The sequence below is a fragment of the Marisediminitalea aggregata genome (genome assembly GCF_900129565.1).
In the GTDB taxonomy this organism is placed as follows: Bacteria; Pseudomonadota; Gammaproteobacteria; order Enterobacterales; family Alteromonadaceae; genus Alteromonas; species Alteromonas aggregata.
In genome coordinates this window covers 703,700-787,353 of record NZ_FQWD01000003.1, presented here as the reverse complement: position 1 = coordinate 787,353, position 83,654 = coordinate 703,700, and the positions used below count along the sequence as shown (strand labels likewise).

72 protein-coding genes, 1 rRNA gene and 1 other annotated feature (1 of these 74 cut by a window edge) are annotated in these 83,654 nt (G+C 48.6%); of the genes, 40 read left to right on the top strand and 33 right to left on the bottom strand.

The features are described 5' to 3' along the window. Positions 1–170 precede the first annotated feature (170 nt). Positions 171–286: ribosomal RNA gene (rrf, locus tag BUB81_RS11480) — 5S ribosomal RNA — on the top strand. Between the two features lie 639 nt (positions 287–925). Here the strand turns inward: rrf and BUB81_RS11475 are convergent. Next, positions 926–2,113 (bottom strand): trypsin-like serine protease, encoded by a 1,188-nt coding sequence (locus BUB81_RS11475; RefSeq protein ID WP_073322744.1) that lies wholly within the window; start codon positions 2,111–2,113, stop codon positions 926–928. 312 nt (positions 2,114–2,425) lie between these two features. On the opposite strand from BUB81_RS11475, the gene prsT reads away from it, so the two are divergent. The 12 genes from prsT to htpG all read left to right on the top strand — a co-directional run bounded on the left by prsT (position 2,426) and on the right by htpG (position 17,423). Next, on the top strand, positions 2,426–5,197 hold the full coding sequence (gene prsT, locus BUB81_RS11470; protein WP_073322742.1) for an XrtA/PEP-CTERM system TPR-repeat protein PrsT: 2,772 nt from the start codon (positions 2,426–2,428) through the stop codon (positions 5,195–5,197). A gap of 188 nt (positions 5,198–5,385) precedes the next feature. After that, positions 5,386–6,930, top strand: coding sequence for a methyl-accepting chemotaxis protein (locus BUB81_RS11465; RefSeq protein ID WP_139241563.1), 1,545 nt, complete (start codon positions 5,386–5,388; stop codon positions 6,928–6,930). Positions 6,931–7,120: 190 nt separating this feature from the next. Further along, positions 7,121–7,591 carry an HvfA family oxazolone/thioamide-modified RiPP metallophore gene (locus BUB81_RS11460; protein WP_073322738.1) on the top strand — a complete coding sequence of 157 codons (471 nt, stop codon included), beginning with the start codon at positions 7,121–7,123 and terminating at the stop codon, positions 7,589–7,591. 31 nt (positions 7,592–7,622) lie between these two features. Further along, a complete protein-coding gene (locus tag BUB81_RS11455; protein WP_073322736.1) occupies positions 7,623–8,459 on the top strand; it encodes an HvfB family MNIO-type RiPP peptide maturase in 837 nt (278 codons plus the stop codon). Further along, positions 8,460–9,194, top strand: coding sequence for an HvfC family RiPP maturation protein (locus BUB81_RS11450; protein WP_073322734.1), 735 nt, complete (start codon positions 8,460–8,462; stop codon positions 9,192–9,194). A 164-nt stretch (positions 9,195–9,358) separates the two neighbouring features. Next, positions 9,359–9,484, top strand: a complete 126-nt coding sequence (locus BUB81_RS22490) for a hypothetical protein (protein WP_255052359.1) — start codon at positions 9,359–9,361, stop codon at positions 9,482–9,484. Between the two features lie 30 nt (positions 9,485–9,514). Next, on the top strand, positions 9,515–10,051 hold the full coding sequence (gene apt / locus BUB81_RS11445) for an adenine phosphoribosyltransferase (protein ID WP_073322732.1): 537 nt from the start codon (positions 9,515–9,517) through the stop codon (positions 10,049–10,051). Between the two features lie 11 nt (positions 10,052–10,062). Then, positions 10,063–12,564 (top strand): DNA polymerase III subunit gamma/tau, encoded by a 2,502-nt coding sequence (gene dnaX, locus BUB81_RS11440; protein ID WP_073322730.1) that lies wholly within the window; start codon positions 10,063–10,065, stop codon positions 12,562–12,564. Between the two features lie 48 nt (positions 12,565–12,612). Beyond that, on the top strand, positions 12,613–12,939 hold the full coding sequence (locus BUB81_RS11435) for a YbaB/EbfC family nucleoid-associated protein (RefSeq protein WP_073322728.1): 327 nt from the start codon (positions 12,613–12,615) through the stop codon (positions 12,937–12,939). Between the two features lie 178 nt (positions 12,940–13,117). Then, positions 13,118–14,575: an FAD-binding oxidoreductase gene (locus BUB81_RS11430; protein ID WP_084526460.1), complete on the top strand. Its 1,458-nt coding sequence runs from the start codon at positions 13,118–13,120 to the stop codon at positions 14,573–14,575. Positions 14,576–14,732: 157 nt separating this feature from the next. Continuing rightward, the gene (recR, locus tag BUB81_RS11425) at positions 14,733–15,332 is read left to right on the top strand and encodes a recombination mediator RecR (protein ID WP_073322726.1); all 600 of its coding nucleotides are present in this window, start codon (positions 14,733–14,735) and stop codon (positions 15,330–15,332) included. Between the two features lie 168 nt (positions 15,333–15,500). Then, positions 15,501–17,423, top strand: a complete 1,923-nt coding sequence (htpG, locus tag BUB81_RS11420; protein ID WP_073322724.1) for a molecular chaperone HtpG — start codon at positions 15,501–15,503, stop codon at positions 17,421–17,423. A gap of 113 nt (positions 17,424–17,536) precedes the next feature. Here the strand turns inward: htpG and BUB81_RS11415 are convergent, their stop codons facing one another. Beyond that, entirely contained in the window at positions 17,537–18,565 is a 1,029-nt protein-coding gene (locus BUB81_RS11415; protein WP_073322722.1) for a LacI family DNA-binding transcriptional regulator, read from the bottom strand. A gap of 357 nt (positions 18,566–18,922) precedes the next feature. Here BUB81_RS11415 and BUB81_RS11410 point away from each other — a divergent pair, with 357 nt between their 5' ends. Together BUB81_RS11410 and BUB81_RS11405 are read left to right on the top strand one after the other, a co-directional pair. Beyond that, positions 18,923–21,325 carry a beta-glucosidase family protein gene (locus tag BUB81_RS11410; RefSeq protein ID WP_073322720.1) on the top strand — a complete coding sequence of 801 codons (2,403 nt, stop codon included), beginning with the start codon at positions 18,923–18,925 and terminating at the stop codon, positions 21,323–21,325. A gap of 102 nt (positions 21,326–21,427) precedes the next feature. Further along, the gene (locus BUB81_RS11405) at positions 21,428–22,669 is read left to right on the top strand and encodes a sugar MFS transporter (RefSeq protein WP_073322718.1); all 1,242 of its coding nucleotides are present in this window, start codon (positions 21,428–21,430) and stop codon (positions 22,667–22,669) included. A 125-nt stretch (positions 22,670–22,794) separates the two neighbouring features. Here BUB81_RS11405 and BUB81_RS11400 read toward each other — a convergent pair whose 3' ends face one another. Continuing rightward, positions 22,795–26,442, bottom strand: coding sequence for a family 78 glycoside hydrolase catalytic domain (locus tag BUB81_RS11400; protein ID WP_084526458.1), 3,648 nt, complete (start codon positions 26,440–26,442; stop codon positions 22,795–22,797). A gap of 492 nt (positions 26,443–26,934) precedes the next feature. Here BUB81_RS11400 and BUB81_RS11395 point away from each other — a divergent pair, with 492 nt between their 5' ends. The 8 genes from BUB81_RS11395 (at position 26,935) to BUB81_RS11360 (ending at position 34,978) form a co-directional block, all read left to right on the top strand. Further along, positions 26,935–29,580: a TonB-dependent receptor plug domain-containing protein gene (locus BUB81_RS11395; protein ID WP_073322716.1), complete on the top strand. Its 2,646-nt coding sequence runs from the start codon at positions 26,935–26,937 to the stop codon at positions 29,578–29,580. Between the two features lie 365 nt (positions 29,581–29,945). After that, positions 29,946–30,590: an adenylate kinase gene (adk, locus tag BUB81_RS11390; RefSeq protein ID WP_073322858.1), complete on the top strand. Its 645-nt coding sequence runs from the start codon at positions 29,946–29,948 to the stop codon at positions 30,588–30,590. Positions 30,591–30,720: 130 nt separating this feature from the next. Continuing rightward, a complete protein-coding gene (locus tag BUB81_RS11385; protein WP_073322714.1) occupies positions 30,721–31,125 on the top strand; it encodes an MAPEG family protein in 405 nt (134 codons plus the stop codon). Then, entirely contained in the window at positions 31,122–32,255 is a 1,134-nt protein-coding gene (locus BUB81_RS11380; RefSeq protein ID WP_217653463.1) for an alanine racemase, read from the top strand. The genes BUB81_RS11385 and BUB81_RS11380 overlap by 4 nt, the downstream gene beginning before the upstream one ends. Before the next feature lie 166 nt (positions 32,256–32,421). Then, on the top strand, positions 32,422–33,093 hold the full coding sequence (locus BUB81_RS11375; RefSeq protein ID WP_073322856.1) for a substrate-binding periplasmic protein: 672 nt from the start codon (positions 32,422–32,424) through the stop codon (positions 33,091–33,093). 27 nt (positions 33,094–33,120) lie between these two features. Beyond that, the gene (locus BUB81_RS11370) at positions 33,121–33,597 is read left to right on the top strand and encodes a hypothetical protein (protein WP_139241562.1); all 477 of its coding nucleotides are present in this window, start codon (positions 33,121–33,123) and stop codon (positions 33,595–33,597) included. 99 nt (positions 33,598–33,696) lie between these two features. Next, positions 33,697–34,500, top strand: coding sequence for a tetratricopeptide repeat protein (locus BUB81_RS11365; RefSeq protein WP_175555802.1), 804 nt, complete (start codon positions 33,697–33,699; stop codon positions 34,498–34,500). A 124-nt stretch (positions 34,501–34,624) separates the two neighbouring features. After that, on the top strand, positions 34,625–34,978 hold the full coding sequence (locus BUB81_RS11360) for an outer membrane protein assembly factor BamB family protein (RefSeq protein ID WP_073322709.1): 354 nt from the start codon (positions 34,625–34,627) through the stop codon (positions 34,976–34,978). A gap of 162 nt (positions 34,979–35,140) precedes the next feature. Here the strand turns inward: BUB81_RS11360 and hisIE are convergent, their stop codons facing one another. The 8 genes from hisIE to hisG are packed head-to-tail and all read right to left on the bottom strand — an operon-like array spanning position 35,141 to position 42,276. Then, a complete protein-coding gene (hisIE, locus tag BUB81_RS11355) occupies positions 35,141–35,761 on the bottom strand; it encodes a bifunctional phosphoribosyl-AMP cyclohydrolase/phosphoribosyl-ATP diphosphatase HisIE (RefSeq protein ID WP_073322707.1) in 621 nt (206 codons plus the stop codon). Positions 35,762–35,778: 17 nt separating this feature from the next. Next, positions 35,779–36,567, bottom strand: coding sequence for an imidazole glycerol phosphate synthase subunit HisF (gene hisF, locus BUB81_RS11350; protein ID WP_073322705.1), 789 nt, complete (start codon positions 36,565–36,567; stop codon positions 35,779–35,781). Continuing rightward, positions 36,549–37,286 carry a 1-(5-phosphoribosyl)-5-[(5-phosphoribosylamino)methylideneamino]imidazole-4-carboxamide isomerase gene (hisA, locus tag BUB81_RS11345; RefSeq protein WP_073322703.1) on the bottom strand — a complete coding sequence of 246 codons (738 nt, stop codon included), beginning with the start codon at positions 37,284–37,286 and terminating at the stop codon, positions 36,549–36,551. Before hisA ends, hisF begins: the two co-directional genes overlap by 19 nt. Beyond that, positions 37,286–37,891 (bottom strand): imidazole glycerol phosphate synthase subunit HisH, encoded by a 606-nt coding sequence (gene hisH, locus BUB81_RS11340; protein WP_073322701.1) that lies wholly within the window; start codon positions 37,889–37,891, stop codon positions 37,286–37,288. The genes hisA and hisH overlap by 1 nt, the downstream gene beginning before the upstream one ends. Next, positions 37,891–39,051, bottom strand: coding sequence for a bifunctional histidinol-phosphatase/imidazoleglycerol-phosphate dehydratase HisB (gene hisB / locus BUB81_RS11335; RefSeq protein ID WP_342742616.1), 1,161 nt, complete (start codon positions 39,049–39,051; stop codon positions 37,891–37,893). The genes hisH and hisB overlap by 1 nt, the downstream gene beginning before the upstream one ends. Further along, positions 38,958–40,040, bottom strand: a complete 1,083-nt coding sequence (gene hisC / locus BUB81_RS11330) for a histidinol-phosphate transaminase (RefSeq protein WP_073322697.1) — start codon at positions 40,038–40,040, stop codon at positions 38,958–38,960. The genes hisB and hisC overlap by 94 nt, the downstream gene beginning before the upstream one ends. Positions 40,041–40,051: 11 nt before the next feature. Continuing rightward, positions 40,052–41,359, bottom strand: coding sequence for a histidinol dehydrogenase (hisD, locus tag BUB81_RS11325; protein ID WP_073322695.1), 1,308 nt, complete (start codon positions 41,357–41,359; stop codon positions 40,052–40,054). Between the two features lie 14 nt (positions 41,360–41,373). Further along, on the bottom strand, positions 41,374–42,276 hold the full coding sequence (gene hisG / locus BUB81_RS11320) for an ATP phosphoribosyltransferase (protein ID WP_073322693.1): 903 nt from the start codon (positions 42,274–42,276) through the stop codon (positions 41,374–41,376). Between the two features lie 45 nt (positions 42,277–42,321). Then, positions 42,322–42,436, bottom strand: a sequence feature (His leader region). Between the two features lie 225 nt (positions 42,437–42,661). On the opposite strand from hisG, the gene BUB81_RS11310 reads away from it, so the two are divergent. Further along, positions 42,662–43,018: a hypothetical protein gene (locus tag BUB81_RS11310; RefSeq protein WP_073322689.1), complete on the top strand. Its 357-nt coding sequence runs from the start codon at positions 42,662–42,664 to the stop codon at positions 43,016–43,018. Positions 43,019–43,232: 214 nt separating this feature from the next. On the opposite strand, the gene BUB81_RS11305 is transcribed toward BUB81_RS11310, so the two are convergent. From BUB81_RS11305 to BUB81_RS11295, 3 genes are all read right to left on the bottom strand, one after another. Beyond that, the gene (locus BUB81_RS11305; protein ID WP_073322687.1) at positions 43,233–43,634 is read right to left on the bottom strand and encodes a GFA family protein; all 402 of its coding nucleotides are present in this window, start codon (positions 43,632–43,634) and stop codon (positions 43,233–43,235) included. Between the two features lie 332 nt (positions 43,635–43,966). Beyond that, a complete protein-coding gene (locus BUB81_RS11300) occupies positions 43,967–45,151 on the bottom strand; it encodes a TonB family protein (protein ID WP_073322685.1) in 1,185 nt (394 codons plus the stop codon). After that, positions 45,138–45,515: a BlaI/MecI/CopY family transcriptional regulator gene (locus BUB81_RS11295; protein WP_073322683.1), complete on the bottom strand. Its 378-nt coding sequence runs from the start codon at positions 45,513–45,515 to the stop codon at positions 45,138–45,140. The genes BUB81_RS11300 and BUB81_RS11295 overlap by 14 nt, the downstream gene beginning before the upstream one ends. A 627-nt stretch (positions 45,516–46,142) precedes the next feature. Here BUB81_RS11295 and dps point away from each other — a divergent pair. Beyond that, positions 46,143–46,655 (top strand): DNA starvation/stationary phase protection protein Dps, encoded by a 513-nt coding sequence (dps, locus tag BUB81_RS11290; RefSeq protein WP_073322681.1) that lies wholly within the window; start codon positions 46,143–46,145, stop codon positions 46,653–46,655. Positions 46,656–46,813: 158 nt separating this feature from the next. After that, positions 46,814–47,320, top strand: coding sequence for a GAF domain-containing protein (locus tag BUB81_RS11285; protein WP_073322679.1), 507 nt, complete (start codon positions 46,814–46,816; stop codon positions 47,318–47,320). Between the two features lie 27 nt (positions 47,321–47,347). On the opposite strand, the gene BUB81_RS11280 is transcribed toward BUB81_RS11285, so the two are convergent. Continuing rightward, complete coding sequence (locus BUB81_RS11280; protein ID WP_073322677.1) at positions 47,348–49,654, bottom strand: efflux RND transporter permease subunit; 2,307 nt, start codon at positions 49,652–49,654, stop codon at positions 47,348–47,350. Between the two features lie 146 nt (positions 49,655–49,800). On the opposite strand from BUB81_RS11280, the gene BUB81_RS11275 reads away from it, so the two are divergent. Next, positions 49,801–50,226 carry a CBS domain-containing protein gene (locus BUB81_RS11275; RefSeq protein WP_073322675.1) on the top strand — a complete coding sequence of 142 codons (426 nt, stop codon included), beginning with the start codon at positions 49,801–49,803 and terminating at the stop codon, positions 50,224–50,226. A gap of 26 nt (positions 50,227–50,252) precedes the next feature. On the opposite strand, the gene BUB81_RS11270 is transcribed toward BUB81_RS11275, so the two are convergent. The 8 genes from BUB81_RS11270 to asnS form a co-directional block, all read right to left on the bottom strand. Further along, the gene (locus tag BUB81_RS11270) at positions 50,253–50,735 is read right to left on the bottom strand and encodes a GNAT family N-acetyltransferase (protein WP_073322673.1); all 483 of its coding nucleotides are present in this window, start codon (positions 50,733–50,735) and stop codon (positions 50,253–50,255) included. Positions 50,736–50,798: 63 nt separating this feature from the next. Next, positions 50,799–53,942 carry an efflux RND transporter permease subunit gene (locus BUB81_RS11265; RefSeq protein WP_073322671.1) on the bottom strand — a complete coding sequence of 1,048 codons (3,144 nt, stop codon included), beginning with the start codon at positions 53,940–53,942 and terminating at the stop codon, positions 50,799–50,801. Between the two features lie 18 nt (positions 53,943–53,960). Next, positions 53,961–55,115: an efflux RND transporter periplasmic adaptor subunit gene (locus BUB81_RS11260; RefSeq protein WP_073322669.1), complete on the bottom strand. Its 1,155-nt coding sequence runs from the start codon at positions 55,113–55,115 to the stop codon at positions 53,961–53,963. A 243-nt stretch (positions 55,116–55,358) separates the two neighbouring features. Beyond that, positions 55,359–56,489: a GGDEF domain-containing protein gene (locus BUB81_RS11255; protein WP_084526450.1), complete on the bottom strand. Its 1,131-nt coding sequence runs from the start codon at positions 56,487–56,489 to the stop codon at positions 55,359–55,361. Next, entirely contained in the window at positions 56,476–57,051 is a 576-nt protein-coding gene (locus tag BUB81_RS11250) for a PqiC family protein (RefSeq protein ID WP_073322667.1), read from the bottom strand. Before BUB81_RS11250 ends, BUB81_RS11255 begins: the two co-directional genes overlap by 14 nt. Then, entirely contained in the window at positions 57,048–58,691 is a 1,644-nt protein-coding gene (gene pqiB / locus BUB81_RS11245; protein WP_073322665.1) for an intermembrane transport protein PqiB, read from the bottom strand. Before pqiB ends, BUB81_RS11250 begins: the two co-directional genes overlap by 4 nt. Next, positions 58,688–59,836, bottom strand: coding sequence for a paraquat-inducible protein A (locus BUB81_RS11240; protein ID WP_139241561.1), 1,149 nt, complete (start codon positions 59,834–59,836; stop codon positions 58,688–58,690). Before BUB81_RS11240 ends, pqiB begins: the two co-directional genes overlap by 4 nt. Before the next feature lie 135 nt (positions 59,837–59,971). Continuing rightward, the gene (gene asnS, locus BUB81_RS11235) at positions 59,972–61,369 is read right to left on the bottom strand and encodes an asparagine--tRNA ligase (protein ID WP_073322663.1); all 1,398 of its coding nucleotides are present in this window, start codon (positions 61,367–61,369) and stop codon (positions 59,972–59,974) included. A 200-nt stretch (positions 61,370–61,569) separates the two neighbouring features. Between asnS and BUB81_RS11230 the strand changes: the two genes are divergently transcribed. After that, complete coding sequence (locus tag BUB81_RS11230; RefSeq protein WP_073322661.1) at positions 61,570–61,959, top strand: hypothetical protein; 390 nt, start codon at positions 61,570–61,572, stop codon at positions 61,957–61,959. Between the two features lie 58 nt (positions 61,960–62,017). Here BUB81_RS11230 and BUB81_RS11225 read toward each other — a convergent pair whose 3' ends face one another. Further along, the gene (locus BUB81_RS11225) at positions 62,018–62,989 is read right to left on the bottom strand and encodes a calcium/sodium antiporter (RefSeq protein ID WP_073322659.1); all 972 of its coding nucleotides are present in this window, start codon (positions 62,987–62,989) and stop codon (positions 62,018–62,020) included. Between the two features lie 311 nt (positions 62,990–63,300). On the opposite strand from BUB81_RS11225, the gene BUB81_RS11220 reads away from it, so the two are divergent. Both BUB81_RS11220 and BUB81_RS11215 read left to right on the top strand, forming a co-directional pair. Continuing rightward, the gene (locus BUB81_RS11220) at positions 63,301–64,746 is read left to right on the top strand and encodes a RimK family protein (RefSeq protein ID WP_073322657.1); all 1,446 of its coding nucleotides are present in this window, start codon (positions 63,301–63,303) and stop codon (positions 64,744–64,746) included. 2 nt (positions 64,747–64,748) lie between these two features. Then, positions 64,749–65,897, top strand: coding sequence for a GNAT family N-acetyltransferase/peptidase C39 family protein (locus BUB81_RS11215; protein WP_073322655.1), 1,149 nt, complete (start codon positions 64,749–64,751; stop codon positions 65,895–65,897). On the opposite strand, the gene BUB81_RS11210 is transcribed toward BUB81_RS11215, so the two are convergent. From BUB81_RS11210 to bioA, 3 genes are all read right to left on the bottom strand, one after another. After that, on the bottom strand, positions 65,865–66,152 hold the full coding sequence (locus tag BUB81_RS11210) for a hypothetical protein (RefSeq protein ID WP_073322653.1): 288 nt from the start codon (positions 66,150–66,152) through the stop codon (positions 65,865–65,867). The two genes, BUB81_RS11215 and BUB81_RS11210, sit on opposite strands and share 33 nt — an antisense overlap. 252 nt (positions 66,153–66,404) lie before the next feature. Next, positions 66,405–66,920: a DUF2937 family protein gene (locus BUB81_RS11205; protein ID WP_073322651.1), complete on the bottom strand. Its 516-nt coding sequence runs from the start codon at positions 66,918–66,920 to the stop codon at positions 66,405–66,407. A gap of 6 nt (positions 66,921–66,926) precedes the next feature. Then, complete coding sequence (gene bioA / locus BUB81_RS11200) at positions 66,927–68,264, bottom strand: adenosylmethionine--8-amino-7-oxononanoate transaminase (protein WP_084526448.1); 1,338 nt, start codon at positions 68,262–68,264, stop codon at positions 66,927–66,929. A gap of 38 nt (positions 68,265–68,302) precedes the next feature. Here bioA and bioB point away from each other — a divergent pair, with 38 nt between their 5' ends. From bioB to bioD, 4 genes are read left to right on the top strand one after another with little or no spacing between them, the layout of a single operon-like run. Then, positions 68,303–69,442, top strand: a complete 1,140-nt coding sequence (gene bioB / locus BUB81_RS11195; RefSeq protein WP_073322649.1) for a biotin synthase BioB — start codon at positions 68,303–68,305, stop codon at positions 69,440–69,442. Further along, entirely contained in the window at positions 69,442–70,653 is a 1,212-nt protein-coding gene (locus tag BUB81_RS11190; protein ID WP_073322647.1) for an aminotransferase class I/II-fold pyridoxal phosphate-dependent enzyme, read from the top strand. The genes bioB and BUB81_RS11190 overlap by 1 nt, the downstream gene beginning before the upstream one ends. Then, positions 70,640–71,440 (top strand): methyltransferase domain-containing protein, encoded by an 801-nt coding sequence (locus BUB81_RS11185; protein ID WP_175555801.1) that lies wholly within the window; start codon positions 70,640–70,642, stop codon positions 71,438–71,440. The genes BUB81_RS11190 and BUB81_RS11185 overlap by 14 nt, the downstream gene beginning before the upstream one ends. Beyond that, on the top strand, positions 71,437–72,102 hold the full coding sequence (bioD, locus tag BUB81_RS11180) for a dethiobiotin synthase (RefSeq protein WP_073322643.1): 666 nt from the start codon (positions 71,437–71,439) through the stop codon (positions 72,100–72,102). The genes BUB81_RS11185 and bioD overlap by 4 nt, the downstream gene beginning before the upstream one ends. On the opposite strand, the gene pepE is transcribed toward bioD, so the two are convergent. Then, on the bottom strand, positions 72,079–72,792 hold the full coding sequence (gene pepE / locus BUB81_RS11175; RefSeq protein ID WP_073322641.1) for a dipeptidase PepE: 714 nt from the start codon (positions 72,790–72,792) through the stop codon (positions 72,079–72,081). The two genes, bioD and pepE, sit on opposite strands and share 24 nt — an antisense overlap. A 261-nt stretch (positions 72,793–73,053) precedes the next feature. On the opposite strand from pepE, the gene BUB81_RS11170 reads away from it, so the two are divergent. The 4 genes from BUB81_RS11170 to BUB81_RS11155 are packed head-to-tail and all read left to right on the top strand — an operon-like array spanning position 73,054 to position 76,633. Continuing rightward, complete coding sequence (locus BUB81_RS11170; RefSeq protein ID WP_073322639.1) at positions 73,054–73,521, top strand: low molecular weight protein-tyrosine-phosphatase; 468 nt, start codon at positions 73,054–73,056, stop codon at positions 73,519–73,521. After that, positions 73,521–74,483, top strand: coding sequence for a FecCD family ABC transporter permease (locus BUB81_RS11165; protein ID WP_139241559.1), 963 nt, complete (start codon positions 73,521–73,523; stop codon positions 74,481–74,483). Before BUB81_RS11170 ends, BUB81_RS11165 begins: the two co-directional genes overlap by 1 nt. After that, positions 74,480–75,232, top strand: coding sequence for an ABC transporter ATP-binding protein (locus BUB81_RS11160; protein WP_073322637.1), 753 nt, complete (start codon positions 74,480–74,482; stop codon positions 75,230–75,232). The genes BUB81_RS11165 and BUB81_RS11160 overlap by 4 nt, the downstream gene beginning before the upstream one ends. A 57-nt stretch (positions 75,233–75,289) precedes the next feature. Continuing rightward, the gene (locus tag BUB81_RS11155; protein ID WP_073322635.1) at positions 75,290–76,633 is read left to right on the top strand and encodes a class II 3-deoxy-7-phosphoheptulonate synthase; all 1,344 of its coding nucleotides are present in this window, start codon (positions 75,290–75,292) and stop codon (positions 76,631–76,633) included. Between the two features lie 12 nt (positions 76,634–76,645). On the opposite strand, the gene BUB81_RS11150 is transcribed toward BUB81_RS11155, so the two are convergent. Genes BUB81_RS11150 through BUB81_RS11140 form a run of 3 tightly spaced genes read right to left on the bottom strand, consistent with a single transcriptional unit; the run spans position 76,646 to position 78,989 of the window. Continuing rightward, positions 76,646–76,957, bottom strand: coding sequence for a hypothetical protein (locus BUB81_RS11150; RefSeq protein ID WP_073322633.1), 312 nt, complete (start codon positions 76,955–76,957; stop codon positions 76,646–76,648). Positions 76,958–76,989: 32 nt separating this feature from the next. Next, entirely contained in the window at positions 76,990–77,205 is a 216-nt protein-coding gene (locus BUB81_RS11145; RefSeq protein WP_073322631.1) for a DUF3820 family protein, read from the bottom strand. Next, positions 77,205–78,989 carry an ABCB family ABC transporter ATP-binding protein/permease gene (locus BUB81_RS11140; RefSeq protein WP_073322629.1) on the bottom strand — a complete coding sequence of 595 codons (1,785 nt, stop codon included), beginning with the start codon at positions 78,987–78,989 and terminating at the stop codon, positions 77,205–77,207. Before BUB81_RS11140 ends, BUB81_RS11145 begins: the two co-directional genes overlap by 1 nt. Before the next feature lie 171 nt (positions 78,990–79,160). Between BUB81_RS11140 and moaA the strand changes: the two genes are divergently transcribed. Both moaA and BUB81_RS11130 read left to right on the top strand, forming a co-directional pair. Next, positions 79,161–80,126 carry a GTP 3',8-cyclase MoaA gene (gene moaA, locus BUB81_RS11135; RefSeq protein WP_073322627.1) on the top strand — a complete coding sequence of 322 codons (966 nt, stop codon included), beginning with the start codon at positions 79,161–79,163 and terminating at the stop codon, positions 80,124–80,126. Between the two features lie 2 nt (positions 80,127–80,128). Continuing rightward, positions 80,129–80,680: a GNAT family N-acetyltransferase gene (locus BUB81_RS11130; RefSeq protein WP_073322624.1), complete on the top strand. Its 552-nt coding sequence runs from the start codon at positions 80,129–80,131 to the stop codon at positions 80,678–80,680. A 34-nt stretch (positions 80,681–80,714) separates the two neighbouring features. Here BUB81_RS11130 and BUB81_RS11125 read toward each other — a convergent pair whose 3' ends face one another. After that, positions 80,715–83,054 carry a sensor domain-containing diguanylate cyclase gene (locus BUB81_RS11125; RefSeq protein WP_073322622.1) on the bottom strand — a complete coding sequence of 780 codons (2,340 nt, stop codon included), beginning with the start codon at positions 83,052–83,054 and terminating at the stop codon, positions 80,715–80,717. Positions 83,055–83,268: 214 nt separating this feature from the next. Next, positions 83,269–83,654: the end of a tetratricopeptide repeat-containing response regulator gene (locus tag BUB81_RS11120; protein ID WP_073322620.1), read on the bottom strand. Its footprint extends 1,249 nt past the window's final position; only the last 386 of its 1,635 coding nucleotides appear in the window; the start codon falls outside the window, past its right edge — the gene reads right to left on this strand; its stop codon occupies positions 83,269–83,271.

Below are 83,654 nucleotides of genomic sequence, written 5' to 3'. Positions count from 1 at the left end.
GTTAAGCTAACCTGTACTAATTGCCCGAGAGGCTTAACCATACAACGCCTAAGTAGCTTTTACTTAGAAGTTGTTGGTAAGACTGACTAATTAATTGAAGTTAGAGTAGTGAAGTTACTCTGATTGACACTGATATCAATGCTTTCCCAAGTTGTTATAAAAAGTTTTTGCCTGGCGGCAATAGCGACGTGGTCCCACCTGAATCCATTCCGAACTCAGAAGTGAAACACGTTAGCGTCGATGGTAGTGTGGGGCTTCCCCATGTGAGAGTAGAACACCGCCAGGCTCCCAATTAAGAGAAAGGCCCACTCATTTGAGTGGGCCTTTTTCGTATGTGCGGGTTATACACATCATCACCGGCATTCCCCCATATTGTCATCCCGAAAAGCGCGAAGCGCGACACTGTCATCCCGGAAAATGCGCAGCATTTATCCGGGACCTTAAAGCAAAGCTGATTAAGTTAAACAGACTGTTCATAAGATCCCGGCACAAGGCCGGGACGACGGATGGGGCACGAGGCCGGGACGACGGATGGGGCACGAGGCCAGGACGACGTATTTGGGGCATAGGCACGGGACGTTTTATTTGGGGACAAGTATGGCATGACGTACTCTTTGAATGTACGAACAACAAAACCGTCTTCCCGGAAAGCGCGAAGCGCGCTACTGTCATCCCGGAAGATGCGCAGCATTTATCCGGGACCTAAGAGCAAACCTGATTAAGTTAAACAGCCTGTTTATAAGATCCCGGCACAAGGCCGGGACGACGGATGGGGCACAAGGCCGGGACGACGGATGGGGCACAAGGCTTAGCTCCGAAAGCGTTTGTAGTATGGAGTGGGCTACATGGCCGCAACCAGAGGCATAAAAAAAGCGGAATATGAAATTACTCATATTCCGCTTTTAGGTTTTTAAGTTAGCTAATATTAGGCTTTAATCATCTTACGGCGTGCGAAGATAGCAACTACACCCAACAGCATCAGAGTTAAAGCTGGAGGTGTTGGAGCAGCAAGAGAAGCAGCAACGTAACCGTTGATCCAACCCATGTAAGACTCAAGAAGGATACCACCGAACAGGTCACCGAATGCACCAGGTGCCCAGCCAAGGTTAATACCAAATGTATTAATAGCTGCTAACCAGTACTTATCGTTCAGTGCGTCATAGATAAATGAAGGACCACCAGAGTCACCACCACCAATGTTTGCTTCAACGCTTTCGTCTAACGATGTGCTACAAATAGAGCCTACACCAAGGTCAACGTCACAAAAAGTATTGATAGTTTCATCGAAAAGAGCATCGTAACCGTCGAAATCCGCATACCAGACTTCTGCAGGCGCACCGAAACCAGACTCATCATCACCTTCAATGAAGTCTACGATGTTCTGACCAGTTAGTTTTTCATCAAACGTTGCGTAACCCAGCTCACCGATGTCGCCACTTACACTTGGATCGTCATACTGGTTGTAATAACCATAGAAACCATCACCACGCGTACCGTAACCAACCATGTTGAAGATATCACCGTCAGCGCCAGCACCTGTTGCTGCTACAGAACCAGTGTACATGTCGTAAATTTCAACATTTTCTGGGATGTCGTCATACAGGGTGATAATGGCAACGTCATCGTTTACACAGCCAGCTGAACCGTCTGGGCAAACATTGAAGCCGTCGTAGTCAGGGTGAATAACAACGCTACGTGCCTGCATTACGTTACCTGACTCATAATACGCGCCGTCGTTGTTAAACGCGATATTAATACGGTTCTCAGGACGGTATAACTGCATTGCATCGCCCTGGTCAGTAGCATCAACACAGTGTGCTGCTGTCAAGATGTGACGGCGCGAGATTGCTGTTCCTGTACAAACAAAACTCGCATTGTCGATAACTGGGTTAATAGCAACAACACCAGTATAACGTGAACTGGTAACGTTTGCGTCGATACGAGGTGCTAAAACTGCAGCCCAGTCTGTAGATCCTGCGCCATTGCCAGCAGTAATGTACGGAGTAGGTGTCGCGCCAGTAGCATTGATCAGCGATTGATCAGCCACAGCCGGGGCAGTAACAGCAATGGCTGCAACAGCCAATGTCGCTAGAGTATTATTGTATTTCTTCATTTATCAAATTCCCTTGGTGATTGTTAACTTATTCTTGTTAACTACTTTACAAAACCAAGAACTCTCAGAGGTGCCACACTGTGTGTGAATTTTCTAGTGTTCGGTGATGTTGTTAGCAAAAATCATGCCTTCTAATAAAATCAATAAGTTAGAGTGATTGGTGTAATGCTTTGTAAAATAATTTGACATAGACGTAAGGATAAGAAAAAGAAACGTGTGCCAATGTTTAAATTAACTCTTAGGTGCAAGCGCAGCAAAACTCCGTTACTCTAAAAAACAAAAACAACATTGCCTACGTCAGAGATATAAACCATGAAGTACTCCAAAATATTTACCTCGCTTACTTTTGCGGGACTTTTGTTGAGTGGTTGTAGCAAGCCTTCAACGGAAGAATTATTGTCAGAAGCGAAGCAACAATTGTCAGAAGGCAATGATAATCAAGCCGTTATTATTTTAAAAAACGCGATTGTGGAAGATGGTAGACAACTTGAACCGCGCTTGCTTTTAGCGAAGATTTATTTATCAAATGGCGATGGTCTGAGTGCGGTTAAAGAACTAAAACGCTCAGTTAAACTCGGCGCTAAAGAAGCTATTGTCGCCGGGCCTATGGTAGAAGCCTTATTTACTGCTCAGGCGTTTCAGTCATTAGTTGATTACGTCGACGAATTACTACCTGCAACACGTGAGTCACAGCTTGATAAATTTCGTTTTTATCAGGCTTTTTCGTATTTAGAATTAGGTAAGCTAGAAGCAGCGCGCCGACTGATAGAGCGTGCACCTTCAGCAGTGGACTCGGAATATACACTGGCAACTGACTATATACTTGCGCTTGTCACTGATGATCGGAATACGTTAAACAAAATAGGCGAGCGTATAATTAACGTTGAATCTGTTTTTGCAGATGCGTTGTGGCTCGTCGGTAAAGTGAGCTACTTACAAGAAAACTACCCATTAGCGGTAAAAGCCCTTTCTCTTTATGAACTGCGACGCGAGCAATTTTTACCAGCCAGTTTCCTGCATGCAAAAGCGTTAATGCAAGCCGGAGAAGTTGAAGAGGCACAACAGAAAGTAGATGCTTTGATTGCCGCCTATCCGGATGAGCCTGTGAGTAACTTGCTTGCAGCGACGTTAGCGTTCCAGCGCAAGGATTATGCTAAGTCCTTTCAATTTGCTACCAATACTATTCAAATCTCAGGTAATAATGCACAGAGTCAGCTACTAGCCGGGCTGTCAGCTTATTTTACAGGGGATATGGAAGCCGCGTTTTATTATTTAGACCCAATCGAATCGTTTCTAACGGAAGGGCATGTGGCAAAAAGGGTGTATTTAGCCACGCTGGTAAAGCTGAAAAAAAATGATAAGGCCTTTAAAGTACTGGGAAGCAAGGACACTCAGGATACACAAGCAGCAGCAATTATGGAGCGTGCCGGGTTCCAGCTATTAGTAAGTGGTGACGCCGAGAAAGGCCAATTGCTGCTGGATAAAAGTGCTTCATTAAACGAAGTTGGCTCAGATAGCTATTATCAGGGCGTCGCTCAGATCCTCTCTGGTAATGAAAATGGCCTCGACGTATTGAAAAGTCTGGTTGATGCAAACCCTCAGAATTTACTCGCCAGGTTATCCATTGCTTCTGTATTAATTACCGAGCAACAATTTGAGCAAGCTGAAGAGTACCTTGACGGTATTGAAGAGGCGGAAGCTTCTAACGAGCAAACCATTCAGGTTGCGTTGCAGCTAAGAGCGAAGATCGCCAAGACCCGTAATTTACCAGAACAAATGGCCGCGATATATAAGGCAATATTGGAACAGTATCCTGCAAACGAAGAAGCAAATTTGTTCTTTGCTTATGAAGCGCTAAAGCAAAATGATGGAAAAGCAGCAATGGTCTTTGTGGAAACCGTGCTAGCAGATAACCCCACAAATATACAAGCGTTGCTGTACGGTGTTGCATCACTTCAGCAAATGGGTGAAGAAGACAAAATTATCCCATTGCTTGAAAAGGCGAGTGCAGTAGGTGACGACGATGAAATGGTGAGAATGATGTATGCCGAAACCCTATATCGCCAAGGTTTTTCAGCGCGTGCATTGAATGAGCTCGATAGCTTGTATGCCAGCTTTGACTCCCTTTCTAAACGTTATTGGCAGCTGTATGCGGAAGTCACTAAAAGAGAGAAGATACTCGAGGATTATTTTAATGTGCTGCGACAATGGCGCGAAGCTTATCCTCAGGACCTTACGGTTCATTACCGTTTAATTGAGTTCTTTCTGGCTAACAGAGACTTTGGCAGAGCAAAGTTTGTCATCGATAAAGCGCTGGAGTTGGCACCTAACGATACGGCAATCAAATTACAACTTGCAGACTGGCAAATTGAAACACGCCAAATCGAAGAGGCGCGCCTGACCCTGGCCGGCATGAAAGTAGACGGTGTGTTTGCAACAGCAAAACAAGGCATAGAGGGGAAACTGGACTATTTTGCTGGCAGGTATGAAGTCGCTTTGCCCAAGGTCGCTCGTTTCTATGCCGACCAGCCTACCACCCAATATGCGACGTTACTTCGCGCATTGTATTTCAAACTCGATAGAAAAGATGACGCCCGTGCTATGTTGTCACAGCATGTGCAGAATCATCCGTATGACAATGTTATACGCATTTTATTGGCGAATGATTTGTACAAGGTCGATCCGCAGCGCGCCATAAAATTATACGAAGACTCGCTGTCGTATAGTGAAGACAACGAAGTTGTGTTGTTCTCCTTGTCCAGACTGGCAATGGAACAAGAGCAACACGACAAAGCCATTGAATACGCGGGAAAACTCATTGAGCTGGATAACAGTAACCCTAAATATCTGAATTTGAGTGGAATGACATTGTTGCACTCTGACCAAACCCGCCTGGCAATCAAGCGGTTGCAACAGGCTTACGAGGGCTCTAACAAAAACATTATCTATGCAATGGATTACGCAGAAGGGTTACTGGCAACCGGTGATAAGCAATCTGCTACCGATGTGTTAGAAGCCATTTCTAATCCTTTACCTGCTTTCAAGCGCCGTATACAAGTAATGCTTGAACAAGCGAAGGGTTAATCCATTGCTGTGGAGTGCCCCGACGGGGCACTCTTTTACCCGCCCAATTCTTTCCTTAAGTCTAATACCTATCAGACCAAAGAACTAAACAAAAAATTAACATTTGCGGCTAGAATGGCGATAACTAATAGAAGTTAGTCTATAGTTATCGAGACAATAATATAATCACTAAGAAGAAGTCCATTGCCGTGAAAAATTCAATTATTCAGTTATTTGTGGTTGGTGTTGTTCTGGCGGTTTTAGGGATCTTGGCTACGCCCTGGTGGATAGCCGCTATTGTGGCCGGCATTGCAAGCGCAGTCAGCAGTTACTTTCTACAAGACGCTCAAGAATCAGTACCGGCCGAAGTACAGCAAAACGATGGCCATATGGTCAAAACCGGCGAACTTATCAGTAATTCTGCCAGTCGCATTGCTATTGGCGGTGCCACAGTCTCACATTTCCTCGACAAGTTGTCAGCTATGTTTAAGCAACAAGTCGCCAGTGTGCAAGAAATTGCGTCCCGAATCGAGCGGATAGAAACCGGCAACCGGGAACTAATCGAGTATGCCGGCCAGGCTGAGGAAACGATTCAGACGTCGGATGAAAAAACACAGAAAAGTCGCGCATTACTTGCTCAACTTCTCGCCCAACAAGAGACATTAAGTCAACAAATCAACGACTCTAAAGCTATGTTGATGAGCTTAAGAACCAGTGCTGAGTCGATAGGAAGTATTACTACAACCATCAACCAACTGGCCGATCAAACGAATATGCTTGCGCTGAATGCGGCTATTGAGGCTGCTCGCGCTGGTGATCAGGGGCGCGGCTTTGCGGTAGTCGCTGACGAAGTACGCGATCTGGCTAAGAAAACTACCGATGCCACACAGGGCATTGACGACGTACTTAACGAAATCAATCAAAATAGCCAGAATTCGGTGCAGGCAATTGAAAGGGTTGCATCAGCCGGTGATGAAATGTCGCAAATTATTAGTGAATCGTCGGCACTCATTGAGGCTGCAAGTGAAGCGTCTACTCTGGCTGCCAGTACCATGTCCATGATGAAAGACACGGTAAATCAACATGGTGAAGCGAATCAGGGCATCAGCGTAAATGCGGTTCAATTAAGTGAAAATACCGTACACTTGGAATCTGAGTTGAGTGATGTGTCTGAGAAAGTTTTGGCCCTGAGCCATCAAACTGAAGACATCTTCCGCCAATTGCAAGTGTTCGATTTACATAACCGCAATGCCCAGGTACAACGTATTGCCAAAGAGGCGGCCCGGAAAATCGGTGAGTTGTTTGAACAGGCGATAGCATCCGGTAAGATTTCTGAGCGGGACTTATTTGATTTTAACTACAAGCCGGTACCAAACACTAACCCACAAAAGTACACCACGCAATTCGATACCTTTACCGATCAGCATTTACCTGCCATTCAGGAGCCCATTCTGGATAGCAATGATTTTATTATTTACGCTGGCGCTGTAGATATAAACGGGTATTTCCCGACACACAACAAAAAATTTGCGCACCCAATGACAGGAAACTACGACGTCGATTTGGCGAAAAGCAGAACAAAACGTATTTTCAACGACTATACCGGCTCCCGGTGTGGTAAGAATACCGAGAGCTTCCTGTTACAAACCTATAAGCGCGATACTGGCGAAGTGATGCACGATTTGTCTGCGCCCATCTATGTTAATAATAAACATTGGGGTGGCTTCCGCATTGGTTACCAGGCATCGTCTTAACATCGGCTAAGTGTAGCCACTGCTTTACTGTAAAATAATCCTTCAACAGCGGGCAATGTTAGCCCGCTGTGTTAATATTTTCTCTAATTCACAAACAAAATTTTCAAACTATTTGAAATATTCTGAAAAGCACGTCGGTCTTATCTTGTAAGTGTGACCACAACGTGAATATATTTTTTGGAGTGTACCTATGAAATCAGTAACTAAAACGTCTGTTGCAACCGCTATTGGTGCTGTTGTTTTAAGTTCTTTGTCTGCTGCTTCTTTTGCTGAAAGTGCTAATCCTTTCGGTGCGCAGCAACTTGAGTCTGGCTATATGCAATTTGCTGCTGAAGGCAAATGTGGCGAAGGGAAGTGCGGCGAGTCCAAGTCGAAAAAAGAAGGCAAGTGTGGCGAAGGCAAATGCGGTGAAACTAAAGCCAAGAAAGAAGGTAAGTGTGGCGAAGGTAAATGCGGCGGCGACAAAGCCAGCAAAGAAGGCAAGTGCGGCGAAGGTAAATGTGGTGGCGACAAAGCTAAGAAAGAAGGCAAGTGCGGTGAAGGTAAATGCGGCGGCGACAAAGCCAAGAAAGAAGGCAAGTGCGGCGAAGGTAAATGTGGCGGCGACAAAGCTAAGAAAGAAGGCAAGTGCGGTGAAGGTAAGTGTGGTGGCGCAGCCTAATCTGGCACGTTTAATTTAACAGCCCAACACTATGAAAACGATCAAAGGTGCCGGCCTGGGACTTCGCAGGGAGATGCTCGACGAGCTACTTCCTGTGTTACCCGACGAGGTCGATTTCTGGGAAGTCGCGCCCGAGAACTGGATACCCTTAGGTGGTAAGTTCAGTGAAGATTTCGAGCGGTGTGCCAGGCAGGCTCAGTTATCGACGCACGGATTATCGCTGTCAATCGGCGGTCCTGATCCCTTGGACCATCGCTTCCTGAAAGCCGTAAAACATTTCCTGGATAGGTATAACATTCCACTCTACAGTGAGCATTTGAGTTACTGTAGCGCACAAGGCCATATGTACGACCTGATGCCCATTCCGTTTACCGAGGAAGCCGTTCGTTACGTGGCAGACCGGGTAAATGTGGTGCAGGATATTATCGAACGGCCCCTGGTACTCGAAAATGTCTCCTATTATTTAACGGCTCATGCGCAGATGACAGAGTTAGAATTTATTAACGCCGTGTTGTCTGAGTCGGGTTGTTCACTTTTGCTCGACGTAAATAACGTTTACGTGAACAGCATAAATCATCGATACGACCCTAAAGCGTTCATCGACGGATTACCGGGCAATAAAATTGTATATGGTCATATTGCCGGACATTACGAAGAGGCAGAAGATCTGCGTGTTGATACACACGGTGCGGATGTTATTGAAGAAGTATGGGCGTTACTGGCCTATGCATATCGGCAACATCACGTGTTCCCAACGCTGCTAGAGCGAGATTTTAACATACCCCCATTGGAAACACTGCTGCAGGAAGTCAGGCGAATTAAATCGATACAGCAACAGGTGATTAACGAACAAGTGGGAGTAGCGTAATTGCGTTTAACTGAACAACTCACTGAACTCGCCACCGCGATCCGCTTTCCTGAGCAAACCAGTGAGCAAGACCAGGATACACAAAGGCGACTGGCTATTTACCAGTCGCTGTTCTTCAACAATGTTGAAGGCTTTATTCGCAACGGTTTCCCTGTATTACACTCGCTTTACGGTAGCGATAACTGGCAGCAACTGGTGCGTGCCTTTTTTCAACAGCACCCATGCCGTTCACCGTATTTCATTGATATCAGCAAAGAATTTGTTGAGTTTCTGAGTAACGCTTATGAACCAACATCATCAGATCCGGTGTTTCTGAAAGAGCTGGCGCATTATGAATGGTTGGAGTTGGCGTTATCGGTCAGAAAAACCGACAGCCCGGTTACGTATTGGCGAGGAGAAACAATACCCGACTACGTGCGCAGTTCGCCGTTGTCGGAACTAGCCGGTTACGCTTATCCGGTGCACATGATTGGCCCGGATTTCCAACCGGAAGCCCCTGGCGAGCAACATTTTTACTTACTTTACAGAGACAGTGAACACCACGTTGGCTTTCAGCACCTGAATCCATTGGCTGCACTCACGTTTGATCTTCTCAACCAGCAACCTACCTCAGTTGAGCGTTTGTGTGAGCGGGTTCATCAGCAAGCCGCCGGATTGCCGTTAAATACCGTACAACAAGGCGTTCAGCAGCTTGTTAGTCAATGGCTTACCTGTGGCGCCGTGACAGAAGCTTAACAAGGGCGCCTTCGGGTTGATGTAAGCTGCTCAGATTCCCTTACAACAATACACTCAGTGAATGGTCAGATTTTGACTGCTTAGCGCATTACCTCTGTCAATTAGGTTTCGTTTCGATTACCATTTAGGGCCATTTTTTAGGCTTAAATTAACTGGAATTTTTCATGGCTGGTAACGAAGATTTTAAAGAAGTATTTAATTGGTGGTATTTTCTGGGGGCGGTAGTTGCACTGCTAGCCTTCCCATTATTACCAACGATTGCTGGTTGGTTTACATTCTACTTTTCTTAAAGCCTTGCCGGAATAATTAAAGGATTCGGCATGAGTTCAGAATATATTAAATCAGTAGTAAAAACGGTGCCTGACTACCCGAAACCGGGTATTCAATTTCGCGATGTCACAAGCGTACTTGAAGACTATCAGGCATTCAGCCAGTGCATAGCTATGTTGCTGGACAAGTATCGGCCATATGGTTTTACCAAAGTAGCGGGTACTGAAGCACGTGGCTTTTTATTTGGAGCGCCACTGGCATTAGAATTAGGCATCGGTTTTGTACCCGTTCGTAAGCCTAACAAACTGCCTCGTGATGTGCTTAGCGAAAGCTATGAATTAGAATACGGCAAAGACACGCTGGAAATTCACAAAGACGCGATATCACCGGGCGACAAAGTGTTGTTGATTGACGACTTGTTAGCCACCGGCGGCACAATTTCTGCCACGGCCAAATTGATCCGCAATCTGGGCGGTAAAGTTGAGCACGCAGGGTTTGTTATTGGCTTGCCTGAACTGAACGGTTACGAACGTTTAACCGAGCTGGGTGTTGAGCCGTATTGCATCTGTGAATTCGAAGGCGAGTAAGGAAGCTTAGATTGGCTTATCAGGTACTGGCAAGAAAATGGCGTCCCGGACGCTTTAGTGAGTTAGTAGGGCAGGAGCACGTGGTTTCTGCCATCACCAATGCATTGCAAAACGACCGGTTGCACCATGCTTACTTGTTCACCGGTACCCGGGGCGTGGGGAAAACCACGATTGCCCGCATATTTTCTAAAAGCCTGAACTGTGAACAAGGGCAAAGTGCAAACCCTTGTGGGCAATGCGGTACGTGTCAGGAAATTGAGCAGGGTAACTACGTTGACTTGCTTGAGATCGACGCCGCGTCGCGCACCAAGGTCGAGGATACCCGGGAGCTGCTGGACAATGTGCAGTACAAGCCCACCCGCGGCAAGTTTAAGGTATACCTGATCGACGAAGTGCACATGCTGTCGAAGCACAGTTTTAATGCATTGCTGAAAACCCTCGAAGAGCCGCCTCCACACGTTAAGTTTTTGCTGGCCACAACCGATCCGCAAAAACTGCCGATCACCATTTTGTCCCGCTGTTTGCAGTTTAACTTAAAAGCGTTATCCCGCGAGCAGATCACCCAGCAGTTACAACACATTCTTGAACAGGAAAGTGTGAGCTTTGAAGCGCCTGCACTCAGTTTATTGGCCCGTGCAGCGCAAGGCAGTATGCGCGATGCATTGAGCCTAACCGATCAGGCCATAGCGCAGGGCAATAACCAGGTAACGGCTAGCGTTGTTACCGATATGCTCGGGTTGATGGACCGTCAGCAAGTGCTCAAGCTGTTGTTCGCAATGGTGAAGCGAGACGCCAGTGCAGTAATGGCACAAATAGAAGACATTGCCATGATGGCACCAGACTTCAGTCAGGTGCTGGCAGAAGTCGCCAGTATTTTACATCAGGTCGCGCTTACCCAGTGGGTGCCCGAGGCCTGTAAGCTGGAAACTACGTCTGCAAAAGCTATCTATCAGCTCGCTAAAGGTCTGCCTGCAGAGCAAGTGCAATTGTTGTATCAACTTGCTTTGCAAGGCCGCAAAGATTTGCCTTTTGCCGGCGACGGACGCAGCGCATTTGAAATGACCATCCTGCGTATGATGACCTTTGCGCCAGTAACGCCCATCGACGACGCAGAGACGGTTATCGCTAATCCTCCGGCATCTGGTGGCGCTACAACCCAAGCTTCTCCGGTCGCTCCTGAGCCGGAAACGCAACACAATTCTGGCAATGTAACCGCGCCCCAGGCCTCGGTTGAGCAAATTGCCGCCGCGCCAGAGCCGGAGGCCAATGAACAGCCTCAAGATACTGCTGCGCCGGTGCAAGATAACAGTGTGTCTGTGGCTAACGCCGCGGCGCCATCCGAGCCGGAAGTGCCACAAAACGAACCTGCGTTCCAGCCGCAAGACGAAGAAACGCAACACCTCGATGCCCAAGCCGCACAGTTAATGGACGAGGCTGAGGATTTCCGTCGACAGAGTCAGGTTGGGCCGCCAGACGACCATTACGACTATCCGCCTGAGAGCGGTGGTTACGACATGCCACAAGACATGCCGCCACAGCACTTTGAGTCAGTTGGACAGAATGTGGAGCCGGAATCACAACAACCCAGTGAGCCTCAACCCGCAGCCGCCTCAACAGAAGCGATGCTCGCTTTGCGCCAGCGCCTGAAACAGCAGGCCATGGAGGACAAAGCCTCGGCCGCAAAAAAGCCACCTAGTGAGGAACGCACACTGCAGCGGCCAGAGCGACCAAAGCCTGACGCCGGTGTCGAATCTGAAGCCGTTGGCATGGAACCGCGTTTGGAACAGTCTGTACCTGTTGCAACAAACGAACACGAGCAAGCCACATCTACAAATACAGAAACGCAAGCCGCCGATGAGCCACCACCGTGGGTAACGGCAGGTGCTGAAGAGTCCTTTCACACTGAAAGTGTTGATAGCATAGTCGATACTAAAGAGGCCCCCAGTGAGCTTACTACAGAGCTCTCTGCGGCTGTAGATGCGCAACCGGACGTGCAGTCACAACCTGATTTTTCCGAAAGCAATACGCCGCCTGTGGCAAATGAACCGCAAGAGGTATCAACAACCCAGCCTACAGCTATTGAATTTGACAGTGACTTGCCCCCATATCTGGAGAATGGCGATAAATTATTGCACGCCAGTCAAATCGATAAATGGAGCGCACTAATTGAAGCAATGCCAATTGCCGGTTTGTTAAAGCAAATAGCGTTAAACTCCCGGTTTGCCAAAGAAGGCGAGAACGTCACCATGACGTTGGATCCCAGCCAGGAGCATTTGGTAAATGAGGGGACTGTGCCGCAGCTAACTGAAGCGTTGAACAGTGTATTATCAAAGCCTGTAAATGTAACGCTGGTGTACGGCAACGTTGAAAAAACGCCGTATCAGATACAACAACAAATTAATCAAATGCGTAAACAGTACGCCAGACAAGTGATTCAGCAAGACGATACCATTCTGGCGATGATCGGCGCATTTAACGCAGAGGTTGTGCAAGACAGCATTGAACCTCGTTAATATTTAATCGAAATAGTGTTATTGACTACACAAGAGTGAGAAAAGATTATGTTTAAAGGTGGAATGGGCAACATCATGAAGCAAGCGCAGCAAATGCAGGAGCGCATGCAGAAAACCCAGGAAGACTTAGCTAACCTGGAAGTCGTTGGCGAATCAGGCGCAGGTATGGTTAAAGTAACGATGACCTGTAACCACAACGTACGCCGCGTAGACATCGACGAGTCTCTAATGGACGACGACAAAGACATGGTTGAAGATTTAGTCGCTGCCGCTTTCAACGATGCCGCGCGTCGTGTTGCGGAAACTTCTAAAGAGAAAATGTCAGAAGTAACGGGCGGTATGCCACTGCCACCTGGCTTCAAAATGCCGTTTTAAGTTCTGGTATTTAGACGATTGCTTAGGGAGATCTCCCAAGCAACACAATTTTAGAGAGCCCCGGTTTTCACCGGGGCTTTTTAGTTTTGTGACCAAAGGCGAATCCAGCCAATCTCTCTAAATTGCAAAACAAGACATTCTGTGAATTAATGGAGATAGCGAATATAAAAGGACTTTTATGAAATTTGCGCTCAAATTCATCAGTGTGCTGCTGACATTCACATTGCTCATTGCAGCACTCGCGACTTATATCTTAGTGGACTTCACACCTGCTGCTCCAGCAAATCAGGATGAGCGGGTAGTCAATGATGTCACGCAACTTAATCCCATCAGTGTATCGAAAGTTATTCGGCCTGTTACTTCCGCAGAAGTAATTGCGGCTATTGCGAAAACAACCGGCCCCGTTTCAATTGGTGGGGGAAGAAACAGTCAAGGTGGCCAAACGGCGTACCCTGATAGTCTGCACATCGATATGCGTGACTTTAACAAAGTCATAGACCTGAACGTTGAGGAAAAGTGGGTAACGGTTCAGGCAGGCATTCGTTGGCGAGATTTACAGGAGATTATTGATAAACATGATTTGTCTGTAAAAATTATGCAGACTTACGCTAATTTCACGGTTGGTGGTTCACTATCGGTAAACGTGCATGGTCGATACATTGGCGAAGGGCCAATGATACGCTCTATTCGCTCTTTTAAAATTGTGGTGGCAGACGGTTCAGAAATTCTGGTAGACAGAAATAGTCATCCTGACCTGTATTTCGGTGCGATTGGTGGTTACGGGTCTTTAGGCGTTATAACAGAAGTTACACTTTGGCTGGAATCAAATACCAAAGTGCGTCGTCAAACGCAGGATATGTTGGTTTCTGAATACCCCGTATTTTTCTCGTCTGAAATCAGAAATAACGATCACGTGGTGTTTCACAACGCCGATTTATTTCCCCCGGCTTATTCTTCTGTACGTAGTGTAAGCTGGTTACAAACAACCGATGATTTAACGGTAGATGATCGGCTGATCTCCTCGAATGCGGAGTATTGGTGGCAGCCAAAGGTTGCTGCGTTTGTCGCAGAGTCGACATTTGGAAAGTGGTTGCGGCAACATGTACTGGAACCAGTGTTATATAGTTTTGATGCGGTTCAGTGGCGTAACTACGAAGCCAGTTATGACATCAGAGAGCTCGAACCGACATCGCGTGAGCGATTTACTTATGCGCTAAGAGAGTATTTTGTGCCGGTAGATCGATTCGCAGACTTCGTTCCCAAAATGAGAGCTATTTTCCAAAAGAGTGACGCGAATATAATCAACGTATCCATTCGTCATGCTTTAGCTGACTCCGGGTCAATGTTGGCCTGGGCACCGGAGGAAGTCTTTGCTTTTGTTGTTTATTACAGGCAGGGAACTGACGTACAAAGCAGGGCGGATGTGGCGAAGTGGAGCGGTGAAATGATAGATGCCACATTGTCTGTTGGTGGCAGATATTATTTACCTTATCAGTTACATGCAAGCAGGGCGCAATTCGAGCAAGCCTATCCAGGTGTATCCAAGTTAAGAGAAGTAAAAAAGAGGTACGATCCCGAGTCACGTTTTACCAATCTTTTAGTGGAAAAGTACGTAGTTAGTAGTAGTAGCTTGTAGTGAGTGTTAAGGCACTACTGTCACGTTCTAAAATTGAGTAAAACCTAACAATCCGTCAGGATTTCTTTATAATTCGACTTACTATACGAACATAACGTTAAAGCATGACTTTATCCGCTTTAACAAATACACGTTAATTAGAAAAGGCACGCATTTTATGAAGTACAGTCCAATGCTGGCTGAGTTAATCAGCGCGTTTACCTGCTTACCCGGGGTAGGCAACAAAAGCGCGCAGCGCATGGCGTTTCACTTACTGGAACGCAATCGCGATGGTGCACTTACATTGAGTGCAGCCCTTCATAATGCCATGGAGCACATCGGTCATTGCCAGCAGTGCAGAAATTTTACCGAACAAAGTGTGTGCGACATCTGTCAGCATCCACAACGCCAGGAAAGCGGCCAGCTCTGCGTAGTGGAAAGTCCGCAGGATGTGATGGCCATTGAGCAAACCATGTCCTTTAAAGGGACTTACTTTGTACTGATGGGACATCTGTCGCCAATTGACGGTATCGGGCCTGGCGAAATAGGCCTGGATGAACTGGAAACCCGCATTGCCGACGGATCATTGAAAGAAGTGATTTTGGCCACCAACCCCACGGTCGAAGGCGAAGCTACCGCACATTACATTGCTCAGCTTTGTCAAAAACACGAGGTTGCTGCCAGTCGAATCGCCCATGGTGTGCCTATTGGTGGTGAACTGGAATATATTGACGGCAATACACTTACCCATGCCTTTTCCGGGCGCCGTACACTCTAATTTACCTAATTCAGCGTGCAACCAGCAATGAGTTGCACGCTTTCTAATCAGCCTTTGCTCTAACCCTTACTTTTTTGCTGGTTTTTTCGTTCTGCACGGTTGAAATTCCCTCTTCGCGTCCACACTTTCGTTTCTGAATTATTCTATCTGACTAGGAGAATCTGGTTTATGGCTGACGTGGCCCATCAAGAAACTCATGGATTTCAAACGGAAGTAAAACAACTTCTGCATTTGATGATCCATTCACTCTATTCGAACAAGGAAATCTTTTTACGTGAGCTTGTCTCTAACGCTGCTGACGCGGCAGACAAACTGCGCTTTAAAGCATTAGAAAATGACAGCTTGTACGAAAACGATGGCGATCTATGCGTAAAACTGAGTGTCGACAAAGACGCTGGCACGCTGACTATTGCCGATAACGGCATAGGTATGACCCGCGATGAAGTTATCGAAAACTTAGGTACTATCGCGAAGTCTGGTACCAAAGACTTCTTCAGCAAACTATCGGGCGATTCGGCGAAAGATTCTCAGTTGATTGGTCAGTTTGGTGTGGGTTTTTACTCAGCGTTTATCGTTGCAGACAAAGTTGTTGTTCGCACAAGGGCTGCCGGTCAGCCAACTGATCAGGGTGTTGAGTGGACCTCTGCCGGTGAAGGTGACTTTACCGTCGGTAACATCGACAAAGAGACGCGCGGCACTGAAATTACGTTGTTCCTGCGCGATGATGAAAAAGAGTTTGCCGATGACTGGCGTTTGCGTTCGATTATCAGCAAATACTCCGACCATATCAGTATTCCGGTAAGAATGTGGAAAGCGCCGGTAGAAGAGACCGAAGGGCCGGACGGTGAGAAAATCCCTGGTCAGCCAGGTGAATGGGAAACCGTAAACAAAGCGACGGCATTGTGGACACGCGACAAGTCTGAAATCACCGACGAAGAATACACCGAGTTCTACAAGCACATCTCCCACGATTTTGCTGACCCGATGACCTGGGCGCACAATAAAGTGGAAGGTAAAACGGAATACACCAGCCTGCTGTATATTCCAAGCAAAGCGCCGTTTGACTTGTGGAACAGAGAGCAGAGCCACGGCCTGAAGCTGTATGTACAGCGCGTATTCATTATGGATGACGCTGAGCAGTTCATGCCGACTTATCTGCGCTTTGTGAAAGGCTTGCTCGATTCCAACGATTTGCCGCTGAACGTATCGCGTGAAATTCTGCAAGACAACAAGATCACGCAAACCCTGCGTCAGGGTTGTACTAAGCGCGTTCTGCAAATGCTTGAGCGTATGGCCAAAAATGACGCAGAGAAATACCAGCTGTTCTGGAACGAGTTTGGTAATGTGTTGAAAGAAGGCCCGGCAGAAGACTTCTCGAACAGAGAAAAGATTGCAGGCTTATTACGCTTTGCATCAACACACAACGACAGTAGCACGCAAAACGTGTCTCTGGCTGACTATATCTCTCGCATGAAAGAAGGTCAGGAGAAAATTTATTATGTGACTGCTGACAGCTACCAGGCTGCGAAAAACAGTCCTCACCTTGAGATCTTCAAGAAGAAAGGTATTGAGGTATTGCTAATGGGTGAGCGCATTGACGAGTGGTTAATGCAGCACCTGAACGAGTTCGACGGTAAGCAACTGCATTCAATTGCTCGCGGCGACCTGGACTTAGGCGATCTTGATGACGAAGAAACCAAGAAAGCACAGGAAGAAGCTGAGAAGCAAATCGAAGGAGTGTTAGAGCGTGCTAAAACCGCGCTGGGCGAGAAAGTACTGGACGTGAAATTTACTCACCGCCTTACCGAATCGCCTGCTTGCATCGTAGCAGATGACAACGGTATGACTACTCAGATGATGAAACTGATGGAAGCAGCTGGACAGCCTGTGCCAGAAGTGAAGTATCACTTTGAACTGAACCCGGAGCACCAGTTAGTGAAGTTATTGGCTGATGTCCAGGATGAGACCTTGTTCAAGAACTGGACTGAGGTATTGTTCGACCAAGCTGCACTGTCAGAGCAGGGTAGCCTGAAAGATCCGGCGACCTTTGTTAAAAACTTAAACGGACTGCTGGCCAGCCTGGCGAAATAAGTCTGATTCAAGACAAGTAAAAAGGGCCGTTTCGGCCCTTTTTTGTGTCTGAATGCAATTTGTGGCGGACGAAAGCACCGTCGTAGTTTAGTCCTTAAACTCAAACTGGAGATTTAATCTGGCAAGTAAGGCCCGGTTGAACTTCGCAACACCAACTCACAGTCTAAAGTAGGTAACTCCAACGCCTGTTGCTTGTTACCAAGTGCTTTAATCAGCATTCTGGCCGCATAGTTGCCCATGGTAGAAATGGGCTGACGTATGGTCGTTAGGGGAGGCCACAGGTTTTCCACCATAGGGTCGTCGTCAAATCCTACAATTGAAATATCGTAAGGAATTTTCAGGCCCATCTGGCTGGCAATACGGTAAACCGATGCAGCAAGCGTATCGTTTACACAGAATATGGCGGTGGGTCGGACGCTGGTTTTTGTGAGCAATCTGCGGATCACCGTGTCCAGAATATTGGGCTCTTCGTCGTAGCCATACTCTTCGATGTATTCTGACACAATGGGAATATTATAGTTGTCCAGGGCGGCCTTATATCCAGCCAAACGCCAGGCGCCAGCGCCGTGACCTTTCAAATAACTGAGCATCGCAATGCGCTGGTGGCCCAGGTTAATTAAATGTTCCACCGCTTTTTGACTCGCGGCCTCTTCCTGACAGCGAACATAAGGAGAACCTTCTGAATGAAGTGGCGCGATTCGCACATAAGGCACATCCAATTCATCCATCAGAGAGATGACGTTCGGGTCATCACACAGTGGCGGGCAAATAAGGTAGCCGTCGGGCTTCGAGCGTTCATGCATCTGCTTAATGATAGGCTCAAACCCTTCGTCGTTAATCTTTAACGGACGGATCAGCAAATTGTAACCGGCCTGATCACAGGCCTCGATAGCGCCGGTAAGAATACTGTGTGAATAGAAGTTACCACTGTAGTCGACGAACAAAACGCCCAACAGGTAGGATTGGCGGGTTCGCAGGCTACGGGCATTCAGATTAGGCCGGTAATCCAGTTGCTTTACGATCTCCGCGACGCGTTGACGTGTTGCGTCTTTTACACCGCTTTCGTTATTGATGACCCGGGATACCGTTTTAACAGACACGCCGGCTGCTCTCGCAACATCGCCGATTGTCGCCTTACCCATGTGCTAACCTTTTTTAATTTATTGTGTAGGGTGCTTTTGTGGTCTGGCCAAATTTTTGCCAGACGCTTCGCTTTTATTCATTTTATCGACTTTATTCACTTTTGAGAACATCGAAACGCATTTAACGCAAATCGGTTCAAATAAAACATTATTGATGATTTTTGTTTGTCGTAAAACGACCAGCTAATTCAAGTTCTGGCTATTTGTTAAATAAATATGAATCCCAAATTGACATCGATGTCATAAAGTTGCAGGATGTATTTATCTTGTTAACAATGTAATTCGTCACTTGGCTCGTAATTTCTGTACTGTTGAAATGATATCGATGTCATTTTTGGCGATTCTGTGAGAACTACTATGACTTCATTTTTTAAGCGAACTTTATTGGCTTGTGCTGTTGCAGGCGTATCTGCGTGTGGTGGCAGTAATACCACATCTAACACTTCCTCTGTTGAGACAGCCTTTACTGACAGAAACCAAAATGGTGTGATGGACGATTACGAAAACCCGGCGCTGGATGTAACAAGTCGCGCAAAAAATCTGATTTCATTGTTATCGCTTGAGCAAAAAGCTCACTTGCTAACTGGCACCGGCTTCCAGCTCAATAACGTGGGCGGCTCTGAGAAAGTCCCGGGTGCTGCTGGATCAACATTTGCGATCCCAGAGCTAGGCATCCCAGCAATGGTATTGGCCGACGGACCTGCTGGGCTGCGCATTTCTCCTACCAGAGACAATGATACCGGAAGCTATTTCGCTACTGCATTCCCCATTGCGACTGCACTGGCGTCAACCTGGAATACCGCACTGGTTACACAGGTGGGCGATGCCATGGGAGAAGAGGTGAAAGAATACGGTGTTGACCTCTTTCTGGCTCCGGGTATGAACATTCATGCCAATCCGTTGGCAGGGCGGAACTTTGAATATTACTCGGAAGACCCCTTGGTTAGCGGGCTGATGGCCGCTTCTATTGTCAATGGTGTCGAAGCGCATGGCGTGGGCACTACTATTAAACACTTTGTTGCGAACAACGCCGAAACCAGTCGTATGTGGCTGGACGCCCATATTAACGAACAAGCCTATCGAGAAATCTATCTGCGCGGTTTTGAGATTGCCATTGAAGCGTCTCAGCCCTGGGCGATCATGACGTCATATAACAAGGTCAATGGTGTCTACACCTCCCAGGATGAAGTGTTGCTGGAAACAGTGTTGCGCGATGAATTCGGATACGAAGGGCTGGTGATGACTGACTGGTTTGCCGGTGATAGTGCCCCAGCGCAAATGCAGGCGGGCAATGACCTGATCATGCCTGGTATGCCCGATCAGCGCCAGGCTATCATCGATGCGGTTAACAATGGCACGTTGCTAGAAACCACGTTAGACCGCAACTTACAGCGCATCGTCGAGACGCTGCTTAAGTCGCCTTCCTATAATGACTATGCCTATAGCAACCAGCCGGATTTAGACGCGCATGCGCAGGTGGCCAGACAGGCAGCTGCAGAAGGGGTGGTGTTGCTGAAAAATACCAATCACGCGCTTCCCATCCAAAGTGATACTAAAATCGCTGCGTTTGGCAACACCAGTTATGACTTCATTGCCGGGGGCACCGGCAGTGGTGATGTAAATGAGGCTTATACCGTGTCGTTGGTCGATGGCCTGAATAACGCTAATGTACCGGTGTTCGAGCCATTGAAAGAAGCCTATACTGCGTTCATGGCGGCAGAAGCTGCTAAGCGACCACCCAAGAAACACTTTTTTGAACTGCAATCTCCGCTGCCTGAGTTCAGTGTGCCAGAGGCGTTGTTGAGTGATGCCGTTGAAGCCAGTGATGTCGGCCTGATCACAATTGGTCGAAATGCAGGCGAATTTCAGGATCGCAAACTTGACGCGGATTTCAACTTAACCGACGCCGAACTGTCTATGATTGCCCAAGTGAGCGCAGCCTATCACAAAGCGGGTAAGCCCGTTGTTGCAGTGCTGAATACCGGCGGTGTTGTTGAAGTCGCGAGTTGGCGAGAGCACGTTGACGCGATTGTCTTACCCTGGCAAGGCGGACAAGAGGCAGGCAATGCGCTGGTGGATGTACTGACAGGCAAAGTCAATCCGTCAGGTCGTCTGGCAACGACATTCCCGCTCGCTTACAGCGACAATCCGACAGCCACCGTATTCCCGGGGAAGCCAACGTCTGAAGAAACAGTAAAAGATCCGTATATCGGATTGTTTGTTGGTAAGCATATGCAGTTCGACTATGTAGACGGTATTTATGTCGGGTATCGGTACTACGACAGCTTTAATGTCCCGGTGGCCTACGAGTTTGGTTATGGTTTGTCGTATACCGATTTCAGCATCAGCAAGGTTACGGTGCTGCCATCTGAAAATCCGGCTGAATTTACTATCAAAGCCGCCGTGAGTAACAAAGGTAAACTGCCAGGTAAAGAAGTGGTTCAGGTATATGTGACTGCACCTGCTGGTAACCTGCCCAAAGCCAGCAAGTCGCTGGTTGCGTTTAACAAAACGGCGTCTTTACAACCTGACTCGACTGAAATGCTCACGTTTTCAGTAACAGCAAAACAGTTGGCTTCCTTCAGTGAACAACAACGAGCATGGGTGGTGGAAGCGGGAGACTACACCTTCCACGTAGGGCATTCTTCCCAGAATATCGCGCAACAGGTGACGGTAAATATTCCCGAATCCATCGTTGTTGAGAAAGTGTTGGCGACCCTGACACCACCTGCACCCGTGGCTGAGATTTCACCCCGGTAACACCTAATTAATCCGTAGCATTTTACGCTACCTGCTAATCAAAGCTCCCGGCAATCAGTTGCCCGGGAGCTTTATTGTATTCATTATCCAGGAGAACACCGCATGGCCGTTTCTATGCCCGGTACACCGCAATCCAGCTCCTCGCAGGGCAATTACCGCTTCGCATTGGGCGCACTTACCAGTTTGTTTTTTATGTGGGGATTCATCACTTGTCTGAATGACATTCTGATCCCGTATTTAAAAGCGCAGTTCGATTTAAATTACACGGAAGCAATGCTGATCCAGTTCTGCTTTTTTGCCGCTTATTTTGTCATGTCGGTGCCAGCCGGTGCGATCGTGCATCGGATTGGTCACCAAAAAGGCCTGGTGGGCGGATTAACCGTAGCGGGGATAGGGTGTGTGTTGTTCTATCCTGCTGCAGCACTTCACTGGTATCCGTTTTTCTTGCTGGCGCTGTTTGTGCTGGCCAGCGGTATTACGCTACTTCAAGTGGCGGCTAATCCTTATGTTGCCGCGTTGGGCGCTGCCAAAACCGCACCTGCCAGACTCACACTAACGCAAGGATTTAACGCATTAGGTACTACCGTTGCCCCATTAATAGGTGGTGCGTTAATTTTAGCTGCGGTGTCTCAGGCATCAACGGAAGCCGAGAAAACCGCCGGCGTTCAGATGCCATACCTGATCCTGGCAGCTACTTTATTTGCGCTCGCTTTGGTGTTTGCCTGGTTGAAGTTGCCGGCTATTCATGAACAAGGTACTCGCCAAACTGCAGTAAAAACGCCGCTTACGGCTTACCCTCATTTGCTGCTGGGGGCTGTTGGCATCTTTGTTTATGTAGGTGGAGAAGTTGCTATTGGTAGCTTTCTGGTTAACTTTATTGGTGAACCCACCGTTATGGGGTTGCCTGAGCATGAGGCTGCGAATTATGTCGCTTACTATTGGGGCGGCGCTATGGTTGGACGGTTCATTGGCGCGGCAGTCATGACGCGCTTCTCGCCAGCTAAGGTATTAGGTGTGCATGCAGTTGGATCTGTTGTGCTGGTCTCGCTGGCGATGCTGACCAGTGGCAAGTTCGCCATGCTGGCTATTTTGGCGGTGGGATTATGTAACTCCATTATGTTCCCTACAATTTTTAGCCTGGCTATTCAGGGCATGGACAACGACGCCAGCCGAGGTTCAGGCTTGTTGTGTCTGGCGATTGTGGGTGGCGCTATCGTACCATTGCTTCAAGGTGTGTTGGCCGATGCTATTGGCGTACAGTTTGCCTTTATCGTGCCGCTGGTATGCTATCTGTATATCGCGTTTTATGGGTTCTCTTACCGTAAGTGGTGCACCGCGCAGTAATAGCGGATTGCGTGTTTAACTGTGTTAAACCGGCGAAAAGCCAGCACTAATACAAATTCAAATAAAAAAGCCGGGCTACTTTAACGAGCCCGGCTTTGTTGTATTTACGTGCCAAAGAGGCTGTGTTACGGGGTAATCGTGAAGCTGTACTTACCCGATCCTAATGTCATTGAGACGCCTTGCTCTGTTGCATGAACATCAGAGATACCTGGGGCTTCGGTAAGCGCAATTCCGCCCTCTGTAATTTGCGACACAGAGGACGCTGGCAGGATAAGCCGGGCGTCTGTGTTGGCTGGCACAGTCGCCATGTAGATCAGCTTATCGCCCTCACGTTTCCATTGACTCACAATGGTGCCGTACAAGGAGTCGTAGCTGGCATCGACCCAGGTAATGCTGTTTGTCGGGTCTATTTCCGGTGCCAGTACAAACGATTTGAAGCCCGGCTCGCCGCGGCGAATACCGCCGCTGTATTGCATTAACCACTGGCCCACAGCGCCAAACGAGTAGTGATTGAATGAATTCATATTGTTGTTGCCACCAAATCCATTCTCTACCGTGTAGCCATTCAGGCGTTCCCAAATAGTGGTTGCACCTTGCTCTACCGGATACAACCACGACGGATACTGATCGTTTAACAGTAGTTTATAGGCTTCTTCACTGTAACCATACTCACTCAGCGACTGGCTGATCCAGGCAGTACCAATAAAGCCCGTCATCAGTGAGTAGGGCGGGCGTTCCACGCCGTTGTCGTCAACATTGGCTTGCGACACTGTTCTCGCTAAGTTGGCGGCCATGGTGTCTTTTGCAGAGTCTTCAAACGCGCCCATGGCCAGGCCAACAGCGTAAGCGGTTTGTGTGTCTGCGACCACTGTCTTCAGTTCTCCGGCCATGGCGTCGAACATCGAGGCATTACTCACCTTACCCAAGGCTTTTTGCTCATCATTCACAAATGTGTTGGCGAAATGTTCACGTCGCGTGTTCGCAGATTGTGCATAGAAGGCGGCGTCTTCGTCGTGACCCAGGACCGTTGCGACTTCAGACATAATGTCTAACGTAAAAATATAGTACGCGCTGGCCAGGTACGCTGAACCTAACTGGAAGTTTTGCGGACCAAGCCAATCGCCCAAGCCTGCATCCATAATGAGGCCCGTTACCGAGTTGATCGTCCCTTCCAGGTAGGTCATGTAGCGTTGCATTGAATTGTAGTGCTCTTCAAGCATGCTGGTATCTCCATACTGGAGATAATTTTCCCAGGGCAGAGTAATGCCCGCGGAGCCCCACAATATGCCGCCGAAACCGCCACCGACAGGCGCGATGTCAGCATAACGTCCATCTGTGGATTGCGTATCACGCATGGCCTGTAAGTGACGACGCAAGAACGGCGAAGCGTTACTGACATAGGTCGCCGTTCTGCCAAATACATTAATATCACCCGACCAGCCCATGCGTTCGTTGCGCTGCGGACAGTCTGTGGGTACCCACAAAAAGTTGTCTATATTCGACCAAACCAGGTTCGACCAAAGCTGATTGACCGTGTCATCTGAACACGCGTAAGAGGCGGTCAACGATTGGACTGAACTGGTGACCAAACCTTGCACTGACTCAAGTGGAAGGGGCTTGTCCAGACCACTGATTTCCAGATACTGATAACCGTGAGAAGTAAAGCGCGGCGAATAATGCTGCTCGCCGTCTTTCATAATATAGATATCCTGACTCAATGCGGCCCGATAATTTTCTGTCATCAGCATACCCACATTCGGGCCTGACTCCGGCAAATTCGGATAGAGCATTTCGCCCACTCTGAGCGTGACTATTTGACCGGCTTTTCCTTCGGGGAAGTGCAAAGAAGGCACGCCAACCATATTCTGCCCCATATCATAAATGTAAACGCCGGGTTTCACTTCTTTCACCGACTGCGCGGTTAGTGTGGTATATACGCCAGCAGTCTCACCGATTTGACCGATAAGCTGCATTTGCGAGTAATCCAGACTCTGGCTCTCACGAGCCATATTAGGGCGCACATTTTTCGATACGGAACCATCAAGAGGAACAACAACGGCAGCGTTCCAGTTGGAAGTGTCGTAATCGGCGGAATGCCAGCGGGCAAAATCATCTTCCAGGCGAGCGTCATACACTTCACCCATTTGCAGGCTGCCATAGCGAACCGGGCCCTGTTGCGAATATAGCCAATCACGCTCATTAGTTGTCACGACATGTTCAGACCCATCTTCATAGGTGATCACTAGCTGTGCCAGCAGTGATTGTCTGTCGCCGAACGCATTCCAGGTATTACCAAAGCTGAGCAAGCCGCTCCACCAACCCTCACCCAGTACTGCGCCGATGGCATTTTTGCCATTCTGTAAAAACGGCGTGACGTCGTAGGTTTGATAAAGGTGGGTTTTGTTGTACTGCGTGAGTCCCGGATTGTAGTAGTCATCACTGACGCGTTTACCGTTTATATAGAAATCGTAGATCCCTCTGGCTGTTGCATAAAGCCGGGCTTTCTTGACTGGTTTGGCAGGCATGTCAAAAGCCGTTCGCAGCACCGGCGCACCTTTGGCTGGTGGGTGAGCTGTGATCAGCGCGTCGTTTTCGCCGGCAGTTACTACATACTGTGCCTGGTCGACATTAACCTGCGGAATATCAGCGAACAGGTTTTGCGACTCGTCAGTTACCGACGCATCGAAAATTACGTTGTTTGGTGCGTGAATATTGCGAACGGTCAACGAATCAAAGTACGCAGTCTGTCCCTGAGGAACATAAAAGCCAATGTCATTAAGCATGCCGTAGGTCAGGTTGTCATGGTTATGGCCGAGCGGATTCAAGGTGACCTTTGCGCCTTTTATCAACGGAGGAAACAGCATGTCGAAAGGTGAGGCTGGGATATCATCAGCGCCAATAAAGAAATCACTGCGATTATTGACCTGCAGGGTAAGCGTACCGTATTCATTGTGGATGGTTAGCGCATGGCGCTGGTGAGCATTGTTTGCATCAATAACGTCGGCTTTTATTGGGAAGGTCGCAACCGGAACACTTGCATTGTCATCCGGTGTGTAGCCTGCACGATAAACGCGCAGTTCTGCCGGTGAAGCCGGTGCTTCTGCTAAACCACTTACATCCAGCACGACTTTAAAGTAGCTTTCATTGTGGTTATTCGCTAGCTGATAAACATTCAAATGTGGTGTCATCAGCCTTGGATCATTGGCGGCGAATACAACGCCGGCCATGTGATTACCCGCCGGAATGGTTATCCCGGCAGTTAAATCGAACAGTGGCAGGTAGTCCGGGTGAAAGGTAATACTGCCTTCCGGGGCGCCTATCCATTTAGCGCCTTGCCAGGCCGACTGCGTGGGATCAAGCAGACCAGTCTCAAACCATGAAGCGTTTGAGGTTTGGCGGTCTTGGTTGTCCCACACTGTCACCGTCCAGTTGTAACGCGTTCTTGCCTTTAGCGTTGTCCCGGCGTATTCAACCTGAATGGACGAAGCGCTATTTACCTTCTTACTGTCCCAAACGGTGTTACCCCATTCATCAGTTACTACTACCTGATATGCAGTTTGTTTTACATTACGCTCGGGCGTTGAGGTAGCCATTGCCCAACTGAATCGAGGAGCCCGGACATCTGTGCCTAGTGGCGTTTTGGTATAATCAGTACTTAACTTGTATAGCGAAAGTGCTGAGTCGGCGACGTCACCAGGCGACGATGCCATGCTACAGGCGATTAGGTTTATTGACAGAAATAACGCTGCCAATGTGTAGAACACGTTTTTCACAAGCAAAAAGCTCCGATGTTCAGGCAAGCTTTTCCGACACAATTTTATGCGAATAACAGTATTGTCTTTGTTATCGATGTCAATTCTGTCGGATAATTGACTTGCCGGTTAATGGTAATTGTAAATGGTTCGTTGCAATCGATTATAGTGTGAGTGAATGAATTTGCAATGAATTGATTGTTTCTTATTTGAAAGTGGGTGTGCGTAAAACGCACACCGTTCATTTTTTTACAAAATTTTTGCACATTGATCTTTTTAATGCCAACTATCAATTTTTGTTCTATTACAAGCTGAATAGCTGGTTAGTTGTTGTTATTTAATATTAAATTTTCGTTCGCGTTCTATTTTTATAACAGTTGATTTCAATTGTTTGTGTTTGATTAGTGTTGACTGAACATGATTGTTGGGTTAGTTTACGCTCCAGATGTTAACGAATTGTTTAACGTTGGGCACACACAATTAAGGGGCGTAACCCCCGCATCGGAGACTGAAATGAAGGCACAATCAGGACAACATTCAGGCATGTTTAAGCCAACTTTATTAGCACTTTTCGTAGGTTCTACTTTATCTGGTCAGGCTTTTTCGCAAGAAAATCAAGCAGAAAATGACAACGATGTCGAAAAGATCGAAGTAAGAGCACAAGCTACGGGTACCTTAATTCGGGGCGCAACACCCGTTGGGACGAATGTCGTGGGCTTCGACAGCGCCGAGGTTGAAGCGATCAGTGTCGCTGACAGCAACGAGTTGTTGGCGCAAATTCCGCAAATGAGCAGCACGTTCAACAGCCGTCCAACCATGGCAACTGACATTGGCCAGGGTATGCCAATGCCTAAGTTGCGCGATATTGGTGTGGGTGGCGGCAGCACCACGCTGTTATTGTTAAACGGCATGCGTATGCCTGGCTCAGGTATTATTCAAACGATTCCTAACGTGTCGGCCATTCCACCGGGTGTCATTAGTAACCTGGAAATCGTAATGGATGGCGGCTCGTCTATTTACGGCTCTGACGCCATTGCCGGGGTAGTTAACTTTATTACCCGTGACCGTTTTGACGGCGTTGAGTTCAGTGCTGAAGGTGGTTTTGGTGACAGTTACTCTGCCAGCACTTTCAACATTACCGCTGGTAAAGACTGGGCCTCAGGTTCAGGCATGATCTCCATTTACCACGCACAAAACGATGAGGTGTTTGGTAAAGATCGCGACTTCATTACTGGCGACAGCACTGCAAACGGTGGTGGTGACTACCGTTCAAACCTGTGTAACCCGGGTACGATTACCGTAGACGGTGTGAATTACAAAATGGACACCAGGGAAGCAGGTGCAAATACCTGTGACCCAACAGACGGTATTTCTTACGTTCCTAAAGAAAAGAAAACTACGATATATGCGTCACTGCAACAGGATCTGAACGACAATGCCTATGTTGACGTTGTGACTTACTACAGTGAGTGGAGCGCAGATATCACTGGTGACGCAACAAACTCGCTTTCTGATATTGGTGCGTCGGGAACCATTACCGCCGACAATCCTTACTTCTCGCCGATTGGTTCGGAAACCAGTCATTCCGTGGCGTTTGATTTTAGCGACGTAGTGGGACTGGGGGCGAAAAACGGCAGTGATTTTGATGCCTTTGCGTTTATTCCTGAAATTACTTACGAGCTGCCAAACTACTGGCGCCTGAAAGCGGCGTACAGCTATGGCCTGGCCCATACCAAAGGCGTTGAACGCGGTATCAACTCTGCAGCTCTGTCTGCTGCATTGGCTGGCACAGATACCAGTACGGCGCTGAATCCATATGATGTGGCGGCAACAGATCAAAGCGTACTGAACAGTATTCTGGGTTATTACGGCAGCTACGGTGATGCTACGCAAAGTCATCATCAAATCCGCGCTACGTTGGACGGTGCAATAGCGGAATTACCTGCAGGTGAAGTCCTTTTGGCTGTGGGTGCAGAATACTTTAAGCAGGACTATGAAGTGGCCTTTGGCGGCGGTGCAGAAGGAGCGCTGGATTTAGTAGAAACAGAAGCATCACGCAACGTAAAGTCTGTGTTTGGTGAAGTCATGATGCCGTTGATGGACTCCTCAGCCGGCGAAATCAATTTCACTGCTTCATTGCGTTATGACGACTACAACGACGTAGGCAGCACCACAAATCCTAAAATTGGTATCGACTATAAGCCAACAGAGAACACGCGAATCCGCGCACAATGGGGAACTTCATTCCAGGCACCTAGTTTAGCTGACACCGGTGCCGCAGTTGATACGCGAGCCATCGTGTTGCCGGTCAGTCCGTGGTTGGCGGGTGACGCTGCGGGTACAGACTTCTTCCGTGGCACTATCTTACTTGCCGGTGGTAGTGATGGTCTGAAGCCAGAAGAATCTGAGTCTTACAGCGTGGGCTTCGACTGGACGCCGGACTTTGCTGAAGATTTAAGCGTGAGTATGACTTACTACAACGTAGATTACTCAAGCGCAATCAACCTGGCACCGTTCTATACACCAAGCGTGTACTTTAATACGGCGGGTTATGCGGCGTACTACACGATTAATCCAACGCTGGAAGAAGCATTGGCAGCGACTGAAGGCTTCCGTATTGATGGCGCACCGGTTGAATCATTATACGCGGATGGCAACTCAGCTTACTTGTTAGCCGATGCCCGTCGTTACAACATGACTGCAACGCGTTTGTCAGGTCTGGATTTCGATGTTCAGAAAAGCTGGCTGGTGGATCTGGGTAAAATCAGGGCAGGCGTGTCGGGTACCTATACCTTAAAACGTGAGGCTCAGGCGGTTGAAGGTGATGTGTATGTAGATGAACTGGAAACCGGTACCTTTGGTAAATTCAATGTAGTCGCGTCAGTGGGCTTATCCACGGAAAAGACCAACAGCATGGTTCGTATTCTACACAGCGATGGTTGGGAAAATGCATTCGCATCACTGGACTCTCTGACCACAGTGAATGTTTTTACCAGTTACTCTCTGGGAGAAATGGGTAGTTTCGACAATGTAGATATTACTATGAATATCGACAACCTGTTTGACGAAGAAGCCCCTTACTTTGACGATGCAAACGGTTTTGACGGCGGCAATGTTATTGGCCGGGTGTTCTACATTGGCGTAAAAGCTAAAATGTAATTCGGTGTCTTTTCGTTCGAGTGAAAACGCGCAGACTTCTGCGCGTTTTTTTGTTTGGACGTAGAAAGAGTTCAAAGCAGAAAGCGTCGCAAGCCGTTACAGGCTCAAGCTCCAAATGCGTAGATAACAGCATAGGGTGTGGTATCAAATCAGTGCCATAAAGTACACAATTCTGTACGGCTATATTAAGCATAAAACGCGCTTATCGCGGTGAATTACGCCGCAGTGGTACTGGTCTTTCGTTCAATTTACATACGCTATTAGTCTTAAGAGTCGTCATGAGCCCTGCAGAGTACTTGTCACGTGGGTTTGGAGTGTGTAAAGTGCCCCACAGTTATAAGTTAAAACAAGCGGAGAGCGCAATTATGCGAATAATACTTCTCGGTGCACCAGGTGCCGGTAAGGGAACACAAGCGCAGTTTCTGATGGGCAAATATGGTATCCCGCAAATTTCTACGGGTGACATGCTGCGTAGCGCAATCAAGGCAGGCACAGAAATGGGTCTTGCTGCTAAAAAGGTCATGGACGAAGGGAAGTTGGTATCCGACGATATCATCATCGGTCTGGTAAAAGAGCGTATTGCTCAGGACGACTGCAAAGACGGATTCCTGCTGGACGGGTTCCCTCGCACAATTCCTCAGGCAGATGCTATGAAGGAAGCGGGTGTCACGGTTGACCATTGTATTGAGTTTGATGTGCCAGATGATGTGATCGTTGATCGTATGGGCGGACGTCGTGTTCACCCTGCATCAGGCCGCGTGTACCACGTCGTCTACAACCCGCCGAAAGTGGAAGGCAAAGATGATCAAACAGGCGATGACCTGATCATTCGCGATGACGACAAAGAAGAAACGGTTCGCAATCGTTTAGGTATTTACCACGAACAAACTCAGCCTCTGGTAGATTATTACAACGCTGAAGCGGCCGCAGGCAACTGTTCTTACCACAAGCTGGATGGAACACAGCCAGTAGACCAGGTAAGCCAGCAATTAGCTGAATTACTTGGCTAATAAGAGACTGATTTGAAAAAGCTGCCTATCGGCAGCTTTTTTGTTTGTACCGTAAATTCTCCAACAAACGCTTTACCTCTTAACAGACAAACTGTCACAATGGCACCGAATAATTTGAAGGAACAGTGCCATGTTGTTACTCCCAGTGACCGCGTTTTACGCAAGTATTCTTGCGCTTATCTATCTTTATTTAACCGCTCTTGTCATTCGTTGTCGGCGCCAGAACCTGATTGGGGTGGGCGATGGCGGTAATGATGTACTACAACGTCTTATTCGCGTTCACGGCAACTTCGTGGAATATGTACCGCTGAGTTTAATTCTGTTAGCAATTCTAGAAATTAACAGCCATTCCACAATACTTATTCATATTCTGGGCGCGAGTTTGGTGATTGGACGCGTACTGCATGCGTATGGTCTAAGGCATTCAGTAGGCGCAACCTGGCAGCGGTTGGTAGGAATGGTGCTAACGCTGCTTACGTTATTTGTCATTGCCTGCATTAATCTGACGCTGATTTATTGGATGCCATTCCTGTGAGTGAGCTGACTTCCTTAATGACCCCTGCCTGTATTATCGATATGGGCAAATTCCAGCGAAACATAAGTTGTATGCAGGCCGTTGCGAAGCGCGATGAACTGGTGTTACGTCCGCATGTTAAAACGCTGAAATCCCTGGCCGCGGCAGAACGCTACGCACCTTCTAACGGGCCAATTACAGTCTCTACACTTGCTGAAGCTGAGTATTTCGCTGCTGCGGGATACCACGACATTCTCTACGGCGTCGGGCTGGTGCCAAACAAATACGCCAGAGTACAGGCCCTTTCAGAGCGCGCCGAAAAATTTACTGTTGTGTTGGACAGTTTGGCTGCAGTGAACGCATTGGTATCGTTTGCCGATTCATTGGAACACCCGCTGCAAGTGATGCTGGAAATTGATGTCGACGATCACCGCGCTGGTCTGTTACCGATGTCAGATGAGCTGTTGGAATGTGCGAAAGCGCTGCAGGCAACGCCAAAACTGCATTTTCGCGGGATCATGACGCATGCTGGTGGTAGCTACGACTGCTTTTCACAGCAGGCACGTGATGCTATGGCAGAGCAAGAATGTGCGCTTATTGCCAAAGCCTCGGCAAGGCTAGCCGCTAATCAGATCCACTGTGAGTTGGTATCGGCAGGCTCAACACCTACCGCGCTGGCCAATACACATCACAAAGGTATTAATGAATTACGCGCTGGTGTCTATGCCACGTTTGACTGCGTTATGGCAGGGCTTGGCGTTTGCGATACCGATGATATTGCCATGTCGGTATTGACCAGTGTTATAGGGCATCAAACAGACAAAAACTGGGTGATCGTCGATGCTGGCTGGATGGCACTTTCCCGTGATCAGGGAACCGCCACGCATGCAAAAAACTGCGGCTACGGACTCGTTTGCGATCCGCAGGGAAGACTGCTCGAAGGCTGGTATGTAAGTAGCACAAATCAGGAACACGGCATCATTTCTCATATTGACGGCAAAAAACCGGATGATGCAATATTTGCTTATGGGAATATGTTGCGGATCCTGCCTATTCACGCCTGCGCCACGGCGGCTCAATTTAGCGCTTATCAGGTTATTGATGAAGATGGCAAGGTAACGGAAACCTGGTCCAGAATTACAGGTTGGTAGTGAATACCCCTTTTCTTGGGGCAACGCCTGGAACTACACTGACGCAAAACGAGACAAATTTGCACGAAGCGTGATTCCGGGTACTATGGTAGTCAGGGACTGAAAAAAAGTTAACAGCAGGATGAAACGTTTACTCAGAAGTGTGTATTTGAGTGTTACCTTTATAATGAGTAGTGGCGCAGTCGCCAATGACTCTTTAATGGTGTTTACAGAAAACTCGCCGCCGTATCATTACGCGGAAAATGGCAAAGTTCTCGGAGCTGTGACAGAACGAGTTCGAAACATTGTTTTGCGTGCAGGGTATGAGGCGGACTTCAAAGTCTTCCCTTGGGCACGCGCAGTGTTAAATACACAACGGCATAGCCGCGCTCTCATTTTTTCTATCGCTCGAACGCCGGAAAGGGAGCAGCAATATCAATGGATAACCCCGGTCACCCAATTTAAGTTGGGCATTTTAACCCTCTCAGATCGCGCAGACATTCAGCTCAAAGACTGGAGTGAGTTAACCTCACTGTCTGTTGCTGCACAACGTGGTGATATAGCTGAAAAATGGCTGAAAGAACGCGGTTTTGAAGAAGGTAAAAATCTGATTTCCTGTGCAGATATCATCTGCTCCTGGAAAGAGTTAAAGCGAGGCACCGTTGACTTTATTATCGAAGATCCGGAGCTCATCGAAGAAACGGCCCGATTGTTAGGTATGCAATCCGATAGTGTTCAAATTCATCGGCTTATTCCCGAATTGTCAATTGACGCCTATCTGGCAGCCAGTCCACAAACGCCGCCGGCCATTGTTGCCAGGCTCCGCAGAGCTGCCAGTGATATGGGTTACCGGCCCTAGTCGCCACGTGTTGGGGGCGCAGGCATCGTGTCGCAGAGTAATCCAGCAAGGCGAACCGCTCTTCTCATCAACATTTTCCCTTTTGCCGTGGGCCTGTTGAGTTTTGTCTTCGTCTTATTTTATGGGGATTACCCGAGTTGGCAGGCAGAAGAACGAAATAACGCATTCCAGCGATATTTACGCATTGCCGATCCGCATTTGGTATTCCACGGTTTTGTTAATCCGGGGAACGGCCGGGTATCGCTTATGTTGCATTATCGCGATGGATTCCAACCCGAAAATTCGAACTACAAACGCCCCAATCACGACAGCCTCGCAACACAATACAAGCCAATTGTTCTGCAGGTAGTGTGCAGCTATCCGGACTTCTTTTTGTCGTTGCAAAAGGGCACCTGGAAAAACATTGAAGTTAACGTACTCGATGGCGATTTGTCGCCTTCAATGCACTACCTGTTTAACTTGCAAATAAATTATCAGCGGTGCCAACAAGCGCCTAGGGTATAGCTCGCCCCAGAACAATACGACGAAAACCGACCTAAAGTAGGAGAACATACGGCGGTAATTTGTCTTAGTCTTAGCTAAGTAAACATGGAGATGAGGCAAATGATGAAAGTCGCGAAACGGGCTGTCGTATTACTTGGCGTAGCGCTCTTTAACACAGCCAATGCAGCTGAGACGTTACCCGAGGACTTTGTAACGGCAAAGCCACAAGTTCAGCTCTATATGGCTTATGCTGAGTTTAAGATGGCAAATTATTCGCTGGCACGGGCAATGTGGCAGCATGTGGAAGGCGTTGGAAAAGCAGAAGCATTATTTAATCTTGGTATCCTGCATGAGCAAGGAAAAGGCGTAGAAAGCAACCTCGAACAAGCACTGGATTATTATTTGCAGTCTGCTGAAGCCGGCAGTCGCGCTGGTGCCTATCAGGTGGGTGTTGTGGCGCTGGCGCATCCTGAGTTGGTTTCTGCGGATACCGCCAGGCATTGGCTGATGATTGCAGCGCTGGATGGCGATGAAGATGCAGGCGAGTTGTTACGAACGTTGGATAACAGCGATTCGGCCGACCCTTTGATTTCAGTCAAGCGACTATTGATGCGCGGGGACAGCGAGCTGGCTTTTCAGCAACTTGTTGCATTGAGCGAACAAAACCCGCCTGACTATGCCGCCACAACTGAACTTGCCTGGCTATACGAGACCGGGCTGGGTGTGGAACGCAATCTGCAAAAAGCAGCTGAGCTATTCACCATTGCGGCAGAAGCCGGGAACCCGAAGGCGCAGTACGCGCTGTCGGTGATGTACGCAACCGGCGCAGGTAAGCCAGTTGATATGAAGGAAAGCAAGACTTGGCTGACGATGTCTGCCGCTCAGGATTATCAACCTGCTGTTCGGCAGGTATCAGCGCAATAGCGTTAATGAATACACTCATACACTTTCGGCTTAAAAGGGGAATTGTTAGCAAGTATGTCCATGCCACAACAAGTGAATTGAACAGTGCTATTCTGAATGCCGAACCTCAGTATTGGAGAAGACAATGGAAAAGCTGTTTTTGGGCATAAAAGGCCATGTGGTTTGTTTGGACAAGGTGACAGGAAAGAAATTATGGGAAACCAAATTAAAGTCGACTTCCGGCGTCACCAATTTACTGTTTGAAGATAACCACGTTTTTGCTTATGCAGGTGGACACTTGTTTTGTGTTAATGCAGAAAACGGCAGAATAAAATGGGAAAACAAATTGGACGGGTATGGGTATGGGGCCTGTATTATTGCCAGTGAAAATCAAAATGCCAGCCTGATTGCAGACCAGTTACAAGCCCAGCAATCCTCAGCGGCTACAGCAAGTATCATTGCAGCTACGGCAAGTACATCGGCTGGTGCTGGCGAGTAACAGGGAACTGGTATTGAACATGGCTACCTCGCTCATTTCTGAAAAAGTAGCCATTCGTCCCTGAATTTCAGCGCGATATCAGGGAATTTTCATTAATACCGAATTGTATCGCTCAACATGTTACAAGGCGGCAAAAGCTGTATGCATGTTGAAAGAACTACATTACGCTTTGTGACGTTCGCGAAGAATGCTGATAGCATCCGACATCGACATATCACAGGCTTGCAACAGTACCGTTAAGTGATACAGCAAATCAGCCGCTTCGTTTTTTAGCTCTTCGGTGTCCATAACGGTCGCCGCCAGGGCGGTTTCTACGCCTTCTTCACCCACTTTTTGGGCGATGCGTTTTACGCCTTTGCTGTACAGTCTGGCGGTATAGCTGGAGTCCGGATCGGCGTTTTTACGCTTAGCCAGAATCCGCTCAAGATCGCCAATAAAGGTGTAATCAGCTACGTCACCATTGAACCAGCAGCTTTCAGCGCCGGTGTGGCAAGTTGGGCCATTCGGATTGGCCAGTACCAGCAGGGAATCGGCATCACAGTCAGCACTGATGCTCACCAGATCCAGCGTATTGCCCGATGTTTCGCCTTTCTGCCACAACCGCTGCTTGGAACGGCTAAAAAACGTGACTTTGCCACTTTCCAGTGTTGTTGTCAGCGCATCCTGATTCATGTAACCCTGCATGAGTACTTTGCCGGTTACGGCATCCTGAACAATAGCAGGCAGCAGGTTGTCCATTTTATCCCACGCCAGTTGCGCAAGTGTTTGTTGTGTCACTTTCATATTCACACCCTTGTCGGTTAACCCTGGCGAAAGCGTTCGCGCATGGCAATGCCTTCGCTAACCAGCGTGGCTTTGAGTTCGTCGATGTCGATAATGCCTTTGTGGAAAACAGACGCTGCCAGCGCGCCATCGACATCGGCTTGTTGAAATACATCGGTAAAGTGGGGAATCGCCCCCGCACCGCCAGAAGCAATCAGCGGGATATTACAAATATCACGTACGGCTTTTAGCTGAGCAATGTCGTAACCCTGACGTACGCCGTCCTGGTTCATACAGTTCAGTACGATTTCACCGGCACCGCGTTGCTGTACTTCTTTAATCCAGTCCAGTGTTTGCCATGCAGTTTGCTGAGTGCGACTCTCGTCACCAGTAAACTTGTACACTTCGTACTGGTTGTTGTCTTTGTTGTAAAAGCTGTCGATACCAATAACCACGCACTGTTGCCCGTATACATCGTGTAGCTCGTTGATCAGGTCCGGGTTAGTCAGCGCGGGTGAGTTGATTGATATTTTATCTGCACCCATTTCAAGGATGCGGCCCGCATCTTCAACTGACTTGATACCACCGGCTACGCAGAACGGAATATCAATAACCTGCGCGATGCGGCTTACCCAGCTTTTGTCTACCACACGCTGGTCAGAACTGGCGGTAATATCGTAAAACACCAGTTCGTCTGCACCGGCTTTCGCGTATTGTTCCGCCAGCGGTACGATGTCACCAATGATTTCGTGGTTGCGAAATTGTACGCCCTTAACCACTTTGCCATCGCGTACATCCAAACAAGGAATTATCCGTTTTGCCAGCATGCGATAGCCTCCTCAACGTTGAATTTACCTTCCAGTAACGCCCGGCCTAAAATCACGCCGCCGACGCCAGTAGGGCGTAAGGCACGAATGTCGTCCAGCGAACCAATGCCGCCGGAGGCCTGCCAGCTTACTGCCGGAAACTGTTTGCACACTTCGGTGTACAGCGCCACGTTAGAGCCCTGCAAGGTACCGTCACGGCTGATATCGGTGCACAGAACATGTTTTGCGCCGACTTCAGCAAACTCACCCAGGATTTGTTCCAGTGACACACCCGAGTTTTCCTGCCAGCCGTGGGTGGCAATGAACTTGTTGCCTTGTTCGTCGATGTTGATATCCAGGGCCAGCACGATGTGTTCAGGACCGTATTTCTCAACCCAACTCTTTACCAGTGCCGTTTCCTTTACCGCCAATGAACCAACGACCACGCGGCTTACGCCGGACTCTAACAGCTGAGCGACTTCCTGCTCACTGCGAATACCGCCACCAGCCTGAAACTTCATGCGCTTGGTGTCGACCATTTGTTTGATCAGGGTAAGCTGACGCTTGCTGGTGTCTTTAGCACCGGTCAGGTCCACAATGTGCAACCATTCTGCACCCTGGTCGGCATAGCTATGCACTACATCAACCGGCGCTAAGGTGTACTGAGTTTTCTGGTTGTAGTCGCCCTGATAAAGGCGAACGACTGCGCCGTCTATTAAATCAATTGCTGGAATAATCATTACATGTTCACAAAGTTAGTTAACAGTTGTGCACCGGCTTCACCAGAGCGCTCAGGGTGGAATTGCACACCGAAGAAATTATTGTGCTGAATCGCCGCCGAGAAGGGCTGGCCGTACTCACACGATGCCAGCGTATGCTCATACACGGGTACAGCAAAGCTGTGCACGAAGTAGAAATAGGTGCCTGCATCAATACCGGCAAATAGCGGTGAATCAGCCTTCGGCGTAATTGTGTTCCAGCCCATGTGAGGCAGGCGTAAGTCGCCAGCTTTCAGGCGGGTCACTTCGCCCGGCATCAGCTTCAGGCAATCAATGGTGCCGCTGGTGGCTTCATCAGACTGCTGAACCATTAATTGCATACCAAGACAAACCCCCAGTACTGGTTGCGTGAGTTGCTGCAGCGTTGGAATAAGGTCTTTTCCGGTAATGCTTTTCATGGCTGCGCCAGCGCTGCCTACGCCAGGCAGAAACACTTTGTCGGCCGCTTTAATGACAGCCGGGTCGTCAGACACGGTAACCGCCACACCCAAGCGTTCCAGCGCAAACTTTACCGATGAAATGTTCGCACAGCCGGTGTTTACGATCACAATGGTTTGTTGTGACATTACAGGGCTCCTTTACTGCTTGGCAGGGCGTCACCCTGGCGCGTAATTGCCTGGCGCAATGCGCGGCCAAACACTTTGAATAAGCTTTCTACCTGATGGTGAGCATTGCCCTCAGTGGTCGACAAATGCAAGGAAAGCCCCATGCTTTGCGACAGCGAATAGAAGAAGTGCTCTACCATTTCAGTGGCCATTTCACCAACCTGGTCGCGGCTGAAATCAGCCTCGAACTTAAGGTAAGGGCGGTTGGAAATGTCCATAATGCATTCTGCCCGGCACTCGTCCATGGGCAGCGCGAAACCAAAGCGCCCAATACCACGTTTATTGCCAAGGGCTTTTTTCAGTGCTTCGCCTAATGCCAGTGCGGTGTCTTCAACACTGTGGTGATCGTCGATGTGTAAATCGCCATCTACTTTTACCTGCAGTTCGAAGCCGCCATGAGTGGCAATCTGGTCGAGCATGTGGTCGAAGAAACCAATGCCGGTGTGAATACTGGATTTGGCTGCTGAGTCTAAATCTACCCGCACATGAATGTCGGTTTCAGACGTGGTTCGGGTGACTTCGGCAATGCGGGCAGAGGCCAGCAGTTGCTTTTCAATCATTGGCCAGTTCAGCGTTTCGCGGTCGTAGCGAATACCTACAATACCCATGTTCTCAGCTAGCTGGATGTCAGTCAGACGATCACCAATCACGGCTGAACGGGTGAAGTCGACTTTACCTTGTTGCAGATAGTCTTTCACCATGCCCAGTTTAGGCTTGCGGCAGGTGCAATTGTCGGCGTCGAAGTGAGGGCAAATCAGCACGTCGTCAAAGGTCACACCCTGACTTTCGAAGATGGCCATCATGGCATTGTGTGGCTTTTCAAAATCCGCGGTCGGGAAGCTGTCGGTACCCAAGCCATCCTGGTTGGTTACCATAACCAGCTTGTAGCCTGCCGCTTTCAGCTTAAGTAATACGGGAATCACCTGGGGTTCGAAGACCAGCTTTTCCAGTGTGTCTAACTGCTTATCGATAGGCGGTTCTTCTACCAATGTGCCGTCACGGTCGATAAATAAAATGGCTTGCTGACTCATGACTGGGCTCCTGTTTGTTGAAAAAAGGTGTTCAGCAGCGACAGCAGTCGCTGATTTTGTTCGGCGTTGCCAACGGTAACGCGCAAACAGTGTTGTAAATTCAGTTGCTTGGACTGATCGCGAATGAGCATGCCTTCGCTGACTAAATATTGCATGATGTCGCTGCTTTGCGGGTGACGGAACAATATATAGTTGGCTTTTACATCACCCATCAGCGTAACGCCAGGCAGGGCGCCAAGGGCTGTGCGAAGGGCGTCGCGTTCGTTGTTCAGATAGCTCACCTGTTCGCGCATACGGCCTACGTTTTCTTCACTGAGTGCCTGGGTCACAATTTGTGCGACTGGCTCAGGAATTGGGTAAGGCGCAATGACCTTCATCAGTGCCTGAATAATCTCTTCGTTTGCCAGCGTAAAACCGCAGCGTAAACCAGCCAGCGCAAAGGCTTTTGACAGCGTACGCAATACTACAAGGTTCGAATACTGACTGAACTTGGTGGCCCAGGTGTTGGCCATATCAAACTCAATGTAGGCCTCGTCCATTACGACCAGCGCGCGGTCTTCAAAGTGTTCCAGAATACGCTCTACATCTGCGGCTTTAACCTGTGTGCCGGTTGGGTTGTTAGGCGCACAAATAAAGATCAGGTTCACGTTGTCGACGGCGCAAATGCCATCGACGTCCAGATTAAAGTCGGGCTTGAGCGGCACGCGCTCGATGCCTACGTCACAGGTTTCTGCGCTGATGGCGTACATACCGTAGGTCGGCGGGCAAATAAGAATGCGATCTTCACCGGGCGTACAAAATGTGCGGATCAGTAATTCAATCCCTTCGTCAGCGCCCCGGGTCACAATAAGTTGTGACGTTTCTACGCCAGCATAACGGGCATAACCGTTGATGACGCCAGACGGCTGACAAGATGGGTAGCGATTGAAATGACTGTCATCAATCTCATAAGGATTGGCAAATGGCGATTCGTTGGCATTGAGCCAGTCCTGGCCACCAGAAAATAACCGGCGCGCTGATTCATAAGGCTTCAGCGGCACCAGATTGGCGTTGATAAGGGCATCAACTAACTTACTCATACACAGGCTCTCTACTTCGAATCGTTACGTTGCAAGGCTTCCAGGCGATAGCGCACCGCGTCACGGTGAGCGTCCAGCCCTTCGGCATCGGCCAGTTGCATAATTGCGGGGCCCAGATTGCGCATACCGTCTTCAGACAATTCCTGAATGGTATAGCGGCGCATAAAATCAAGCAGTCCCAAACTGGAATAGTTACGCGCATAGCCATAGGTAGGCAGCACGTGGTTTGTACCTGATGCATAATCGCCAGCACTCTCCGGCGACCATGGGCCAAGGAAAATAGAACCGGCATGTTTAATGGCCGGCAGGTAATCCCTGGCATTGTCAATTTGCACAATTAAGTGTTCAGGTGCATAGGCATTGCTGACATCAATGGCCTGCTCAACCGACTCTGCCAGAATGTAGCGGGCATTTTGCATGGCTTTGCTGGCTATGCTTTCACGCGACAAACGCGCAAGTTGCGCTGTGACTTCTGCTTTCGTTGCTTCTATTAGCGCCTGACTTTCTGACACCAGAATGGCCTGAGAGTCGGGACCGTGCTCTGCTTGAGACAGCAGATCAGAGGCGACGAATTCAGCACTGGCGTTTGCATCGGCCAGCACCAGCACTTCAGAAGGACCCGCAGGCATATCAATGGCTGCGCCATCTGCTCGCTGACTCACTTGCTGTTTGGCTTCGGTCACAAAGCTGTTACCCGGACCAAAGATCTTGTCGACCTTGGTGATAGTGTCGGTACCAAATGCCATTGCTGCAATGGCTTGTGCGCCACCACATAAATAGATTTCTTCAATGCCACACAGCTTGGCGGCGAAGGCAATTTCCGGCGCAATTTGTTGCTCTGCATTGGGCGGCGTACACATTACACGGCGCTTACAGCCTGCCACTAACGACGGCACACCCAGCATCATGACGGTTGACGGTAAAGGCGCACTGCCACCTGGAATATACAGGCCAACGGCTTCGAGGCCGGTAAAGCGCTGTTCACATACAACACCGGGTGTAGTGGTGAGGCGAATATCTTCTGGGTACTGCGCCTCGTGAAACTGTTTTACGTTGTTAAATGCGGTTTTAATCGCATCTTGCACCTCAGCGGTTACCTGCGCAGCAAGCGTATCGCGAGCGGCTGTCGACAGTTGTAGTGCTTCAAGTGACGGGCAATCAAACTTGCGGGTGTATTCAAGTACGGCGTCGTCGCCACGAGCGGTGACGTCGGCCAGAATACCCGCAACCGTGTTTCGCAGTGACTCGCTGTCTGCCATGGCCGGGCGCGATAGCACCTCGGTTTTTTCGGCATCAGAAAGCGTTGACCAGTTAATCATAGATAACCTCTCAGTTAACCCATCATTTTTTCAATTGGCATAACCAGTATGGAACTGCAGCCCAGCGCTTTCAGCTTTTCCATGGTTTCCCAGAACAGGTTTTCCGGGCTGACAACGTGAATAGCAACGGTGTCTTCTGCGCCAGCTAATGGCAGTACAGTTGGATTCTCGGCACCAGGCAACAGGCTTTTAACCTGCTCAAGATACGCTTTTGGCGCATGTAACATGATGTACTTGCTTTCCTTGGCCTGAATCACGCCGTCGATACGTGGCACAAGGCGGTTGATCAGGGCTTGTTTTTCGTCACTGATCTCGCCATCTGCGCGCTGAATTAATACGGCTTTGGAGCGGAAGATCACTTCTTCTTCCTGCAAGCCATTCGCTTCCAGTGTTGCGCCGGTTGATACCAGGTCACAAATTGCATCAGCAACACCTGCACGAGGCGCGACTTCAACTGAACCAGTTAGCATAACGGCCTTGGCGTTAACGCCGCTTTCTTTAAAGAAACGCTCAAGCAAATAGGGGTAGGTGGTCGCGACTTTTTTGCCTTCTAGTGACTTAACACTCTCGTAGTTAAATTCGTTAGGTACGGCAATAGACAAGCGACAGCCGCCGTAGTCCAGGCGACGCAGTACTTCAAAGTCAGCCGCTTTACCAGCAGCCTGACGTTCCAGCATTTTCTCTTCCAGCTCATTCTCGCCAATGAAACCCAGGTCAACTACGCCATCCATTACCAGGCCAGGGATGTCGTCATCGCGGACGCGCAACAGGTCAATATTTTCGTTGGTAGAATGAGCAATCAGCAGGCGATCACGGATATTAAGTTTAATGCCAATGGCTTTGAGTAGTGCAATGCTGTCGTCGCTCAGACGACCTGACTTTTGAATTGCAATACGTAATCTTCTGCTATCACTCATGGTGATGTTCCTCTGTAAAAACTAGAATTTGGTACGCCTTAAACGAAAAACCCCCGGAAGTTTCCTTCCGGGGGTCGATAACTTTATCTGCGCCACTGGAAGGAAATAATAACCTTCCAGCACAAACCTGAAAGGTTATGCTTTGTGATGGTGGTGATGCATTGCGGCGCGTTGAGTCATTTGAAATCTGTTCACTAAAATTCGACGCGCAAACAATAGCCAAGTCGCGCATTCATTGCAAGCCTTTTGCAACTTTTGTGAGCGGAAATGCTCTAACAAAGTGTTATAAGTACAATGATTTTGGTATGAATCATTGTGGTCTGGTGGTATTTTGACCAATGGCAACACTGTTTACGTGAACAGGGCTTCGATTAGCGACTAAACAATGAGTAACGATTTACTGTTTTCCATTATTCCCAGAGAGGGAAAAATACCGGTAGTAACTGACGAGCGGGTTAAGCGAGTCAGCAAAGAAGCGCGCGCGAAACAATTGTCTGAAGACGAAAAAGAGACCCACGACGAAGAGCGCCTGGTGAGTGAGCAACAGCAGTATCGTGTTCATGAAAAGCAGGGCAAAAAGGAAGAGGGTTCCGCAAACACTGAGCAAGAGCCTGAAAAAAAGCTGTCTGGTAAAGACTCAGATGACGATGTTGTTGAAGACGTTACCTACGACAGCCATGGCGAAACCGAACACCACCATGAAGAGGATGGCGGCCAGCCTCATATTGATACGTTCACCTGAGTCGGTCCAGACTTGACGCAACAAAGGCCAAATTCATAATTCAATTCATTTCGGTATTTCTGTTACTGGTCAAAAGCGGTCATTTCCATAAAGACCACCAAACTCACTCTGGGAAAATAAATTTGCAAAAGCGGGTATCAACGCTTGGCTTTGCGATGTGCCGGAGATTAGCGTAGGTGCGTCCGCCAGCAGCCACTGGTTATGTGGTGGTTGCTCAATCTGGCAGACCCTCGAATTTTGGCAGGTCCTCTAAACCCTCATCCCACACAGCTTTGCTGGATGAAAAGATGTGCGCTGTTGGCACGATTGAGATTTCTGTGTCTAAGCATCCTGCGGGAATGACGAGCAAGTCTGGGATCTGAGTGTTCGGCAATGCTGAGCCACACAACTTACAAAAGCTTTTGTTATGACGAGTGCCTGGAAGCGTAAAGGACGTCACAGCATCTGCACCTGACCGCCAGACCAATTTCGCTGACTGTGAGAATAGGTTTGCTGCATGAGCCGAGCCTGTATCTTTCTGGCAATGCTGACAATGGCATAGGTAAAAGCCATTGAAGTCACCTTTAACCTCAAATTTGACGGTACCACATAGACAAGATCCGACATGATCAGTCATCAGAATTTCTTTCATGGCACGAGGGTGAATGTAGCGAAATACACATAATATCTAATTATAGAGAATTCACCGTAGTTCCGGAATAAATATATCTGTTTAATGTCAGCCAATTTGATGGGATTCAATTATGAGTATAAAAGGTCCGCTCTGGGCAATTAACCTTTATCTAAACCGCAAGCTGTATTCTTCCGCTATTCACTCATTGGAGTCTTAAACAGCCGCTGCCGAAGTTGTAAATGGTTAAAAAGCCGTGATTTTGATAAAGCCCAGCTAGCTCACCACATTGCAAAAAGGCACCATCCGGCGCCTTTTTATGTTAAATATTAATAAGACTAAAGTTTAAAAGTTATCTTTTTTGTACCGACCACACCTTCTAGTTCGTGCGGAACAAACCGCCATTGTGCTAACGCTAGCTTCGCTGCGTCGTCAAACACGCCGGCAGGTATTGACTCTATGACTCGGATATTTTCAACTGTACCGTTAGGTGTAATTCCATATTCAAGGACTACAGCTCCTTCGACCCCTTGCGCTTTAGCATCAGCAGGATAAGCGGGCTTAATTCTGACAATAGGATTATGTAGTTTAAGGGCCTCTTTAGAAGCTGGCTGATTAGTATCTGATGCCCGCGCGGTAACCTGGGTTGCTGCAAGCGCAGTTAATCCCAATAACATTACGCAAGCTAACAGCTTGTTGTAGCGACCAGGGCTGGCCATATTACTGATTCGTTGTGTCATCATAGATGTCGTTCCTTTTCTTCCAAAACAGTTATGTATTACCGCCATTTGTGACGGATTGTGGGATGCCAGAACTGCTTTGGCATATTCTTTTCGGTGTTCAACAGAGGCGCCATCTAACACGTTCTGATCACAGGATAGCTCCTGGTCGTGGCGAAAATAGAGATAGCTGAGCCATATAAGAGGATTGAACCAAAATAAAACGGTCACAGAAGTCGCAATGATATTCCATACAATATCCCTGCGGCGATTATGATAAAGCTCGTGTTGAATAATCAAATGCTGTTGAGCAGGACTATATCGGGTTATAAATTGGAGTGGCACATAAATGGCAGGCTTAACAACTCCCATTAACATTGGCGCTGCAATATCAGCCAAGTAAACAGGAATTTTATCGGGGGCAACCGGAGCACTTAGTGTTGCCGAAACCGCACTTTTAGTGCGCTGATACACGCGATATGAACCTATGATAATTGCCGCAAAACCAAGCGTAGCACCAGCCAGATATATCGCCCCAAGAACCTCACCGCTGCGTTGCAATGCCTCGCTTTGCTGTTGTTGTCCCAAACCGGAAACCAGCAACTCTGGTACTTCAACGACTATCGTGGTTTTTACGTTATTAGGTAAGAACCAGTAAACGATGAAAAGTGGTACGGCAAACCATAATTGGTATGCTTGCTTCGCTCCAAAATAACGGTATAGCGGAATTCTTATGAACAGTATTATCGTTAAAAGCAGTGATAACGGCATTACTAACGCGAAAACAAAGTTAATCATTGTCATCTTCCCACTCCTCAATGAGTTTTTTTAATGCATCAATATCCTTTTGCTGCAACTTTTGCGATTTGGAAAAGTGGGCGACTAATGGCGATAAACTGCCGCCGAAGAGCTTTTGCACAAAATCCTGACTTTCCTGCTCGACATAGTGTTCTTTTGCAACCAAGGGATGGTAAATATATTCGCGGCCCGATTTTGTATAAGCCACTACCTGCTTTTTCACCAGCCTGTTTAGCAGCGTATTTAGCGTAGTGAGTTGCCATGCTTTATCGAGATTTTCCAGTATCAATTTCGACGTCAGTTCAGGCTTATTCCACAGGACAAGCATCACCTCATACTCCGCCTCAGAGATATCAATTTTTGATTGCATTAGCTCTCACCTTAACTATTACAGCTGTAGTAAATTCATTTATTACATCTGTAGTATTAATAGTCAAGATAAATCGATTATTTTTTCAACTGCACGATGGTGACATGAACTTAATGGATTTCCATTAATCACATCAGCATATATATTTAATTTGCATCTTTGTGCATTCTTTTTTTGCTAGGTCTTAGATTGGACTTAAATTTTCAATTGATTATGTGAGCTCAATTACCTGACACCTGATTAATAGCTAATTTCCAATAAATGATTTGAGTGTTAGTCTTTGAAAACCATATGATGTGTTTTAGTGGGAATGATTAGATGTCTGCTATTCGCTCTTTTCTGCCATTCATCATTTGCGGAGTCTCAGATTGAATACAAGTGCATCATTCTCTTCCTCTCTGACTGATTCAAACCCCAGCCGACTCTGAAGAATTTACAATCCTCTGTATTCTTTACTTCGTTCGGAGGATTTGTCATACCCTTGCTAATTTACTCGTTATTCCTTGTACCCCTTATTATTTAAGGGCTGATGCACCTTTCTGCATTTCGGCACGCGCTGTGCAATACCTTTTGTGTATTCATTTGAGGTTGAACGAACTCAGCCTTTGTTAACGTACAGGAGTATTTATGACTAACGCGAAAATTGCACAATTTACTGCCCCAGGCATCAAGGACAATGCCGCGCAAGACACTATCTCTGTACTGGACGACCGTATGGTCGCACTTATCGATTTGCAGCTAACCCTTAAGCACATTCATTGGAATGTGGTGGGTCCGAATTTTATTGGCGTGCACGAAATGCTTGATCCTCAGGTTGAGGCAGTGCGCGAAATGACAGACACCATTGCTGAACGCATTGCTACATTAGGCGGCGTACCGGTAGGCACTCCGCAATCTATTGTTGAGCGTCGTAGCTGGGATGACTATGCAATTGGCAAAGGGCTAGTGACTGACCACCTGGCGGCACTTGATAAAGTGTACACAGGTGTGAATAAAGATCACCGCAAAGCCATCGAGACATTGGGTGAACTGGACCCGGTTTCTGAAGATATGATCACCGGTCAGTTGGCTCAGTTAGAGCAGTTCCAATGGTTTGTTCGTGCGCACATTGAATCGGCCTCGGGTGAACTCAGTAATTAATATTTGTTTTTCAGTGTTTCTTTCCTCATGTGTAAACCACACTTTGCCCGCATCCCATGCGGGCTTTTTTTTTGTATGGTAGGTCCGGCTGGTTGATACAGTCTTACCTGCTATACTGAAAATACCCTTCTAGTTCTTCTATATGTAGTCGTTTTTTTATGGATATCGATTCACTTACGCAGCTTAGTATCAATTTATCGAACCCGGATTTGGACCAGTCCAAGCAGCTCAAAATGGTGTGCTACGCCATTGGCGATACCATTGAAGGCGCAAACCGGGTAAGTCTGTGGAAGTTCGACGAAAATAAAACGGCAATAAATTGTATTGCTATGATGGCTGACGGTGAGTTTTCTGAGCCTGAGGGCGTGGTGTTATCGGCAGAAGATTACCCTGAGTATTTCAACGCCATCCTGGAATCCGACGTCATCAGAGCACCTGATGCCCGCAATCACCCCCATACCATGTGCTTTAACAAAGCGTACTTTCCGGCGGTAAACGTGTATTCGTTGCTGGATTATATTTTCAGTAACGACTTTGCGCCATTTGGCATTATCTGTTGCGAGAGTGTCGGCCACATAGTCGAGTGGAGCGATCAGGATCTGGCAAACCTCAAACGCGCTGCGCGTATCGTATCGATATTCTCTAATATACGAAATTTGGCCTGAACACTCGTCGGCGTATTCGTAGAGAATTTATTCAGTCGCCGTTTCTGCTGTTTCAGCCGGTTTATCCAGCCATAACAGAAACGCCGGCAGAAACAACAAGTCAATCACCAGTGCACTTACCAGAATGATAGCGGTTAACAGGCCCATATCTGAATTTAACGCAAAGCTGGACAAGCTCAACACCCCGAAACCAATTGCCAGTACGCTGGTGGTCACAACAAGTGCCTGACCGATGGTTTTGAAGGCATACTGATTCGCTTCTTTGGCAGTTTTACCTTGTTCCCGCGCTGCCTTGTATTTACTTAGGTAATGCACTGTATCGTCTACAATGATCCCCAATGTCATACTGAGCACCACCGACAGCGCCATATTGATTTCGCCCGATATCATGGCCCATATACCAAAGCCCAGGCCAGCGGGAAGTAAGTTGGGTACCAGACTGATTAAGCCTAGCTTCAGTGATTTGAGCGCAAATATCAGCAAAAAGGAAATCAGCACAAGCGCTAACAGAGAACCTTTCAGCATGCTTTGCATATTGGTTTCGCCAATATGCGCAAACATGAGGGCAGGGCTTGCAGCAGTGACACGTAAGTCAGGAGACAGCTTATTAAAGAATCGGTATGCGCGCTGCTCAAAGGCGGTTAATTCTTTACTGCCCAGGTTATCAAGCGTGACACTAATGCGGGTGGCAGCTTTGTCCATATCGATTTGGTTGTTTAAGTCCAGACCATAGGGCAAGGACATTTCAAACAATAACAGATACTGCGCAGCCAGCTCGGGGTCCATGGGTAACCGATAATAATCCGGATTATCGAAGTTCATGTTCTTATTGAGCTTTTTATAAGTATCGGCAATTGAGGACACGTGGTCGACTTCAGGTTGCACGCGTAACCATTCAGTAAAGGCAGCTACTGAGGTCAGCACTTCCGGATCATTAATACCCGACATTTCATCGGTATAAATAGCGAAGTCGATGGTCGCCAGGCCACTTAAATGCGCTGACTGGTAATCTGCCGCCTGCCTGAACGTGTTGTCCTGACTAAAGTACTTAATGGCGATGTCATTTAACTGATTGGTGGATGCCAATGTCAACGCCGTCACAAAAACAATCGCACTGTACGGCAGGATTCGACGGTAATAGGTAATAACCCAATCGCCCAACGACGTTAATAAGGAAGACAGTCGCGAGGTGGTTTTTGCCGGCGGCGTAACGGGCATTAACGACAATATGGCCGGCAACAGTGTTAGCGCCAGTAAACAGGCTAACATGACGCCAATTGCTGTCAGGTTACCCAGGTCGGCCAGAATGGGAACATCTGAGAAATTCAGCGTTAAAAAACCAATAGACGTGGTAACAGAGGTAATAATGACCGGCATTCTGTTCAGGTTGACTGCTCGCGCCAGCGCATCTTGTTTTGAAAGACCTTCTCGCATCTGCTGAAACCAGGAAGCAATGATATGTACGCAGTCAGCCACGGCCAGGGTCATCACCATGGTGGGAACATTTACGGTTGAAACACTGAGGAAATAACCCGCCCAGCCAGCAAATCCCATGGTTGCAGCAATGGTTGCGCCTACAATGAGCAGCGTTGCGAGTGCGGCCCAAAACGAACGCAATAGTACGCCAATCATTACAATGATAATAATAAACATTGCCGGCACCAGTGTGCTGGCATCGTCGTTAGCGGCGAGTTGAAATGCATCGTTCAGCATCACAACGCCGGTGAGGTGAATTTTATGATCCGGGTGAGTTGTGGTGACGTCTTCTGCCAATGCTTTCACGAAGCCAGCTACCTCGGCGACTTCTTTAGTCTGGTCACCGTCGCTCATTCTTACCGTTATGCTAATGACAGCTACCTGGCTGTCGGGTGACACCAGCCGGTTAACAACATCGGGCTCGGTTAAGGCAACCGCTTCGATATTTTTAATGAGTTCTTCTGACAGGGACTGCCAGTCGGGATAGAGCTTATCGACAATCAGGTCATCGCCTTCGGAGTAGGTATGCTGAAAGTTGGTGACGGAGTTCACCCGAATCGAGTAGGGCGTTTGCCAGGCGCGTTCTGTCAGGGCCTGAATGAGGTTTAAGGTGTCGGCGTTAAACACGTTGCCTGACTCGGGGACAACCAGCAGATTGACGGATTCGGTTTTATTGAAAATGTCCTGCATTTCTTCAAACGCGGCGCGTTGTGGATTGTCTTCGCGGAAGAACGTTTTGTAGTCTCCCCGGAAATACAGATACTGACCGCCGCTGGCTAATCCTGCAATGGCAATCATGCAGATAAGAATAATGGTAATGGGGTAGTTCATCAGCCTGGAAGTAGCGCTACTAGCCATGAGACGTCCTTTGTATTGTTATGATGGCTGGTCTAAAGTACAGCGAAGGTATTACACGCTGCCAAATTATTACCTTAATAGTATACTTACACTATGACACGGTGATTCGCGTTTTTCCACAATCAGAACAATGTTCAAGAGGGTGTATGAGTATTGCCAGCATAATGACCAAACGCGTGGTGTGCGTGATGATGGACGACTCGCTGGACACGGTTCGGCATATTTTTGAAGCCAGTGGTTTTCATCACTTATTGGTGGTTGAAGATGACAGACTGGTGGGGGTGATCTCTGACCGGGATTATTTGAAGGCGATTAGTCCGTTTCTGGACTCAGTGACAGAGCGTATTCGCGACCGCGCTACGCTGGATAAACGCGTGCATCAGATCATGACCCGGGATCCAATAACACTGAAAGCAACCAATACCATGGTGAGTGCCATTGAGTTGTTTAATCAGCATAAAATTTCGTGTTTACCGGTGATTGATGACCACGGTAAACCTATCGGGATTATTAGCTGGCGGGATATCTTTAAGTATTTTGCTGCGTCTGTGGCGCAAAAGCGCTTGTCGTAACACAAGCGCGTTACAGTGAAGTGCAATCAGGCTTTTGCAGCGAGGTCTAGCAATGCCTGACCATCCAGGCGGTACTTTATCCATTCACTCTGTGGCTTAGCGCCCAGTGACTCGTAAAAATCAATCGCTGGCTGATTCCAATCCAGCACACTCCATTCAAAACGGCCGCAGTCATTGTCGACGGCAATTTTAGCCAGCGCGGTAAGCAACTGTTTACCCGCACCCACGCCGCGGTGGGCAGACGATACATATAAATCTTCCAGGTAAATACCGTACTGACCTTGCCAGGTGGAATAACTGAAAAAGTACACGGCAAAACCAATCGCTTCACCGTTGAGTTCGCAAATAATGGCATGCGCCTTTGGCTGCTCATTAAACAGGGTGCGATGAATATGTTCTTCAGTCGCTTTTGCTTCGTGCTCGGCTTTTTCATAAATAGCGAGTTCGCGAATAAAGTGCAGAATAGTCGCAGTATCGGCTTTAACCGCCGGGCGAATAGTACAGGTCATGAATAGGTCCTAATTGCGCACCAGACATTGCGGGCAATATCTGGTGCGGGCATAAATCAAGGGTTAAGAAGCCTGAGGCGATTGGCGAAACACTTTTCTTTTGGCGCTAACAGCACTGCCAAAGAGCCACTTAAAGGCATTGCTGATGTCCTGCAAAATCAGGTACAAACAAGGCACCAGAATGAGGGTAACCAGGGTGGCATATAACACCGAAGAACCCAGAGCGGCCGCCATCGGGATAACAAACTTAGCTTGCAGGCTGGTTTCAAACAAAATCGGCAGTACGCCTGCAAACGTTGTTATCGACGTTAGGGTAATTGCGCGGAATCTCGCACAACCGGCCTGTCGGGCGGCGTCCAAAATAGAATAACCCTCAGCCCTGCGCTGATTAATAAAGTCTGTCATAACCAGTGAGTCATTGATTACAACCCCGGCCGCTGCAATCAAACCAAACGTCGACATCAGGCTTAAGTCCAAATCCAGCAGGAAATGCGACCACAGCGCACCCGTCAGACTGAATGGGATAACCGACATAATGATGATCGGCTGGCCATAACTCTTTAACGGGATTGCGAGCAGTATGTAAACCATGATCATGGCCGCGGTGAAGAACATAACCTGCTCGTCTTGCTGAGCCTGCTGCTCTTCTATATCGCCGCCTAACTGCATTTTAATGTCAGGGTATTCCTCGAACAATGCTGGCAGGAGCTTTTCATCAATGGTGGTAACCACTTCGTTGGGTTCAACTTGTTCTTCGTCAATTGCGCCCCAGACATATACCGAGCGGTAACCTTCCTCGCGGCGGATATAGCTGATTCCTGGCTCTTCGCTCAGCGCTACTACGTCACCTAATAACACTTCATCGCCTGTTGGGGTTTGAATGACTGTGTATTTCAGATCAGAGAAACGTTCACGTGTGAGGCGAGGGTAGCGAACCATGACTCTGACTTCTTCGCCGTCGCGGATCACACGCTGTGCTTCACCGCCGTAAAAACTCAGGCCAACCTGATTCGCGATGCTTCGCAATGACAAGCCCAGTTCATATGCGGCCGGTAAGAGTGTCATGCGCACTTCTTTACTGGCGGGGTCAATGGTCGAACTTACATCGTACAGGCCTTTTTCCTGCTGAAGCATTTGAATGAATCGCAAACCGGCTTCATTGAGTGATTTGATATCAGCACCGTAAATCAGGTAGCCAAACTCGCCATCATCACCACCACCGTTTACGTCGTCTTCAATGCTGAAGCTCTTCATGCCTGGAATTTCGGGGATTGCTTCACGCCATTTTCGAGCCAGTTCAAAGGTATTGAAATGCCGTTTTTCTTCGTCGACTAGTGGAATAACCAATCTGGCTTCAGTGCGCGACTCATTGAAGGCGAGCAAGTCTTTGATCATGCCACTGCCGTATTCGCGAATAGTTTGTTCTTCAATGTCCCAGATGACTTTCTCGATGGTTTTCAAGGCGTCAATCGTCGCCATATCTGACACATTTTCGTTCATTTCGATACCAATAGACGGGAAGTCGTGAGGCACCTTAGGGTTGGGCACGATGCGTACGTGATTACCGGCCACCAGGCCCCAGCTCAGCATCAGGACGGCCACAAATGTAGCCAGAACCAGCCAGCGAACTTCAATGGCCTTGGTTACTGTGCGTCGGTACGGGCCGTTTACAAACTGATTGAAACGGTTGTTGAATTTCACGCGCCAGCCGTTGGGTTTAACAGGTTTGAACTTAATGTTTGCAATGTGAGCAGGGAGGATCAGCTTGGATTCAATCAAGCTAAAGGCCAAACACAAAATCACTACCACAGCAATGTTGTAGAAGAATTCGCCTTCAGGACCGCTACTTAATGTAAAGGGCGCAAACACTGCAATAGTGGTTAACACACCAAAGGTTGCTGGTGTTGCGACACGCTTGGCACCGCGAATAACATTGTCTACACCACCGCCTTTCGATTCTATTTCGGAATACGCGCTTTCCCCTATCACTATGGCATCGTCAACCACGATACCCAACACCATAATAAAGGCGAACAATGAAAGGATATTGACACTCACACTGAACATAGGCATCAGCATTACCGCGCCTAGGAAGCAAAGTGGTAACCCAACCATAACCCAGAAGGCCAGACGGAAGCGAAGGAACAATGTCAGCATCATGGCAACCAATACAGCACCCTGAATCAGGTTGCTGAGCATCATGTCCAGACGCGCATTCAGGTAGTACGTCATGTCTACCAGCTCTTTTAACTGCAGGCCCGCTGGTAACTCTTCATTTTTGTGCGCCATGTAGTTCTTCACCGTTTCGGCGATGGGCACAATGTTTTGCGATTTGGTCGCGTTGACTGCAATTAACACCGCATTCTGGCCGGTGTAGCGGAAATAGCGTTCGCCTTCGGTGAAACCGTCTTTAATAACGGCAATGTCAGACAGCAACACTTTTGCGCCATCCGGGCCAACTTTCACAGGAATGCTTGCAAACTCTTCACCATCGTAGTACTGGTTTTCTATACGCACTGACACTAAACCAGCTTCGGTTCGCAGTTGACCAGCAGATACGTTTGCAGAGTATTGATTAATGGCGCTGGCGACATCAGAAATCGTCAGGTTGTACATTCTCAGCATCTCAGGTTTTACTTCAATGCCGATTTCGTCTGTAGGAACTCGTGCTGTAGCCAGTGAAATTGAGGAAAGCTGCAACAGGTCATCTTCGATTTCATTCGCGATGGGTTTGAGCTCTTCCAGCGGAATATCGCCAACCAGTGCCATTTCGTAAACCTGTTGCTGATATTCGGCCTGTGAAATGGTCACGGGTTCCATATCAGCCGGGAAGGTCGCAATACTGTCGACGCGCAGTTTTACTTTGTCGAGCACATCCGCCAGTTCTTCGTCTTTATCTATTTCCAGCGAAATTCGGCCGCTGTTGCGAAACGCGCGAGAGACGGTGCGTTTAATTTCACTGACGTCTTTCAGGCTTTCCTCAATTTTTATCAGGATACTTTCTTCAATTTCCTGCGGCGATGCACCAGGATACTGGGCGCTGATATTGATGTAGTTGATTTCAATATTGGGGAACATCTGACGCTGGATGCTATCGTAGCCGGTGGCACCCATAATCAGAATAAAAAACATCAGCAGGTTAGCAGCAACCGGATTACGGGCAAACCACGCAATTAAACCACGTTGCGTATCTAAAGGATCTTTCATCTCATGGTCTTCCGTGTCTTAAGGTTGCTTGGCGATGAGCTTCTCGTTGGCAATGACTTTCACGGCCATGCCATTTTGCGGGTACTCTGGCAATGTCATGACAATCCGGTCGTTGCTGTCAATGTCGGCACGAATCAAAAAGTCACTTCCCACTTCGCGAACGACATTCGCGGTTTTTGGTACCATTTTGTCTTCGTCGTCAAGGATCCAAATCTGGCGCTTGTTGATCAGCTCCTGAGGTATCTTGTAGATATTTTCCAGTGTCTTTCCGGTGAATTGCACCTGCGTGTACGAACCGAATTTAATCGCAGGCATACCCGTTTTAATACCGTAAGGGTCTTCGATACGAGCGACGAGGTGTGTCATGCGGGTACTGGCATCAACAATGCCCGTGTCACGGTGAATGGCGCCTGAGCGCTGAATAATATCGTCCTGGCGGTTCATCAGTGTAATGGTCGCCTCAATATCGCCAAGTTGACCTGGTAAAAAGGCCTGATCGAAACGCGCGAGCGGAAACACCACTTCGCCCACTTCAATGTTGTAAAGTAAGGCTGCACTGCTACCCGCGGTAACGAAGTCGCCACTGCCAACACTACGCGACACGATAAGTGCGTCGTAAGGTGCGCTGACTTCGCAATTGTCCAGGTCTCGCTTGGCAATTTTCAACTGGGCCTGAGCGGCTTTTAATGCTGCTTCCGCGCTTAAAATTTGAGGTTTACGCAAATACAGGTCTGTTACCTGAGCATCGGGCAGGGACGCCGCTTCTCGCTCGGCAACGCGGGCAAGGGCTTTTTCCTGAATCAGTGCGGATTCAGCTGAGGCAAGATTCGCTTGCGCCTGCAGTAACGCCGCTTCATAAGCGTCTTTTTCGATGGTGAAGAGTACTTCACCGCGCTTTATGATGCCACCAGACAGAAATTGTGGATTCAAACTGGTTATCTCACCGCTGACCTGGGCTGACAGGTTGGTTGACTCAAGCGGAGACAATTCACCAAATGCCTCAATTTCTACAGGGTAGGCAACCGGTGAGAGTTGTGTGACTTTAACGGTAGGACGAATATCGACAGCCTCGCTTTCACTTTCTTCGTTGCCAAGTGCCGTTACGCCTTTCATAGCGCCAAACCCTAAACCTACTACCAAAATGGGTAGACCGACTTTTATGATCCATTTCATATTACAGACTTCCAATAACCCTTGTTGATGCACTGTTTTAATTATTATTGACGATATTGCGTGCTATACAGAGTATTCAAATGTAAATATGTATGAGCAACGTAAAGATACCGTCACAGTTGTGCTTTTTTCATTGTGATTTGTAACCAATAACCGAGGCGCAGGTGAATATTGAGTTTGCAAATAGTACCGGCGTCATCAGCGTGCACATGAATACGTGAATGTGCGATAAGTTGGTTTACTTTATAGTCTTGCTAATGATGACGCAGATAGCACCTTATTGCGACCCTTTTCTTTGGCTTTATACAGGGCTTTATCGGCCAGTGTCAGGGCTTTGTCCAGCCCTTGTTCAAAATCGATTTGAGCCACACCAAAGCTGGCGGTGATCACAACCTTTTCTTGCTGGAGTTCTACGAGGGAAGTGGCAAGGGTTTCACGCACTTTTTCGGCCAACACAACCGCATTTGATTCTTCTGTATCAGGCAACACAAACAGGAATTCTTCGCCGCCCCAGCGGGCCACACCGTCCTGTTCTCTGATTGATGCTTTAAACAGGTCGGAGACGTGCTTGAGCACTACATCTCCACCGTCGTGACCGTACTGGTCATTAACTCGCTTAAAACGGTCGATGTCACACAAAATAAGGGTTAGCGGCTTTTTCTGACGACGGGCACGGGCCGATTCAAATTCGATGAATTGTTGAATACCACGCCGGTTGGGTAATCGGGTCAGTATGTCTTGTTGTGCTTGCTTCTCAAATTTATCGCTAAGGTCTTTTACAATATTAAAACTGGTCTGCCGACTGTGTTCGTAAAACGCAGACAAAAACGTCACCGTGGCGAATGAATAAAGCAAGCGGAGCTTAAATTCGGTGGTGTAGTGAGCAACAACAAACCAACCATCTGCAGCGAATAAAATGTAACTGCAAAGGGTAATAAACACCGCAACCGTAATTACACCGTACACGACCCCGGCAAAAAACATGGCAACGGGAGGCAGCACGTAAATCCACAGTGGACCAGTGTTCGCAACCCCGCCCGTGATAACCAGATACAACATGAGTCCGGCCAGCGACACGACCAGAATAAATGGGGCCAGAACATGGTTGTAGAGGACTTTAGAGTGCAACAAAAGGGCTTTACACAAGCCAAATAACGCAGAGGAGGACAGTAAGACAATGCCAAGTACGCGGTCATTGTCGATCATTGCACTGATACCTAAAGCAAAGGTAATCGACATACCCACCATAGCGAACAGATTTATTACAATGATTTTGCGGTTGGCGTCTTCATCGTAAACCTGTTTACAGCCACTGGTGATGAGCCAGTTAACAGAGCGAGTAACACGGTCAGTTATGGTATTAATGAGCCTCAATTCCTGTCACGATTTGGTTAGCTAACTTCGCTACGAGTTCGCGCATTTTTTCAACTGTATGCGCGAAGCCGTCTTTCTCCAAAGGCGTTTGAAACGCAAACTCAATGATTTTCCCGGGTTGTTGTGATTGTCCTAATCGATAAGTGCCACGCAAAATGACCATTCCATTGTATGCAGGAATAAAATCATCAATAGAGATATCTAAAATGTAGCCTGACTGAGCGCTGTTTGTCCACAATCTTTGCGTTTGTAAGCGGAACTTATGGTTGGTTGCCAAATTGTCTTTGAGCGATTGCACTACGCCTTGTTCCACTGGCTCAGACCATACGTGTTGTGGTGAAAAATGCAGTTCACTGGGGCTCAACTGTACAATTAGACTGCGCTGTTTCAGGTATTCCGGTATCGACAACGAGCGCAATTCTATTGAGGGCCAGGTGGTAATATCCTGAGTCTCAGATGGTTGTACGGGCTCGTGTAACAGGTAGTAATTCATGCTCACCGGGCGGCTGCTACAGCCTGCCAGTACAAAGGCCATGATGATACTGAATGCGACTTTAATCATGGGTTTGTCTCCCTGGCTTTGGGTTGAATATCGACATCGGCGTTGTCTGAAAAGATAAGTCCGTTAGGTGTGGTATTGAGTTGTCGCAACAAGGGCTGAATAGCGCGGAGCGTATCCTGTAACGCATTCATCGTGTCGGCGATCTCTGCTTTACTCAGGCCGCCTTGTGAATAATGCTTCAGCAGCCCTTCAAATGCTTGCAGTGATTGCTGGATTTGCGCATTTAATGTTTCAGTGTCAAAGCTGGCCAGGGTTGCATCGAAATTGTCACTGGTTTGGTTAACCGATTCCGCCGCGGCTTCCAGCGTTTGTACCACATCACCGATTTGTGTGATCAGATCTTCAAGCGGTAACGCGTTGATTTTGTCCAGGATGGCGTCAGCTTTTTGAGTAAGCTGGGTAAATTCGTTAGAGACCGTAGGAATAATATCGAAGCCGTTTACTGTTTGTATGGCGGCGATTTCCGGATCGTCGACGTGCTGCAGGTCTACGTACAAACCACCGGTCAGTACGTTACCCATACGCAGGGTCGCGCGGAGATCCTTCCCAATCCATCTGGCCAGTCGTTCGCGCAAGAATTTCAAGCCGGTCTCACTGTCCTCTAAACGCACTTTTCCAGGGTACAGGTTTATCAACACAGGGATAGGGTAGTCGTCGTCCAGCAGGCTGCCGATTTCAATTGACGCGTAGTTGATGGCCTCGACTTTACCTATTTGCAAACCACGGTACTCCACAGGAGCACCGACTGTCAGTCCTCTTACGCTTTCTTCAATCAGCAAAATATACTGAGCGGCATATTTAAAGCGTTCGTCGGCAGCGGCGTCGTAATCGTTGTAAATGACAAACTCAGCGTCGTTGTCGATGGCAGCCCCTTTGCTAACACCCTGCGGATTACCGAAGGTAACCCCGTTGGCGAGTAAGGTTTCCAGACTCCCGGTTTGAATAGTAAGGCCGGTTGATGCCAACTGCAGTTTCACGCCACTGACATTCCAAAAGCGCGTATTAGCGTTAATTAATTTGTGGTACGGGTCGTGTATGAAAGCGCGATATTCAATCACGCCTTCATCAACGTTAAAATTGACCTCTTCAAACTCACCAACTTTGAAGCCTTTATAAATTAGCGTATCGCCCGGTTTATAGGTCAGCTCGTCATTTTGGCTGGTGAGTTTAACATGCAGGCCGGGCGTGCCGGGTGGGGTAACGGGAGGGCGCTCAAGTGCCGTAAACTGCAGGACTTCCTGATTGCCACTCTCAGCGGTCATGGCGATGAAGCTACCAGACAACAGCGTATTCAGACCGGATACCTCAGAAAACGAAATGCGCGGCGCAACTACCCAAAACTGGGTGTTCTCATTCAATAAATGTGCGGCATTGTTGTCGATACGCGCTGTCACAGTAACACCGTTCAAATCAGGGTTAAGTTCAATGCGTTTAACCTGACCAATGTCTAAATCGCGCACTTTTATTGGCGTTTTGTTTACCTCAATACCACTGGCTGATTGCATATTGATGGTGATCAGCGGACCTTGATTCTTCCACTGGTAATACACCATCCAGCCGCCCACAAGCAGTGCAAGGATTGGGATAACCCAGACTTTAGAAATGGGCGTAGTGGGTTTTATATTTGCATCTTGCGTCATAGTGTACTGACTTTCCTTTGCTGCCAGATTAGCCTTGTGTCGAATGTCATTGCCGCTAGCATGGTAACGAACACCAGCGCACAAAACGCCAGAGCTGCAGGTCCGGGGTATATGGATAATGTGCTGCCCAATTGAATCAGGGCAACCAGAATCGCAACGACAAACACATCAATCATCGACCAACGGCCGATAAATTCAATAAAACGGTAGTAGCGAATTTGCCGGTCAGGGCGGGTTAGCTCATGATACTGAACGGCATACGTTAATCTCGCCAAAATAACCAGCTTGGCAATGGGTATGACTATACTAGCACCAAAGATGACCCCGGCAATAGGATACGACCCTGATTGCCATAAACTGATCACGCCGCCCATTATGGTGTTGGGTTCATCGCTGCCAAATAGTTCGGTGTGCATAATCGGTAAAGCGTTGGCCGGTATGTAGAGCAGTACGGCAGTGAACAGGAGTGCCCAGGTGCGTTGAATGCTAAGACTCGCTGTCTCGTCGCTAAGCGGTTTTGCCTGAGGCAGGTGTCCGTTGTAAAGCCAGATTTTGATGCGTGTCTCGTCAAAGTAAAACAGGGCAGCACTCATGCAAACACTAAAGAGCACGAAGGCATAAAATGACATACCAATTGCAACGTCGGCAAGAGACGTAATTTTTATCAGGCTAACCAATGTGCCTAACAAGAATATTTCGGCCATGCTCCAAGGCATCAGTGTTTTTACCCAGAACAGTACGGTTTTCATCCAGTTTTGGGGCGTGGAAAACAAACGCCCCCATAGTAAAACCACCAACCCCACAAGTACCAAGCCCGGTAGAACGAGTGTAGCCAGCCCGGTTATCAACGCAAGAGACACATAATCCTGTTCAATCAGCACGTTCAACCCGCCGGGCAGATCGATGTTATTTTGTTGCCCGCTGGCGCGGAATGACAAAAAATTAAACGGCAAAGACAGGCACAGAAACACCAATGCACTGACTGCCAAAGACAAGCAAAGTGCGTAGTCCTGTTTATGGTAAATACTGAGGGTGTGGCCACACCGAGGGCACACTGCGCGTTGCTTGTGCTGTAAATGCGGCACGTTTACCGTGGCTTCGCATTGAGAACAGATTAGCTCGCAGGTTGATGCATTTTCGGACATGAGTAACGCCAACAATCACTTAGGTATATAGAGTAACCCAGAAGAGGTTGCGATTATAGCCTGATAAACAGACGCAGCGTGAATTTCAGGTACAAAAAAGGCAGCGATTCGCTGCCTTTCTAATGAGTAACAGATCTAGTAGCTTGCGTTACCCGGTGTACGTGGGAAAGGAATCACGTCACGCACGTTCTGCATACCGGTTACGTAAGCCACCAGACGCTCGAAGCCTAACCCAAAACCTGAGTGAGGCACGGTACCGTAGCGGCGAAGATCGCGATACCAGCCGTAGTCTTCTTTGCTCAGGCCCATTTCTTCCAGGCGGTCGTCGAACACGTCCAGGCGTTCTTCACGCTGCGAGCCACCGATGATTTCACCGATACCCGGAGCCAGTACATCCATGGCAGCAACCGTTTTGTTGTCGTCGTTCAGACGCATATAAAACGCTTTAATGTCTTTTGGATAGTTCTGCATGATGATAGGTGCGCCAACATGCTCTTCGGCCAGATAGCGTTCGTGCTCACTCGACAAGTCAATGCCCCAGCTAACCGGGAATTCGAAGTCTTTGCCGCAGTTTTCAAGAATTTCGATGGCGTCAGTGTAATCCATGCGCACAAAGTCACTGCTGATCAGCTTTTCAAGGCGGCTAATGGCTTCTTTGTTAATGCGCTGCGCGAAAAACGCCATGTCATCGGCACGTTCTTCCAAAACCGCTTTACACACGTACTTCAACATGTCTTCGGCTAACTGCGCGATATCACCTAAATCGGCAAACGCGACTTCCGGTTCAATCATCCAGAATTCAGCAAGGTGACGTGACGTGTTGCTGTTTTCGGCGCGGAAAGTCGGGCCAAACGTGTAAATTTTTGACATTGCACAGGCGTAAGTTTCGCCGTTCAGCTGACCGGATACCGTGAGGTACGCTTCACGACCGAAAAAGTCCTGACTGTAATCCACATCGCCTTGTTCTGTGGTTGGGATGTTCATCATGTCGAGCGTAGAGACACGGAACAACTCACCCGCACCTTCGGTATCACTAGCGGTGATTATGGGCGTACTGACCCAAAAATAGCCGCGCTCGTGGAAGAAGCGGTGAATAGCCTGAGACAAACAGTTACGTACACGAGTGACTGCACCAATTACATTGGTTCGCGGGCGCAAATGCGCGTGCTCGCGCAGGTACTCAATACTATGACGTTTCGCTGCCATCGGGTACGTGTCCGGGTTTTCTACCCAGCCCACAATGCTCACCTCGGTAGCGTCCAGTTCCAGTGCTTGTCCCTGGCCTTCAGATTCTTTTACTGTGGCAGTGACAACCAGAGAACAACCCGCCGTCAGGCGTTGTATATCGGCATAATTGGGTAACGTATTCAGTGCAATGACCTGCACAGGATCAAAACAGCTGCCATCATGCAGGGCAATGAAAGACAAGCCGGCTTTTGAATCACGACGGGTGCGAACCCAGCCTTTTACAGTTACCGTTTCGCCAACCGCGTACTTACCAGCCAGTACGTCGACAACGGGGGCGTGTGTCATGGTTATTCTCTCCAACAAATAGATTTTGTGCTAAAGCGCAAATCATCGCACAGCCCTTGGTCGATTGCATCCAGATTTATTAAACAAAAATCGAAAAATGCCGATATATACTGTGAATCGTTCAATTTTGTATCACTACGGCATTGGGTTGATGGATTTTCGACCAGTGTCGTGACGTGAAGTAGAGTGAGAGGGGTAACATGGCAGTACAGCAGGCAATCAGATTTGGTGAGGACCGTCGCAAGAAATCGCGCGAAAAGGATACCTATTACCAGGTTGTTATTACATTAAATTCACTGGTGTGGTTAGCGCTGGTGGTTTGCTTGCTGTTATTTCATTTTGCCCGTCCGGAAATGGTCAGCGGTGTACAGCAGTTTTGGGGTATCGATGGCCGCACCAGTTGGTCGCCTGAGTACATGAACGCACTGATCCGTTTGCTTCAGGTTTGCTTAGGGGCGAGCTTGATCACGATGTTTTTGCGGTCGCGTCGCAGCCGCCGCAAAGAAGACAATTACGGCGTTAACTTATTTATTCTGGCAGGCATCAGTACGGTGAGTCTGGTGACGATCAATTCGATATTGCTGGCATAACTAAACCGCACACGTTATACAAAAAAAGCTGAACGCAAGGCGTTCAGCTTTTTTGTTATCAGGCGATAAACGCGCTGGTTACCAGATAATAGGTGTAACCAATGTAGGCCAGTAAAAACACGCCACCTTCCAAGCGGTTAAGGCGCCCCGGTCCTTTCAGGCCAATACAGAACACAAATAATGCGACAGACAGAATGAGCATAAATAAGGTGTCGCGGTACAAGAAGCTGCTGTCTACCTGCATAGGGTGAATCACACCTGCAATACCCACTACGGCCAGTGTGTTAAACATATTTGAGCCAATGACATTACCCAATGCCATATCGTGTTCGCCTTTCTTCACTGCAACCAAAGACGAAGCCAATTCAGGTAACGACGTACCAATGGCTATCACGGTGAGTCCAATGACGACATCGCTAACGCCGAAGAAGGTCGCTATTTCAACCGCTCCCCATACCAGGATACGCGAGCTGATAATCAATAAAATCAGACCGACAATCAGCCACAGGGTATCTGCTTTAAGGTTGGCAGGTTTGCTGTTCAGCTCTTCGCCAAACTCTTCTGCCAGCGCGTCTTTGTCGCCGCGAAGACCGGTCCAGATACTCCAGGAAATAAGCAGTATAAATAATCCAAGCAAAGAAAACGCATCGTCCTTGGACAAGTTTGCATCCAGTAATTGCCAGGCTGCAAAGAAGGTAAGGCCTAGCAGAATAGGCAGCTCTTTACGGATAATTTCAGAGCGAACGGCAATAGGACTAATAAGTGCGGTAATACCCAGGATTAACGCAATATTGGCAATGTTAGAGCCAAACGCGTTGCCCAGTGCGATACCGGAACTGCCTTCCAGTGCAGCGATCACAGACACTATAATTTCTGGTGCAGAGGTACCAAAGCCAATAATTAACATGCCTATTAGCAGCGGCGACAGTCCGAACTGACGAGCGACAGATGCAGCGCCTCCTACAAATTTGTCGGCACTCCACAGTAATAAAGGTAACCCTAAAATAATAGCGACGCTCGCTAACAGCATACACACTCCTTCACAATTCCGCGTTAGTACAAACGCATGGTGGAGGATAGTGCATTCGCACTGACTTGTGAACCGCAGATCCGACCAATCACCTTACAAATTACTCCGGATACAACAGCACGCCAACGAATCACTTTTGTCTGCTTCATTATTATGGGCGGTATTAAGGATAACAGTCGTGACGATAAAAATAATCCGTTATCCAGCGGCCGATGAGTTCTATACACTTTGCGCTCAATACATCGCTCTATGACAGCAACAATTGTGTGGCTGTGTGTATAGCGGCAAAGCCAGGAAAACTGAACGCACTCATGCATCATACTTTAATTATTACGGACATCGCTGAACAACTCGACTTGCCGGAGCTGACGGTATTAACTTTCCAGCAGTATCTGCAGGATTACCCAAAGCTGAATGAGCCGAAAACACGGGTCATCAACCTCTGCGACACAGGTAAATACCTGAGTCAGGGATACTATTGTTCATTGTTGGCCGAAGCGAGACAGCATCGCGTTATTCCTGGTGTAAACACCATTAACGATCTGCGTCCGGCACAAGCTGATCAGGAACTGCCAGCCATTGCAATCAAGCCTCAGGAACGGGAAGCCCTTGAAAGCCTGGGTGGAGAGCTGTTCGTGTGTTTCGGTAAGACCTCCGATGTACGCTTGAAGCGTTTGGCCAGTGTGGCGTTCTCGCACTATCCCAGTCCGCTATTGCAACTGGTGTTGAGCAGCGATGTCACTGCCGTGAGATGTAACTCGGTAGGACTTAACGAAGTGCCGGAAAGCTTACAGCCAACCTTTATTGAGCGGTTGAAGCAATTTACCCAGCAACAATGGCGTACCAACGGCCGCAGTAAACAAGCGCGCTGGGACATGGCAATTCTGGTTAACCCGGACGAGCCAACACCGCCTAGTGACAAGCGTGCCATTGCTAACTTTGTGAAAGCGGCCGGAAAGGTTGGCTTTCATGCGGAAGTGGTGACCGCGCAAACCATTGGCGACGTTGAACAATACGATGCGCTGTTTGTTCGTGAAACAACGGCAATCGACCACGCGACATACCGTATCGCCCGCGAAGCGGAACGTGAAGGTGTTGTGGTTATTGACGATACGCAGTCGATTCTGCGTTGCTGTAACAAAGTGTTCCTGCAGGATGCATTTACCTATAACAAGGTACCTGCGCCTAAGAGCCGCTTCGTGACCAATGCGGATGAAGCGACTTGTGAGCAGCTGATTGCTGATCTCAACTTGCCGTTAATTTTGAAGTTACCGGAAAGTTCGTTCTCCCGCGGTGTTTACAAAGTGGAAACCCGCGAAGCGCTGATTAGCAAGCTGAACAGCATGCTGAAAGAGTCAGCGTTAGTGCTGGTGCAGGAGTACATTTTTACCGAGTTCGACTGGCGTATTGGTATGCTGGGTGGTCGACCGATTTACGCCTGTAAGTACTTTATGGCGCGCAACCACTGGCAGATTTACAACCACCAGGGCGACAAAGCCGATTCCGGTGGGTTTGTCACCTTGCCGACATTTGAAGTACCGCGCCCGGTATTAAAAGCGGCTATCAGTGCCGCGGAAGTCGCCGGCGTGGGTCTGTACGGCGTGGATATAAAACAACGTGGCAATAAGGTGTATGTCATTGAAGTGAATGACAACCCTAATATCGATTCAGGCATTGAAGATAAATACCTGGGTCAGGAATTGTACCTGCTGGTAATGCAGGAATTTGCCAGCCGGTTAGAACGCAGAGGCAGATAATCATGGCTATTTCAGTGGGTCAATGGCAATTAAGAGGCGGTGCGATCAGCGATTTAAACAAGCTGGTGGCACTGGAGAATCATTGCTTTAGTAATGATCGGCTGAGCCGTCGGAGTTTCCGACATTATCTGACCGCGAAAAATGCAGAACTGGTCGTCGCTGACAGCGATGGCCAGTTACTGGGCTATGGGTTGTTGTTGCTCCGACGCGGAACCTTACTCACTCGTTTGTATTCTCTGGCGGTTCACGAAGATGCCCGTGGACAGCGTTTGGCAGAAGCCATGGTGCTATGGCTCGAGCAACGCGCCACTGCACGTGGAAAGCGATATATGCGACTGGAGGTTGCTGAACATAACCAGTCGGCTCAACGCCTTTACGAGCGTATGGGATTTTTGCCTTTTGGTATGTTTGAACACTATTACGAAGACGATACGAATGCGATTCGCATGCAGAAAGCGCTGCCATTGAGCGGACCGGAAAAAACGTTGCGTCGTTGCCCGTGGTATCAGCAAACGACAGAGTTTACCTGTGGGCCTGCCAGTTTATTAATGGCAATGGCTATGCTGGACCACTCGCGGGTACCAAATCAGCGGGACGAATTCAGTATCTGGCGGGAAGCGAATACAGTGTACATGACCAGTGGACCTGCAGGTACCCACCCAATTGGACTTGCAATGGCTGCGCAGGCAAGGGGCTTCGACGTAAAAGTGTATTTGAATCAGGGCGCGCCTTTGTTTGTTGACGGCGTGCGCAATGAGCACAAACGACAAACGCTACAGGCCGTTGAAGAAAACTTTTTTAACGAGGCAGAGCAACAGCAGTTACCGGTCTTTTATTTGGATTGGCTAACCCGGTTGGATAATTATCAGAATATGCAGGATTGTGCGCTGGTGTGCCTGATCAGCACCTATCGCTTCGACCGGACGAAAGCCCCTCATTGGGTTGTGGTTACAGCCATTGATGATCAGTGTGTGTATATTCACGATCCCGATCCGTCCACCCCGGGAGCAATGGATTATCAACATGTTCCAATTGCCCGGGAAGACTTTATACGTATGGCCAGTTATGGCAAACGTAAAATCAAAGCCGCCATTGTGTTGCGCCAGCAAGCGCAATCACTAGTGTGCAGTGATCTTGATTTGGCTGTTTAGCTGACGCAATTGATCAACCAGTGACATCAGGTCGTTGATGTTACCGCGGAATAAAGAGCGTTTGGTTACCATCGTATTGCCTGAATGACTCAGCTGACCCTGGTTAGCTGGGTCAAACACGGCGGTTTCTTTTTCCAGCTCAGCCCACTGAGACTGACAGTTTGCAGGGATCAGGTGGCGCTTGGCGATCAACTTGTCTCTCATTTGCAACAGTTGGCCCATGACTAAGGTTTGATTTCTCGGTGTATCGGTCATTTTCATTCTCCTCACATTAACCGCGGAGCCCTGTAGACTGCGGGCCAATGCGGTGACGATTAAATAATATACAAAAAAAGGCGTATAAAAGGTCTTAACCACACAGGGTACGTAGCAAAATCAATACCTAAACGCGGTGATAGGTATAATTTTGTAGAAGAGACGGGGTGGGAATGAAACCTGGCCAGCGGCTGAGGCAGATTTCAAATCGTCAGGTAAAGGACGCTGGGGAAGTTGTTAACGTTATGATTTTCAAACGAAATGACGTTGTTTGGCACGTCGTCTTCGGCGAATCAGGGCTACACCGGTCCAGGGAAACAAGTAAATAACCAATGCTGTCACCAGCGCCGATCCCACGGATTCGGGTTGTAAAGGCAATGAAGGTTCGAAGACATTTATTACACTTTGCAGGCGAGGGTATTGGATGGGTTGAATAAAATATCCAACCTGTTCGAAATAATTCGCTTGTTGTAAATACTGCGATGCGAACTGTGCTTCGTTGTAGGCTTCAATCACCGCTAACTTGTGCTGGGCATCATCACGGACCAACGCGGTCTCATTGTTCAGTAACGCTTCAATCATCACATCTACAGATGAATAACCGTGGTCATTGGCCATGCGCGCATAGTGTGCTATTTCTTCGCCGGTTGCATCCAGGTAACCGTTTAAATATTGCAGGTATTGTTGATTCAGCACGGGTACTTGCAGCGTTACTATGAATAACACTGCAAAAAGTACTTTGTCGATGAGTCGCGTTAAAATCCCCAAAAATACCTATCCGTATAGTTGTTTCAGACTGGTGTAAATCGCCTGAGTCAGCCGGGTTAATTGTTCAGGCGATACAATATAAGGTGGCATAATATAGACCAGTTTGCCAAATGGACGAATCCACACCCCTTGCGCTACAAACAATTTCTGAATGGCAGCGACATCCACAGGGTGTTTGGTTTCAACTACTCCAATTGCCCCTAAGGTTCTGACATCGGTAACACAGGCGAGTTCCTTACATTGCGCCAGTTCAGCAGAGAGTTGTTTGCCAATATCAGCGACCTGTTGCTTCCAGTCGCCCTGGGCAATCAGCGATAAACTCGCGCTGGCCACAGCACAAGCGAGTGGGTTACCCATAAATGTCGGACCATGCATAAACACACCGGGGCTGCCTTCGCATACGCCTTGAGCCACTTCTTCGGTACACAAGGTGGCGGCCAATGTCATGTACCCGCCGGTCAGGGCTTTACCCAGGCACATGATATCAGGCGATATTCCCGCGTGATCGCAACCAAACAACCTACCAGTCCGGCCGAATCCCGTGGCAATTTCATCGCAGATCAGCAGGACGTCGTAGGTGTCGCACAATTGTCGGCAGCGCTTCAGGTATTCAGGATGATAAATCCGCATGCCGCCGGCACCTTGCACAACCGGCTCCAGGATCAGCGCGGCCAGTTCATGATGATGACTTTCGAATAACTCTTCCAGAGGTAAAATGTCATCTTCGCTGAATGCCTGACCAAAACGGGTTTGCGGCGCAGGGGCGAAAACCTGAGATTTCAAGGTATTGCTGAATAAACTGTGCATGCCATTTACCGGATCGCACACCGACATAGCGGCGAAGGTGTCGCCGTGGTACCCGTTGCGCGGTGCAATTAGCCGTGATTTCTCCGGGCGCCCCTGACATGCCCAGTATTGCACTGCCATCTTGATTGCGACTTCTACCGATACGGAACCCGAGTCAGCTAAAAATACCCGTTGCAGGCCAGAAGGGGCCATGTCGAGTAATTGCCGGCAAAGCCGAACGGCTGGCTCATGGGTGAGTCCGCCAAACATGACGTGACTGAACGCATCAATCTGATCATGGGCAGCTTTATTGAGTAGCGGGTGGTTGTAGCCGTGAATAGCCGCCCACCAACTGGACATACCATCTACCAGGTTTTCGCCACTGGCCAGTTTGATTTCTGCGCCTTTGGCGCCAGCTACTTCATAGCACGGAAGCGGGTTTACCGCCGATGTGTAGGGGTGCCAGATGTGTTGTTTATCAAATTCTATGTTGTTTGTATTTTGCACAGTAGTAAAGTGTTTGTAGTTAATTTGGTTGACAAGATGCGTTGGCTGCATAGACTAAGCCACCATTCAGTAAGAGTAAAGGATAGGCGATGTCTGTCACACAGCACAATTCAGTTCATTCGGCGCCAGGCTCATCTCATGGCGCCCAGGTCTCTGCGATCCGCCATGATTGGACGCGTGAAGAGGTTGAAGCCTTTTATGCTATGCCGTTTAACGATTTGTTATTTCAGGCGCAAATTGTTCACCGTCAGCATTTCGACCCGAACGAAGTTCAGGTGAGCACGTTATTGTCTATCAAAACCGGTGCGTGTCCGGAAGATTGTAAATACTGCCCGCAAAGCGCGCGTTACGACACCGGCCTGGAAAAAGAACGCTTGCTGGAAATGGAAAAAGTGATCCAGCGCGCCAAGGAAGCCAAACAGACTGGCTCAACCCGCTTCTGTATGGGAGCAGCGTGGCGGAATCCGAAAGAACGCGATATGCCTTACCTCACGCAAATGGTCGCGGAAGTAAAATCTTTGGGGCTGGAGACGTGTATGACGCTGGGTATGCTTACCCGCGATCAGGCGTTAGCGCTCAAGCAAGCAGGTTTGGATTACTACAACCATAACCTGGATACATCACCGGAGTTCTACGGCGATATCATTACTACCCGAACCTATCAGGACCGTTTGAATACCCTGCAGCACGTTCGTGACGCGGGCATGAACGTATGTTCTGGCGGTATTGTCGGCATGGGTGAGAGTGTCTCAGACCGCGCAGGGCTATTAATGCAGCTGGCGAATTTACCTGAACACCCACAAAGTGTACCCATTAACATGCTGGTAAAAGTCGATGGCACGCCATTAGACAAACTGGACGACATGGAGCCCTTTGAGTTTATTCGCACCATTGCCATTGCCCGTATCATGATGCCGGCATCACATGTGCGTTTGTCAGCCGGGCGGGAAAACATGAGCGAGCAGACCCAGGCGCTATGCTTTATGGCGGGTGCGAACTCAATATTCTACGGTTGCAAGCTGCTGACTACATCCAATCCGGATACACACGAAGACGTCGTGCTCTTCAAAAAGCTGGGTATTAATACCGAGCGAACGCGTGACTATTCTGACGAAGCGCATGAACTGTTGCTGGAAGAAGCGTTGGAGCAACAGCAGCAAGCGCCTGAAGATTTATTTTATGACGCCACGGCAAGCAAACCAGCAGGTAAGCAAGCCGAGACCGTCTGATGGCCTTCGAGTTTATTGACGCCCAACTGGCTCAACGCCAGCAAGATGGCTATTACCGCCAGCGCACATGTATTGACTATGAGCGGGACGGGGTAATCGCCATCAATGGCCAGCATTACCTGAATTTTGGAAGCAATGACTACCTTGGACTGCGCCATAATCAGGGCGTATTACAAGCCTGGGTTGAAGGCTTAGCCCAGTTTGGCGGTGGTAGCGGGGCATCGCCGTTAGTTACCGGCTACAGTGCTGCGCATCGCGAATTAGAACAAGTGCTGGCCGAAGCCTTAAACCGTGATGCCGTGCTGTTATTCTCCAGTGGTTTTGCTGCCAACCAGGCATTGTGTCAGGCGTTGCTTGCCGAACAAGGTGACATCATTGCCGACAAATACATGCATGCGTCGTTTATAGAAGGGGCAACCGCCAGTGCTGCCCGATTGCGTCGATTTGCACATAATGATTACACCCACCTGTCTGCTTTACTGTCGAAAACCACCTCTTCTCACCGACTGATAGCGTCGGAAGGGGTGTTCAGTATGGACGGCGATTCGCCAGATGTTGCCCAACTGGTAGCGAGTGCAGAAGCGTCTGACAGTTGGTTAATGCTGGATGATGCCCACGCCTTCGGGGTTACCGGAGAATACGGGCTGGGTAGTATTGATGCCTATCAGTTGTCTCAGCAGCAGTGTCCTGTGGTAATGGGGACCTTTGGTAAAGCGGTTGGCACAGCGGGCGCATTTATTGCGGGCAGTCATGCCCTTATCGATTACCTGGTCAATTACGCGCGGCACTATATTTATTCGACTGCCTTTCCTCCGGCACAAGCAGTTGCGACATTGCACGCTTTATCTCTGGTTACGCAAGGCGCTGAGCGCGAACAGCTTCACGCCAATATTGCCCATTTCAGAGCGAGAGCTAATCAGGAAGGGTTAACCCTGATGGCATCGCAAAGTGCGATTCAGCCTGTTGTTGTCGGTTCTCCTACACGCGCAGTGGCGTTATCTGCCGAGCTGGCGAATCGCGGCTTGTGGGTACCTGCCATGCGACACCCTACTGTACCCAAAGGGACAGACAGACTGCGTATTACGTTAAGTGCCAGTCACGCTACGCGGGATATTGATGCCTTGGTTGACGGGTTATTGCTTGCTCAGGATTCAATTCTGGCAAATGCTGATCCCAGCGAACATGACGCAGATGACCATGGCACTGATTGATCCTGTGACTACGCCCGAACATTGTGCAGACAAGCGTGATATCGCTGCGCGTTTCAGTGCTGCGGCTGCGCAATACGATGCGCTTGCCGGCATCCAGCATGCGATAGCAGATGCCGCACTTTTTCGACTGGGTGAGATGGCAGGTAAGTCCGTGCTGGATATTGGTTGCGGCACCGGCCGTAACACAGCGAAACTGGCCAATTACTGCGATGAAGTAACAGGCATGGACCTGGCGCCAGGCATGGTTAGCCAGGCCCAGAGCACTTACCCTACCATTACGTTTTTGCAAGGCGACGCCGAGCAGGTACCCTTGCAGTCAGGTTGTGTTGAATGCGTGTTTTCTTCCATGGCATTGCAATGGTGCGGTACACCACGTCAGGCAATCAGCGAAGTGTTCAGGGTGCTGGCCCCCGGAGGTCGGGCTGAACTGGCAATCATGGTTGCAGGCTCCTTTCCTGAACTCAAATCAGCAGCCGACAAGGCGGGTATTCAATTGGCGCTTAATACACTGACGTGTGCAACACAATGGCTAGCGGCAGTGTGTGAATCTGACTGGGCGGGGATAAGTCACGATTTAGTGAGTTATTCCGATAGCTTCGACAATATCACATCGCTGCTAAAATCCATTAATGGCGTCGGGGCAGGCAGTCAGACAGAAAACCGTACCCGTGCGCGATTAACCAAGGGGAAGTTACAGGCGCTGGCGGCCGCTTTCCCTGAATCGACGTCTGGTCTATTCAATAATACCTATCACATTTTGCATCTTAGTCTGGAGAAACCGCTGTGACTAAAGCTTACTTTGTTACCGGGACAGATACCGAAGTAGGAAAAACCTACACCAGCTGCAAAATACTCGAGGCCTTTTCTCAGCGTGGTAAAACCGCGTTGGGTTATAAGCCGGTGGCCGCGGGCTGTGATTGGCAAAACAATCAGTGGGAAAATGAAGATGCGCTGGCGCTACAAGCCGCCGGAAGCCTGCGCGTACCACTGACGGAAATAAATCCCATTGCCTTACCCGATGCCATCGCTCCTCACATTGCAGCCGAACGCCATGGTGAGCCTATTAGTGAAGCGGTTATCACATCGGGGTTTCAGGCGTTACATCAATATCAGCCCGACATACTGCTTATGGAAGGTGCGGGTGGTTGGCGGTTGCCGTTATCATCAACGCGTTTTATGAGTGATGTAGTGCAAGACTTGCAGCTTGACGTCATTCTGGTGGTAGGCATGCGACTTGGCTGCCTGAATCATGCTCTCCTGACAGCAGAAGCCATACAACGAGACGGGTTAACACTGAGAGGCTGGGTGGCGAATCAACTGTTAGATGACATGCCGGTATTCGACGAAAACCTCGCCACGCTGGATGCTTTAATGCCGGCACCAAGGCTTGCCCTGGTGCCTTACCAGCAGACGCCGGACCTGTCGCTATTGGTTGAGAAACTCGGTTAAGTCCTGTTCTGGCTCAATGGCGTGTTTTTCCGCGCCGCGGAAACAAAATCCCGGTAATTTCCCTTTCAATGTCATTCGCTGGTTGCTCAGCAACAACGCAGTCCCTTCGCGAATAGCCAGCACCGGGGTGGTGGGATTCAACGCGGTGAATTCAAACAATCGGTCGTCGCGGGTTTCGCCATTGTGGTTGGGTGGCTGATAATCGGTGTAATGCGGGTTCAATTGGCAAGGAACGAAACCCAGCGCAGTGAATGACGGCGGCTCAATAATCGGCATGTCGTTAGTGGTACGGATACTCGCGCCGCAAATGTTGCTCCCGGCACTCCAGCCGATATAGGGCGTACCCGAGGCAACCTTACGGCGGATCACATCCAGCAAGTCGTTGTTGTACAACTGGTACAGCAAATTAAACGTGTTGCCACCGCCCACCACAATCGCGCTGGCGGATTCTACCGCTGCAATCGGGTCGTCTGCAGTGTGAATGCCAATGACATTGAGCGATGGCAGCGCCTGCTGGACTTTTTCCACATAGTCATCCCAGCCCAGGGTGACACCCGCATATGGAATAAATAAAACGTCGCGACAGTCACCCAGGTGTGCCTGGATCATTGGCTGAGCATGTTCGAGGTATTGTTCATCGCCCATACGTGAACTGGAAAGCATGAGAATGTGATGTGCAGTGTCTGTCATGGTAGTTACTCTTATTGTTCGAATTGCATCATGTAGTGTTGCCGCCGGCGTAGTGGATAAACCAAAGGGCATAAACCATGGTGTTTAGCTATGATGGACAGTACAATAGCCGGCCAGATAATCCCGTCTCTTTTGTCTTGCCGCGCTGGCAACGCCTGTAACAGGCCAAAAATAAAAGAGAATGGACGCAAAGGTAGGTATTTGGCCAGAAGCCTGGCATCGGGTCAACCCGACAACCAATGTAGTGAAAAGGATTGAAACATGACATCACCACAAACAGCTGTTTTGTTTGTATGCCTGGGCAACATTTGCCGCTCTCCCACCGCAGAAGCGGTGTTTCGTCACAAAGCTGAACAGGCGGGTTTGAAACTTACTATCGACTCCGCTGGCACCCATGGTTATCACATTGGTAGTCCGCCAGATAAGCGTTCTCAGGCCACAGGCGAGGCGCGCGGATACAGTTTTAAAGGATTAAAGTGTCGGCGTGTTGCAGATGAAGATTTTGAGAAATTTGACTTCATTCTGGCCATGGACAATGACAATCTGAAAAATCTGCGGGGCATGAGCGACCCTTCCCATCACGAAAAAATTAAGTTGTTCCTGGATTTTGCCGGTTATGAGGGTGAGGAAGTACCGGATCCCTATTACGGTGGTAAAAAAGGCTTTGAGTTAGTGCTGGATCTTATAGAAACCGCAAGTGACGGACTCATCGCAAGCCTGAAATCCTAATGAAAACCCATGCTGGCCGCTGGCTTGTCGCACTTTGTGTACTGATGTTTTGCGCCGCAGCCGCGGTGCTTGCCAGTGGGTGGCAAACGGGTTTATCGAATCAGGTAAATAGCCAAATCCTGTGGCAGTTACAGCTGCCGCTCACAATAACCGCTGTGATCACGGGCGCGGCGCTAAGTGTAAGCGGCGCATCGTTGCAAGTGGTGTTGAGAAATCCATTGGCCGACCCGGGTATCATCGGTATATCCAGTGGCGCGAGCCTGGTTGCTGCTTTTGTGTTAATTCTTGCACCGCAGGCGCTGGTGGATCACTTACCCTATACATTGCCGGTAGCGTGTTTTACCGGTGCACTCTTTTCCACCTGGCTGATTTACCGTTTGTCAGTGCGGTTACGCGGAATCAACACTGCAGTGATTCTGGCCGGTATCGCCATTACCACACTTACCAGTGCCATTATGGGATGGCTATATTTGTTCGCTGACGCCCAGTCCATGCGTAACCTGACCTTTTGGATCATGGGGAGCCTGCATCAGGCTGACGCCTGGGTGTTGTTGGTCAGCGCGCCTATTATTGTCCTGAGCCTGCTCATTATTGGCCGCAATGCAACGGCGTTGAACGTGTTGTATACCGGGGATCTGACGGCGAAAAGTGCAGGAGTTGACCCGGATAGACTGAAACTGACCATTATGATTGCCTGTGCACTGGCTGTTGGCGCCGCCGTGGCTATAGCCGGTTCCATTGCCTTTCTGGGCTTGCTGGTCCCGCATTACCTGCGTTTGGTTATCGGACACAACAACCGCTATCTGTTGCCAGCGAGCGCGGTTACCGGCGCAACCATACTTTTGCTGGTCGCATTGATAAGCGAGTGGGTGCCTTTTGCGGCACTTCCCGTGTCCATGGTGACAGCCACTATCGGCGGACCCCTATTGTTATTCGCCATGGTAAAAGGACAGCTCAAATGACCCGGGAATTACGCGCCGAGCATATCTGTCTTACCAACCGGTTTAAACGGCTTTATATTGTCCATGCGTCTTCCGGTATTGTGTGTTTGTTGGGGGCCAATGGCGCGGGTAAAAGTTCCTTGCTGGAAGTGTTAGCCGGGCTTACGCCAGCCACGGAAGGTGAAGTGCTGTGGGGCGGTCAGCCAACGGCACAACGCAGTCTGGCAGAACTGGCGGTGGAGCGCGGCTATCTCGCCCAAAAGCCCAGTATTCAATTTGAGCTGACCGGGCGTGATTGTCTGCAATTTTTTAACGACCATACCCAACAACAGATACCCGGTATGCTGATTGAAAAGCTCGGCCTGACTACCTTGCTCGACAAGGTCTACACGCATATGTCAGGCGGCGAACAGCAACGTATCTTTATTGCGCGCACGCTGTTACAGGTGTGGCAGCCGCTGATGGACGGCAACGCATTGTTGATCCTGGACGAACCATTACAGAGCCTCGATATTCGACATCAGCATGCATTAATGTGCTGGTTAGCTGATTTAGGAATAAGAGGAAATCAAATAGTCATGAGTTGTCATGACGTAAATATTGCTAATACCTTTGCGGATACGGTATGGTTAGCGCGTTCAGGGGAGTTGTTGGCAAGCGGCCCGGTCGAAGAAGTCATGACCCTGGATAATTTGTGGCGAACCTTTGACTGTCATTTTGATTTTCTTGAACGTGAACCGCGCGGTGTGTTCGTACCCGTTTCGGTGTGACCTGACTGCTCAGGTTAGCCCATTTCTGAATTTTCCCGTTTTTTTATGAGGTGCTAAGTGAACAATTGGCAACCAGATAGTTGGCGCAAGAAGCCAATTCTGCAACAGCCAGAATACGACGATAAGGCCGAATTGGCCCAGGTAGAGAAGACCCTAAGCAGCTACCCTCCGCTGGTATTTGCCGCTGAAGCGCGTGAGTTACGCCGTCAGCTTGGCCAGGTGTGTGAAGGTAAAGGCTTTTTACTGCAAGGGGGCGACTGTGCCGAGTCGTTTAGCGAGTTTAATGCACCGAAAATTCGCGACACCTTTAAAGTGTTGCTGCAGATGGCCATTGTTCTGACCTTTGCCGGTCGTTGTCCGGTTACTAAAGTTGCTCGTATGGCGGGTCAGTACGCCAAGCCGCGTTCGTCTGATTTTGAAACCAAAGACGGTATTACGTTGCCAAGCTACCGCGGTGACATTATTAACAGCTTTGAGTTCTCAGAAGCGGCGCGTCGTCCGGATCCTCAGCGCCTGATCGAAGCCTATCACCGCAGTTCGGCAACACTGAACCTGCTGCGCGCTTTTGCACAGGGTGGCTTGGCTGACCTACATGAGGTTAATCGCTGGAACATGGCGTTCGTGGAGAACAACCCACTGAAAGAGCAGTATCAGGACATTGCCCGTCGCATTCAGGACAGCCTTGAATTTATGGATGTAATCGGCCTGAACGCCAGTAACACCCCAACGTTGCATGAAACCTCGTTGTTTACCTCTCACGAGGCGTTGTTGCTGAACTATGAAGAAGCGCTGACCCGTATCGATACACTGACCGGTAAGCCTTACGACTGTTCTGCACATATGGTGTGGATTGGTGAGCGCACCCGTCAGTTAGACCATGCGCACATTGAATTTTTCCGCGGTATCCACAACCCTATCGGGGTGAAAGTGGGTCCGACCATGGAAGAAGACGAGCTAATTCGTCTGATTGATGCCTTGAACCCGAATAACGAAGCGGGTCGCCTGACATTGATCACGCGTATGGGTGCCGACAAGTTAGAAGCCAATCTGCCGCGCCTGCTGCGCCGTGTCAAAGCGGAAGGCCGTAATGTGGTGTGGAGTTCTGACCCAATGCACGGCAACACGTTCAGTGCTTCAAGCGGTTACAAAACCCGTAATTTCGACGCCATCCTGAGCGAAATCCGCCAGTTCTTTGCTGCCCATGATGCAGAAGGAACCTATGCGGGTGGTATTCATCTGGAGATGACCGGTCAACACGTGACCGAGTGTACCGGTGGGGCATATCAGATCAGCGATGACGATCTGGCTGAAGCCTACAAAACGCAATGTGATCCGCGTTTGAACGCCGACCAGGTACTGGAAATGGCCTTCCTGGTCTCAGATCATCTGCGTATTAAGTAATTCCGCAGTCGATTATTGAGAGGGCGCAGCGAGGCAATCGCTGCGCTCTTTTTCGTTTAATATACCGGTAAAAATGGTCGCTCTTCGCAAACGGGTAGTGGTACTGTCACTGGCCGTTATGGCTGCAATAAAGTTTTCCGGATGAGGAAACTCCGCAAGAATAGCCTGCCAGTGCAGGTAACTCCCATACCCCATTAGTTTATCCTGGTAGCGTTGGTGTAAGCGTGCCGTCACGGCCTCCATCATGTCGGGGTGGGCCAGTAATTTTTTTGCAATGCACAAATGCAACTGCTGACTTTGTTGATCGATGCGCTGATGCTGCATGCGTTTTCGCTGATAGACCAAGTTGAACCCTGCTAGTCGTTGTCAATCAATGGAGTAAGCATGGACTCCATGCCATTGAGTTTGATCTCGTACATCAGCGCCAGCTGCTGGCCGAGTTTCCCCTCGGGAAATCCTTGTTTCGCAAACCACACCAGGTAAGGCTCAGGTAAGTGAATCAGTTTCCTACCTGCGTATTTGCCAAAGGGCATGATCTGATTGATGGTAAGTTTTAGTTGCTGCGGGTCCATTAATCACTCGCCTGTTTTTGTTGGGCCTGCCAAAGCCCTGCATACACACCCTGCTGAGACAACAATTCAGAGTGGGTACCTTGTTCAACGATTTGCCCTTGTTGCATGACCAGTATCTTGTCTGCATCGATAATGGTCGACAAGCGGTGAGCAATAACCATGCTGGTATGGCCCTCAGCCACTTCCCGCAAGGCGCTCAGGATGGCTTGCTCGGACTGACTGTCTAATGACGAGGTGGCCTCATCGAAAACCATGATTGCAGGACGCTTTAATATCGCGCGAGCAATGGCTACACGTTGTTTTTCGCCGCCAGATAGCTTTAAACCACGCTCGCCAACCTGTGTGTTTAAGCCATCGGGAAGACTGGCAATAAACTGCTCAAGGTGAGCCAGGTGAATGGCCTGTTGAATGTCTTGTTCCGTCGCGTCGGGGCGGCCGTAACGTATGTTTTCCCCAATGGTATCGTTAAACAGCACCGTATCCTGCGGCACAATACCAATGTGCTGGCGCAAACTGTGCTGAGTGACCGTGCTGATATCCTGATCGTCTATGCGAACAGCGCCGGATACGGGGTCGTAAAACCGAAACAGCAGTTTTACCAGTGTAGATTTACCCGCACCGCTTTCGCCCACAATGGCCACTTTCGTGCCGGGCTCAATGGTGAAGTTCACGTGGTTCAGGATACGGCGCTCAGCGCGGTAATAGAAACTGACATTGTCGAAATGGATGCGGCTTTGATTGATCTCGAGTTTTCCTGCAGACGGCGCATCGGCAACGGTGGGAACTGTGCCCAGTAAATTAAACAGGTTTTCAATGTTAGCCAGCGAACCGCGGATTTCCCGGTATACGAAGCCCAGAAAATTGAGTGGCATAAAGATTTGCATGGTGAAGGCGTTTATTAGCACGAAATCACCAATAGTCATATTGCCATGGCTAACTTCTAACGCGGCTAAGAGCATCATGGAGGTCATTGACGCGGCAATAATGAACGCCTGTCCCCCGTTTAACGCGAACAGCGACAAGCGGTTTTTCCGGCGTGCCTGCTCCCAGTTTGCCAGGTTGGTGTCGTATTGGCGTGCTTCGTACTGCTCGTTGTTAAAATACTTCACGGTTTCGTAGTTAAGCAAACTGTCGATGGCGCGGGTATTCGAGGTTGAGTCCGCCAGATTTGCCTGACGCACAAACTCAGTGCGCCAGTCGGTCGCTTTCATGGAAAACCACACATAAGCCACCACTGAGCACAGAATGATCATGGCAAAGCTCATGCCGTATTGGGTAAGCAAAACACCTACTACCAACGCGATTTCCAACAACGTCGGGCCAATATTGAAGACCATAAAGCGCATCAGAAAACTGATACCACTGGTGCCGCGTTCTATGTCCCGGGAAAGCCCACCGGTTTGTCTGGACAAATGAAAGGTTAAGTCGAGGCGGTGTAAGTGTTCAAATACCTCCAGACCGATTCGTCGCATAGCGCGCTCTGTCACCCGTCCAAACAGGGTATCGCGCACTTCACCCAACAACACGTTTATCAGTCTCAGCGTACCGTAAGCAACAACCAGGGCTATCGGCACTGCCAGTGTGGCAATGGGCTCCTGGTTGAGGTTGTCGACGGTGTGTTTTAACACGAAGGGTAGGCCAATACTGGCAATTTTTGCCGCAACCAGACATAGCAAAGCCAGTGCAACACGTTGTTTGAACTCAAGTAAGTACGGCCACAGACGCGCAAAGACATGCCATTGCATGGGCGTATCCGGGTTGACAGGTAATCGGGTAGGGCGCATCTGTTCTTCTGTTTATCGCGAGGCTTTACATAAAATATCTTCGCAGGCAGAACGAGTCAAACGCCATCAACCTGTGTATTCGTTTTAAGTAAGAGCGGAATGCTATTGGTGTCACAATCGGGGCTATGGTAACGTGAAGGTATTGAGGATTCAAAAAACAGATCTAGTCCCTTGCTACAAGATACCTTTGGCCGACGCTTCTACTATTTAAGATTGTCTATTACCGATGTATGCAACTTTCGTTGTCAATATTGCCTGCCCGACGGCTATGAAGGGCAAGCGCAGACGTTTTTATCGGTAAATGAAATCGACACCCTGGTAAAAGGCTTCGCCGGGATGGGGACGTGTAAGATTCGGGTTACCGGCGGAGAGCCAACACTGCGCAAAGATGTCAGTGACATTGTTGCGGCTTGTGCTGCCACGCCGGGCATTCAGAAAGTGGCCATGACGACTCATGGCGGTAAATTGGCGAGTCATGCAAAATCACTGGCAGATGCCGGACTGAGTCAGGTGAATATCAGCCTTGATAGCCTGGACCCTGCGCAATTTGCCCTGATCAGCGGTCAGGATAAATTGAATGCGGTATTAGACGGCGTAAATGAAGCGCTGATCCAAGGCATGTCGGTGAAAGTGAATACGGTATTATTGCGGCCCTTTGCTGAATCACAGCTAAGTACCTTTCTTGATTGGCTGAAAGACATGCCGGTGACGGTGCGCTTTATTGAGCTAATGGAAACCGGTCAACACAAGGCTTTCTTTAAATCACACCACACTAGCGCAGAGCCTTTTCTTGCACGCCTGAAAGCGGCGGGGTGGGAAGTGCTTAAGCGCGGCGCAGATGCGGGCCCCGCAGTGGAACTGCAGCACCCGGATTACGCAGGGCGTATTGGTTTTATAATGCCTTACAGCTCAGACTTCTGTAGCAGCTGCAACCGACTGCGCGTAACTGCATTAGGAAAATTACATCTGTGTCTGTTCAGTGACAATGGGCTGCCTTTGCGTGATTACTTGTTAAGAGGCGATGTAAGCGGGCTACAGGGGTTCATTACAGAAAAACTGGCGGACAAAAAAGTGTCTCATTACCTGCAGGACGGAGTCACAGGCATTACCAAGAACCTTTCGATGTTGGGTGGCTAACAATGGCAATAGTACAGCCTGAATCTGAACGATTAACTTACCGTTTACTGGACGAAACGGACGGTGAGTTTTTGTGGGAACTAGACCAGTGCGAAGCGGTGATGCGCTTTATTAATGGTGGCCGCAAAACCAGCCGAAAAGAAACGAATGACATTTTTATACCGCGTATGCTTAGCTATCGAAATGCGCCAGCGGGGTGGGGATTGTGGCAAGCATCTCTAAAAGACGGCGATAAGACGGCACTCGGCTGGATTCTGGTGCGCCCGCATGGTTATTTTACTGAGCAACGTGACGATAGTGTTATTGAGCTGGGATGGCGATTTAAGCAGGACTGGTGGGGAAAAGGCTATGCCACTGAAGCGGCGCGAGCCGTGATGACCTATATGCAAACACTGGGTGCACACTCATTCAGTGCGATAGCCCTGCCAGAGAATACCGCTTCCATTCACATAATGAAAAAACTGGGTATGACATTCAGCCATACCGAGCATTATCAGGACCAGGTATTTAACGACGATATTGTTGTTTACCACACTGACGCTACAAAGCCTTAACCCCCTTCACGGTAACGCTACACAGTCACTTGCCCTAGGATTTCAAGCCTGTGATCAATCCGTCTTTTTTAAGTGCATTGGAAGGTGAAAACCAGTTGATACTGGCCTTGCCGTTACGTTTTACTTCGTATAATGCTTGATCGGCCTGTTTCATAGCGATGTCAAAATAAGTGGTATCTACCGCATGAGGGCCTTTCTTGAACATGGTTGCACCGATGCTAACGGTCACGTTGTTTAGCTGTCCCTGGTCTGTATCAAACGACAGTTGTTTAATTTCTTCCAGAATTGCCTGTAATATCTGATGGCAAACTGCATTATCTTTTGTGTCAATGTAGATCCCAAATTCCTCACCACCCAAACGGGATACCATGTCGTTGTTGCGAATATTGTGTTGCATCACCTTTGCAACAGCCCTTAAAACCTGGTCACCAACAGGATGCCCGTAGGTGTCGTTCAGTGTTTTGAAGTTGTCGATATCGACTATAGCCAGGCAGTGAGGCTCACTATTCTCGGCCGCAAATTGTTGAATTTTGTCAAAATAAGCACGGCGATTCATTAAACCGGTAAGTGGATCGGTTGCTGCAAGATAGGATAAACGCTCTTCTGCCTCATAACGGGCTTGCTCAACTTCCACGGCCTTAAACAGATACGCCAGCGTTTCAGTTAGCGGAGTTAAGAACTCAACGTCTTTCTGAGAATAATCCTCCAGCTTATTCGCCAGGCCAATCATGCCGACGACCTTGTTTTCACGCTGGATAGGTAAACCCAAAAATCGCTTTAATACAGGGTGACCGGCTGGCGTGCCCTTCGAAGCTTTGTGCATCATGGGTTTATTCGCAATAACCGGAGCATTAGATGTGACAACATGCCCGAATAAATTACTCAGGTTGGTAAATCGCAATTCGCCTTTCTTAAATTTTTTGTATTCTGCTTTGGATGACTCGCTCCAGCTTACGTCCGAAATAGCATAAATTTGTAAACACGGGACGCCGTCTTCCGTTTCCATTTTGCCAATAAAGCCGTATGCGCTTTCGGCCAAATCAATAAGCTCAGGGAATATTTGTTCACAGGCTAACTGTAAGTCTTTTTGCGCAACAAATAAATTTTGTGCGTGGTTAATAAAACCCAGTAAACGCCGCTGTTTGTCGGCGTGGAGTTCAGCCAGCTTTTTCTCCGTTATATTGCGGTGAGTGGCCGCAAAACGCGTAGCCCTTCCCATTTCGTTGCGGGTGACCACCTTGCCATAGGTTTCTATCCACAAATACTGTCCTTCGGCATTACGCAGGCGGTACTCGATATCTACAACCCCATTAGGCTCTTTGAGGCTGTTCCCTATTTGAGAAATAAGTCTGTCTTTGTCGGCAGGGTGAACCAATTGCATCCAAAACATACTTTGCGTATCCACGCTGTCGGGATGAAGCTTCAGCATATGGCAAATGCGGTTGTTGACCCGCAACGTGTCGTTTTCGATATCCCAATCCGAGGTGCCTAGCCCAGAAGCTTCCAGCAATAAACGCATTCTTTCGTTGGTGTCGAGGATGCGGTTCTCAAGATACTTTTGCTCGGTGTTATTCAGCAATAAACCCTGGATAGCAATGAGATTTTCGTTATCGAAAATAGCGCGGGAGACTAACTTATACCAAACAGATCGGTTACCCGGCACTTTGACTCTGAAGTCACATTCACAAATTTCAGCGCCTTGCTGATGATTTCTGACGGTAAACAGAAAATGGTCTGTGTCGTCGTGATGGATTACATCTTCCAATTTAAATAACGATGCGTCTTCAGGCAATGCGACACCGAGCAGTTTAGTTAAGTTGGGAGACAAATAAGAAACGGACAGCGAAGGGCGAACTTGCCAACGTATCAATGCAGCAGGTGAGTTGTTTAGCAGTTCGTGTTCATCTTCTGAACTTAAATGCTTAAATATCAGTTCACAGTGTTGCCCAAGATGAGTACCGAAATTGTTTAGGGCTCGTAATTCTTTTGATGATAACTGGCGGGGTTTGACGTCGATTATGCAAAAAGACCCCACCAAATCGTTATTAATTTTAACCGGTACCCCGGCATAAAAGCGAACAAAGGGGCTGCCCGCAACGGCAGGCATTTTTTGGGTGCGAGGATCCTTCTGTGTGTCCTCAATGTAAATCAGGTCATTGGAGTCAATGACCAGGTGACAAATGGCTTGCTTGAGTGGGGCTTCCGTTGCTTCTGTGCCGCATTTTGCTTTAATCCACAGGGTCTCGTTGTCACTGAGACCCAGAAAAGCGACAGGCACATCAAACAACTCAGCAATAGATTGGACATACTGAGTAAGTTGAGTTTCATATTCCTGTCGGTGGAGACGATACTTCTCGATCAACGCCTGGTTCATTCGCTTCTGTCACTAAAAATGAAAATACAGTGTTTTTACTGGCCTCCGATGTGTGTAATTCGCTGTCCATTGCTTCAATGTGATGGTGACCACATCAAGGGAAATAAAAACATTCTACGTTATTCAAAAGTAGTCCACATATTGATATTCGCAACTTGGCCAATCGCGATAGAAAGCCTGTGGTGGCAATATTTGTGGACTATTTTGGTAGTAATTAGGTGAGGTCTTTAAGCACGCTCTTAACGCGTTGATAGCGCTGCTCTTGTTCTTCAGATAACCGACCCGATTCTATGGTCTTCAGGCAATTGTGGATTAGGGTGCTATTAAGAGACTCTTTCGCTGCGTCACTGCTGGACTCTTTCAGGTTTATTGCGGTTGCCTGGAGCAAATTCAGCGCGATTGACGGATTTTTCGGCATAATGGTAAACGCCTGACGGAAGGTCTCCAGGGCTTTTTGCAGATCGCCGCGCTGGTATTGAATAACCGCATTGTTGTTGAGTGCTTTTGGGCTGAGTTTGATCTCGGTTTTTTCTACTTTTTCCTGTTGCACGTATTGCAGAAATAAATCGCTTTGTGCCGGATCGTTATTGCAGCGACGCT

Excerpts from the sequence above, each read along its gene's own strand:
- pepE (WP_073322641.1), bottom strand. The coding sequence starts at position 72,792 with ATGACAGACACTGCACATCACATTCTCATGCTTTCCAGTTCACGTATG.
- BUB81_RS11455 (WP_073322736.1), top strand. The coding sequence starts at position 7,623 with ATGAAAACGATCAAAGGTGCCGGCCTGGGACTTCGCAGGGAGATGCTC.
- BUB81_RS11360 (WP_073322709.1), top strand. The coding sequence starts at position 34,625 with ATGGAAAAGCTGTTTTTGGGCATAAAAGGCCATGTGGTTTGTTTGGAC.
- pqiB (WP_073322665.1), bottom strand. The coding sequence starts at position 58,691 with ATGACGCAAGATGCAAATATAAAACCCACTACGCCCATTTCTAAAGTC.
- apt (WP_073322732.1), top strand. The coding sequence starts at position 9,515 with ATGAGTTCAGAATATATTAAATCAGTAGTAAAAACGGTGCCTGACTAC.
- asnS (WP_073322663.1), bottom strand. The coding sequence starts at position 61,369 with ATGACACACGCCCCCGTTGTCGACGTACTGGCTGGTAAGTACGCGGTT.
- BUB81_RS11160 (WP_073322637.1), top strand. The coding sequence starts at position 74,480 with ATGACCCGGGAATTACGCGCCGAGCATATCTGTCTTACCAACCGGTTT.
- BUB81_RS11280 (WP_073322677.1), bottom strand. The coding sequence starts at position 49,654 with ATGGCTAGTAGCGCTACTTCCAGGCTGATGAACTACCCCATTACCATT.
- BUB81_RS11145 (WP_073322631.1), bottom strand. The coding sequence starts at position 77,205 with ATGGACCCGCAGCAACTAAAACTTACCATCAATCAGATCATGCCCTTT.
- BUB81_RS11395 (WP_073322716.1), top strand. The coding sequence starts at position 26,935 with ATGAAGGCACAATCAGGACAACATTCAGGCATGTTTAAGCCAACTTTA.
- dps (WP_073322681.1), top strand. The coding sequence starts at position 46,143 with ATGACTAACGCGAAAATTGCACAATTTACTGCCCCAGGCATCAAGGAC.
- hisG (WP_073322693.1), bottom strand. The coding sequence starts at position 42,276 with ATGAGTGATAGCAGAAGATTACGTATTGCAATTCAAAAGTCAGGTCGT.
- BUB81_RS11270 (WP_073322673.1), bottom strand. The coding sequence starts at position 50,735 with ATGACCTGTACTATTCGCCCGGCGGTTAAAGCCGATACTGCGACTATT.
- BUB81_RS11225 (WP_073322659.1), bottom strand. The coding sequence starts at position 62,989 with ATGCTGTTAGCGAGCGTCGCTATTATTTTAGGGTTACCTTTATTACTG.
- prsT (WP_073322742.1), top strand. The coding sequence starts at position 2,426 with ATGAAGTACTCCAAAATATTTACCTCGCTTACTTTTGCGGGACTTTTG.
- BUB81_RS11475 (WP_073322744.1), bottom strand. The coding sequence starts at position 2,113 with ATGAAGAAATACAATAATACTCTAGCGACATTGGCTGTTGCAGCCATT.
- BUB81_RS11190 (WP_073322647.1), top strand. The coding sequence starts at position 69,442 with ATGGCCTTCGAGTTTATTGACGCCCAACTGGCTCAACGCCAGCAAGAT.
- BUB81_RS11250 (WP_073322667.1), bottom strand. The coding sequence starts at position 57,051 with ATGATTAAAGTCGCATTCAGTATCATCATGGCCTTTGTACTGGCAGGC.
- BUB81_RS11165 (WP_139241559.1), top strand. The coding sequence starts at position 73,521 with ATGAAAACCCATGCTGGCCGCTGGCTTGTCGCACTTTGTGTACTGATG.
- BUB81_RS11305 (WP_073322687.1), bottom strand. The coding sequence starts at position 43,634 with ATGACTGATCATGTCGGATCTTGTCTATGTGGTACCGTCAAATTTGAG.
- BUB81_RS11310 (WP_073322689.1), top strand. The coding sequence starts at position 42,662 with ATGAGTAACGATTTACTGTTTTCCATTATTCCCAGAGAGGGAAAAATA.
- BUB81_RS11405 (WP_073322718.1), top strand. The coding sequence starts at position 21,428 with ATGGCCGTTTCTATGCCCGGTACACCGCAATCCAGCTCCTCGCAGGGC.
- BUB81_RS11230 (WP_073322661.1), top strand. The coding sequence starts at position 61,570 with ATGGCAGTACAGCAGGCAATCAGATTTGGTGAGGACCGTCGCAAGAAA.
- BUB81_RS11215 (WP_073322655.1), top strand. The coding sequence starts at position 64,749 with ATGGCTATTTCAGTGGGTCAATGGCAATTAAGAGGCGGTGCGATCAGC.
- BUB81_RS11385 (WP_073322714.1), top strand. The coding sequence starts at position 30,721 with ATGTTGTTACTCCCAGTGACCGCGTTTTACGCAAGTATTCTTGCGCTT.
- BUB81_RS11275 (WP_073322675.1), top strand. The coding sequence starts at position 49,801 with ATGAGTATTGCCAGCATAATGACCAAACGCGTGGTGTGCGTGATGATG.
- adk (WP_073322858.1), top strand. The coding sequence starts at position 29,946 with ATGCGAATAATACTTCTCGGTGCACCAGGTGCCGGTAAGGGAACACAA.
- BUB81_RS11300 (WP_073322685.1), bottom strand. The coding sequence starts at position 45,151 with ATGACAATGATTAACTTTGTTTTCGCGTTAGTAATGCCGTTATCACTG.
- BUB81_RS11260 (WP_073322669.1), bottom strand. The coding sequence starts at position 55,115 with ATGAAATGGATCATAAAAGTCGGTCTACCCATTTTGGTAGTAGGTTTA.
- hisF (WP_073322705.1), bottom strand. The coding sequence starts at position 36,567 with ATGCTGGCAAAACGGATAATTCCTTGTTTGGATGTACGCGATGGCAAA.
- BUB81_RS11285 (WP_073322679.1), top strand. The coding sequence starts at position 46,814 with ATGGATATCGATTCACTTACGCAGCTTAGTATCAATTTATCGAACCCG.
- bioB (WP_073322649.1), top strand. The coding sequence starts at position 68,303 with ATGTCTGTCACACAGCACAATTCAGTTCATTCGGCGCCAGGCTCATCT.
- BUB81_RS11170 (WP_073322639.1), top strand. The coding sequence starts at position 73,054 with ATGACATCACCACAAACAGCTGTTTTGTTTGTATGCCTGGGCAACATT.
- BUB81_RS11125 (WP_073322622.1), bottom strand. The coding sequence starts at position 83,054 with ATGAACCAGGCGTTGATCGAGAAGTATCGTCTCCACCGACAGGAATAT.
- BUB81_RS11365 (WP_175555802.1), top strand. The coding sequence starts at position 33,697 with ATGATGAAAGTCGCGAAACGGGCTGTCGTATTACTTGGCGTAGCGCTC.
- hisD (WP_073322695.1), bottom strand. The coding sequence starts at position 41,359 with ATGATTAACTGGTCAACGCTTTCTGATGCCGAAAAAACCGAGGTGCTA.
- BUB81_RS11150 (WP_073322633.1), bottom strand. The coding sequence starts at position 76,957 with ATGCAGCATCAGCGCATCGATCAACAAAGTCAGCAGTTGCATTTGTGC.
- BUB81_RS11410 (WP_073322720.1), top strand. The coding sequence starts at position 18,923 with ATGACTTCATTTTTTAAGCGAACTTTATTGGCTTGTGCTGTTGCAGGC.
- BUB81_RS11210 (WP_073322653.1), bottom strand. The coding sequence starts at position 66,152 with ATGACCGATACACCGAGAAATCAAACCTTAGTCATGGGCCAACTGTTG.
- hisIE (WP_073322707.1), bottom strand. The coding sequence starts at position 35,761 with ATGAAAGTGACACAACAAACACTTGCGCAACTGGCGTGGGATAAAATG.
- BUB81_RS11295 (WP_073322683.1), bottom strand. The coding sequence starts at position 45,515 with ATGCAATCAAAAATTGATATCTCTGAGGCGGAGTATGAGGTGATGCTT.
- BUB81_RS11460 (WP_073322738.1), top strand. The coding sequence starts at position 7,121 with ATGAAATCAGTAACTAAAACGTCTGTTGCAACCGCTATTGGTGCTGTT.
- BUB81_RS11375 (WP_073322856.1), top strand. The coding sequence starts at position 32,422 with ATGAGTAGTGGCGCAGTCGCCAATGACTCTTTAATGGTGTTTACAGAA.
- hisA (WP_073322703.1), bottom strand. The coding sequence starts at position 37,286 with ATGATTATTCCAGCAATTGATTTAATAGACGGCGCAGTCGTTCGCCTT.
- BUB81_RS11240 (WP_139241561.1), bottom strand. The coding sequence starts at position 59,836 with ATGTCCGAAAATGCATCAACCTGCGAGCTAATCTGTTCTCAATGCGAA.
- hisH (WP_073322701.1), bottom strand. The coding sequence starts at position 37,891 with ATGTCACAACAAACCATTGTGATCGTAAACACCGGCTGTGCGAACATT.
- BUB81_RS11130 (WP_073322624.1), top strand. The coding sequence starts at position 80,129 with ATGGCAATAGTACAGCCTGAATCTGAACGATTAACTTACCGTTTACTG.
- BUB81_RS11265 (WP_073322671.1), bottom strand. The coding sequence starts at position 53,942 with ATGAAAGATCCTTTAGATACGCAACGTGGTTTAATTGCGTGGTTTGCC.
- BUB81_RS11220 (WP_073322657.1), top strand. The coding sequence starts at position 63,301 with ATGCATCATACTTTAATTATTACGGACATCGCTGAACAACTCGACTTG.
- htpG (WP_073322724.1), top strand. The coding sequence starts at position 15,501 with ATGGCTGACGTGGCCCATCAAGAAACTCATGGATTTCAAACGGAAGTA.
- BUB81_RS11185 (WP_175555801.1), top strand. The coding sequence starts at position 70,640 with ATGGCACTGATTGATCCTGTGACTACGCCCGAACATTGTGCAGACAAG.
- BUB81_RS11415 (WP_073322722.1), bottom strand. The coding sequence starts at position 18,565 with ATGGGTAAGGCGACAATCGGCGATGTTGCGAGAGCAGCCGGCGTGTCT.
- recR (WP_073322726.1), top strand. The coding sequence starts at position 14,733 with ATGAAGTACAGTCCAATGCTGGCTGAGTTAATCAGCGCGTTTACCTGC.
- BUB81_RS11430 (WP_084526460.1), top strand. The coding sequence starts at position 13,118 with ATGAAATTTGCGCTCAAATTCATCAGTGTGCTGCTGACATTCACATTG.
- BUB81_RS11435 (WP_073322728.1), top strand. The coding sequence starts at position 12,613 with ATGTTTAAAGGTGGAATGGGCAACATCATGAAGCAAGCGCAGCAAATG.
- BUB81_RS11140 (WP_073322629.1), bottom strand. The coding sequence starts at position 78,989 with ATGCGCCCTACCCGATTACCTGTCAACCCGGATACGCCCATGCAATGG.
- BUB81_RS22490 (WP_255052359.1), top strand. The coding sequence starts at position 9,359 with ATGGCTGGTAACGAAGATTTTAAAGAAGTATTTAATTGGTGGTATTTT.
- bioA (WP_084526448.1), bottom strand. The coding sequence starts at position 68,264 with ATGCAGCCAACGCATCTTGTCAACCAAATTAACTACAAACACTTTACT.
- hisC (WP_073322697.1), bottom strand. The coding sequence starts at position 40,040 with ATGAGTAAGTTAGTTGATGCCCTTATCAACGCCAATCTGGTGCCGCTG.